This window comes from Rhizobium lusitanum (assembly GCF_014189535.1).
Lineage (GTDB): Bacteria > Pseudomonadota > Alphaproteobacteria > Rhizobiales > Rhizobiaceae > Rhizobium > Rhizobium lusitanum_C.
Window position 1 is genome coordinate 1,258,434 of the sequence record NZ_CP050307.1, and the last position, 115,343, is coordinate 1,373,776.

Genomic DNA, 115,343 nt, shown 5'->3' on the forward strand with positions numbered 1-115,343 from the left:
GCAACCTGCTGACGGCGGATGGACGCACGCTGACGCAGGGTGCACTTGCCTGGCTCTGGGCGCGCTCCGGCCGTACATTGCCGATACCGGGCTTCCGGACCGTTGCACAGGTGGAGGAAAATGTCGGGGCATTGCAGAAAGGCCCGCTGGCGCAGGACGTGATGGACGGTATCGACGAGGCCCTCGCCGGCCTTTAGGCGCGATTGCGGACATTGAACGCCCAGCTCCCAGGCCAGTCCTTGATGACCCTCATCCCCTCGATCTGATTGCTACCACACGGCGTGAGGCTCCAGCCAAAGACCTAACCAGACATGCACCGGCCCACAAATAGGCGGATACCGCCCTTATGTTCTCAAATCACTGCGGAAGGGGTGCGAAGTATCATTGCCAAGCCCTCCGCTCTGAGTGTATGGACTGTCACCGAAACATATGAAACAGCTACATCAGGGGAAAAAAGCTTGCAAGTCCTTGTTAGAGACAACAATGTCGATCAGGCGCTACGCTTTCTGAAGAAGAAATTGCAGCAAGAGGGTGTTTTCCGGGAAATGCGGATTCGCGAGTCCTATGAAAAGCCTTCCGAAAAGCGCGCTCGCGAGAAGGCTGAAGGGATTCGCCGTACACGCAAGCTCGCACAAAAGAAACTGAACCGCGAGCTCGGCATAAGTACCGCTAAAAAACCTAAGACGGCTACCCGCTCTAAGTAGCTGTAACCTAGTCTCCATCAAAAGCGTCCTCAGTTCCGAATTGACCCGGAAGCGGCCGACCGATGCTGAACTATGTTCAGCGGACCTATTTTCTTGATAGTGTTCCCAAGGATCGGATCGCCATGCGTGTTGCTTCGGGCCTGGTTGACGAAATGATTGAGCATGTGTCGACGAGCAGTTTGGTAGCGCCCTCAAGGCCTACCGAAACTGGGAGTGTTCCGTTGTGAATCGGCAACGAACATTGCTCCCAGTGGATTTGGCATTAAGCGCCTGATCATGCTGATCGACTGGTGGCACTGCGGGGTCATCGTCGGCGCCGCGCACGCGTGCGCCGATTTCCAAAATAGCCTCGAAAATCAGAGCCACGCACTCGTCTAGCGAGGGTCAGTGTTGGCTGCCGATTCACAATCGGACAATTCCGCGTTCACCGACGATTATCCACCCCGTCTGGCACCTTCAAAGAACAGGAGCATGGCAAGCCCGAGCAATCCGGCAGCCGCGCCGATGACCGCTGTTCCGGAATAACTGCTTGCCCCCGTTCCGACCGCAAAGATGAGAGCGCTGAGGCCAGCGCTCACGAAAATGTTGACGGATATCAGGGCACTCCCAAGCCCAGGGCGCTCGGCAATCAGATCCTGCAAGTATGTGATCGGAATGCTGATGAGAGCAGCCGCTCCGATCCCGCTGATAAGGGTCAGCGCATAGACGTGCCAGGGCGCTGAGGCCAGCCCGAGCAGCAGCAGGTAGATAACATAGATGATCGTGCCTATGGCCAGCGCGGTGACATGGCTCATGACCCGCTGGGCGCGTCCCCACACGACGATGAATACGACTTCAAGAAGCGCTACTATCCCCACGAGTACGCCGATATCGGTGACCGTCCCATGGGCCGCGCCGGTGACGATGAGGGGTAGAATGGCGCCGTTGACATGAAGCGTGCTGCTAATCAGCGCCACCGCGATGACGCGCGCAAAGACCGGTGGAGAGACGACCTCGCCGAGTGCCGCAAGATAGGAAAGATGGCGCGTTGCCGCCTTGTCCGTGCCGTTCTGGCGCGGAAGGAAAACCGCGATCAGTCCAAAGCAGACCGCGCAGGCCAGAGCCGCGAAAAGATAGGCAGGCAGCATGCTCGAAGAATTTACAAGCAGGGCGCCGGTAATACCTGGCACGAGAACCCAGGACAGCGAAATCATCGCCCGGACGCCCGAGTTGACGGTAGCGACGTCGTTACGCTCCATTCCCGTGGTTGCGACCCTGACATTGGCAAAAAGCAGCGAATTGAGGGCGCCGTAGACTGGCAGGAAAAACAATGCGCTGAGAATGAAGGTCGCCTGCGCCGGAATGACATAGACTGCCCCATAACCCAGGATGCCGAAAATGGCGACCGTCAGCATCATCGTGCGGTATTCGCCGAGCCTGTCCGCCAGATTTCCAAGCAGAATGCTGACGATGACGTTCACCGCGGCCGCAGAAAAGATCAGGGCCGAATAGAGCCCATTGCTCAGGCCGAGCTCGCGAATACCCACGACGGACTGATAAGGCGATGTTGCAGCTCCGGCAAAACCGAAGGCAAAGATGGCAAGCATGCTCACCCGGATCGTCGGGTCGCGGAATACTTCGGGAATGAGGCGGGTCATCGGTGATGTCGAGGGTCTGGCAAATCACCCGGGCGCGGGTGACAGGGTTCTAGCAGGTTTAAGCCCAGCCGAAACCTGCTAAGGCGAAATATTCACTGCTTCGGCGCGCTAAAAAGTGTGCCGGCGGTTAATATCAGCACGCGCTAACCTCCGCGCTTTGGAGGCTTAAGATCGGCAATCCGATTTATGGAGCTCTTATAGTTGATCTAGCGCAAGTCGACCCGAAAGGACCGGATCGTTCGCTCAGCGCTAATACAGAAGGAAAGCTGCTTTAAGCAGGCCTAGCCGATGCGCGGCTTCTATAGCTTCCGTCACTGGAATTGCCGCAAACAAAACAAGGCCATCGCGAAATGTGTTCCAGAGCATAGAGGGCCGAAATCTATGTTCTTTTAGATCGTCTTTGTAAGCGGAAAACCTTGGCCAGAAACGCGGTGTCGTTTTGAGATATCGTCTGTACGCGTCACCGAATTCGCCGAGAAGATATCTCTCTTCACGCTTGACGACCACATGGAAGATCACCCAGCAGGCGGCTCCACAGAAGAGCCCGAACGTCAGCATCTCTGTTTGCAGGCCGATCCCAATTGCGGCCGAGATCGATCCGACGTAAAGCGGATTTCTGCACAAACTATAAGGACCATCGGACAACAGGTCCTTGTTCTTTTTCCCACCGATATAAAGCGTGCACCACAATCTGATACCGAAGCCGCATAGGATCATGAGGACGCCGAGAACCTCGAGCGAGAAGTCATAATATGTGTTGTCGTAAACCGGTTTGATGGCAAGCAGACTTGCTCCGACAATAAAGCAGCCAGCGACTATCGTGTATCGTCGCTTCCGCTGAAGATTGCCAAGTTTGTAGGGCGCTGATTGTTGCATGTTTTCTCCAGTGGGATGTAATGAGCGCACACGCCTAACCGAAGCGGCTGACGATGCTGCACGAACGTATCCGCAACCAAGCGCGGAAGATTTCTGTTTGAGGCTGTGCTTTTATATGTAAAATACACATACAACAGAGTTGATAGCCAGAGCAACAAAAACATGCATAATACACGTATTGATGATCCTTTTGTCGTTATCCATGGCGCGCTTGTCGATATCGTCGGGATCATGAACAGTCCGCAACGCGATGCCGCCATGATCCGGGAAGCCGGAATTTCACTGGATCGGGCCTTGTTTCCCCTGCTCCTCATAGTGGCCCGCAAGGGCCCGATCAGCGTCACGGATCTTGCTGACCTGGTGGGGCGCGATCACTCCACCGTGAGTAGGCAGATCCCCAAACTTGAGGAACAAGGCCTCATAGAACGTCGATCGGCGGGAACCGATCGACGCGTCCGCGAGGCCATCATAACCCCGGCTGGCAAAGAAATGACGGCCATCATCGACGCGACGCGAAAACAAGTTGCGGGGAGAATGCTCAAGGATTGGAACGATACGGATCTCCATAGTCTCGCCGTGCTCATCCGCAGACTGGCAGATGACGTTTTGAATATCCCCTCATGACATTGAGCGAATATCGTCATCCAGATGGCGATACTTTGGCACCATTCTCGGCGACGGCGGGGGGAAGTCCCTCCCCGGTCCCTTCTCTTGGCATGGCGAAAATTGCTGTGGGACAGGCGGGAAGGCTGTGTGGCGCCGCCCGCTTGGGTCACCTCAGTTTTGGGCTGCGAGCCCAACGCGTTTCAAATGAGCCTTGAGCATATTGATATCGGCGGACGGGACAATTGCGCTCAGATAGCCGTCCGGACGCACCAGAACCCAGTCGCCGGCTTCGACGTTGTAACCATCCCGGATGTGGCCTTGGTCATCTACTATGTCGCCCCGCGGTCCGACCGCGTGGATATGCAGGCCAGGGCGCGGTGCGATCGCAGATAGGCGATCTACCTCATAGCCGAGCAACGTCCAGTGACTACCTTGATACAGATCGAAAAGCCATTTTTGCTGACCCGAAGATCCTCGAATGGGCGCGTCCGGTGCCCTGTCGCCCGCTGACACGCCAAGTCCGCGCGCTGGCCCTGCAAAATTAAGGATCGAGGTGGGATAGCAAAGGTCGAGCTGATGCACTTCACGTCCACGCTGCATAGAGCCGGCCTTTGCCGCATCCAGCAATTTCGTTGCGAGGCCCAACATGCTGGCCGCTATAGGGCGACGCTCTTCTTCATAACTGTCCAGCAAAACATCTGGCGCTCCGCACAAGATCGATGCGAGCTTCCATCCGAGATTATAGGCGTCCTGAACACTCGTATTGAGCCCTTGCCCACCTGTCGGCGGATGGGTGTGGGCCGCATCCCCGGCAAGAAAGACACGTCCGTCACGATAGCGATCGGCCAGGCGTGCGTTCATCGTGTAGGCCGAAGCCCAGAAAACCGATTGGATCACGATATCCGCGCGTCCGGTGCGTTCAGTAAACAATGCCGATAAGCCTGCCGCAGATAAATCGACGTCGCCCTCGAGAGGGATCGGCCCCTGTACCTGGAAGAGATCCGTGCCAGCGAGCGGGCACAGAGATATCTGGCTCGTCATCAGACCCTCGTTGAACCGGTGCCAGACATCGCGCGAAACGCCCGTTGCGGTGACATCGGCAACGATTGCCCGTACGCCGAGCGTCTTGCCGGGAAACCCGATTTCGAGCGTATGCCGTACAAAGCTCCTGCCACCATCGGTGCCGACGAGATAACGGGCACGAACCGTCTCTTCACCAGTTGAATTGACGATCGTTGCAACAACGCAGTCTCCGTCCTGCGAAAAGCCGTTCAGCTCGTGACCGAACTCCGGCCGATGACCAAGCTCCAGCAGGCGCTCGCGAAGGATGCTTTCAGTGAGGAATTGCGGGAGCATCAGGCTCGTCGTGAACGGCTCTGCGGGCGTCGCGGCCACAGTTTCAAAGACAGCCTTGTCCTCGAAACTGCCGTCACTGCGGTACTTCCGTTCGGGAGGATATGCGCCGCCAGCCGCGACGATACGGTCCACAATACCCATGTCGGCGAAAACTTCGAGTGTTCGGGGCTGGATGCCCTTTCCTCTCGATCCATCAAACGGCTTTTCCAGTTTCTCGATCAAGCGGAAGTTCACGTTGCGACGGGCAAGTTCGATCGCGAGAGCAAGACCCGCAGCGCCTGCGCCAGATATCAAAACGTCGATTTCATGTTTCTTCATACCACTCACCTCATTTGTATGTAAAATACACATATTCAAGGCGCGGAAAGGAGTCAAGAAATATTGTGTATATTACACGCAATCGCACGACTGATGCCGTACGCATATGAAATCCAAGATATTTTGTGAAGCGACATGACCAACACAACGCCCGAGGCTTGAAGCTCCTCGGCGGGGCCGTAGGCCACGAACTGTGCGATGATCGCCAGAGCGGTGAAAGCCGCTGGTGCGTTCGTCATCGCACTCTCTGTCAATATAACTTATTGATATCATAGAGTTATTTACAACAACCGGATACCTTGGCGCTACCGGATCTCATCCTCGGCGCGGATATAGACCTGCAACGTGTAGCCGATATGCTCGGTCATCAGCGCCCGAGCGCGCTCGACGTCACGGTCGAGCGCCGCATCCATCAGCGCCGTGTGGTGCTCCATCGCCATCGCGTCGCGCAAAGCGGCGACCGCCTTTTCATAACCGATCGTCAGGCCGGCGGCGGCGCGCTGGGTTGGCGCCAGGCCCAGGAAACGGTGATGGCGGCGGAGCTGGTCGGAAATTGTGCTTTGAAAGCGTTGCAGCCAGTTCGATGATGCCGCGCTGATCAGCGCGGCGTGAAAGGCCGTATGTTTCTCGTCCCATTCGTCGGCCATCTCCTCGGAAGCTGCATCGGGGACGATCTTGCAGCGCGACAGGCGGTAGTGGGCAGTGACGACGGCGGATTCCCAGTCCGGGCCGCCCTTCTCGATCGACTCCAGCAGCAACGGCAGTTCGACGACCATGCGCGCCCGCATCAGGTCTTCCAGTTCGGCACGCGAGACGGGGGCGACGGCAAAACCGCGATTGGTGACGGCGGTAACAAGCTTCTCGGCCTCAAGCCTTGACAGTGCTTCACGCAAGGGCGTCCAGCCGACGCCATAGGCATCCCGCAGGGCGCTGAGTTTCAACGATGCCCCGGGTCTGAGTTTCGTGTTGAGAATATCCCGCCGCAGCAGCCAATAGGCCGCTTCCGTCTTGGTCAACGAGTCCTTGTCCTGCATGACGTTCGTCCCGGTCGTCGGAGTCCTGAAATTATATATAAAACGGCTCTGACGCAAAAATATATATCAAAGGTTCTGATGGTGCATATCATATATCGGAAATTGACAGAGACACCGCAGGCGCTATGATCCGCCGCAACAAGGCCGATTAAACGCGGCTGCTTACAACATCCGGGAGGGAAATCATGCGTAAAACCACGTCCAAATGGCTGTCCGGGCTCGTCCTCGCGGGCACCTTCATGGCAAGCGTCGCGACTGCGGCCGCCGAACCGATCAAGATCGCCATCGCCAATTTCGGCGAACACCCGCAGCTCAATGCCTCGATCACCGGCTTCAAGAAGGCCCTCGCGGACAATGGCTTCGTCGAAGGCAAGGACGTCGTTTATACCGAGAGCAACACGAGCTTCGATGCCTCGCTGGTGCCGCAGATGATCGCCAAGCTGCAGTCCGAGCACCCCAAGCTGATGTACACCGTCACCACGCCGGTCTCCCAGATCGCCAAGAAGGCGCTGGCAGGCTCGGGCATCCCGATCGTGTTCTCGGCCGTGACCGATCCGGTTGCCGCCAAGCTGGTTCCGTCCTGGGACGCCGGCGACGAGGGCATCACCGGTGCATCCGACCTGCAGGATATCGCCGCCATCATGACCTTCACCAAGAAGCTGCTGCCGAACGCCAAGCGCTTCGGCGTGCCCTACAATCCGGGCGAAGCCAACGACGTCGCCCTTCTCGATAAGGTCAAGGAGGCAGCCCCGGCTGCTGGCTTCGAAGTCGTTCCCGTCGGCGTCGACAGCGTCAACGACATCCAGCAGCGCATCGCATCGCTGGCCGGCAAGGCCGACGTGATCTACACGCCCGCCTCCAACCTGCTGCAGCCGGCAATCACCGCCGTTTCCGCGGCCGCCCGCCAGGCACAGATCCCGATCGTCAATTCAGATGACGCCGCCGTTCGCAGCGGCATCGTACCGGCAAGCTTCGCGGTCAATTACGAGCAGGTCGGCGAAAATGCCGGCAAGATCGCCGCGCAGATCCTGAAGGGCACAGATCCGAAGACGATTGCTCCGGTGCGCCCGGCCTATGCCGACCATGCGCCGCTGATCAACAAGACGGTTCTGAAGGCCTTCGGCGCCGAGGTGCCGGCCGGGCTTGCCGATTGCAATTGCTTCGTCAACTGACAAGCGGCATCTTCGACAGACAATTCAGCAGATATGGCGGCGTGGCCAACGCCGCCATTTTTTCAAGGAGGCACGGATGCTGGACATCAAATCCGCGCGCAAGGTTTTCTATAAGGGACTGCCGGACGAGAAGGTCGCGCTCGACGGCCTCGCCCTGTCGCTGAAGAGCGGCGAATTCGGCGTGGTCATCGGCTCGAACGGCGCTGGCAAGAGCAGCATGCTCAATGCCATTTCCGGCGCGCTCAGCCTCGATTCCGGCCAGATCATCATCAATGGCGACGACGTTACCGGCTCGCCGGTGCACAAGCGCGCCGCGCGGCTCGCCCGCGTCTTCCAGGACCCGATGAAGGGCACCGCCGCCAGCATGACGGTTGCCGAAAACATGCTGCTCGCCGAATTGCGCGGTAAGAAGCGCGCCCTGCGCCCGGGTCTCAACGCATCCCGGCTTGCCACCTATAGGGAACGGCTGTCGGTTCTCGGCCTCGGCCTGGAGAGCCGGCTGGATACGAAGGTGGAGCTGCTCTCCGGCGGCCAGCGGCAATCGCTGTCGCTGATCATGGCCGTCGGCGGTTCGCCGGATGTCCTGTTGCTCGACGAACATACCGCGGCACTTGATCCGCGCACCGCCGATATCGTCATGCAAGCGACTGTGCGCACCGTCGAGGCGCTGAAGCTGACCACCCTGATGGTGACACACAACATGCAGCACGCCGTCGATTTCGGCGACAGCATCATCATGCTCGACGCCGGCCGCGTTCATCTCGAAATCACCGGCGAGGGAAAACGTCGGATCACCGTGCCCGAGCTGATCGGTCATTTCGCCGTCAAGACCGACCGCATGCTGCTGGTGAGCTGATATCATGGATTTCATTCAGACAACCGTTTCAAGCTTCATCTCGCTGATCCCGGTCACGCTGGCGCAGAGTTTCATCCTGAGCTTCGTCGTGCTCGGCATCATGATCCCCTTCCGCATGCTGAGCTTTCCGGATCTGACCAGCGAAGGCGCCTTTCCGCTCGGCGGCTGCATCTGCGGCATCCTGCTTGCGGCAGGCGTGACGCCGCCGCTCGCGATCGCTGCTTCTTTCGCCATCGGGCTTGCGGCCGGCTGCTGCACAGCCTTCATTCATCTACGCTTCCGCATCCACACGCTGCTCGCCGGCATCCTGATGTCGACCATGCTCTACAGCATCAACCTCGGCATCATGGGTAAGTCGAACCTCTCGGTCTTCGGCGCGCCGACCGTCTTCGACTGGGTGCCCCTGACGCAGCCGGGCTTTCCGGCGAGCAAGATCGTCATTGCCGGCCTGATCGCCCTCATCGTCCTGATTGCCCTCAACCTCTATTTCAAGACGGAGAAGGGCACGGCGATGCGCGCCGTCGGCGCCAATCCCGATATGGCCGAGGCGCAGGGCATCAATGTCTGGGCCGCGACCATCGGCGGCGTCGGTCTCGCAAGCGCCTTTTCCGCCACCAGCGGGGCGCTGATGGTGCAGTCGCAGGGCTTTGCCGATGTGAACATGGGCATCGGCATCCTCATTAACGGCCTGGCCGCGCTGATGATCGGCGAGGCTTTCACCGGCAAGCAGACTGTGTTGCGACAGCTGCTCGCGCCCTTTGTCGGCTCGATCATCTATTACCAGCTCGTGTCGCTGTGCCTTGCCGCTGGCCTGCCGCCGTCGAACCTGAAGCTCGCCACCGGCCTGTTCGTACTCATCATGCTGGCGCTGCCGAGCATCCGCCGCAGCCGTGGCGGTGCGCCCTCCAGGGAAACCATTCGCGAATAAAGAGGCCGATACCATGGACAGCCTTCCCGATCTCGCCGCCATCGAGGCCATGGACGAGGCCGATCCGCTGCGCTTCTTTCGCAGTCGCTTCGCCCTGCCCCACGGCGTCATCTATCTCGACGGCAACTCTCTCGGCGCTGCCTCGCATGATGTCTTCACGGAACTCAAGCAGGCGATGATGGAGGAATGGGGCAACGGTCTCATTCGCAGCTGGAATAGCGCCGGCTGGTTCCAGCTGCCGCTCGAACTCGGCGACCGCATCGGCCGGCTGATCGGCGCCGCACCCGGCCAGACCGTGGTCGCCGACTCCACGTCGATCAATATCTACAAGGCCCTGCATGCGGCCTTAGCGATGCGCCTCGACCGTAACATCATCGTTGCCGAAGGCGATAGTTTCCCGACTGACCTCTACATGGCGGAAGGTGTCACTTCCACACGGCCGGGCACCACGCTTCGCCTCGAAGGCCGGGATGCCGACGATATCGAGAGCCTGATCGACAACCAGACCGCCGTCGTCCTCGTCAACCACGTCAACTACAAGACCGGCGCGCTGCGCGACATGGCGGCGCTGACGCGCCGGATCCACGAGGCCGGCGCGCTGGTCATCTGGGATCTCTGCCACAGCGCCGGCGCATTGCCCGTCGATCTCGACGGCGCCAATGCCGATTTCGCGGTCGGCTGCACCTATAAATATCTGAACGGCGGCCCCGGCGCGCCGGCCTTCATTTATGCCGCGCACCGCCATCATGCCTCAATCGTCCAGCCGCTCAGCGGCTGGTGGAGCCATGCCCGGCCTTTCGCCTTCGAGCAGGGTTTTGCCGAGGGCGATGGCATCAAGCGCTTTCTTTGTGGAACGCCGCCGGTCCTGTCGCTGCGGGCGCTGAAAGGCGCGCTTGGCATCTGGGACGAGGTCGATCTGGATATGCTGCGCCAGAAGAGCATCGCGCTCAGCGATCTCTTTATCCGCTTGGTCGAAGCCAAATGCGGCCAATATGGCGTCGTGCTGGACACCACGCGCGACAGCGAACAACGCGGCAGCCAGGTCTCCTTCACCCATGACCACGGCTATGAAGTGATGCAGGCCTTGATCGAGTGCGGCGTCATTGGCGATTTCCGTGCGCCTTCGACCCTGCGCTTCGGCTTCACGCCGCTTTACGTCAGCTACCGCGATGTCTGGCAGGCAGCCGGTGTGCTGGAAGATATTCTGAGCAGCGGATCATGGCAGGACGCACGCTTTGCCGTGCGCTCCGCCGTGACCTGATATCGGATAGGCCTTCGCAAGAACCGGGAGATCGGGCAATGAGCTATTTCAGGATCACCGATTGGGACGTTGCCTATACCAACGGCGCCTATGTCGTTGATGGAGACCGCTGGCCGGCGGCCTGGGCGGGGCCCGCACAGGCCTTCCGCGATAGCCTGGCGGCCAACGGGCGAGCCAAGCTCGACCTTGCCTACGGGCCACGCACGCGCAATCGCTTCGACCTTTTCCTCCCGCCCGAGAAGCCGAAGGGATTGGTTATCTTCATCCATGGCGGCTACTGGCTGGAGCTGGATAAGAGCTATTGGTCGCATATGGCGGCCGGCGCGGTCGCCAACGGCTACGCGGTCGCTTTTCCCTCCTACACACTTTGCCCGGACATTCGCATCAGCGGTATCGGGGAAGAGATCGCGGCCGCAATCGGCAAGGCTGCCGAGATGGTCAATGGTCCGTTGATACTGGCCGGACATTCCGCCGGCGGCCAACTTGTGGCCCGCATGGTCACCACCACCTCGCCGCTTCCCACTTCGGTCCGTGCCCGTATCAGCCATGTGGTTTCCATTTCCGGACTTCACGATCTGCGCCCGATCATGAAGCGGGCGATGAACCAGCAGCTACGTATCGACGCGGCGGAAGCCATGGCCGAGAGTCCGGCGCTGCTGGAGCCGGTGAACAATATCCGCCTCACCTGCTGGGTCGGCGGCGCGGAGCGCTCCGAATTCGTCCGTCAAAGCGCCCTGCTGGCCAATATCTGGACCGGTCTCGGCGCGGCGACGGCAACCGTCGTCGAGCCGGACCGGAATCATTTCACCATCTTGGACGGCCTTGCCGATCCGGCGCATCCGTTGACGCAAGCTCTGCTCGCTGAATGATCGGAAAGAGGGATTATGCCTTTACAGGTGCATTGATCGCCCAGGTGACGCCGAAGGGATCGCGAAGCTGGCCCCAAAGATCGCCCCAGAACATCACCTGCGGTTCCATGACGACTTCCGCTCCGGCCTGGACGGCACGCGCCCACCAGGGATCGAGATCGTCGACAAGCAGTTGCAGCGAGAAGGCCTGCGGCTTTTCCACTCCAAAACCATGTTCGGGATAGAAATCGCCCAGCATCAGCGAGCTGCCGTTGACATAGAGATGGATGTGCATCGTCCGGCCCTGCTCATCGGCCGGATACATGAAGGCACGCTCGGCTCCGAAGGCACGTTCATAGAATTCGGCGGCCTTTACGGCGCCATCCACCATCACATAGGTCACCAGGCCACCCTTGGCCGGGATATTGGGCTGGGGTGATTGTTCTGTATCGGTCATGATCGTCTCCTCGGAACAGGTTTGAACGTTGCGCCCGTCGGCGGGCTGCCCCAAGGACGATGGCCGATCACGTTTCCCGACAGGCGAAGCCAAATATTTTCCATTTTATCATTTCGTGGCAGAACACATTGCATCCGAATGAAAGGCGAGAGGCATATGCACCGATGGCGAATAGCTTTACTCCTCGTATGCCTGCCGGCTGTCGCGGCCCATAATTGTTCGGCATCCGAAGCCGCCTATCGTGGCATAGAGGACGACAGGACGAACGGCGTGAAGCACGGCCTGTTCGAGATCCGGGAAGAGGCGAGACAATTCATCGCCAGGGAAAATCTGTCTCGCGATACGCATTGGGAGGCGCTTGACCCAAACCTGAAGATTCAGGTACCCCGATGCGCCGTTCCGCTAACGGTCAAGTGGGTTCCCAAAACCTATGGCCTGTCCGCACCGAATGTCGCGGTGTTCTGCGGCAGGACGATCGACGGCAGTTGGGAAAAACGCTGGAACGTCTTCGTTCCCGTCACCTCAAAGCGATGAAACCCGCTTCACGGGGCGCTTTTCACCAAAGATCAGCGCCTCCGCATCCTGTCGCGGCATGGGCCGTCCGAGCAGGAAACCCTGGACTTCGCTGTAGCCCTCGGCCCGCAGTTTCCCCAGCTGCTCTTCCGTTTCAATGCCTTCGGCCAACGTCATGGCATTGAATCCGGAGGCGATGCCGACGACGGCGCGGACGATGGCGAGATTGCCGGGATCGGTCTCGATGCCGGCAACGAAGCTGCGATCGAGCTTGATCTTGTCGAAGGCGAAGGAACGCAGATAGCTCAATGACGAATAGCCCGTGCCGAAATCGTCGATGGCGATGCGGATGCCGAGCTCCTTCAAGGCGCGCAGCAATTGCAGGCTCTGCTCGACCTCGGAGAGCAGGACGGATTCGGTGATTTCGATTTCCAGCCGTTCAGGACGAAGTCCGGTCTCATCGAGCACTGAAACGATGGTGGCGAGCAGACCTGTATGCCGGAATTGATAGACGGACAGATTGACGGCGATCTTCAGGTCGCTCGGCCATCGCGCGGCGGTACGGCAAGCCTCCCGCAACACCCATTCGCCGATCGGCACGATCATGCCGGTTTCCTCGGCAACGGGGATGAACTCCATCGGCGCAATCAGTCCACGCTCCGGATGCCGCCAGCGGATCAGCGCTTCGAAACCGGACAGGCCGTCATTGTCCAGCCGGATGATCGGCTGGTAATAAAGCTCAAATTCATCGTTCTGCAGTGCTTCGCGAAGCTCGACGGTGAGTTGATGGCGCCGCTCGGCCTCAAGCCGCATCTCGGTCTGGTAAAAACGATAGGTCGACCGGCCGCTGCCCTTGGCCGCGTAAAGCGCCAGGTCCGCGTCGCGCATCAGGACGTCGGCATCCTCCGCATGGTCCGGCGCCATCGCGATACCGATGCTGCAGGTGACATGCTCGCGCACGCCATCCAGGTCGAAGGGGGCCGCGAGCGACAGCAGCAGCAGGTCGGCAAAGCGCTGTGCCCGGTCGGCATCGGTCATCCTCAGCACCAGCGCGAATTCGTCGCCGCCAAGCCGGGCGACAAGATCGCTTTTCTCGGCAAGCCGCAGAAGCCGCTCCGCGACCTGACGCAGAAGCGTGTCGCCGGCGGCATGCCCCTTGCTGTCGTTGATGTGCTTGAAATGATCGATATCGATGTAGAGCAGCGCGATCGGCGTTTCCGGAGTGGCGGCAGCCACCTGCCGGACGATACTTTCGGAAAAGAAGGCCCGGTTCGGAAGACCGGTCAGGGAATCATGCATGGCGAGATGCGCAAGCTTGGCCTCGACGCCGCGTTCCTCGGTAACATCCTGGGAAATGCCGAGAAGATAGCGTGGCGCTTCGCCCTTCGGCGCAGGCAGCGCCCGCTTCGCCGTTCTCAGGATGCGCGTGACGCCATCCATACCCCGGATTGTTTCTTCGAAATTGATGGTCGAAGCCGTTTCGAATGCGCGTTCATCCTGCTGACGAAAGGCCGCGATCTGCTCCTCATGAAAAACCGCCTGGTCGTTCTTACCGACAACATCTTTCGCCGGACGCCCCATGGCCGCCGCGCAGGCCTCGTTGAACAGGATGTAGCGGCCCTCCTCCGCCATGTCCTTGACGAAAACGCCGACGGGCAGATTGTCGACGATGCTGTCGAGCAGCGATCGGGTATCGGTGACCTGCCGGTGTGCGGCATTGACCTCCGTGCGGTCCTGGACGATCGCCAGAATCGCTTCCTTGCCGTCGAAACGGATTTCGCGCCCGTAGGTCAGGACCTCGAATGTCTGGCCATCCGCCTTGAGATGGGTCCAACGCTCTGCTCTCTCCACATCCGTCCGGCACTGGATGGCATTGCGCATCCGTTCGCGCTCCCCATACGGGCGAATGTCGAGAACGGTCATGCCGGCATAATCTTCATGGCTATAGCCATAAAGCTGACGCGCGGCATCGTTGACGATGTGGAATTTCAGCGTCTTGGAATCATAGACCCACATCGGCGAGGGATGCGTCTCGAACAGCGACCGAAAATCATCGTTCGGAGTGTCGGGCCAAACGGAGTTCATGTGCGGATCAACCTAGCCAATTTGCGTTGAAACGATACGGAAGCAAATAGCTATAGCGAAGAAAGTTAAACAAAATCAAAATGGTAGACAGATTAAACTTTAAGCAAAAGCCCATCAAATACGCAACAATCCGCTTCATTTTATTGACTATTCGCCGCCGCACAAATCGCGCTTGCCTTTTTGATAACTGAAGGCGCGATTATCAATCTCCCGATCTCTAGAAGCGTCTCCAATGCCGCGAGAACTCATCCGTCTTGCCGATGGCGTGGATCACCCCATGCAGTTCCGCCAACCCCTTCAGGCGCCCGATCAGGGAGTAGCCAGGATTGGTCGGCTTATCGACATCGTCGCCGATTAGATGGCCATGATCGGGGCGCATCGGGATCAGATGATCTGCCCGCCCCTCGGCCCGACGCCGGGCCTCTTCCGCCAGAAGCGTGCGCAGGATGGCATACATATCGCTGCGGCCCTCGAGATGGGACGCTTCGACGAAGGAACCGTCCGGCTCGATCGCCACGTCGCGCAAATGGGCGAAATTGATGCGCGGCGCGAATTCGCGGGCAATGGCAAGCACGTCGTTGTCGGCGCGCGAGCCGAGGGAGCCGACGCAAAGCGTCAGGCCGTTGGCCGGATGATCGACACTGGCGACGATGCGGCGTAGATCCTCAGCCGTCGAAACCACGCGCGGCAGGCCGAACAGTGAAATCGGCGGATCGTCGGGATGGATGGCAAGCCGTGCACCGACCTCCGCCGCCACGGGGACGACTTCACGCAGAAATCTGTCGAGGTTCGCCCGTAGATCGTCGGCCGTCACTCCATCGAAGGAATCGATCTCGGCGCGAATGGCCTCCCGGCCATAGCTGTCCTCGCCGCCGGGAAGTCCGGCGATGATATTGCTTTCGAGGCGCCGAACCGCTTCTTCGGAGAGCTCCGCCAACCGCTTCTCGGCGCGCTGCACAAGCGCCGGCGTGTAGCTCGCCTCGGCACCTTTCCGGCGCAGAACGAAGGCGTCGTAGGCGACGAACTCCACCATGTCGAACCGAAGTGCCAGCGCCGTTGTCGGCATCTCGAAACGCAGGTCCGTGCGCGTCCAGTCGACCACAGGCATGAAATTGTAGCAGATCGTGTTGATGCCGGAGCGGGCGAGATTGACCAGCGTGTCCTTCCAGACGTCGATTGCCTTCGCAGCGCCAGCGCCGCCGAGCTTGATGGCGCTCGGGATCGGGATCGATTCACAGACGCTCCAGCGCATGCCGGCGGCATCCACCAGGACCTTGCGCGCCTCAATCTCTTCCGGTGTCCATGTACGGGAATGGGAGACTTCATGCAGCGCCGTGACGACACCTGTTGCTCCGCCCTGACGGGCGTGAATGAGTGGAACGAGATCTTTAGGCCCGAACCAGCGCCAGCAACTCTCCATGTGATATCTCCCTGATTTGTTGGTCAACATAATGCCAGATCCTAGATTGTCCATTCCATTGCTACCTCTATCCCGCTTGACATCTCTTATTGACCAACAATATCTTCTTCGAGATGGAGGACGCATGGCGACGGAAACCGCAGAGGTCGGGGACAAGGGATCGGCGGTGGACCAGGTGGTCGATGCGCTTCGTCGGCTGATGCGCGAGCGCAATCTCGGCCTCGGCGACGCCCTTCCCTCGGAAATCGAGTTGGCGGCGATGTTCAACAGCAGCCGCAACACCGTGCGCGAAGCGATCCGCATATTGAAAGCATACGGCATCGTCGAAAGCAGGCAGAAGGTCGGGGCCGTCATCACGGACCGGCGTCAGCAGGCACTGATGGAGCAGTTCTCCTTCGCGCTCGATATTTCCGCCGAAAGCTTTCTCGACATCCAGGGTTTTCGCCGGCTGATCGAAGTCAATCTCTCCGATCTCCTGTTCGAACATATCGACGATGCCGGCATTGCCCGGCTGGAGACGATCAACGACGCCATGAAGCTGGCACCGGACCTATCGGATGCCGCCGCATTCGACTTCAAGTTCCACGCCACACTGGTGGGCCTTGCCGGCAATCAGACGGTGTCACAAGTCTATGGCATTCTGCAGCCATTGTTGCAGCGTCTGATGGAGGCGGGAAAACGCTCCCGCGCCGCCGTCGACAACGCTTATGACGACCATCGCGACATCATCGCCGCACTGAAGCAACGCGACCGCATTGCCTACGCCTATCACATGAACCGTCATCTTAACGCCGGATTGCAGTTCATCCAGCCATCCAAAGAGCCGCGGCAGATTTGACACAATCCATCTCATGACGGACCGACAAGCATGAAGACACTAGCACTCGACACCGGCTGGACCCTCTCCCGCCTCCGCGCACCCTCCACCGCCCCCTCCCTGCCCACAACGATCCCGGCCACCGTGCCGGGCAATGTGCACACCGATCTCCTGTCCGCCCGACTGATCACGAACCCCTATCTCGATGTCAACGAGATCTCCCAGGACTGGATAGGCCGCTCGGCCTGGCGCTACCGTATGGCCTTCAACTGGGATAGCGATGACGCGGATCAGGTCGATCTCTCCTGCCTTGGCCTCGACACGGCGGCACGCGTAGAGCTAAATGGCACCTTGCTCGGCGAGACGCGCAACATGCACCGCAGCTACCGTTTCGATATTCGTGAGAAACTCAAGGACGGCCGCAACGAGCTGATCATCGATTTCGAGTCCGCCTATGTCCATGGCGAGGCCGTGCGCGCCGCACTCGGCACCGCCGCCGACATCCCCGCCAACTATCCCGGCCCCAGCAACCTCATCCGCAAGATGGCCTGCAATTTCGGCTGGGACTGGGGCCCGACCGTCGTTACCGCCGGCATATGGAAGCCGGTCGCCATCGAGAGCTGGACGAAGGCGCGTTTGGGCACCGTTCGCCCGGAAATCACCCTGCAAGGCGGCGACGGCGTCGCCCGTGTGCGCGTCGAGATCGAATGGGCTGCCGAGGGCATGGACAGCGCGGCGCTTGTAATGTCGGTCGGCGGCAAGCGATCCGAGGTGCGCATCGCACAGGGCGAAACGCATACGCTGGTGGAATGCCGGGTCGATAATCCTCAGGTCTGGTGGCCGCATGGGCTTGGCGACCAGCCGCTCTACGATCTTGACCTCCAGCTTCTGGGGTCTGACGGCGCGGTGCTGGATCGCTGGCAACGGCGCGTCGGCTTCCGCTCGGTGCGGCTCGACACAACGCCCGATGAAATCGGCTCTGCCTTCACTCTCGTCGTCAACGACGTGCCGGTCTTTGCGCGTGGCGCCAACTGGATCCCGGACGATTGCTTCCTGCCGCGCGTGACGCGGGAGCGCTATCGCGAGCGGATTGCCCAGGCCCGAGACGCCAATATGAATATCCTGCGCGTCTGGGGCGGCGGCATCTACGAGACCGATACCTTCTACGAGGAATGCGACGCGGCGGGCATCATGGTCTGGCAGGACTTCCTCTTTGCCTGCGCCGCCTACCCTGAAGACGAGCCGGTCTACAGCGAGATCGAGGCGGAAGCCCGCGAGGCGATCACCCGGCTGATGCCCTATCCCTCGCTGGTGCTCTGGAACGGCAACAACGAGAATATCTGGGGCTATTTCGACTGGGGCTGGCAGGATGTGCTCGCCAACCGCCCCTGGGGCGCCGGCTACTATCTCGACCTCCTGCCCAAACTCGTCGCCGAGATCGACCCGACGCGGCCCTATTGGCCCGGCAGTCCCTATTCCGGCTCGATGGATATCGCACCGAATGCCGACGAGCATGGCTGCAAGCACATTTGGGATGTCTGGAACGAGGTCGGCTACGAGACCTACCGCAACTATATCCCACGTTTCTGCTCCGAATTCGGCTGGCAGGCGCCTCCGACCTACGGGACGCTTGCCGGATCCGTGCGGGAGAAAAATCGCGCGCCCGCCTCGCCCGGTGTTTTGCATCACCAGAAGGCCACGACCGGCAACAACAAGCTGCTGAAGGGTTTGGAGGGCTGGTTCCCCGCGCCGGAAAACTTCGACGACTGGCTCTTCGTTACCCAACTCAATCAGGCCCGCGCCATCAGCTTCGGTGTCGACCACATGCGCTCGCATCGCCCCACCTGCATGGGCGCGATCGTCTGGCAGCTCAATGATTGCTGGCCGGTGACCTCCTGGGCAGCGATCGATGGCGGCGGGCGGAAGAAGCCGCTCTGGTACGCACTGCGCAACAGCTACGCCCCGCATCTCCTCACCATCCAGCCGCGCGGCGATGGTCTCGCCGCCATCGCCGTCAACGATGCCACCCTGTTCTGGCGCGTGCCGTTCACCGTCGAGCGTTTCGACTTCAACGGCAAGCTTCTCGCTCGTCATTCCGTCTGGCGCATCCTCTGCGACCGCTTCGAAAATGCGGAGATATCGATCCCCAAGGATGTGGCGACACCCGGCGATCCCCAGCGGGAGTTTTTACGCGCCCGCCTCGGCGATTCCGACGCCTGGTGGTTCTTCGAAAAGGATATGGAGCTGCAATATCCGCAGCCGCGTTTCGAAATAGAGGCCGCGCCAACCGCAGACGGCATAGCCGTCACGGTCACGGCACAGACCTTCCTGCGCGATCTCTGCCTGTTTCCCGACCGGATCAACCCGGATGCCGAGGTCGACGACATGCTGGTCAGCCTGATGCCGGGCGAGAGCAGGACGTTCCGCATAAAGGGTCTGTCAAAAGAAGCCTGGGATGATGCCGATCTTTCTTCTGTCATGCGCACGGCCAATCAGGTCGCGAGCGCTAATCAACATCGGTGATACGGAAACAGTGTCACGAAAGATTGCGATCCTAGACGGCAAATTGCCGCCTATGATCGCGCGGCACCTTATGATCTAGTGCGCGCTCCCGACCCATGAATCAGCGAGACACCGCCTATGCCTTCGGAATCCCATCGTAGCTTTCAGACGCCCCGGCGCGAAGAACTCGGTCTTTCCACGCTTACCAATAGCGCCGGTCTCTCCGCATCGGCTCTGCCGAACGGCACGCTGTTTGCCATCGATTTCGCCGACCAGCAGGGCGGCGTCATGATCAACCAGGTGCTCGGATCGCCAGTCTATGGCGGCATCGAACGGCTCTATCTGCGCATCGGCGGCTCAAAGCCGGAAGTCGTGGAAATCGTCGGCCCGAAGGCGGCTGTGCGCTTCGGCCATGACGAAACGAGCTTCAGCTGGAGCGGCGAGACCGCAGGTGTCCGGCATACGGTGCGGCTACAGCTCCATCCCGGCGATACCGCCTGGTTCTGGCGAGTTTCGCTTGAGAATACGACGAGCAAGGCAGTTCCGGCCGATCTGGTGCTGATCCAGGATGTCGGCATCGGCGACCGTGGCTTCCTGATGAACAGCGAGGCCTATGCCTCGCAATATATCGATCATCACATCGGCGCTCATGCCACCTTCGGGCCAGTTGTGATGAACCGGCAAAATCTCAAACAGGGTGGCGGTCGCAATCCGTGGCTGGCGCAGGGTTGCATCGATGGCGCGGCCGCCTATGCAACGGATGCAATCCAGCTGATGGTGCCGGCCCCACGCGGCGATGCGCCCATGGTGCCGGGTTTCGGCGAAAACCTGGCGAGCACCCGCCGGCAGCACGAGGTCGCTTGCCCGGCGATCCAGTCGAAGCCGCTGACACTGGCACCAAAGGCGACTGCGACCACGACTTTCTTCGGTCTGTTCGTTGCCGATCACCCCTTGGCTTCCAGCGATGCCGATCTCGTCCGTCTCGATACCTTAGCGCTGGCACTCGGCCAGCTGGCAACGGCGGATATTGCCTCGGAGACACCGGTTCGCAGCCTGGTGCAGGATGCGCCGCTGTTCGTCACCGAGCCGTTGGACACCGCGGCCATCGACCAGCTTTATCCGGAGCGAATGCTGGAAGAACGTATCGACGGCAAGCTCTATTCCTTCTTCGTGCCGGAGGGTTCGCTGAACCGACATATCGTGCTGCGCGAGAAGGAGCGTCTCGTGGCACGCCGTCACGGCGCCATCGTCCGTAGCGGCCAGAACATGCTGCTCGACGACCAGACCTTGGGTGCAACCTGCTGGATGCAGGGCATTTTCGCGGCACAGCTCACCATCGGTAACACCTCCTTTCACAAGCTGTTCTCGATCTCCCGCGATCCGTACAATCTGACGCGGGCAAGCGGGTTGCGTATTCTCGTGGATCTCGGCGAAGGCTGGCGCCTGCTCGGCGTGCCCGCCGCATTCGACATGGGCCTCAGCGATGTCAGATGGATCTACAAGCTTGCCGGCCACACCATCACTGTGACGGCGGCAGCCTCCGGTGACGACCCTGCCATGCAGTGGAACGTCACGGTCGAGGGCAAAGCCTGCCGCTTCCTGGTGTTCGGCCAGATCGTCCTCGGCGAGCGTGACTATGAAGCTGTCGCCAACATTGAAATCGATACGGCGGCCAAGCAGATATCCTTCCGTCCACAATCCTCCTGGCTTTGGGATCGCTACCCGCAGGCAGCCTACCATCTCGTCACCGCGACGCCGGACGTCTTCGAGGCGATCGGTGGCGACGAACTTCTCTATAGCGACGGCATTTCACGCAACGGTCCCTTCATCGCGCTGAAGTCGCTCCCAACCCAAGGCTTCAGCTTTGCCGTCACCGGATCGATGACCGATACGGCTGCGGGTGAAGCCCTCGCGGCACGTTACAAGGCAGGCGTCAGCGCTGAGGACATGCTCGCGCCGGCACAGCGCTTCTGGAGCCATGTGACGCGCGGCTTGCGCGTCAAGGGCAGCGGGCCGGATATCATCGAGCAGGCGGTGATGTTGCCCTGGCTGGCGCATGACGCCATCATCCATCTGAGCGTGCCGCACGGCCTTGAGCAATATACCGGGGCTGCCTGGGGAACGCGCGACGTCTGCCAAGGACCGGTGGAATTTCTGCTTGCCTATGAGCACGACGCCGAGGTGAAGCAAGTTCTGAGCACCGTCTTTTCCGAGCAATATCGCGACCGGGGCGACTGGCCGCAATGGTTCATGCTGGAGCCCTATGCCAATATCCGTGCCGGCGAGAGCCATGGCGATATCGTCGTCTGGCCGCTGAAGGCGCTCTGCGACTATATCGAGGCGACGGGCGATATCGCCTTCCTCGCCGAGACCGTTCCCTGGCGAGCCGATGACACCATGCAGCGGACGGAAGAGACGGCAACGATCTCCGACCACGTCGAAAAGCTGCTCGATACCGTCCGCAGCCGCTTCGTCCCCGGCACCAGCCTGATCCGCTATGGCGAAGGCGACTGGAACGACAGCCTGCAGCCGGCCGATCCGAATCTGCGCGACTGGATGGTCAGCAGCTGGACCGTCTCGCTGCTCTATGAACAACTGGTGCGCTATGCCGCGATCCTGACGCTCGCCAGTCGAGATGAAGAGGCACAGTCGCTGAAGGAAACCGCCGCCGCCATGCGCAGCGATTTCAATCGCCTGCTGATGCGCGACGGCATTGTCGCAGGCTACGGCGTCTTCGATCCGAGCCATGACGGCGTCGAGCTGCTGCTGCATCCGACCGACACGCGCACGGGCCTGCATTTTTCGCTGATCGCGATGACCCAGCCGATGCTCGGCGGCCTGTTCACGCCGGAGCAGCGGCATGACCATATGAAGCTGATCAGCGCGAACCTGCTCTTCCCGGACGGCGTAAGATTGATGGAGAAGCCGGCCACCTATGCCGGCGGGCCGGAAACGCTGTTCCGCCGCGCCGAATCCTCGTCCTTCTTCGGGCGCGAGATCGGGCTGATGTATGTGCACGCGCATCTGCGTTACTGCGAGGCGCTGGCCCTGGATAACGATGCCGAGGGTGTCTGGAGCGCGCTGGCGCTCGCCAATCCGATCTCGGTCAGCGGCCGGCTAGACCATGCGTCGCTGCGACAGCGCAACACCTATTTCAGCAGCAGCGATGCAGCTTTCGATGACCGCTATCATGCTTCGTCCGATTGGGATCGCGTCAAGGCGGGCGATATCGCCGTCGATGGCGGCTGGCGGATCTATTCGAGCGGCCCGGGCCTCTACACCAAGAGCCTGATCAACAACGTCTTCGGTTTCAAGCGGCATTTTGGCCAGCGTGTCCACAAGCCGCTATTGCCGGCATCGGTTGACGTTTCCGAGGTCGAACTGGATTTCAAGGCGTAATCAAAAAGGGGCCGCATGTAGCGGCCCCTCTCCAGATTTTGTAATTAGGCGGCTTCGTCCCAGACCGGCGCGAGGCCATCGGGGCTAACGATCCGCCCCTTGGGCTCGGCAAGCGCATGGATCGCTGCCATTTCTTCCGCCGTCAGCTCGAAATCGAAGATTGCTGCATTTTCCTGGGCACGGGTCTCGGAGACCGTCTTCGACAGCACGACCAGCCCCTGCTGCACGATCCAGCGCAGGACGACCTGCGCGATCGATTTGCCATGCTGGCCGGCGATCGCCTTCAGAACCGGATCGCCGAGCACCTTGCCATCCGCCATGGCGTAATAGGCGGTGATGGACATGCCGAGGCTCTTGGCGGTGTCGATCACCGGCGACTGGTCGAGATAGGGGTGATACTCAACCTGACTGGTGACGAGCGGCAGCTCGCTGAGCTTTACGGCTTCCGTCATCAGCGCCCGATTGAAGTTCGAGACGCCGATGTGGCGGACCTTGCCGGCCTTGGCAACCTCGTTCAAGGCGCCAATCTGCTCGGCAAGCGGCACGGTATCGTTCGGCCAATGGAGGAGGACCAGATCGACATAGTCGGTCTTCAGCTTCTTCAGGCTTTCATCAACTGAAGCAACGAAAGCAGCGTGCTTATAGTTTTCGACCCAGACCTTTGTGGTCAGGAGGAGATCGGCGCGGGCAAGACCAGAGCGCAAGATACCATCACCGACTTCGGCCTCGTTGCCGTAGATCTGGGCAGTGTCGACGTGCCGGTAGCCATTCTTCAGCACATGCGACACCATGCGTTCGGTATCCGAGCCTGGTATGCGGAAGGTGCCGAAGCCGAGAGCCGGGATCGATGCGCCATTGGCGTTGACGAGATTCATGAGATTTCCTTTCGATTGCAAAACGATCAGGCAGCGCAGGAAGCGCTTTGCGCCACAGGGGCCGAGCGGCGGTCAAGAACGCCGCTCCAGAGGGTGAGGACGAGAGCACCAACAACCAGGATCGCACCGACCCAGGGCGTGGCGCCAAGGCCAAGCGAGGATTCCACCACCAGCCCGCCGATCCAGGCGCCGGCGGCAATGCCGAGATTGAAGGCGGCGATGTTGAGCGCCGAGGCGACATCGACGGCTGCGGGGCGCACCTCGCGGGCAAGCTGGACGACATAGAGCTGCAAGCCCGGTACATTGGCGAAGGACAGGAAGCCGAGGGCGGCCAGCGTCGGAATGGCGAGCCATGGCGAAACGGCCGTGAAGCTGAAGAGCACGAGCACGATCGCCTGGGCGAGAAAGAGCCATGTCAGCGCCTTGACCGGATTGCCATTGGCAAGCCGTCCACCGACGACATTGCCGATGGCGATGGCGATACCATAAAGCACTAGGATCAGGCTGACGGCGGAGGCGGCAAAGCCGGTCACGTCCTGCAGGATCGAGGCGAGGAAAGTAAACGCAACGAAGGTGCCGCCGTAACCCAGTGCCGTCATGGCGAAGACGATCAGCAACCGGCCGCTTCCAAGCACGCGAAGCTGTTCACCGATACCGGCCGGCGGCGCCTTTTTCAGGTTCGACGGCAGCAACAAGGCGATGCCGGCGAAGGCAATGACGCCGAGGATGGCGACAGCGGCGAAAGTGGCGCGCCAGCCGAAGGTCTGGCCGATGAGCGTGCCGAGCGGAACACCGGTAACGATGGCGACCGTCAGCCCCATGAACATCATGGCGATCGCCGAGGCGCGACGGTTTTCCGGCACGAGATCGGCGGCAATGGTCGAGCCGACGGAGAAGAAGACACCGTGGGCGAAAGCCGAGAGCACCCGGGCGACGAGCAGGAACTCATAGCCGGTGCTCAACGCCGCCATGCCGTTGCCGACAATGAAGAGCGCCATCAGTCCGAGCAACAGCGGCTTGCGCTCGATGCGGCCGGTGAGTGCCGTCAGGATCGGCGCACCGAAGGTGACGCCGAGCGCGTAGACGCTGACGATGAGGCCGGCGAGCGGCAGGGTGATGTGAAGATCATTCGCGACGGTCGGCAGCAGGCCGACGATGACGAATTCGGTGGTGCCGATCGCATAGGCCGCGATCGTCAAGGCGAAGAGAGCGAGTGGCATGAGATGACCCGATCGAAAAGGCATCCGGACTCATCCGGTTGCGCTGGTTCTTGTTCGGACAGAATATGGGCTCAAGACATTCGTTCGATAATCACCTATATAAACTCAACACTTGTGAATTGAATTCAAAATAGCGAGGCGAAGGGTGGATAATCGCGCCGGGGAAATGGATGTCTTCGTCCAGGTGGCCGAGCTTCGCAGCTTCTCGGCCGCCGGGCGGAAATTGCGCTTGTCGCCCTCCGCCGTCAGCAAGCTCATCACCCGTCTCGAAGACCGGCTCGGCACACGCCTTCTCGTACGCACCACCCGCTCTCTGCAATTGACGCCGGAGGGCGAGGTCTATCTCGAACGGGCGCAGGCGATCCTCGCGGATATTCAGGATGCCGAGCGCATGGTCGCCGCGGGTGGAGCGGCGGTGCCTCGGGGCCAGTTGCGCGTCAGCGCCTCTGTTGCTGTCGGGGTCCGCTGCATCGTGCCAATCGTTCCGGATTTCCTGGCGCTCTATCCAGAAATCGAACTCGACATCTCCCTCAGTGATAGCGTTATCGATATTGTCGGCGAGCGCGCCGATGTCGCCATTCGCGTCGGATCGCTGCGCGACAGCTCGCTGAAAGCCCGCAAGCTGCTCGAAAGCCGCCGCGTCATCGTGGCGTCACCGGCCTATATCGCCAGGAAAGGCCGGCCGGCGACGCCGGATGATCTCGATCATCACAATTGCCTGACCTTCAATTTTCGGCCGACCTCCGAGGGCTGGGCGTTTCGCGATCCGCGCACCGGCTCCGTATTTGTCAAACCCGTATTCGGTAACCTGCAAGCCAATAACGGGCCGACCGTGCGCAGCCTCTGCCTGGAGGGCATGGGGCTTGCCCGCGTCGGCCGGTTCCATGTGCAGCCGGATATCGAGGACGGCACACTTATACCGGTGCTGGAAGACTTCAATCCGGAGGATATCGAGCTGATCCATGCCGTCTATGCCGGCCATGATCATCTTGCCGCCCGCATCCGCGCCTTTATCGACTTCCTGGCTTCGCGAATCGCGTAAAACGACATGGATATTTCCTAGGCAGAGAGCAAGATTTGGAAACGGCGCTTTACCTCCCGATCAAGAATTTCCTTGAGGCGGCCGGCTATATAGTGAAGGGCGAGATCGGCAATTGCGATCTCGTCGGGCTCAGCGATGACGAACCGCCTGTTGTCGTCATCTGCGAGTTGAAGCTGAGTTTCAATCTCGAACTCGTGCTACAGGCCGTCGACAGGGCTGCGGCCAGCGACGAGGTCTGGATCGCAGCCCGTGTCTCGGCAAAGGGCAAGGGGCGGGAGAGCGACCGCCGCTTTCGCGATCTCTGCCGCCGGCTCGGCTTCGGCATGCTGGCGGTCTCCGATAGCGGCCTGGTCGATATCATCGTCAGTCCGATCGCGTTGATGCCGCGCAAGAATCTCCGCAAGCGTTCGCGTCTTGTCGAGGAACATCGGCGGCGCAAGGGCGACCCAGCACTCGGCGGCAGCACGCGCTCGCCGATCATGACCGCCTATCGCCAGCAGGCCCTCGCCTGTGCGGCCGCCATCCAGAATGGTCTGCAACGCCCGAAGGATATTCGCGCCAACGCCCCAAAAGCCGCCCAAATCCTGCAGGATAATGTCTATGGCTGGTTCGAGCGGGTCGATCGCGGGATTTACAGCTTAACCGCGCTTGGTGCGGAAGCATTGAGCCGCTGGCCACAGACAGAAACCTCTTGAGCAGAAAGATGGAATAATTCCGGCAAACCCACATTAAATATTGGTAATATTCTTAAATTTTTGCAATAAAAACATGATCAATATTTAATTTGTAAAATTCAATTGGCGGATCATATTAATCATCAACGCCAATTCATTTTTATACTTTGCGTTCCTCAGTAAATTTGGAAGCAAAGGCTCCCGGAAGGAGTTGGCGCCCACCCGTACGACGCCTGGTCCCTGACATGGACCCAAGACGCCATATCGCCAACGATCTCGTAAAGGGACTTTTGCCATGTCATCTCTTCTCCGTAAACATCGCACTGCCGCCATCGTCGGAGCCGCCATCATCGCCGGCGCCCTGCCCTTCGCCTTCAACGCCTCCACCGTCGCCTCGGCCGCCGAACCCAGCGGCATCATCGCGCCCGGCGGCTCCTTCGCACCGATCGTCGATGCCGACAAGCCGGCCGTCGTCACCGTCACCACGACGATGAAGGCGACCGACACCAGCGCGGATACCAGCAACTCGCCGATGGACGAGCAGTTCCGCCAGTTCTTCGAGAACCAGGGCATCCCCTTCCCGCAGCAACAGGCGCCACAGCATCGTCAGAGCCAGAGTGCCATGGCGCTCGGCTCCGGCTTCATCATCAGCGCTGATGGCGTCATCGTCACCAACAATCACGTCATTCAGAACGCTACCGACATCAAGGTGACCCTGGACGACGGCACCGAACTGCCCGCCAAGCTTCTCGGCGCCGACCCCAAGTCCGACCTTGCCGTCCTGAAAATACAGGCACCCAAGCCGCTCGCCACCGTCGCCTGGGGCGATTCCGACAAACTAAAGCTCGGCGACCAGATCCTGGCGATCGGCAACCCCTTCGGCATCGGCACGACGGTTACCGCCGGCATTGTCTCGGCTCGCGGCCGTGACCTACACAGCGGTCCCTATGACGACTTCATCCAGATCGACGCCCCGATCAACCACGGCAATTCCGGTGGTCCGCTGGTCGACCGCGACGGCAATGTCGTCGGCATCAACACCGCCATCTATTCACCGAACGGCGGTAGCGTCGGCGTCGGCTTCGCCATCCCGTCTGATCAAGCCAAGGCGATCGTCGCCAAGCTGGAAAAGAACGGCTCCATCGATCACGGCTATCTCGGCGTCGCCATCCAGCCGGTCACGTCAGATATCGCCAATGCGGTTGGCCTGTCGCAGGCGCAAGGCGCCCTGGTCGCCAGTGTTAACGACGACACTCCGGCCGCCCGCGCCGGCATCAAGAGCGGCGACATCGTCACGGCCGTCAATAATGAGGCCGTGAAGACGCCCAAGGATCTGTCGCGCCTGGTCGCCGATCTTTCCCCCGGCGACAAGCGCTCGCTGACCGTCTGGCGCGATGGCAAGAACATGGACGTTAATGTCACCATCGGCGGCAATGACGACGGCAAGCAGGCCGCCAACGACAGCGGCGATGGCAAGGTCCAGCCCTCCAACCAGCCGAGCATCGGCGTCGGTCTTGCCAATCTGACCCCCGATCTGCGGGAGCAGCTGAACCTGCCCCATAGTGTCCAGGGCGCAGTCGTCGCCAGCGTCAATCCGGACAAGTCGGCCGCTGCCGCCGGCATCCAGGCCGGTGACCTCATCGTCTCGGTCAACGACCAGCCGGTCCATAACGCCCACGATGTCCAGAGTGCGGTCGCAGAGGCCGGCAAGGCGGGCCGCAAATCCGTCTTGCTGCTGATCGAACGTGGCGGTGACAAGACCTTCGTGGCCGTACCGTTCTCGGCCGCTTGAACCCCGAGCAAGTCATCGATAGCCCCGCTTCTGGCAACGGAAGCGGGGCTATATCTTTTTCTGGAACCGTCGATAGCGATGGGCGATCATTTCCACAGAAGACATGTTTCCGCCTCACACCCTGATCTTTTTGTCCAAACTCTGCCTTGGTGATGATAAAGAAGGAAGAGAGCGGTGGGTATCAACCACCCGTCGGCGGGCTTATGTCCCGCTGATAACATCGATGGCATAAGGGCTTCAGGACTTTGGTCGGGGCTGAGCGGCAGCAGGAGTTGGAGTGACCGATCCTTACGACATTCTCGGCGTCGGGCGCGATGCGAGCGACGAGCAGATCAAGGCCGCCTATCGCAAGCGGGCGAAAGGGGCACATCCTGATTCCGGCGGCGATGCCGAGGCCTTCGGGCGGCTGAAGAAGGCCCATGAGCTGCTTCTGGACCCCGTCCGCCGCAAGGTCTTCGACGATACTGGCTATGACGTCGAACTGACCGACGCCGTCGATCTGCAGGCATTGGTCGCCATCGAAAAACTGATCACCGACATGGTTCTGGACGAACGCGAGCCGGGAACCTTCGATCCGGTGGCTCATATGCGCGCCAGCCTTCTGGAAGAAATCCGCAAGGCGAACTTCAGCAAAAGCGAGCTGGAGCGCCATTCCGACCGCATTCGCCTGCATCTGGACCGCATTGGCAAACGCCCCGGCAAGGATGTCGTCGGCCATATGTTGCGTGCCCGCATCAAGGCTATCGCCACGGCGATCGGCGAGACGGATGCCAAGATTGGCGCCACCGAGCGCGCCTGCGACATGCTCGACGGCTACCTCTATGTGATGGATACGCCGATGCTAGAGGACGAGGACGGAGAACCGGAAATCGAATGGGATGAGGCGCTTGAGGCCCGTTCCGCCGCCCAGTAATCTCCCCGAGTGATATGCCTCCTCCGATGCCGGAACTTTCGGCCGGCAATCGGGTTTTCCTTCCGTGTTGTTGTCGAAATCCGATGGCGCCATGCGACCAGCATCGGCGTAACGGATCACGCAGGGAGGATATCATGATCAACGAAGACGGTTATGTGCCGGCATCCGAGCTGGCGCAAAGAAACGGCGTACGATTTCCGAACGAAAGCATCGAATACCGGCAGGCGCGTGACGCGCTGCTGGCCGAGGAGATCGAGCTTCGCCGGCATATCGAGCGCGTCGCGGCACAACGGCGTGCATTGCCCCCGGGCGGGATAGTGAAGAAGCATTATCAGTTCAACAGCCCCGACGGCCCCCTCGACTTCGCCGATTTGTTCGACGACAAGGAGAGCCTGCTGGTCTATAGCTTCATGTTCGGTCCTGAGCGGACGCAGCCCTGCCCGATGTGCACATGCCTGCTTTCGGCGCTCGAGGGCGAGGTGCTCGACATCGAGCAGCGGATGGCCATCGCCATCGTGGCGCGGTCGCCAATCGACAGGCTGATGGATTTCAAGCGGGAGCGCGGCTGGCGCAATCTGCCGCTCTATTCCGACCCGACCGGCGAGTATAGCCGTGACTATCGCGCACTCGGCCCCAACGGCAGCGACGATGCCGCCGTAAACGTGTTCACTCGACGGGACGGAACGATCCGGCATTTCTGGGGCGAGGAGATGGGTCCGGTGACGGCCGATCCCGGCCAGGATCCGCGCGGTGCACCCGACCTCATGCCGTTGTGGACGATCCTCGACATGACGCCCGAGGGACGGGCAAGGGACTGGTATCCGAAGCTGTCCTATGGACACGCGTAACCAGCGTATACCATCCGCCGGCCGGACCACCCGGCAGAGGCACGCTGAAGCCCGTCTGAGGGGATGACAGCGGCCGGCACGTCGGCTATAAAATCGACGCGACTCATGAAGGAGGCTCGTTCGATGAGAAATTTCGGCACCCATAAACGCTGAACAGCGCTGCCGGATGTGGACTGCTGTTCCGTCCATTCTTGTCTGATCCTGTCTTCTCCCATGCCCATGGAGGGCATTCATGCTTCGTCGCTTTTTCTCCTATTATGCGCGTTACAAGACGCTGTTTTTCCTCGATTTCGGCTGTGCTGTCGTCGCGGGCCTGCTCGAACTGGGCTTTCCGCTGGCCGTCAAGCTCTTTGTCGACCAGCTATTGCCGGGCCGTGACTGGGGCCTGATCGCTGCAACCACCGCCGTGCTGTTGATGGTCTACGCGATATCGACCGGCCTGTCGGCGATCGTCAATTATTGGGGCCATGCGCTCGGCATCTCGATCGAATCCGACATGCGCCGTCAGGCCTTCGAGCATATCCAGAAGCTCTCCTTCCGCTATTTCGACAACAACAAGACCGGGCACCTGATCACTCACGTCACCAAGGATCTCGAGGAAGTGGGCGAGATTGCCCATCACGGTCCCGAGGACCTGTTCATCGCCATCATGACCTTCATCGGCGCCTTCCTGCTGATGTTCTCGGTGCATTGGAAGCTGGCGCTGCTGACGACGACGATCGTGCCCTTCATGACCTGGCTGGTCAGCCGCTATGGCGCCAAGATGACCAAGAATTCGCGCAGCCTGTTCGGCAAGGTCGGCGACTTCAACACGCGCATGCAGGAAACCGTCGGCGGCATCCGCGTGGTCAAGGCTTTTGCCAACGAGACGTACGAAAGCCAGCTATTTGCCGGCCATAACGAAGATTACAAAGCCACCAAGCTGGATGGCTACGCCTATATGACGGCGGGCATAGCGCTGAGCTATTTCAGCACGCGCGTGGTGCAACTTGTCGTCATGATGGCCGGAACCTGGTACGTCATGTCGGGGGAACTGACCTATGGCGGCTTCATCAGCTTCCTGCTTCTGATCAACGTTTTCTTCCGCCCGATCGACAAAATCACGTCGGTGATCGAGACCTATCCCAAGGGCATTGCCGGCTTTAAGCGCTTCCTGTCGCTGATCGACACGCAGCCGGATCTTGCCGACAGACCGAACGCCACAGAGGTCAAGCAGCTCAAGGGCGATATCGCCTACAAGGACGTCAGCTTTGGCTATTCCGAGCACGGCACGATCTTCGAGGGCCTGAACCTGACGATCGCGGCCGGCGAGACCGTGGCTTTCGTCGGCGCTTCGGGAACGGGCAAGACGACGATCTGCTCGCTGCTGCCGCGTTTCTACGACGTGACGGGTGGAAGCATCAGCATCGACGGCATCGACATCCGCGACATGACGCAGGCCTCCCTGCGCAGCCAGATCGGCATCGTGCAGCAGGACGTGTTCCTGTTCGGCTCGACCATTCGCGAAAACATCGCTTATGGACGGCTCGGCGCGACCGATCAGGAAATCATGGAGGCGCTGCGCCGCGCATCGCTCGACGAATTTGTGTTGTCTCTGCCGGATGGCTTGGACACGCCGACCGGCGAACGCGGTGTGAAGCTCTCGGGCGGGCAGAAACAGCGTCTCGCCATCGCCCGCATCTTCCTCAAGAACCCGCCGATCCTCATCCTCGACGAAGCGACATCCGCGCTCGACACCGCCACCGAATATGCCATCCAGCAGGCACTGGCCGACCTGTCGACGGGGCGCACGACCCTGGTGGTGGCACACCGGCTCGCCACCATCCGCAACGCCGACCGCATCATCGTCATGGGGCCGAACGGCATCATCGAGCAAGGCACGCATGTTGAACTGCTGGCCCGCGACGGCGCCTATGCACGGCTGCACAACGCCCAGTTCGGAGCCTTGGTATAACCGTGTCATGAAAGCGTCCTGCCATCTCGCGATGGCAGGAACACGCCTGGTCGCCTGACCAAAGTGCACGCACCACGTCCGTAAATTTCGCAACAAATGAGAACACACCGCAAAAGACGGATGCGTATCATCCTTCCGGCTAACGGCATCTCGATAACAAGAGATTGCACATGTCAGGAATGCATAAAGGATATGCCAATGAAGATCGCCTTCATCGCGCTGGGTTTGACAGCAGTCATGACGATGGGCCTCATCACGCCCGCCGTTGCTCAAATCGTTATCAACAATGATCAATCACCGGATGTCGATTCCGACCAGACCGATAGCCAAACAGAGGCCAACTTTCTTCACGCCTGGAACCGCCATCACGACTCGTCCAACCGTTGGGGAGAGCCCCGCGGCAACTACGGCCCAAACGATGTCATCCAACTCCTGGAGAGACGCGGTTATAGGGTGAGAGACGTCAATGACGTGGGTGAGCGTTTTCTGGTCAGGGCAACGCGCGACGGTGACAAGCTCCTGGTGAGCGTGTCGCGGAGAGGCGAAATCATGGGTGTAGTCCACGATCGCGAGTATTGAGCCACTGCCGCCGCAGCAAAGCACTACGGCGGCAGAAATCCTGAGAACACGCGTAGCCGTTACGCTTTCTTCAGCTTCCAGCTTCTGACCTCGAAGGGCAGGATATCCGGTCCGGCGTCACGCTTGGCGGGCTCTTCCATCAGATTGACGGCTTCGGCGACATGCCAGCCGCTTGCAGGCTCGATGCTCAATCCGCCGCGCCGACCGGCCGGCTCGTAGACGCGCAACACAAGCCCACCCCCCTCTTCAGCAGACTTGATGGCAGACAGCGCAACCGGCGTGCCCATTATCGTGACCGGGGCAACCGTCGTTGCCGCGAGATTGGCGGCGGACGCAGTGACCAGCGGCTGGTTCAGATCGTCGGCCTCCTCGCGCACGCCGCCGCAATGCCATTCGCCTGCATGCGGTAGCAGCGCATAGGTAAACTGCTGCTCGCCCTCATCCGCCAGTGGATCAGGATAGATCGGCCCGCGCACGAGACTGATGCCAAGCACGTTGCCACGAGCGCTATGGCCGTATTTGGCATCGTTCAGCAGGGCAACGCCGAAATCCGGCTCGCTCAAATCGACGAAGCGATGGGCGACCGCTTCGAACATCGCCGCGTCCCAGCTCGTATTGGTGTGGGTCGGGCGGCTGACGACGCCGTAAGCACATTCGAAAGTCGCGGTGCGAGCGCGCACAGCGACCGGGGTGAGCGCGCGCAAGAACGTGCGGCGGTCGTGCCAGTCGATATGCGTCTCGATATCCAGTCGCTTGGCGTTGGCGGTCAGCACATAATGCTGCACGACGCTGGAATCGCGGTAGCGATGGACGACCTTGATCGCGGCGCGATGCGGACCGCTTTCGACAAGCGCGATGCTCTCGGGCCGGTCGAGGCGGACGCCCTTTTCCGGATAATCGGCGTCGATATCCCAGGCGTCCCAATTGCGCGGCTTGTCGACGGGGTAGATCCAGAGCTGGTTGGCCGGCTCGGCCAGCGCCTCGCGGCCGGTGGCCTTGTGTACGAGGCTCTGGACTGCGCCATCGGCACCGATGACGACGACCAGATGCTGGTTTTCCAGCCGGTACGCCTCGGCGCGTAATCCGCCTGCCGGCTTCAGCGCGGCACGGTCCAACACCTGGATGGAGAGTGGGGCGATGATATCGGAGGTGGACAGAACCGTGCCATCTGCGAGCGTAGTGCGCAGAGGCCGCGCATCCAGCGACGGATTGGCGACGACCAACGCATCCGCAATATTGCCTTTCGGCAGAACCGAGATAAGCGCACCCATGGCGTCCGCCTGAGCCGCCTTGGCATGATCGATCACGTCGGAAAGCTCGCGCTCGGCATCCTGATAGACCTCACGGATGCTCGATCCCGGCAGGATATCGTGGAACTCGTTCTTCAGCGTCAAGCGCCAGTCCGCCTCGAGGCTGCGCGGCGCTTCGGCTCCCGCCATATGGGCGATCGAGCCCAGGGTTTCAGCAGTGATCAGCGCTCGCTCGGCCCTGCGGTGCAGCCGCTTAACGCCGCTTTGGCTGGTGAGCGTCGCGCGGTGCAGCTCGAGATAGATCTCGCCCGACCAGGCCGGCAGCCGCTTTTCCCTGGCCGTGCGGTGGGCACTGGTGAAAAAATCGCCGACCTTGCCCCAGCGCGCCTTCGGGATGGCCGGGAAGTCGCGCAATTGCTCCTCACGTTCCACCATTTCCGGCGTCACACCGCCACCGCCGTCGCCATAGCCGACCGCCAGAAGCGACGTATCGTGCAATGTCTTGGCGCGGAAATTCTTCCAGGTCGGCAGGTAGCAATCCGGCCGCACGAAGCCGTTATACCCTTCCATGGGATTGTCGAAGACATGTGCCAGCACGCGGCTGCCGTCGAGCCCTTCCCACCAGAAGAGATCATAGGGAAACCTGTTGGTCTCGCTCCAATTGACCTTGATGGTGAAGAAGCTCTCGATGCCGCCCTGACGCAGCAGTTGCGGCAGGGCACCGGAGAAGCCGAAGCAATCCGGCAACCAGCAGACCTTGTGCCGCGCGCCAAAAGTCTTCTCGAAATAGCGCTGGCCATAAAGGATCTGCCGCACCAGGCTTTCGCCGGTCGGCATATTCGTATCCGGCTCGACCCACATGCCGCCGATCACTTCCCAGGAGCCGTCAGCGACCTTCTCCTTGATCCGGGCAAGCAGAACGGGATCATCGGCCTCCATCTGCGCGTAATAATGCGCCGTCGACTGGTTGAAGCGGAAATCGGGCGAGCGCTCCATCAGCGACAGGGCGGTATGGAAGGTACGGCGCATCTTGCGGCGCGTCTCGTCATAGGGCCACAGCCAGGCAAGATCGATGTGGGCATGACCGGTCAGCAGCAATTCGCCATTCTGTGGATAGCGCTGCTGTAGCGCCCTGAGGCCAGCAACCAGCACATCATGGGCAGCCGCCACGGTGGCGCGCTCTTCCTCGGACAGTCCTTCCGGGCTTTCGGCGAGCTCCGGCAGTTGCCAGATCTTCTGCTGCTGCTCGGCATTCGCAGTGCGTGCGATATAGGGAGCAGTTGCGGATGGCCAATCGAGGCTGCGCAGCGCCGTCTCGGCGGCATCGAGCATATGCGGCACGACTTCATGATCACCAAGCGCTTCGATAGCCTCGACGATTTGCCGCATCAGCAGATGCAGCCTGTGCACCGGAAGGTCGATCCAGCCAAGCTGGGCACGGTTCAGCTTCGGCTGCCGGTTCTGTTCGCCGAAGGGAAAGCGGGCAACGCTGTCGGTCGCGATCGAGAAATTGCGACCCTTCAGCGGACACTCCTGATGATAGGGATCAAGGCCGAAACTCTCGCTCTCCCCTCCCGCAAAGGCAAGCGTGATCAGGCTCTCGCCGCCGAGATCGAGTTGCAGTCGCGTCTCCTCCAGCGGCCAGTCTGCGGGCACCGCCGCCCTAGAGGCAAAATGCACCACGCCGTTACGATGCGGCCATGCTTGGCCAATGGCGATCTCCGCCCCCTCAAAGGTCCAGTTTTCGATAGCGAGCGCGGTACGCACGCGCCAATGACTGAGTTCGGCGGTACGGACCTTGAGACGGTCAAGGCGCTGGGCGATGGTGAGCGGCATGGCATGTCCTACATGGTTGATATCAAGCCAAGACCGCGCCGGCGGTCGTGGCGTCGAGATGAGGATTGCAAGGCAAGAAGGGTGGGAATGGCCGTCCCGGTCGGGATCAGGCGCGCGTGATCGGCAAAGGCGAATAGAGAGAGCCGACAGGATTGCGTTCCTCGGCCGGGGCCTCGATGGTGGTGCTCATTCGACGGTCTCCTCCTCCTGCATGAAGCAGGCACAGACTACGGCGAAGACCTGCCCGATGACCAGTCTGAAAATGGAGGCAAAATTTTGGACTTGGCTCTCTGCATGGAGGTTAGCCATGCATGAATATATGGCGGGGCAACAAGCCCCGCCTCTATCATTCAATGCCTTGGTATGCGCGGCAGGAAGATCGTGAACAGGCCGAGCAACGGCAGATACGAGCAGATCATATAGACGAAGGGTATGCCGTGTGTGTCGGCGAAATCGCCGAGCAATGCCGCACCCAGTCCGCCCGCCCCGAAAGCGAAGCCGAAGAAAATGCCGCCGATGAGCCCGACCCGGCCCGGGATCAACTCCTGGGCGAAGACCACGATCGCCGGGAACGCGGAGGCCAGCACCAGCCCGATCACCACCGTCAGCACGCAGGTCCAGAAAAGGTCCGCATAGGGCATCAGCAGGGCGAACGGAATGACGCCGAGGATCGAGAACCAGATCACGAAGCGTGCTCCGAAACGGTCTCCGAACGTGCCACCCAGGATCGTTCCGGTCGCGACCGAGCCGAGGAACAGGAACAGCATCAGCTGTGCGTCGCGCACATCGAGATGGAACTTGTCGATGACATAGAAGGTGAAATAGCTGGATATGCTCGCCATATAGACGTTCTTCGTCGCCGTCAGCAGGATCAGGATCGCCAGCGCCCAGATGGCCTTGTTGCGTGCGATCGGCAAGGCGCGGCTGGCGGCAGGACGTGCTGCATGCTGGCGACGATGGTTGACGTACCAGGTGCCGACCCAGCTCAGGACGATAAAGCCGATGACTGCCAGGATAGAAAGCCAGGCCACGCTCTTCTGGCCATGCTGGAGCACGAAGAAGGCGGCGATCAGCGGTCCGATGGCCGATCCGGCATTGCCGCCAAGCTGGAAAAACGACTGCGCCAGGCCATGACGTCCGCCGGAGGCCAGCCGCGCCACGCGCGAGGCTTCCGGATGAAACACCGCCGAGCCGAAACCGATGAGGCTGGCGGCAACCAGCAGCATGCCGAAGCTACCGGCATAACCGAGCATGATGAGCCCGAGGAAGGTGCTGATCATGCCGACCGGCAAGGAATAGGGCATCGGCCATTTGTCGGTGACGATACCCACCACCGGCTGCAGCAGCGACGCCGTGATCTGGAACATCATCGTCAACAGCCCGATCTGGACGAAATCGAGCGCGTAGTTTTCCCGGAACATCGGATAGAGCGAGGTCAGCAGCGATTGCATGATGTCGTTCAGGAGATGGCAACCGCTGACTGCCACCACGATCGATATTGTCGTCTTCTGAAATCGAGCCGGCGTGCCGGAAAATGCCGCAACCATTGAGGTTTCCTTCCTGAGCCGGCCGATTGTTTTCAGCCGCGCTGTTTGGCTAGCCTTTTACACGGCTTGCGGGTGACCTTCTTTCGTGTTTTGGTCCTATTCTTTCGCGATTGGGCCAAAATGGAAAAACTCTCTCAACAATTGCTGGCAACCGTCGACAACGGCCATGAGCAAAACATGCATTGGACAGAGGAATCGAATGCGGACGTACTCGTCCACAGCTCCGAGCCGCGGCAGGGCAATATCGTGCCATGGCATCATCATCGTCGCTCGCAATTGCTCTGCGTCTTCGCCGGCGTCATCCTGATCATGACGACCCGAGGCCGCTGGATGGTGCCGCCCGGCCATGCCTTGTTCATTCCCGCCGGACTGGAACACTCCGTCGAAATGCTGAGCAATGTCAGTATGAAATCGGTCTATGTGATGCCGCACGATCCGAGGCCATTGGACGAAGCCCCCCGCGTCGTCGAGGTGACGGATCTTGCCCGCAGCCTGTTGCTCGAAGCCATCCGGCTGCGGGAGGCGCCGATCGGAAATCGCAAGGCGGAACTGGTCCTTTCCCTCCTCCTCGAAGAGATCTCGACGCTTGAAGAACGACCACTCGGGCTGCCCTTCCCGTCCGACCGGCGGCTGGCGGCACTCTGCCGCGCCTATCTTGCAAACCCGACGCCGAATGCCCGCCTGGATGACTGGGCCGAGAAGCTGGCAATGAGCCGCCGGACCTTCACCCGGCAATTTCGCAGGGAAACCGGCATCAGCTTCACCACCTGGCGGCAACAGGCGAGCGTTTTCGCCTGCCTACCCCAGCTCGCGGAAGGTCAGCCGGTCACCAACGTCGCGCTGGAAGCCGGCTATGAAAGCGCCGCCGCCTTCACCACCATGTTCCGGCGCATGCTCGGAACCTCGCCGCGCACTTATATGGTCAACCGCTGGTCATTCGACCGGGCGTGAATATCGCAGGCGTCACCTGACGCGCTAAGCGGCAGGTAGCCAAGCTCGATCGTCGCATGCTCTTCTCTCTGCGCGGCCTCATGCATATTCATGTTGCAAATCCGCGCCGGTCAGATGCTGTTCCAGATACCGATTGAACCAATCGGCATGCGTCATGGAGAGAAAATGCCCAGCATCCTCCAGGAGAAGGAAGGAGGCCTGGTTCAGTTGTGAATACAAGCGCCTGGAAATGTCAGGTTTAACAACGCGACCCTCCTCACCCGCAATCACTAGCGATGGAGACGCTAGCTTGCCGAGCTCATCCGATGCCTGGCATTGTTTTACAAACCGGAGGTAACAGATCTCCCACTGTCGCATACTGATAGAATTTTCCGACCGTTATACCTGTCCCAAGGAGGTCGCTCATCCGTCCTCGACGCAGCCTCCGCGCATCCCTCGACATCGCCTTGACGACGAGTTTCAGAGAAGGTGATCCGGCACACATATCCGCGCCGCGCGACGATATCCAGAACACGCATCTAAATTAGATGTGCGGACAATTTTTCCTTTTTGAGGTCACCCTTCGTGGATACAGGACTGGCCACTCGCAAATGTTTTCCAGTATTTAGTTTAAAAAAAACAAATACAATCTGAAGTGCAAAGGCTTTTCAAGTCAAAACCCTGATTGAACATTTCTGCTTCTACCGAATTGGACCGGCTTTCCGATCCCGTGGCGCACACGATCGCCTATGCCACACACGAGCGGCCGCTCGCCTTGGTCTCGTTTCTATCAATGGAGTTGAGACTAATGGCCAAGCCAGATGACTATAGTTTTGTTGAACTGGATACGAAGAGCAAGGACGGCATATTTTCGGCCATTCCCGAAGAAATCGGCCCCCGGGCTCAGACAGTCCTCGGCGGATTTATGAAGGTCTCGCGACCGGCCGGATCGATGAATTTCAAGACCAATGCGGAATTTGCCTCGATCGCTCTTGCCCCCATGCCCGAAATGGAAGCAGCCTTTGCCAGCGACAAGCTTCGCAAATTCCAAGTGCCCGTGGGTATGCTTGTCATCAATCCGGCCGGCGTCGACAGAACCCTCAAATGGCCGAGCTTGAAACGGAATGCCGCCATTGCCTTCAGCCCGGTCGCCTATACAAATCTGGCGAATGCCGAGCTTGAAGGGGGCAACTGGGAACTGCATCCACCTCGCTTCGGCCATGTCGATCTTTATACGCTTCGGATGGCCCGGACCATGATCATGGAGATATCAAGCGCATCGATCAACGAACTCTATATCGACGCGTTTCTGACGATCCTCGGCGTTTATCTCATCCGGAATTATTCGACGGCGAAGTTGAAGGCAACAAAGGCACAAAATCGGCGCATGTCTCCGCAGACATCCAAGAGAGTGCTGGACTACATGAACGAACACATAGCCGAGAGACTGTCGATCGAAACGCTCGCCAATATCTGTCTGATGTCGCCCAGTCATTTTATCCGGGCATTTTCGATGACGTTTGGCACGCCACCCTACAAGTACCTTGTGAACATCCGTCTGGAGGAGGCCGAACGATTGCTTCTGGGTTCGACACTGCCAATCTCGGACATAGCCTTACGGACAGGCTTCTCAAGCCAAAGCCACCTGACGAATGCCATGATGCGCTACAAGCAGACAACCCCCGCCAAATTCAGGGCCGAACACAGCTAGAAGGTCTGCAACACCCACCTGCCGACGCCCATGGACCGTCGGCACACCGAGCAGTCGCTTGCAATAGCTCGAAGATTATTCAACTTACGAGAGTATTTAATAAAAGCAGAAACCTGCAAGCGCAGCGTTTCCATGAAAGACTCCTGGGAAAAACTATGCGTCAATTCCCAATGTTTTTAACGGAGAACTTTGCCCTGAGAATTGATGAGCGACGGTCAGTTTTATCGTTGGCTTATTACCACCCTAACGAGATCGTTGCAACCAGAGATCAGCAAAGCGGCATTTCATCGCGAAGACGTTTATCGAGGAGAAAACACCTTCGCGCGCCCGCTTCAGATATCACACACACGTTGGGGGAATGTCACTGATGTCAGAGTACAATACGATCTACGCCGAAGTGGTCCAACCGTTTCTTCTTCAACTTGAGTTGTGTACCGACATAAGCTCTCTCGAAGATCTCTTCTCTAAGACGCTGTCTCACCTCGGGTTTCCGTTGTTTGCCTATAATATTCACAGGATGAGCGCTTCGTTCATCATGAATGAATCCACGGTGGACCCACAAAATTTTATCATTTCAAATTTTCCGAACAAATGGCTGACCCACTACTTTCACCAGAAGTACAAGGAAATCGATCCGACCTTGAAATGGGTAGGTACCGGCCAAGGGATCGCACAGTGGAGCGATCTGCTCACATCGGATGATATCGACAAAAACCAGAAGCGGCTGCTGCAAGAGGCTTATGACGCAGGTCTTGCCAACGGCTTCACGTTGCCGATAATGACGGAATTGGGCGAAGCGGTTGCCATCAGCGTCGTTCCGGAGCCCGGTAACAATGAGCGTATCCTTGCCGCTCTGCCTATCGTACAGGTCCTGGCCCAAGGCTACCATCGAAAAGCCAAAGGCATATTGCTGGGTCATTCTCTTAAAGTCGGTTCGGCGCGGCGTAAATCTTTCCTATCGCCACGCGAAATCGACGTACTGCACTGGATGGCCAGGGGGAAGACCGCGTGGGAAATCGCTGAAATTCTCAGCATCTCCCAGAAAAGCGTCGATTTTTACACCGACATGGCAAAGACGAAACTCCAAGCGATGAATAGAACCCATGCCGTCGTAAAGGCCATTATGCTGGGGCTCGTGACGCTAGATTGAGCGCAAGGTGTCAACACCGCTCTCTTGTAGCCCGATCAGAAATCGGGCCTGGTGCAGAGCAAGGCCATCCTCAAAATTCGCCGACAACAGAGCGCGACCATCTCCTGCGGTCGCGCCTCACCCGGCAATAAGTTAGACTAGGGCCGGTTGAGCGACGCTGGCGGCCGGCTGATCGCTCTGGCTTGACAGCGGAGATGGCGGTGCGGCTTTGTGGCGGCCCCTACCGTTGAGCAAAACAGACCGGCAAGCGCCCAGGATGTCGGGCGAGACTTCGTGTTCCAGCGCAACCGTCGGAATGCCGTCGATACAGTCGATATCTCCAAGCCTGCGGAAGCGGTAACCCGCTTTGCGGAGCATCGGCTCAAGATGGGTATAGGTGACAGAGACCATCTTATCCAATTCAAGGTGCTTAGCCGCAGCTTGAATGCCCCAGAGCAATCGGTTCCGCAAATCCATGCATCCCTCCAGGCGCTCCCTGCGATGATCGATGGCGAAACGTGTGATCTCGTAAATCCGATCCGATCGCGGCAGGTCGCCGTCCTTCACCAGGTGAGGAAAAATCTCGTTCAGAAGGCTCGCATCGGAGGTCTTGAGCAGCCGGGCTCCGGCGACCACATGCCCGGCGCTATTGCTAATCGTCACATAGACCGCCCGCGAAGTATCATACTCATCTTCCTCCAGCCCGTCACGGGCGGCAGGCAGAGCCCAGCCAAGACGTCGGACAAAAACCTCGTATCGCAGCTCGGCGAATGATCGGAGTGTTTCTACATGCATGGCCCGATTGGAAGAATCGATCAAATTCATCATGACGTGCACTCCTGTCTTCGGTTGGATATGAACGTCACAACAACAGAAACGCATGGAGTCCAAAATTGGTAGCTATTGCCTTGGGAAGAAGCACCCGGGAAAAATCCCAGATGCTGTTGAAGTCTCGTTTGGGTACACTTCGCTAGAGCATTCGACACTTCTACTGTCGGCATGTGGCAACGCGCTCAATCAGATCGGTTTGCTTCTTATTCAGAGCAAACCGATCAACCAGAGGAACGTACCAAAGCCATGAAACGATCGCGCCTTGGCAATTTACTTGTCAAACCAGTCGAAAGCTGGCGTCGTTTTCGCGGAAAAATCCCCGCCGACAGCGACGTCGGCATCGAAAAAACCAACGAAGATACGTGGCCTGACGGCAACGAACAGGACCAGCGCGGGCCCTTGCGCCAAGCTCTCATATTTCTGCTCAATGAATCGAAATCCTTGGGCTACACAAAAGTAGCCAAACACCTGAGCCGCGCGATCGACGCGCTGCGGTAGCGATCGCCGGGCGCGAGCGCGAGCGTGGTACGGACTGCTGTTGATCGACCAAATACATCTGCTTCAAGCCCATATAGAGACGTGCGTTCCCGGTTATGGTTGCCGCCCCAAGTTGCGCCAGCATGACTGATCATGACCGATTCGCGCATTCGCGGTGAGCATTAATCCTGAATTTTCGCCGCGGAATGATAGCCAGCAACAGGCAACGCATCGGCGCGCCATAATGTACGCCATTGGTTACCATAGCGCCGTCCATTGACTTCAAATCATAGGCCGCATGCGGAAGCCGGTCTGCGCGTATTCGAGGTCGATCGTGCCTCCACCCAGCAATGGAAGCGACAGTGTCTGGAGGTCGCCGCAATCGCACCGCCCGATGCTGTACGCTTCGTGCCCGTCGATTTCGAGCATGATTCGCTCTCGAAAAAGCTGGTCGAGGCGGGATTTAGCATCGACCAGCATTCATGCTTTTGCTGGATGAGCGTGACCGTCCACCTGACACCTCAGGCTGTGTTCGACACCCTGTCCTTCGTAGCATCGCAACCTGCCGGGAGCAGCATCACGTTCGACTATCGCGTGCCGGGGTCGCAGCTCGGCCCAATGGATCGTTTTGCCGTCGATCTTATCGAGCAGGAGATTGCAGCCTTGGGGGAGCCGTGGCTATCGGCCGGAGCTGCAGCGACAACTCCAGGAGCTTGGCTTCAGCCAGGTCGAGGCTCCAGGACCGGAAGCGATCAACTTACGTTATCTCTCACGCCGCAAGGACGGCCTTCAAAGCTGATCGACCTTCCGGCTCGTCTGCGCGCGCGTCTGAAAACGCGACAACGTCGTTCACCTCTCCTGTTCGGCATATCATCGAAAACACAATGATCAATGGCGAGGCGATCCGACTTGATGAAGCTAGGAGGATGCCCGCGATGAACACCATGGTAAGGCTCAATTATTCGCATCCGCCGGTGCGCCCCAATGATGTGCCTGGCTTCTCAAGGCTCGAGATTCCGCAAGCGGGCAGCGGATCCTACCCTCCGAAAAGCAAAGGGCGCTCGACCCATCACTGGGGAGCGCCCTCGCTGTTACCCTGGACAGCAGACACCGGCTCGGCCTCGAAAGGTCGGCCCGGCAGGCTATCGATACAGGTGATGGTCGGTAGATAATAGGGCATCATGCCGTTTGCAAGGAGCATACCGAAGAAAGCCATTTACCATTGGCGACTTCGGCGAGCGGCTTGCGATGCCTCGCGACGATCCCCGTGAAAATAAGGTCCGCCCGTTCGTGCAAGTTCCGCATCGGCAAACTCGATCAGTCGTTTCACGTCTCCCGCCATAGCAAGCGCGAAGCTTCGATCGAAGCCGCCGAACAACTCTTCGTCGAATGCTTTCAGAAGCCGCGGAATCCATTTCCCCTTGCCCGACCATCGGCCGCGAGTCAGCAACATCAGATCGGCGAGCGGCTGGTATAGCTGCGCCGTGATCGCCCGCATGTCCTCGATACCTCGCTCGTCCCTCAGATCGTCGAGCGTATCTGTGATCTGATATCGCAGCGCGTCTAGCTTGGCAGCAGAGAGCGCTGGCGCGCCCTGGTCGAGCAGCTTTCGGGCATGCATCTGACAGGCTTTGGCCTGCTCCACATCCCCACCCAATATATGGCCCGAAGCCACCATATGGATGATGATCGGATAGCCGAGAGCCATGTCGTTTTCAAAGAACCAGCTCAGCGTTTCCGGGTCGTGGACAAAGGCCTCAAAAGGCAGATGATCGTCCATGAAGGATTCGCGCCAGGCCACATCAAGCCTGTCGAAGACGACCACAAGATCGACATCGGATGTGCTCTTCCCCTCGCCGCGCATGATCGACCCGGCAGCAAATGCAAATGCGCAACCGGCAAAACGCCTGGCGAGGACATCCTCTACCCTCTTCAAAGCTTCGGACATAGCGATTGTCCCATTGTTCTTCATCGTACGCCTTTCAACATGTGACGGGTATCTTGGCATCCTCGCCAAGTTTGCGCCAGAACGAGTCCAGATCTTGATAACACACCACTTTTTCGCAGGGCGCGGGCGCCACCCCATAGATAAAACCTATCGAATTTTTCGGATTTATCTATTTTGCTTATTGCAGCGCACGCACTATGTTGCAGCGCGAAACCCCTCCTGTCCAAATAATACAAGGCTATCATGTCCGTTCTCAATACCGTCGTTAAGCCGTTCAAAGCCCAGGCCTTCAAGCAGGGCAAGTTCATCGAGGTCACCGAAGCTGACATCGCCGGCAAATGGGCGGTCTTCTTTTTCTACCCGGCTGATTTCACCTTCGTTTGCCCGACCGAACTGGGCGACGTCGCGGACAATTATGCCGAGCTGCAGCGCCTTGGCGTCGAGGTCTATTCGGTTTCGACCGACACGCATTTCACCCACAAGGCCTGGCACGATAGCTCCGAAACCATCGGCAAGATCCAGTATGCGATGATCGGCGACCCCACAGGCACCGTTACCCGCAATTTCGACGTCATGCGCGAAGCTGAAGGCCTTGCCGATCGCGGCACCTTCGTCATTGATCCCGACGGCGTCGTCCAGGCCGTGGAAATCACCGCCGAAGGCATCGGCCGTAATGCCGCCGACCTGCTGCGCCGGATCAAGGCTGCCCAATATGTCCGCGCCCATCCAGGTGAAGTTTGCCCGGCAAAGTGGGAAGAAGGCGACAAGACCCTGGCTCCTTCGCTGCATCTGGTCGGCAAGATCTGATTTCGGCTTCGGCCAAAGCCTTCCCCGGAAACGGGGAAGGCCTCGCACACACACTTTAGACTGATGGCGTTTTGTCCAAAAGGGGCAATCCGCGCCGAATCCCATTTCCCACCGGAGACATATCGATGCTTGACGACGCACTGAAAAGCCAGCTCAAGGCCTATCTGGAAAAAGTCGTACGGCCGATAGAGATCCGCGCGAATGTCGATGACAGCGCCAAATCGAAGGAGATGGTGGCGCTTCTTGAGGATATCTCCGCTCTTTCCGACAAGATCGCTCTCTCTCGGGAACAAGACGCCAGCGAACGAGCCCCTTCATTCGCTCTGACCAGCCCGGGACACGATATCAGCCTGCGTTTCGCCGGCATTCCGCTCGGCCACGAATTCACCTCGCTCGTCCTCGCCCTTTTGCAGACCGGCGGACATCCGCCGCGCGTCGAGCAGGCCATTCTCGACCAGATCCGCGATCTCCACGGCGAGTTCCGCTTCGAAACCTATTTCTCGCTATCGTGCCAGAATTGCCCTGACGTCGTTCAGGCGCTCAACCTGATGTCGATCCTCAATCCGAAGATCAGCCATGTCGCCGTCGACGGCGCCGTGTTCCCGCAGGAAGTTGCGGATCGGCAGGTCATGTCTGTTCCCACGGTCTATCTGAACGGCGAAGTCTTCGGACAGGGCCGGATGGAAGTCGAACAAATCATTGCCAAGCTCGACACAGGCGCTGCAAAGCGCGCAGCCGAGAAGCTCGCGGATCTGGAACCCTTCGACGTGCTGGTGGTGGGCGGTGGTCCGGCAGGCGCGGCATCTGCGATCTATGCCGCGCGCAAAGGTATCCGCACGGGCGTCGTGGCTGAACGTTTCGGCGGCCAGGTGCTCGATACCATGGCGATCGAGAATTTCATTTCGGTCCCGCATACCGAAGGGCCTGCCTTCGCAAGCGCTCTCGAGGCGCATGTGAGGGACTATCCCGTCGAGATCATGAACCTGCAGCGGGCTGAAAAGCTGACGCCCAAGGGCGGCCTGTTCGAAGTCCAGCTTGCCAGCGGCGCGACGCTGCAATCCCGCACCCTCATCCTGTCCACCGGCGCGCGCTGGCGGCAGATGGGCGTTCCCGGCGAGGAGCAGTATCGCAACAAGGGCGTTGCCTATTGCCCACATTGCGACGGCCCGCTGTTCAAGGGCAAGGATGTCGCCGTGATCGGCGGCGGCAATTCCGGTGTCGAAGCGGCGATTGATCTCGCCGGCATCGTCAAGCACGTCACCCTCATCGAATTCGACAGCAAGCTGCGCGCCGACGATGTGTTGCAGCGTAAGCTGCGCAGTCTCTCCAACGTCCGGATCATCCTGTCGGCCAAGAGCACGGAAGTGCTTGGCGACGGTAGCAAGGTCACCGGTCTCGTCTACGAGGACCGCAACAAGGACGAGAAGCACACCCTGGCATTGGACGGCATTTTCGTACAGATCGGCCTACTGCCCAATACGGAATGGCTGAAGGGCGCCATTTCGCTCTCCCCCCGTGGCGAGATCGTCGTCGATCACCACGGCCAGACGTCGTTGCCCGGCGTCTTTGCCGCCGGCGATTGCACCACCGTTCCCTACAAGCAGATCGTCATCGCCGTGGGCGAAGGTGCCAAGGCTTCGCTCGCCGCATTCGACCACCTCATCCGCACCTCTGCTCCGAGCGAAGAGGAGGCCAAGGCCGCCTAAGCGGTAAGGCATCCCATGACACTCAGAGAACTGGAATATCTCGTCGCGCTGGCCAAATACCGTCATTTCGGCCGCGCGGCCGAGGCCTGCCTGGTCAGCCAGCCGACATTGTCGACCCAGATCAGGAAGCTCGAGGCGGAACTCGGCACGCCGCTGGTGGAGCGCGACTCGCGCTCCTTCATGCTGACGGCGTTCGGCAAGGATGCCGCCGAACGCGCAAAACGAATCCTCATCGATGTCCAGCAATTGAAGAATGCCGCGCTGCTGAACCAGAACCAGGAACTCGGAACGCTCCGTCTCGGTGCCTTCCCGACGCTCGGGCCCTATTTCCTGCCGCATGTGGTGCCGCAGGTGCATGAGCGCTTCCCGCAACTGGAGATCCTACTGAGCGAGGAGAAAAGCGGCGTGCTGCTGTCGCGCCTCCGGAGCGGCGAGCTCGATGCGGCACTCCTGGCCCTGCCGGTCGAGAGCGACCAGTTGCAGGTGGAATTCCTGTTTGAGGAACCCTTCCTGCTCGCCGTGCCGAAGAAGCACCCGCTGGTCGACCCGGCGGGCATCAGCATGGAAGACCTCTCTCGTTACGACCTGATGCTTCTGGAGGAAGGGCATTGCCTGCGCGAACACGCGCTCGACGTCTGCCGGCTCTCCGGCGCCGGACAGAAATCCTCCTTCCAGGCGACAAGTCTCGAGACGCTGCGCCTGATGGTCGGTGCAAATGTCGGCATCACCCTCCTCCCCATGTTGGCAACCATCGGCCCGATCATGTCGTCGGACCAGATCCGTCTGCTGAAATTCAACGACGGCAACCCGAAGCGCCGCATCGGCCTATGCTGGCGCAAAAGCTCGCCGACAGGCCCCCTTCTGAAGCAGCTGGCGGAGATGTTTCGCGCAACAGCGCAGCAATTGTTACGCGAGGAATCGCATCCCGGCGGTTTAACGAGAGATTAGAAGGGCGCAGTGTCGCGTCAATCTGCACCAGCCCTCGCCTTGAGCGCATCCAGAATGCGTGCCCCCACCAGCACCTCGGTACCGGCAAGACCTACGGAACAGAACAATGTCGTCTGACCGGGCCCTTCGCGGACAGTAAGCTTGCCGCTGACAATCGCCGCGAGGTCGACCAGCCGCTCCGCGCTGGCCGTTCCCTCCAGGAAGAATGGCATCTTGTAGGCCTTCACTTGCTCCGGAGAATCCGTGGCAATGAGATGGGCGGCGGCGGCGACATCCAGGCCCAATTCATGCTCGTCCACCATCTTGGGGCCGACGGTATTGATGTGAACGCCGGCCTTCAACCAATCCGCCTTGATCACCGGCGTCAGGCTGCTTGTGGCGCAGATCACGATATCGGCCTCCCGGACGGCGCAACGCGGCGAGCCGACGGGTTCAACCGGAATGCCCAGGCGCTCTTCCATCTCCAATGCGAATTGATAACGGTTCCGCTCGCTACGGCTATAGACCCGGACATGGGTCAGGTCGCGAACAAGCGCTGCCGCCTCCAACTGGGCGCGTGCTTGCTGGCCGCTGCCGATGACGCCGACCGTCCTGGCATCGGGGGACGACATATAGCGAATGGCAATGCCACCGATCGCGCCGGTGCGGATCTCTCCCAGTCGCGTCCCGATGATGAGGCCCTGAAGCTCCGCCGTTTCCGTTGACCAGACCGCTGTGATCTGTTCATGGCGAGGCCCTTTGAATGTGTCATAAACCCTGAAGCCGGCAATGGAAGCATCGTCGAGCATTCCGCCGATCGTGAAGATCAGGTCTCCTTTCTCGGCAAAGGAAACATTGTGCCTCGGCGGCGACACCAGCCCGCCCATGGATCGGGCAAGGAGTGCCCCCTCGATCGCCTCGATGGCAAGCTGCATGACCGGAAGCTCTTCCAGATCACTGTCGCCCAGAATGATCGCCATCACCCCTCCATCGCTAGCGAGCAAACGCACTCTCACACCTCAACCCAGGTTGAGGTCAACAGAAACTTTCGCGCAAACACACCACACAATTTCTTTGATCCAAACGCTCCTCACCAAGGGCTTTCGCCGATTCGTTTGTCTCAAATGCGGTTTTCTTCGAAAGAGACCTAGTCGTTATATGCGGAACGACCAAGGTTTAGCCCACCCATATCACCAGAACGTCAGTCATGCTCCGACAGGAAGGTAGAAACGGTTGCCAGACACAGCTCCTTCTCCTCGACATGCGGCATATGGCTGGACTGCTCGAAGACCACCCATTTGCAGCCGGCGACGCGATCGACATAGGGCCTGACCACATCCGGCGTCGCCTCGTCGTATCTTCCGGAGATCAGCAGCGTCGGGGCCTCGATCAGAGGCAGCCGGTCCTCGATCGTCCAGTCTTTCATCGTGCCGATGACGTGGAATTCGGTCGGGCCGTTCATGTTGCGATAAACGGTGTTGTCCACATCCATGATCGCGAAGGTGCGCGCCACCTCCGGCGGCCAGGGGACGACGCGGCAGACATGCCGGTCGTAGAAGACGCGGGAAGCCTCGATGTATTCAGGATCGGTGATCGTGCCTGCCTCTTCATGTCTCAAAAGCGTGTCCTGCACATGCTGCGGCAACTCACGGCGTAGCCGATTGGCTTCGGAAACCCAGGTGTGCATGTTCGCCGGCGAGTTAGCGATGACGAGCGCCTTCAACCCTTTCGGCTGGCGCACCGCATGTTCCGCACCCAGCATGCCGCCCCAGGACTGGCCGAGGAAAGCATAGCGGTCCTGGATACCGAGATGCTTCAGCAACGTGTCCAGCTCTTCCAGGAACAGCGCCGGCGTCCAGAAGTCGGGGCCTTTTTCCGTCAGGCGCGTGGAGTTGCCGTTGCCAAGTTGGTCGTAATGGATGACGGCGCGGCCGTCGATCTCTGTGATGCCCTTGAAGCTATCGACATAGTCGTGCGTGCAGCCGGGGCCGCCATGGGCAACGACGAGGGGCAGCTTGCCGCTATCGAGCGATCCGGTGATGCGATACCAGGTCTGGTATTCGCGGAAAGGCAGGAAGGCTTCTTTCGATGCAACGGCGGCCACGGAGTTCTCCATCTCTTTGACAAGGATGGAAAAGCATAACGCGACCTCAAGGCCTGCGGCAGCTATCAGAAGTTATAGGATGGCTCGTTTTCCAAAAGCCGGTAATGCGTGGCGCGCACCACCGCCTGCGTACGGTTCTTGGCTCCCAGCTTCTTCGCCGCCGAATTCAGATGCATGACGACGGTCGGCACCGAACGGTCGATGATGCGGGAGATTTCCTTGGCCGAAAGTCCCTCGGCTGAATGGCGCAGGCACTCCCGCTCCCGCTCCGTCAGCCGCATCTTGCCGACACTGCGCGCGCTTGAATCGAAAAGTGCATAGGCGCTTTCGTGGAAGACATGCGCGAGCAGGCCAAAATCGGCAATGTAACGCAGTGCATTGCGCTCGAAATCCTTGTTCGCTCCGAAACGGATGCCGGTCACCGTCGCATAGTCGCCGCGCGGCATGTGCACCGGTACGGTGACGCCGGTCGACATGTCACGCTCGTTGAGGTAGCGGGCGACCGGTTCGGTATTTTCTCCCAGATACCGGTTGATCGCCGTATCGGCCTCGACATTGTAGTTCCAGAAGAACGGCGCCGAGGTGCGCAGCGCCACCTGCTGCACCGGATCAATACGGAAATAGCCGCGGTCGAACCAGTATTCGAGCATGTCATCGGAGATATTACGCAGTTTCAGAAACGAAGGAACCATGATCTCGCCGTTGAGATCGAAGGGCACCGGCGTATAGTCGTAGACCAGGGCTTCGAAACCGAGCTGTTGCATCGCCTCGAAAGCCTGGTCGATCCGTCCGTCCAGCGTATCATGCGCCGTAAACTTGCGTCTGATCGTTCCGATTTCATCAAGCATGGAGAACTCCGGCCTACATCCAAACCCCAACCCTATCACTTCTTATAGCTGGTGTGGATCGCGGTTTACGGTAAAAATTTAATCATGCCCAAATGTTGGGCAAGAAGAATATTTGCCGGAGTAAGCTGATGTGGCGCGAAATGCAGCCGGACGAGCGCATAGAAGTCGAAGTCGATGGGCACAAGGTGATTGCCTATAGCTTCGGTTCCGGCGCAGAAACGGTTTTTTGCTTGAATGGCGGCCCCGGCCTTCCCTGCGACTATCTGCGCGAGGCTCATTCCTGCCTCGTCGACCAGGGTTATCGTGTCGTTGCCTTCGACCAGCTCGGAACCGGCGCCTCCGACCGCCCGACGGACCCGGCCCTCTGGACCATCGGCCGCTATGTCGAGGAAACCGAAACCGTTCGCAAGGCGCTCGGTCTCGGCAAGGTCCATATGCTCGGCCATTCCTGGGGCGGCTGGCTCGCGATCGACTATGCACTCACCTATCCGGAAAACCTCCGGACGCTGATCCTCGAAGACACCGTGGCCGATATGCCGCATCTGATCTTGGAACTGGAGCGGCTGCGCTCGGCACTCGGCCCGGAAACGGTGGCGATGATGCAGAAGCATGAGGCGCAAGGCACCTACGACCATCCGGAATATATGGCCGCCGTGACGATCCTCAACTATCGCCATGTCTGTCGCCTGCCGGAATGGCCGGCACCTGTGCGCCGTTCGCTCGACGACTGGAACATGGGGCCTTACGCGACGATGCAGGGACCGAACGAATTCCTTTATATCGGCAATCTCAAGGACTGGAACCGCATCCCCGACCTGCCGCGCATGACCGTGCCGACGCTGATCACCACCGGCGAGCATGACGAACTGACGCCCGCCTGCGCGCTGCGCATGAAGCTCGCAATTCCGAACGCGGAGTTGAAGGTGTTTGCGAATGCGAGCCACATGCCGTTCTATGAAAACCCCGGAGACTACTACCCCGCACTTCTCGATTTCCTGGCGAGGCACAGGCAGGCATGATGCGACAGGAAGGGTTCAAAAACCGAAGAAGGCCAGGGAGCGATCGTCACCATGCATCGCTATAGGTTCGTTCTCAGCCGACCGCTGCAATTCCTGCCCGTCATTTTCGGCATCAGCGTCATCACCTTCATCCTGGTGCGCCTCATTCCCGGCGATCCCGCCCGCAACATCCTCGGCACACGCGCGACGCCGACGGCACTTGCCAGTATCCGCGCGCAATACGGCCTCGATCAGCCGATCTGGCTGCAATACTTCTACTTCCTGAAGAACCTCGCAAACGGCGAGATGGGCAAATCCATCCTCTACAAGATCGACGTGCTGAAGCTGATTTCCACCCGCATCGAGCCGACGGTGGCACTCGTCGTTGCCAGCGTCATCCTGTCGATCCTCATCGCCGTGCCGATGGCGGCGATTGCCGCCCGCAACAACGGCCGCGCGGCCGACCATATCGTGCGCATCGTCTCCACTTTCGGCATCGGCTTTCCGCCCTTCTGGCTCGGCCTGATGCTGATCATCCTCTTCAGCATCGATCTCGGCGTGCTTCCGGTCTCCGGTTATGGCGAGACGCTCGGCGACAAGCTACAGCACCTCATCCTGCCGAGCCTCACCATCGCGCTATCGCTGTCGACGGTGCTGACCCGCAGCCTGCGCGCCGCAATGATCGAATCCCTGAAGTCGGATGTGGCAACGGCGGCGCGGGCGCGTGGCATGCCGGAGAGCATCGTTTTCTGGCGGCATGTGGTGCCGAATTCGCTGGTGCCGACCATCAACCTGCTGGCGGTCAATATCGGCTGGCTGATCGGCGGCACGGTCGTCGTCGAGAGCGTCTTTGCGCTCCCCGGCATGGGCCAGCTTCTGGTGCGCGCCATCTTCTCGCGCGATTACATGGTGGTCCAGGGCGTCGCCATGGTCTTTGCCTGCGCCACCGTGCTCGTCAACTTCCTGGCCGACATCGTCACCGTCGCCGCAGACCCACGGGTGACCATATGAGCCTCCAGGCAACCATTCCCGCGTCCATTGGCGGGCGCCACTTCCTCGGCAAACGACTGACCCTTGCCATCGGCGGCGGCATTCTCCTGTTCTTTCTGCTGGCGGCGCTCGGCGCGCCCTTGATCGCGCCTTACGATCCGATCCTGCAGAATGCCGATGTCCGCCTGCAAGCACCGACCCTGCTTCACCCATTCGGCACTGACAATTTTGGCCGCGATATCCTCTCCCGCGTGCTCTGGGGCACGCGCATCGACCTGCAGATTGCCGTGATCGGCGTCGTCTTCCCCTTCCTGATCGGCACGACCATCGGCACTGTCGCCGGCTTTTTCGGCGGTGTGATCGATGCGGTCTTCATGCGGATCGTCGACATCATCCTCGCCTTTCCCTTTCTGGTGCTGATGCTCTCGATCATCGCAATTCTCGGGCCGGGCCTCGGCAGCTTCTATATCGCCATGGCGCTGGTCGGCTGGGTCTCCTATGCCCGCCTGATCCGCGCGCAGATGCTGGTGCTGAAGAACAGCGACTATGCTGTTGCCGCCGTCAGCCTCGGCTTCAGCCGCTTCCGCATCATGTTCCGCCATCTGCTACCGAATGCAATCGCCGGCTCGATCGTCTTTTCGATGTCGGATGCCGTGCTGGTCCTGCTCAGCGGTGCCGCCGTCAGCTATCTCGGCCTCGGCGTGCAGCCGCCGCTGGCCGAATGGGGCGTCATGGTCGCCGAAGGCCAGAGCTTCATCACCACGGCCTGGTGGATCACGCTGTTTCCCGGCCTCTCCATCGTCTGCCTCGCCTTCGGTTTCAGCATGCTTGGCGATGCGCTCGGCGAATTGCTGGGGGTGCACGAATGAGCGCCTCCGTCCTTTCCGTCCGCGACCTCACCGTCAAGGCGCATCTCGACAGCGGCGAGCGCATACTGCTCGATGCCGTATCGCTCGATCTCGCCAAGGGAGAAATCCTCGGCCTTGTCGGCGAAAGCGGCTCCGGCAAGAGCCTGCTGTGCCGCTCGCTGATCCGTCTCCTCCCCTCCTCGCTGCTGAAGATCGAAAGCGGCAGCGTTTTGCTCGAGGGCCGCGACCTCACGACAATCAGCGATGCCGACATGCTGAAGGTGCGCGGCGGCGAGATCGGCATGATCTTCCAGAACCCGACCAGCCATCTCGATCCGGTCATGCGGATCGGCAACCAAATCGCCGAGGGTATCCGTTATCATCAGGGTCTCAACGCCCGTGAGGCGCGCGCGGCCGCCATCGAAATCCTCGGCCAGGTCGGCTTTCCCGATCCCATCAGGCAATATGAGAGCTATCCGCACGAATTCTCCGGCGGCATGCGCCAGCGGGCGATGATCGGCGTGGCCCTGTCCTGCAATCCGAAGATCCTGATCGCCGACGAGCCGACGACCGCGCTCGACGTCACCATCCAGGCGCAGATCCTCAAGCTCTTGATGGACATCCGCGACAAACGCGGTCTTTCGATCATCCTCATCACCCACGACCTCGGCATCGTCGCCCAGACCTGCGATCGCATTGCCGTGATGCGTGGCGGCAAGCTGCTGGAGGAAGGTCCGAAGCGGGCGCTCCTCTCGCAACCGCAGCATCCCTACACGATCGACCTGATCAAAAGCCATCCGTCGATGCCGGATGAGACGGCACCTGTCGCGGAAGCGGTGAAAGACGATGCGCCCCTCAAGCCACTCCTCGAAATCGATGATCTGCACGTCCGCTTCAATGTCGGCGGTGGCCTCTTCAAGGGTAGTGGCGCCAGAACGGTCAACGCCGTCTCCGGCGTCAGCCTGCGTCTGATGCCGGGCGAAACCGTCGGGATCGTCGGTGAATCCGGCAGCGGCAAGAGCACGCTTGCCCGTGCCATTCTCGGCCTGACGCCGCTCTCCTCCGGCCATATCACGTTCGATGGCATCGATCTGGCTCAGCAAAGAACGGCGGGCCTCGCCAAGCTCAGGCGCGAAGCGGCTATGGTGTTTCAGGATCCCTACAACGCGCTCAATCCGCGGCTGACGATTGGCGACATGCTCACCGAAGTGCTCAAGGTGCAGGGCAAGATCGTTTCGGCCGACATCCCCGCCCGCGTCATCGAACTGCTCGACCTCGTCGGGCTGGAGCGCGAATTTGCCAAGCGCAAGCCGCGCAGCATGAGCGGCGGCCAGTGCCAGCGCGCCGGCATTGCCCGGGCGCTCGCCGTCGACCCGCAGCTCATCATCGCCGACGAATGCGTCGCCGCCCTCGACGTCACCATCCAGGCGCAGATCATCGAACTTTTCCGCGAGCTGACGCGGAAGATGAACCTGACCCTGCTCTTCATCGCCCACGACCTCGCCATCGTCCGCAATCTTTGCCAACGCACCGTCGTCATGTATCGCGGCGAGATCGTCGAGGAAGGTCCGTCCGAGGAAGTCTTCGCGCGGCCGAAACATCCCTATACGGCCTCGCTCATCGCCGCCATTCCGGACATTGATCCGGACAAGCAGCTCTTTGCCGACACCGATCTTCCCGGCGAAAACAACGTCGCCGAGATCCTGCCTTTCAAACGCATGCCATAACAACCAAGGGAACGATCTTATGACCAGCAGATGGAAATCAATCGGGCTCGCGGCCATCGTCGCCGGCCTCACCCTCACCGCAACCTATGCCGAAGCAGCCGGCGTGCTGACCATCGGCCGCCGCGAAGATTCGACCACGTTCGATCCGATCAAGACGGCGCAGAACATCGACAACTGGGTGTTCTCGAACGTCTATGATGTGCTGATCCGTGTTGACAAGACCGGCACTAAGCTCGAGCCCGGCCTTGCCGAAAGCTGGACCGCCTCCGAAGATGGCCTGACCTACGTCTTCAAGATCCGCGACGCGAAATTCTCCGACGGCTCGCCGCTGACGGCCGAGGACGCCGCCTTTAGCCTGCTGCGCATCCGTGACGACGCAGCCTCGCTCTGGAGCGATTCCTACAAGGTAATCGATACGGCTGTGGCGACAGACCCGCACACTCTGACGATCAAGCTCAAGCATCCCTCCGCACCCTTCCTGTCAACGCTGGCTCTGCCGAACGCCTCCGTCATTTCCAAGAAGGGCATGGAAACGCTCGGCCCAGACGCCTATGCCGAAAAGCCAATCGGCTCCGGCGCTTTCTCCGTCTCGGAATGGCGGCGCGGCGACCGCATCATCCTCAAGAAGAACCCTTACTTCTGGCAGGCCGATCGGGTGAAGCTCGACGGCGTCGAATGGATCTCCGTGCCGGATGACAATACCCGCATGCTGAACGTCCAGGCCGGCCAGCTCGATACGGCGATCTTCGTGCCCTTCTCCCGCGTGGCGGAACTGAAGAAGGACCCCAACCTCAATGTCGACATCGATGCCTCGACGCGCGAGGATCATCTCCTGATCAACCACGCGCATGGTGAGCTCGGCAAGAAGGAAGTCCGCCAGGCCCTCGACCTCGCCATCGACAAGAAAGCCATCGTCGACGCCGTCACCTTCGGCCAGGGCACGGTCGCCAATTCCTACATTCCGAAGGGCGCGCTTTATCACTATGCCGACAACCTGCAGCGTCCTTACGATCCGGAAAAGGCCAAGAAACTGCTGGCGGACGCCGGCGTTTCCAACCTGACGCTGACCTACCTTCTGCGCGCCGGCGACGAAGTCGACGAGCAGACGGCAGTGCTGGTGCAGCAGCAATTGCAGAAGGCCGGCATCACCGCCAACCTGCAGAAGGTCGATCCAAGCCAGGAATGGGATATGACGGTTGCGGGCGACTACGACATCTCGGTCAACTACTGGACCAACGACATTCTCGACCCGGACCAGAAGACGACCTTCGTGCTCGGCCACGATTCCAACAACAACTACTCGACCAATTACAAGAACGAAGCGGTGAAGGATTTGGTCGCCAAGGCCCGTCTGGAGCTTGATCCGAAGAAGCGCGAGCAGATGTATATCGATCTGCAGAAGATGGCGAAGGACGACGTCAACTGGGTGGACCTCTACTACAGCCCCTATATCAACGTCTCCCGCAAGAACGTCGAGAATTTCTACCAGAATCCGCTCGGCCGTTTCTTCCTGGAAGATACCGTCAAGAACTGAGGTCTGGGATTATATGACTTTGCTCCGCCGCCCGATCAGCGGCGGAGCATTCCCTATTCAGCGGGAGGAAATTTCGCCGCTCTTCATGATCTGATGCGGCTTCTGCATGCTTTTCGAAAGCCGGTCACGACGACGTGGGTACATCGCCATGATCGACCCGGCGCGAGAATTCGGTTTCGATCCCCTTTGCCAGTTGGGCGGCCTGCCCGACCCAGTCCTCGCGTTCGATGCGTCCTGGGAAGGCCATATAGCTGCCGACCCATTCGGCATTTCCCTCAGTCCAGGCCGCGATCTGCGCGAAGGTCCAGATGCCCAGCTCATTCAGCTTTTCCTCGTTGACATGACCGATGCCGGAGATGCGCTTCAGATTGTCCGGAGTTGCAGCCCCTTTTGCGGCGGACGGCGGGCGTTGACCGGGATGATCACCGTCGGCGCCAGAAGTGGCGGCGGGCGCCGATGAAACAAAGCCCGATGACGCGGACGCATCGCCCAGATCAGCCCGGCGCGAGACGTCTGTTCCGAGCCCTTTCGCCAGCTGTGCCGCCTGCCCGATCCAGTCCTCACGCTCGATACGCCCGGGGAAGGCCATATAGCTGCCCACCCATTCGGCATTTGCCGGCGTCCAGGCCGCGATCTGCTTGAAGGTCCAGATGCCCAGTTCGTGGAGCTTTCCCTCGTTGACGGGACCGACACCGTCAATGAGCTTCAGATCGTCCAGAGCGGCAACCCCTTTGGCGACCGCTGGCGGGCGTTGGCCGGGATGGAGGTGATCACCTGCGGGTGCTGAGGATACCGGTGCCGAGGTCGTTGCCCTCACCGGAGCGGGCGTCGGAATGGGGGTAGCGACCGGAGGAGGAGGAACCGGCGTCACCACGCGAGCCGCGGGCGGCGTTGGCACCGGTGCGGGAGCTGGAGGCGTGATCCGTACCGGCGCAGGCTCGGAAACCGCAACAGGCTCGTTCGTCTCAATCGCCTCCCGCGAGCGGAAGCTTGCCAGCCAGCTACCGAGGAAGCAGCCGACAATATAGCTGCCGACGAAAAGCAGCGCGGTTTCCAGGTAATGCCCCAGCAGCCCGGGAAGCCATTTGAAGATGGCCACCACAAGCCCCACCAGGAACAGCAGGCTCAGCAGCTTGAACCAGCCCGGCCAGGAGTCCGGCCACCAGCCCTTGCCGGACCGCAGGAAGGTCGCAAAACCGACGATACCCCCGAGCACCAGCGCTAGCAGCATCCACGGCCAATAAGTCGAAAACAGATAGGTCATTGCTGCCTCCCCTATTTGACAGAGAATTCGATACGGCGATTGAGCGCCTTGCCCTCATCGGTATCGTTCGATGCGACCGGACGCGACGAGCCAAGGCCGATTGCGGTCAACCGGCTTGCCGGCACGCCTGCGTCCGTCAGATAGGTGACGACCGCTTTGGCGCGCTGTTCGGACAGGGCGACGTTTGCCGCCTCGTCTCCGCTCGAATCCGTATGACCAGAAACCTCCACGGCATTGCCGGAGCACCGGCCGATCGTCGCGACGATCGTGTCCAGCACACCGGACGATACCGTCGAGATCCGCGCCTTGCCGGTGTCGAAGTTGATCTTCGATTTGCTGAGGATCGTGTTGAGCAACGATTGGCAATTCGGAGCGTCGACCGCCGCAGCGGGCGTACTGACGGCGATCTCGGCAGGCGCCGCCTTGAAGCCCTCGGGTATCGCGGCGGCAAAGCTGTCCTGAATGCTCTTCACCGCGCCGTTATAGAGCGCCTCGCCGGAGAGTTTCGCATCGGTGCCGGAGAGCGAGAATGATCCCTTGGCAAGTCGCGACAAGGCGTTGAGCCCGCCGAGTGCTGCAGTCACAAACCCATTCGGCGCTCCGGGAGCGGCTTTCAGCTCATCACTGATCTCATCGCTGGAGAACAGGTTCTTCGCTGCGTCGATGATCTTGCTATGTGCGTCATCGTCGGGATAATTGCCCGAAAGCGTCAGCTTTCCCGCCTCCCTCAAAGCATCGAAGCTGAAGGAGGAAGGCGCGAGCGCAGGTGCGACGGTACTTGCAGCTGTAGTCGCGGCTGTTACCGCAGCCGTTGTGGTCGAGGTTGCCGCCGGAGTTGGTGCTGCCGCGGGTGCCGCTGCAACTACCGGAGCCGGTGCCGTTATGTCGGATTTTGCGAGTGTCAGGCCCTGCGGCAACGTCTTCAGCGCTGCGGTGATCGCGTCGTATGCCTCGCTCGTAGCGGCCGTGCCGGAAATAGCGAGAGCGGTATCGGACAGGGAGATGCTGCCTTTCGCGAGGCGGGCCAGCTGAGCCAGCCCAAACTGCACGCCGCCGTCGTAAGCGTCGGGTGCGCCGCTGGCATATTGCATCTCGTCCTTGATTTCGGCGCCTGAGAAGGCCGTCTTTGCGGCGGAAACGATCTTGTCGCGCGTCGTCGGGTTCGGCACGTTGCCGGTCAGGACGACGCCCGAGCCTTCATGGCTTATGCGCCAGTTGAAGGGCTTGGCGACATCAGGCTCCTTGGCATCGACCAGAACCTTGCGGACACCCCAGACCTGATCCACCGTACCGGCGATTTGCGAAGCTTCGTCCGGGGAGAACACGGTGCCGGAAACCGAGACATCGCGTCCCGACACGCCGAAGGCGGGATTTTGGACGGAGGTGCCCAAAGCCGAGGTCGACCGATTGCCAAGATCATTGTTGATGGATTGCCCGGTAAAGATCGTGGCAAGGATCCAAAGAATCGCCAGGGGGATTAGTCCCCACCACCATTTCGAAGGCTGACTCATAGCTACCCCCAATGATTAAACCCAGGATATCAGTTAATTAGCTTTTAGGAATATACTTTAAATCATTATAGCTGCAACATAAATTGCATTGATCATACATATACACCCTGCGATCGATGGCATGCTGTCTATCGAAGGTAGCAAAACAGGTGGAGTCCATACCTCACACGCATAGAGTGTAATTTCATCTCAAAAGCCTTTTAGGAGATATTTTCGGGGAGATGATCTCAAGGCCGCATGCGGCCTTGCCAACGGATTTCATTCCCGTGTCTAATGCAAATTAGCTTCGACGAGACCTTCAGGAACGATGCCCTTATGCAATGGACACTACCCGGCTAGAAATCGAAGATGCTCAGACCCGTCGTCATCTCATCCAATCCGAGAGGTCTGGTGACCGGCGGCTCGGCGCGGGAAAGACAGCCCTTGCGCTCGCACAGCCGACAGGCCGGCCCGATTGGAACAGGAGGCTGGCCGGGCGATCCGATCTGGCCGTAGACGAGGCTACCGCCAGCCATGACATCGCAACCAAGCAGCAACGCGGTTCGCCTCACCCGCTCGCCGAACGGTGCCCTTGGCCCCTCCTGCGTGCGTGCAATGGTCAGGTATATCGAGCCATCCGGCATCTCGACGGTTTCGGACAGGATCTGACCCGGCTGCAGGAATGCGGAATGGATGTTCAGCTTCGGACAGCCGCCGCCAAACCCCGACCTTGGAAAACCATGCGCACCGATTTTTCGCAAGCGATGACCCGCTGAATCGATCTCCATCAAAAAGAAGGGCACACCGGATGCGCCCGGCCGCTGCAACATTGTCAGGCGAGCCGCCGCTTGGGCGAACGAAACCGAGAAGCGCGCGCATAGAATGTCGATGTCGTATTTCGTAGTTTGGGCCACTTTAAGAAAAGGCGCATAGGGCATGGCGAGCGCCAGGGCGGCCAGACGACCAAGCTCGAAGCGGGCGATGCGCTTTGCCTCCGGTGTCGACAGGGAAAGACCCTGCAACTCCTCGCTGATCGCATCCTGCAGGACAAGCGTTGCAACCTCGATGGCGATTTCATGTGCCTGGTCGGCGGGCGATAGCCGTTCCGATATGAAGAGGCGCATCGAATGCCTGTCGAAGCGCCGGCGAAGATCGGGCATGACGTGGACAGGCAGAATGCGGACGCTGATCCCGCGCTCGACGCGCAGCCACTCCTTCAAGGCGACGATCAGATCTTGCTCGGGCGAGAGGCTGGCTGCAAAATCTTCCGCCGCCGCTTCCAGACGCGGAAAATAAACCGAACGGCTTTCGAACACGTCGCGAACCTCGTCGGCCGGCAAGCGGGCTCCGCCGATCGGCGCTGCTGCCCCGCCTTCTGTCGTCAAGGTCATCAGATCGGACAGGCGCGCCGCCTGCTCGCGATAGGCGCGATAGAGCTTGACCATGCCGCTTGCCGCATTGGGCGCAAGGTCGGCCAGTTCGACAAGCTCCTGATCGCCCGGCAGTTCCCCCGCAAGAAGAGGATCGGCGAAGACCTCCTTCAACTGGCTGAGACGATTGCCCGCCTCGCTTCTGAGATCATCGAGATCGATCTTGAAGGCGGCGCTGAGCTTGAGCAGCAGCTGCACGGTCAGCGGGCGCTGATTGCGCTCGATCAAGTTGAGATAGGACGGAGAAATCTCAAGCGCATCCGCCATGGCGATCTGGGTCATGCCAAGCCCGTTGCGCACGCGCCGGACCTTCGGGCCCGCAAAAATCTTTCTCTCCACCATCAAGTCTCCTCCGCCCGCCTATATTTACAAAAATTGACAAAGTGGCTGAGGCTCTTCGTCAAGGATTTGCAACGTGACCCTTTTCCAGGCCGTATCCGAAAGCTTTCGCTGGCATTTCGCCGTTACTTTGTGGATCTTGTCAATGCGTCGCCTCAACGACGAGCATTCTGTATGGAGGAAATCGTGACAGAATTTGACAAGTTGATACGCAATATTCCGACCGGTCGTTTTGACGGCATCGAGCGTCCCTATTCCGCCGCCGATGTGAAGCGGCTGCGCGGTTCCGTGGAGCTTCGCTATTCACTGGCCGAGATGGGCGCGAACCGGCTTTGGCAACTTCTGCATAGCGAGGATTTCGTCAATGCGCTCGGCGCGCTCTCCGGCAATCAGGCCATGCAGATGGTTCGCGCTGGCCTGAAGGCGATCTATCTCTCCGGCTGGCAGGTTGCGGCCGACGCCAACACGGCGTCCGCCATGTATCCGGATCAATCGCTCTATCCGGCCAATGCCGGGCCGGAGCTTGCCAAGCGCATCAACCGCACGCTGCAGCGCGCCGACCAGATCGAGACCTCTGAAGACAAGGGGCTTTCCGTCGACAGCTGGTTCGCTCCGATCGTTGCCGATGCTGAAGCCGGTTTCGGTGGACCGCTCAACGCCTTCGAGATCATGAAGGCGTATATCGAAGCCGGCGTCGCAGGCGTTCATTTCGAGGATCAGCTCGCCTCGGAAAAGAAATGCGGCCATCTCGGCGGCAAGGTGCTGATCCCAACCGCTGCGCATATCCGCAACCTTGATGCCGCCCGGCTGGCGGCCGACGTCATGGGTGTGCCGACACTGGTCATTGCCCGCACCGACGCCGAGGCCGCAAAGCTGCTGACCTCGGATATCGACGAGCGCGACCGGCCCTTCGTCGATTATGATGCAGGACGCACGATCGAAGGCTTCTATCAGGTGCGCAACGGCATCGAGCCCTGCATCGCCCGTGCTGTCGCCTATGCGCCGCATTGCGATCTCATCTGGTGCGAAACGTCGAAGCCCGATCTGGAGCAGGCCCGGCGCTTTGCCGAAGGCGTCCACAGGCATCATCCGGATAAGCTTCTTGCCTATAATTGCTCGCCGTCCTTCAACTGGCGGAAAAACCTGGACGAGGCGACGATCGCCAAGTTCCAGCGCGAGCTTGGTGCCATGGGCTACAAGTTCCAGTTCATCACGCTTGCCGGCTTCCACCAGCTCAATTTCGGCATGTTCGAACTGGCGCGTGGCTACAAGGAGCGGCAGATGGCGGCCTATTCCGAACTGCAGGAAACGGAATTCGCCGCCGAAAAAAATGGCTACACCGCCACCAAACATCAGCGCGAAGTCGGCACCGGCTATTTCGACGCCGTGTCGCTCGCCATCAGTGGCGGTCTTTCATCAACCACCGCCATGAAAGCATCGACCGAGCACGAACAGTTTCGGCCAGCCGCCGAATAACCCGAACCTTAAGGAGGAAAACCATGGCTTCCATCGCACGCGTCCGCGAACGCGCGGAAGAACAATCGTCAAGCCTGTCGCCGGATCAGCAAAACACGATCCGCATGCTCGCAAACGATCTGCACCGCCTCAACCATTCGGTCATGAAGGCCGTCGAGGCCGGCGTCTCGGTCGAGCTGGTCCGCTCGGCCCGCCATCACGGTGGCGACGGCAACTGGGGCGATCTGCTGCTCCCGGTCGTCATGGCCCGCAGCCGTCAGGGAGAGATCTGACCTTCGTTTGGAAAACAATCACCACGGCATGTCCTGTCCGACGTGCCGTGGTTTGACGTTTTCACCACCGTGCATCCTCATTCACTCAGGAGAGAGCAGCCGGCCTCCAGATGCGACGACGCTTTGCCGACCAAGCCAATACGCCAGATCGGCCTCGGCCCGCTCAAGAGCGCTATGGTTCAGCAGTTTACGCAGAAACGCCACGGCCACGGCCCGCGCCCGAAGATTGAATCGCCCACCATCAGCCTCGCCGCCGATGGACTGATAGACATCGAGTTTCTCATAGAGCTGCTGCAGCCGGTTTTGCACGCTGCGCACCGATAGATTGCGCCTCTGCGCGATAGCCCGGTCAGTCAGTCCAAGGGCAATATCGATGAGAATCTCGTATTCGGCCTCTGTGAAGGCATTGGCATTTCCAAGGCTCTTCTGCTGCATGCCGCGCACTTCGCGGTCGATCACACATTGGCTTTCAATGAAGATGCTGCGCAGCGCCAGCCTCAGTCGATCGTCCGAAGCCGATTTCAGCACATAGCCGTAGACGGCACCCTCCGGCACGATCCGCGACACGCCGCGAACGTAAGCCTCGTCGGAATAATTCGACCAGAACAGGATGCGTGTCTCGGGCCGTTCTTTCCAGATGGTTCGCGCCGCCTCGATGCCGTTTCGCGGGCTCATCTGCAGGTCCATGACGACATGGGCCGATCTGAAATCGCGCGCCAGCCGCTCGCCGGCATTGCCGTTTTCCGCTTCCAGCACGGTTTCGCATTCGGGAAGAGCGGCGCGGACGGCTTCGTTGAGATAGGAACGGTGAAGCGGATCGTCCTCGATGATCAGCACCTTCATGCCGCACCTCCCGCCGCCAGCGGCCGGCCGGCCAGGGTGACGCTCACGCAGGTTCCACCCTTAGGGCTTACGGCCCTGGCGGAGAAGCGCGCCGAAATCAACCGTGCCCGGGTTTTCATATTCTCGATGCCGCCTCCCGATGATTTGCGGGAGTGGATCAAGCCGATACCATCATCGTCGATCTCTATGGTCAGGGTGCCGCCGACTGCCCCGAGACGAACCAGAATGCGGCTCGCCTGCGCATGGCGCACAGCATTGTTGATCGCCTCCTGCGCAATGCGGAACAAGGCGATACTGACGGATTGCTCCAGACAATCGATGGCGCCGTTGGTCTCGTCTGTCAGTTTCCACTCTACGCCGGCGCCGCTTTCCTGGATCGATCGCTCCAGATGATTTTCGACCGCCTGGGCAAAGCCAAACAGCTGGAGGACCGAGGGCTTGGCCTCTTCGATGATCTGGCGCAGATCGTGCATGCATTGCTGCAATCCGCGAAACAGGGGCTCGAGCGCTTCACCGGTGACATCGGGCATATGCGCCAGCCGCTCCATTCGCCGCGACAGGCGCGTGAGATCGGCCAAGGTCTGATCGTGTAGATCCATGCCGATACGCTGGCGCTCAGTCTCCAGTGCCTCGGTCAGCTTCAGCGCACCCAACCGCAACCCCTCCTCCCGGGCTCGCGCTTCCGCCTCGACAATCGCCGACCGCTTTGCCTGCTCGGCGGCCCGGATGGCGAAGAAATACGGCGCCAGCAGATCGGCAATGGCGCGCGCATTCACCACATCCTGTCTCCCGTAGGATCCGGCCTGGTGACTGGAGCAGCTTAGAGCCCCGATCACGGCACCCTGGACCTTCAGAGGAACATGCAGGCGGCCCCTTAACGATTGGCTGATGATCGGATGCGAGAATGCGCCTTCGAAGTGAAACCTCGGATCGCTGCAGGCGTCATCGGTCAATAGATGATCGACCTCGCCCAAGAGAAGCGCACGGATGGGGCTGTCACTGACCGGAGCCGGATGCCGCTTGCCCCAATCGGTCTCGAGGCCGCTCTCATAGGCAATGTGATATTTCTCATCCACCATGATGATGCAGACATCAAAGTGATCGTAGGGGATGACATGGCTGATCTCGGCAGCGACGGAGCGGATGACCGAATGAAAATCGAGTTGCCCGGCCAGGAGCCTGGAAATGCGGAGGTAATGGTCGAACACCGACCGAGGCTCTAACATGTGCAAGGCTGGCCCTCCCAGGCGACGCGCCAGCCTCTCCCCAGGCCGGTTGCGGAACGCAAAATCCGAACGCCATTAAGCGCTGATCGCGGTCGTTCGTCTTGCGGAAAAGCGCAATTTTTATGCGGGATCCCGCAACGCCCGTCCCCTTAAGCGCCTGTACAAGCGAAACAATCTCAGACATCCTATTCTTACTGACAGGGGAACCTTCAGTGCAAATACTATTTTCGATCGTTGTTGAGGAGCGCGTTCGAAAATTATGGCCTGGGAGTGAGATTTAGGTCTTTTTGGGAGGAAAAAATGAATATCGCCAAGACACTTCTGGCATCCGTCGTGATCGCAACCGTTGCGACGCCGTTTGCCGCACTTGCAGACACGTCATCCAAGAAAATTGCCCTGTCCAACAATTACGCTGGCAACTCATGGCGTCAGGCCATGCTGACAAGCTGGCAGAAGGTGACAGGCGAAGCCGTGAAAGCCGGCGTGGTTGCCGCAGCCGATCCATTCACGACGGCGGAAAACCAGGCGACCGAGCAGGCGGCGCAAATCCAGAACATGATCCTGCAGGGCTATGATGCCATCGTCATCGACGCGGCATCGCCGACGGCTCTCAACGGCGCCGTCAAGGAAGCCTGCGATGCCGGCATCACCGTCGTATCCTTCGACGGTATCGTCACCGAACCCTGCGCCTGGCGCATTGCCGTCGATTTCAAGGGAATGGGAGCAAGCGAGGTCGAGTATCTGGCCAAGAAGCTTCCCAAGGGCGGCAACATCCTGGAAATCCGCGGCCTTGCCGGCGTCTCCGTCGATGACGAGATTTCGGCCGGCATCGACGCAGCCGTTGCGAAATATCCGCAGTTCAAGATCGTCGGCTCCGTGCATGGCGACTGGGCGCAGGATGTCGCCCAGCGCGCCGTTGCCGGCGTTCTGCCCAGCCTTCCCGAAATCGCGGCGGTCGCAACCCAAGGCGGCGACGGCTATGGCGCGGCACAGGCTTTTGCCGCGGCCAAGCGCCCGATGCCGACGATCGTCATGGGCAACCGTCAGGACGAACTGGCCTGGTGGAAGAAGGAAAAAGACGCAAGCGGCTATGAGACGATGTCGGTTTCCATCGCTCCCGGCGTCTCGACGCTCGCCTTCTGGGTTGCCCAGCAGATTCTTGACGGCAAGCAGGTGAAGAAGGATCTGGTCGTCCCGTTCTTGCGCATCGATCAGGATAATCTCGAAACCAACCTCGCCAATACCCAGCAGGGCGGCGTCGCCAACGTCGAATATTCGTTGGAAGACGCCCAGAAGGTCATTGCCACGGCCAAGTGAGCCAAGGCATGCCGCCATTCAAGACCGGTGCCATTCTTGGGTGGCGCCGGTCGATGAGGAATTCTTGCTGGATCGATCCATGAATGCAGCCAAAGATAACAGGCCCATGAACGAGGATGCTGAGACAAAGCCGGTCGTCTCCGCGCGCGGCGTCAAGGTGCAATTCGGCGCCGTCAAGGCGCTGGATGGCGCCGACCTGGTCATCAATGCCGGCGAATGCATCGGGCTGGTCGGCCATAACGGTGCGGGCAAATCGACGATCGTCAATGTCCTCAACGGAAGCCTCGGCCCTCACGAGGGCACCATCGCCTATAATGGCGACGAAACCGCACGCGGCATCAACGCGGCGCGCGGCCATGGCATCCGCTGCGTCTTTCAGGAATTGTCGCTCTCGCCGAACCTGACCATTGTCGAGAACATGCGGGTGGAGCATCGCGACCTCAGCGGATGGAACTGGCGCAGCCAAGCGGCCGGTATCGTCAGCGCCAAGCTTGATGAGATTTTCGTAGGCCACGGGATCGACGTGATGCATACCGTCGGCGAACTCTCGATCGCCGAGCGGCAGATGGTGGAAATTGCCATCGTCTTCTGCACGGTCGAACACGAACCCAAGCTGATCATTCTAGACGAGCCGACGTCGTCGCTCGATGCGGGGCTTGCGGGGCAGCTGATGGCCTATGTTCGCAAGTATGTCGATGCGGGCGGCTCCGTGCTGCTGATCTCGCATATTCTCGGCGAGATTCTGTCGACCTCCGACCGCATCGTCGTCATGAAGGACGGCAAGGTTGTCGCCGATCGTCCGGCAAAGGAATTTTCGACCCATGGCCTCGTCCAGGCGATGGGCAGCGTGGTCAAGGACCGGGATTTCGACCGCAACAAGAATAGAACCGCCGACACATCGCCGATCCTGTCCCTGCCCGCCAGAGGCGGCAAAGGCCTTCCTTTCGCTGCCTACAAGGGCGAAGTGATCGGCCTTGCCGGGCTCGGCGGGCATGGCCAGACGGATATGCTGCTCGAACTCTACCGCGCACTGAGCAGCGACTGGTTGCCCGGAAGACAGGGGCGCATCGCCTTCGTCGCCGGCGACCGCAGCCTGAACGGGACCTTTCCCCTCTGGAGCATCCTGAAGAACCTCAGCATCGCTTCACTCACCGACTTGTCGGAGAAATTCCTGGTCAACAGAACCCGCGAAGACGGGCTTGGCGGCGACTGGAAGAGCCGGATCGAAATCCGCACACCCGACATGACGAACGGCATCCTGTCGCTATCGGGCGGCAACCAGCAGAAGGTTCTCTTTGCCCGCGCGCTGGCGACGACATCGTCAATGGTGCTGATGGATGATCCGATGCGTGGTGTCGACATCGGCACCAAGCAGGAGGTCTACAGCATCCTGAATCACGAAGCGGCCGGCGGCCGGACATTCATCTGGTATTCGACCGAGATGGATGAAATCCGGCTTTGCGACCGCGTCTATGTGTTTCGCAGTGGCGCCATCGTTTCGGAACTCGTCGGCGACGCCATTACGGAGGAAAATGTGCTGGCAGCCTCATTCTCTGGAGAAGACGCATGATCCGCATTTCGCCCAGCATGGTGCGGCTGCTCGTCCCGGCGCTCTCGCTCGTCGTGCTGCTGGTCGCGGTCTTCTATCTCCAGCCGCGGGCCATGAGCTATATCGGGCTCAATCTCCTGTTCAATCTGGCTGTGCCGATTGCGCTCGCAACCATTGCCCAGATGATGATCATGTCCGTCAACGACCTCGATTTGTCGATGGGAACCTTCGTCAGTTTCGCCGCCTGCGTGGCGGCGACCTACCTGCAATCCTCCCCATTGCTCGGCATTCTGATCCTCGCGGCGGCCATCGCCGCCTATGCCGTTATCGGCGTGATCATCTATGTCAGGGACCTGCCGTCGATCGTGGTGACGCTCGGCATGAGTTTTGTCTGGGGCGGTCTCGCCGTCCTGCTTTTGCCGGCCCCGGGAGGCGAGGCACCCGGATGGGCACGCTGGCTGATGACCTCGAAACCGCCGCTCATTCCCATGGCGATCGTGGCCAGTGTCGTCATCGCCCTTGTCTCGCATTTCGTCGTCATGCGCTCCGCCTTCGGCGTGCTGATCCGCGGCGTTGGCGGTAACCAGCGCTCGGTGCAGCGCGCCGGATGGTCAATCCTCGTCCTTCGCGCCGCAGCCTATGGGCTCGCTGGTCTCTTTGCTGTGCTCTCGGGCATTGCCCTTGTCGGCCTCACCACTTCGGCCGACGCCAACATCGCGCTGCGCTATACGCTCCTGTCGATTGCCGGCGTCATCCTCGGCGGCGGTGAATTCACCGGCGGCCGCATCTCGCCGATCGGTGCCGTCATCGGTGCACTGACGCTGACGCTGGCCGGATCGTTCCTGTCCTTTCTCCGGATTTCACCGGACTGGCAGATCGGAGCGCAAGGCGCCATCCTCATCGTCGTGCTTGCCCTGCGTCTCTTCCTCAATCGTCTTGAAAAGCGGCGGAACCGCACATGAACGCCCTTCGCGCACTCCACCGCAAACCCTGGGTCTGGTCCTTTGCCGCAACGCTGGTCGTATGGAGCGTGACCGTCATGTTCACGGGCGGCGCCAGCTCTCTCGGCCTGTCGCAGGCGGCACTGACCTTCGCGGCCTTTTCCGTCATCGTCGGTATCGGCCAGATGTTCGTCATGACGCTCGGACCGGGCAATATCGACCTCTCCGTTCCCGCAACGATGACGCTCGCCGGAACCGTGGCGCTGAAGCTGATGAATGTCGAGGACGGCATGATCGTGCCCGGCCTTCTGATTTCCATCCTGATCGGTTTTGGCATCGGCATCGGTAACTATGCCCTGATCAAGCTTCTGCGCATCCCGCCGATCATCGCGACGCTGTCGATGAGCTTTATCGTGCAATCCACCGCCATCTGGAGCAACCGCGGCCTGCGCATCAAGCCACCGGAGCAGCTGGCAGACTTCACCATGTCGAGCGTCATCGGTATCCCGAATATTGCGATCGTCGCCTTTCTGCTCTCCATTCTTGCCTGGGTGCTGCTGGAAAAGACCATCTATGGTCGCTGGATCTCGGCCATCGGCCAGAGCATGTTCGCGGCCCGCATGGCCGGCATCCCCGTCGATGGCACGCGGCTGGCGACCTATATCCTTTGCGCCGTCCTCGCCTCGATCTGCGGCTATCTCCTTGCCAGCTTCTCAGGCGGCGCCGCCCTCAACATGGGCTCAGAATATCTGCTGATGTCGATCGCCGTCGTCATCATCGGCGGGACGGCGGTGGCGGGCGGGGATTCGAACGTGCCGGGCATCTGGGGCGCATCGCTCTTCATGTTCCTCGTCGTGTCGATGCTGAACACCTACGGTTTCGGCGCGGGCGCGCGGCTCATTCTGACCGGCTTCATCATCATTGCCGTCATTCTCGTGGCCGGCGGCCGCCCGCTCGGCGGACGCTGAAACTTCTTTCGACATTAAGCAGGCATCACAGGAAAAATCGCGATGGCCAAGAACGAGCACCCCCTCTACGAAATACACGATCCCCGGTTTCGCTATCTCGTCGTCAAGAGCGCCGCTCTGGACGAGCTCTATTCCGGTTGCCGCTGGGCGGAGGGTCCGGTGTGGTTTGTCGACGGCGGATGCCTGATCTGGAGCGACATTCCGAACCAGCGCATGCTGCGCTGGGTGCCGGACGGCGGCGTTTCGACCTTTCGTGCACCCTCGAACTTCACCAACGGCAACACGCGCGACCGCCAGGGTCGGCTCGTTTCCTGCGAGCACGGCGCACGGCGCGTCACCCGCACCGAGATCGATGGATCAATCACCGTTCTCGCCGACAGCTTTCAAGGCAAACGTCTGAATTCGCCTAACGACGTAGTCGTCCGCTCCGATGGATCGGTCTGGTTCACCGATCCGACCTACGGCATCCTGTCCGACTACGAAGGCTATAAGGCCGAGCCCGAGCAGGCGACGCGCAACGTCTACCGGCTCGATCCCGAAACGGGCGAAATGGAGATCGTGGTCGACGATTTCGGCCAACCGAACGGCCTGGCCTTCTCGCCAGATGAAACCAAGCTCTATATCGCCGATTCAGCATCGAGCCATGACATCAGCGCGCCACGCCACATCCGCATCTTCGATGTGATCGACGGCCGCAAGCTCGCGAACAGCCGGGTATTCTGCGACATCGACACCGGGCTTCCCGACGGTTTCCGCGTCGATGTCGCCGGCAATGTCTGGACGAGCGCTGGCGACGGCGTGCATTGTTTCGCCCCCGACGGAACATTGCTCGGCAAGATCAAGGTGCCGCAGACGGTCTCCAACCTCACCTTCGGCGGACCGCGCCGCAACCAGCTGTTCATCACCGCTACTAAGTCGCTCTACAGCATCTATACTGCCACAACGGGTGTGCAGACACCCTGAGGCTAAACCTTGAACGGCCCCATCTGGATGGAGCGGAGCAGCGTTGCGCGGGCACTGCCCAGATGGGCCAGCAAGTTTGTGTCCACCGCCGCCGGATCCCGGCTGCGAAGGGCTGCGATGTAATCGAGATGCTGGGTGAGCGCCCTGATGTTACGCTGCTTCTCGTCATCGATATTCCACTGATAGGTGTAGTGGAAGAAGGCTGAAACGACATTGTAGAACTCGATGATGTACCTGTTTTTCGAGGCATCGTGCACGCAACGATGCAGGCGTTCGTCCAGCGCCGGAAATTCGCGATAGCGGCGGTCGATGTCCGCCAGCAACTCGAGATGCTCCGCCTCGATCGCCTGCAACTCCCTCCAGCAGGGGTCGCTATCCGGCAAATTGAGCAGGTGCCTGGCCGAGCGCAGCTCGAACATCTCGCGGACTTCATATATTTCCGCGGCGAAATTTGGAGTAACACCAAGAAACACCCAGGCGCTGTTGGGGCGTCGCTCGATCAGCCCAAAGCGCTGAAAATGCGTGAGATATTCGCGGATGGTGGTGGTCGATGTGCCGAATTGCCGCGCAAGTTCGGCACTATTGAGCAACTGCCCAGCGCGAAAATCCCCTTGCAGAATCCATTCCATGAACCGCCGTTCGACGGCAGCGGCGGCGGACATCGTCTGCGTTTCGGGGAAATAGTCGCCGGGCTCCGGCCGTCGCTGCAAAGAATGGATGGCATCAACGAGACGAAGAATTCCGGTATCCGTCAGGGATGACAGGACGGAGCGCACCGTCGTGCGGCTGACGGCCAGTTTCAACGCCAGTTCCGAATTCGACGGCAGCTTCTGGTCGACCTCGATATCGCCGAGGTAGGACAGGCAGCGGTTGTACGCGCCCTTGTAGACTGCATTCCCCTTCATTCCAAACCATCCCCCTGCTGCGACCGATCCCGTATCATATAGGCCGGATTATTTATATAAAAAACAGTTGACTTGAAAATCCTCGCCTGTTTTATATACATAAGAGACAGTCGAAGGGAGGATCGAAACTTGTCTGGGATTTATCTTGCAAACATTTTTCTGGACCGCGACTTCTTCGAGAAGATAAACGCGTGAGCGGCCGCATCATCCAATTCGGAACGAGCCGCTTCCTTCAGGCGCATGTGGCATTCTTCGTTCATGAGGCGGCGCAAGCCGGGCAGAAGGTTGGCCCCATCTCCGTCGTTCAGGTCTCCGGAGCAAGCGACAGAAGCGGCCGTGTCGCGGCATTTGGCCGGCCGGAAGGCTATCCCGTTGTCATTCGCGGCATGTCAGACGGCAAGGTGATCGATCGTACGGTTCGGGTTAAGAGTGTCGACGGTGGCCTGTCGGCCGCCAACGACTGGGCCGAAATCACCAGGCTCTTTGTCGAGGAGGCGGATTTTGTTGTCTCCAACACAGGCGACACCGGCTATCGAACCGATCCGGATGGAGATGACTTCTCCTCCAGCGACCGCCCTCCGCAATCATTCCCGGCAAAACTGGCAGAGCTTCTCTGTCGTCGCTGGCAGGCATCGGGGCGTCCCCTGGTGGTGCTGCCGTGCGAACTTGTGACGAGCAACGGCCAGGCCCTGAAAAAGGTCGTCATCGAAAGCGCGCGGCGAAACGCTCTACCGGCAGACTTCTTCGAATGGCTCGACCGCGATGTCGCCTTCGCCGATACGCTCGTCGACAGGATCGTGTCCGAACCCATCGAGCCGATTGGTGCTGTTGCGGAACCCTATGCCCTCTGGGCGATCAAACGGGCGCCGGGCGTCCGTCTGCCCTGCACGCACGGGCAGATCGTGCTGACCGATGATCTCGAACCCTATGAGCGCCTGAAGCTGCATATCCTCAATCTCGGGCACACCTATCTCGCCGAGATCTGGCAGACCGAAGGCCATGCGAGTGATCAAACAGTCGGCGGAATCCTCGCTGATCCGAGCATAAGGACGCGGCTGGAAGCCCTTTACGAGAGCGAAGTCGTCCCCGGTTTCGCCTTGAAAGGCATGGGTGACGAGGCCCGGCCCTATGTGGCAACCACGCTCGACCGTTTCCTCAATCCGTTTCTCAATCACCGCATTGCCGATATCGCGCAGCATCACGCCCAGAAGGTCGAGCGCCGCATCGCCGCCTTTCTCGGTTGGGTCGGAGCGACGCCTGAACAGCATGCGGCCCCGATCCTGCGCGGGATAGCGGAACGCTACCCGGCATCCGGAGGTGCCGCATGAACTACCAGTTCGACTTCGCCTCTCTCCTTCCCTACTGGAAAGAGTTCGCCCTCGGCGTATGGCTGACGCTTCAGCTCTCCGTCATCTCCACCGTCATCGGTTTCGTCCTCGGCACCCTCTGCGCCATCGGCCGGGCTGACGGCGGCCCCTGGCTTCGCGGCATCATCGCCACCTATGTCGAAGTCATCCGCAACACGCCGCTGCTGGTGCAGGTGTTCCTGGTCTATTTCGGCATTGCTACCCTTGGCGTCCACGTCTCGGCAAATATGGCCGCCGTCGTGGCGCTGGTCGTCAATGTCGGCGCCTATACCTGCGAAATCGTCCGCGCCGGCCTGCAATCCATCCACAAGGCGCAGCTCGAAGCGGCGGAGTGCCTTGGGCTGTCGCGCAAGCAGACCTACTGGCATGTGATCATTCGCCCCGCCATCGAACGCGTCTATCCGGCGCTGACCAGCCAATATGTGCTGCTGATGCTGGCCTCCTCGATCACCTCGCAGATTTCGGCTGAGGAACTGACCGCCGTCGCCAACCGCATCCAGTCGGATACGTTCCGCAGCTTCGAGACCTACATCGTCGTGGGCGTCCTCTATCTCCTCCTGTCCTTCGTCGTCCGCATCGCCCTCTGGCTGTTGGGCCTCGGTCTCTTTGTTCGCCGGCGCAAGCTCGGCACGGCACTTTAAAGGACGCGGTGATGCCAAGTTTTAGCTTCGTTCATCTGGAGTTTCTGGCCTGGGCCGCAATGTGGACGGCGGGCCTTTCCGTGATCGCCTTCCTTGGCGGCGGGCTTCTCGGCTTTCTGGTCGCGCTGGCGCGCGTCAGCAGCTCGGGGGCGCTGCGAACGGCGGCGGCGGTCTACATTCAGATCGTTCAGGGCACTCCGCTGCTGGTGTTGCTGTTCCTCATCTATTTCGGCATCGCTATTCTCGGCTTCGACCAGGTTCCGGCCATCATCGCCGCAGCGGCCGGTCTCATCATCTATTCCTCCGGCTTCCTCGGCGAGATCTGGCGCGGCTGCATCGAATCCGTGCCGAAGACCCAATGGGAAGCGGCCGAGTGCCTGGCCCTGTCGCGCTGGCAACGCATGCTCAAGGTGATCCTGCCGCAGGCGCTGCGCATCGCCACGCCGCCGACCGTCGGCTTCCTGGTGCAGATCGTCAAGAACACCTCGCTCGCCTCCGTCGTCGGCTTCGTCGAGCTGTCGCAGGCCGGCAAGCTCATCAACAATTCGATCTTCGAACCCTTCACCGTCTTCATCGTGGTGGCAGTATTTTACTTCGCCATGTGCTTTCCGCTCTCTCTGTGGAGCCGCAACCTCGAGAGGAAGCTCAATGTCATCCATCGTTAAAGTCACGAACGTCCACAAGGCCTTCGGCGCCGTCAAGGTTTTGAACGGCGTATCGTTCGAGGTCGGGCGCGGCGAGGTTGCTGCCGTCATCGGCCAGTCCGGTTCGGGCAAATCGACGGCGCTGCGCTGCATCAACGCGCTCGAGACCATCGAGAGCGGCACGATCGAGGTCTGCGACCACGCGGTCCATGATCCCAAGCTCGACAAGAACGCGTTGCGCCGCGATGTCGGCATCGTCTTCCAGAGCTATAACCTCTTCCCCCACCTGACGGCCGAGCAGAACATCATGCTGGCTCCAACCTGCGTGAAGAAGCTCGGCAAGACCGCCGCCCGCGATCTGGCACGCGAGGTGCTGAGCCGCGTTGGCCTTGAAGCCAAGGCAGACCATTTTCCGGAGCAGCTTTCCGGCGGCCAGCAGCAGCGCGTGGCGATTGCCCGCTCCCTGGCGATGAAGCCGAAGCTGATGCTTTTCGACGAAGTGACGTCGGCACTCGACCCGCAGCTGACCGGCGAAGTGTTGAAGGTCATGGAGGATCTCGCCCGTGGGGGCATGACAATGATCCTGGTCACGCATGAGATGGCCTTTGCCCGCAAGGTGGCGTCGAAGGTTGTCTACATGCATCAGGGTCAGGTTTGGGAAACCGGACCGGGCGCGATGCTGGACAATCCGCAAACGAAAGAATTGCGCGAATTCGTGGGTAGCGGCCTCTAGGGCCGAAACGGGAAGAGATTTTGTTGGAAGGACAAAGGGATGGAGAACATGAAACGTAGAAGTTTTCTGGCAGGCATAACCGGCGCATTGGCCGGCGCAACGTTCCTGGGCGTCAACGCGCGCCAGGCTCTGGCCGACACGCTGGAGACGATCAAGACGCGGAAGAAGCTGCTGATCGCCGTCGATCTCGGCTCGCCGCCGTTCGGCATGAGCGATGCGGCGATGCAGCCGACCGGCTCGGATGTCGAGACCGCCAAGCTGCTGGCCGCCGATCTCGGCTATCCGCTGGAAATCGTGTCCGTCACCAGCCCGAACCGCGTGCCCTTTCTGCTGACCAGCAAGGCTGACATCGTCATGGCGTCCTTCAGCGTCAACGAGGAGCGCAAGAAGGTCATCGATTTCACAGACGCCTATGGCGTCATCCAGATCGTTGTCGCAGCACCGAAGAGCGTAGACATTAAAACCCTGCAGGACGTCGTCGGCCAGCGCCTTGGCACGACGCGCGGCTCGACCAACGACAAGGTCGCGACGACGGAGGCGCAAGGCGCCGAAATGGTGCGTTACGACGATGACGCAACGCTGATCACCGCGCTGGTTTCCGGCCAGGTCAACATCATGGCGTCGTCACCGCAGATCATGGCGGCCGTCAATCAGCGCCGCACGAGCGATCCGCTCGAGGTCAAGCTGGTGCTGAAGACCAATCCTTACGCCATCGGCCTGCGCAAGGGCGACGATGCACTGAAGGCGACGCTGAACGAATGGATCGCCAAGAACCTTGCCAACGGCAAGCTCAGCGAGATCTATCAGAAGTATAATGGCGTGGCGCTTCCGGCCGAGATGCCGAAGACGTAAGCTATATTTTTTGCCAATAAACACCGGAGCGCCGATCATTCGGCGCTCCCTGCAATCCCAAGAAGCGGTTCGAGCGGGCTGGCCCCTGCGGACAAGGAGTGAACGATGAAAGCACTGATCTGCAACGAGCCGGGCCGGCTGTCACTGATCGAACGGGATATCCCGGTTCCCGCCAATGGAGAGGTGCTGGTCCGCATCAAGCGTGTCGGCATATGCGGCACCGATTTTCATATCTTCCAGGGCAAGCACCCCTTCCTCGAATATCCGCGCGTCATGGGTCATGAACTCTCAGGCATCGTCGAAGATGCGCAGGGATCGGATCGGCTGAAGAAGGGCGACAATGTCTATATCGTCCCCTATCTCTCCTGCGGGAAATGCGTTGCCTGCCGTCGCGGTGTGACCAATGCCTGCCAGAACATCGCCGTGCTTGGTGTGCACAAGGACGGCGGCATGTCCGAATATCTCTGCGTTCCCGAACAGAACGTCATCTCGGCCGGTAAAGCCTCGCTCGACGACGCCGCGATGATCGAGTTTCTGGCGATCGGCGCTCATGGCGTCAAGCGCGGCAACATCCAGGCCAGCGATCGCGTTCTCGTCGTCGGCTCGGGACCGATCGGCATGTCGGCGATCATCTTTGCCAAGGCGCGTGGCGCCGACGTGACCGTTATGGATATGCGCGAAGATCGCCTCGCCTTTACGACCAGCGCGCTCGGTGCCGACAGGACCCTTCTCGCCAATGAAGATGCAGAGGCGGAAGCCAAGCGCCTGACGGATGGCGATTTCTTCGATGTCGTCATCGACGCCACCGGCAACGCCGGCGCGATGCAGCGCGGTTTCGGCTTCGTCGCCCATGCCGGCCGATACGTCCTTGTCAGCGTGGTCCGCCAGGACATCACCTTTTCCGATCCGGAATTCCACAAGCGCGAGACCACACTCTTTGCCAGCCGCAATGCTCAGCCGGATGATTTTGCCGAAGTGGTGAAGCAGATGGAGGCGGGCCGCGTGCCGACGGCGGCCCTCAACACCCATCGCGGCGCGCTGTCCGATGCTCCTGAGCTCTTCAACGAATGGCTGCGCCCCGAAGCCGGCGTCATCAAAGCCATTCTGGAGGTATGACCATATGGCTGCGCCGCGCACGCTTCGTCTCCATGACGCCGACAATGTCGTCATCACCATCGAAAGCCTGTCACGCGGCAAGGTGATCGATGGCGGCATCACGGTCACAGCAGCCGTTCCGCGCGGCCATAAGGTCGCCGTCCAGGCGATCCGCACCGGCGAGCCGATCCGCAAATTCGGCCAGATCATCGGTTTTGCGAGCAGCGATATTCAGCCGGGCGACTGGGTGCACGAGCACAATGTCGCGATCCATGATTTCGAGCGCGACTATGCCTTTGCCTCGGAGGCGAAGCCCGATGGCGGGCTTCTGCCCGGCGAAAGCCCCGCGACATTCGAAGGTTTCCGGCGCGCGGATGGCCGCGTCGGCACGCGCAATTATATCGGCATCCTCAGCTCCGTGAACTGTTCCGCCACCGTCGTCGATTTCATCGCCGACGAGATCATGCGATCCGGCATTCTTGCCGACTATCCCAATGTCGACGGCGTCGTTCCCTTCACCCATGGAACCGGATGCGGCATGGGGAGCAAGGGCGAGGAATACGACCTGCTGACAAGGACCCAATGGGGCTATGCCAGCCACCCGAACTTCTCCGCCATCCTCCTGATCGGGCTTGGCTGCGAGGTGTTTCAGATCCCGCGCCTGAAGAAGACCTACGGCATTGCCGAGGGCGATCATTTCCAGAGCCTGACGATCCAAGAGGTCGGCGGTACCCGCAAATCGGTAATGATGGGTGTCGAGAAAATCCGCGAGATGCTGCCATTTGCCAATAAGTCGGTGCGCGAGACGGTTCCGGCCTCGGAGCTGATGCTGGCGCTGCAATGCGGCGGCTCGGATGGTTATTCCGGGCTGACTGCCAATCCGGCCCTGGGAGCAGCTGTCGATATTCTCGTGCGCCATGGCGGCACCGCGATCCTGTCGGAAACACCGGAGATCTATGGAGCGGAACACCTCCTGACCCGGCGGGCGGAAAGCCCCGAGGTCGGCCAGAAGATCGTCGACCTGATTGATTGGTGGCGGGATTACGCCGCGAAAACGGGCGGCGAGCTGAACAACAATCCCTCGCCCGGCAACAAGGCCGGTGGACTCACAACCATCCTGGAAAAATCCCTCGGCGCAGTCGCCAAGGGCGGCAGCTCCACCCTGCGCGGTGTCTATCGCTATGCCGAGCGCATCGACCGCAAGGGCTTCGTCTATATGGATACGCCCGGTTACGATCCAGTCTCGGCGACGGGCCAGGTAGCAGGCGGCGCCAATGTGCTCTGCTTCACCACCGGCCGTGGCTCGGCCTATGGCTGCAAGCCGACACCTTCCCTCAAGCTCGCCACCAATTCCGACCTGTTCACGCGGATGGAAGAGGACATGGACATCAATTGCGGTGATATCATCGACGGCGTGTCGATCGAGGAAAAAGGCCGCGAGATCTTCCAGTCCATCCTGGAAACCGCCTCAGGCAAGCGCTCGAAATCCGAACTGCTCGGATACGGCCGCAACGAGTTCGTACCCTGGCAGCTGGGCGCGACGATGTGATTCATACGCTGGATTTGCCGACAAGAAGGCGTGCGTGCCAGCGGAGGCGAACCTGCATCGCGCAATGAACATACCAAAGGCTCGGCTATGGCATCTGCTGCCCCGCGCCAGCGCAAAGAATCTCCGTCAGGATACCCCGCTCAGCAAATGTTGGTCGACTACGCAAGCGAGTCACCCAATACCCGGCTTGCATACGCAGCACCCGGTCGGTTAGGCAGATCAGACTGCCGGTCTGTATGGCTCTGAGGCAAAGCGGTAGCGAACCAAGCAGAACGCCTGCTCCTGATTCCGCTGCCCGCATCGCCTGTGCGAACGTGTCAAAGCGGAGTATCGAGAGCGGCTGTATCTGAGAACCCATCATGTTGGACCAGTCGCGCCAGCCATCGCGCGGACCAGAAACGGCGATACGCGGTAACCTCTCCCAATTCTCTGCCGATTCCTTTGCCAGGGACGGTGACGCAACGGGTGCAAGTTCTTCCGCAAAGAGCCGTTGCGCCTCTCGTCCCGGCCAGTTGCCATCACCAAAGCGGATCTCGAAATCCGCTTCAGATCGCTCATAATCAGGCTGGAGCTGGATCGTTTCGAACGACAGCTGAACATGGGGCAACAGATGCGCGATTTGCCGTAGCCGTGGGACAATCCAAAGCTCGATAACCGACGACGACGCTGCGATTGTTATCTTCCGGCGAGGCAGTTCGAACAAATTCGCTGTACTGTGCAAGAGTTGGTTGAAGGCGGACTGGACCTGCGGCAGCCAGGCTTCCCCTTCCACCGACAGGATCACCCCACGGGCCTGCCTGTTGAAGAGCTGTGTCCCCAGTCGCAATTCGAGATTCTTGATGCGCTGGCTTACGGCTGCCTGCGTAAGGCCCAACTCGTTCGCTGCCGCAGTGAAGCTGCCCAGCCGTGCAGCGGCCTCGAAGACCCGGATCCATTCAAGGGGCGGTAACGTTTGAAGATGTTCAGACATAACGGATTTTAGGTCATATCCCCAATATTCATTGTTTGTGCTTATGGGACATTGGCCGTCAAATGTCGAGCATTATCCACCTGTGCTTAGGAGCGGGAAATGCCAAGGGAAGCTGAAGTAGACATCATCGATGCAGGCAGAGCCATATCGATCGCGCTGCCGAATGGAGTGAAGCAGCGCTTTCACGCGATTTGGCTGCGAGACAATGCGTGGGACGAGACGACACGCGCTGCGGGCAACGGCCAAAGGCTGATAACCCTTAGCAACATCCCAGTGGATACCCGTGTTTCCGCGGTGAAATCCGAAGCGGGATCGCTCCATCTGACATTCCAACCCGAGAATCGCACAATCGCCTTCGATCTGAACTGGCTGGCCGACCATGGCTATGACAATGACCGTAGCCGCGTCTCCGGCTGGACATCACCGGATATCGAGACCTGGGACGCCAGCCTTGGCGCGGCAATCCCATTGGCCGATTTTGGCGCCATCAGCCGAGATCAGGCGGCCTTGGGTAACTGGCTCCATGGCGTGCGCCGCTATGGTTTTGGCAAACTCGTCGGCGGTCCGGTGGAAAACGCTGCTCTGTTCGAGGTGGCATCGCTGTTTGGCTATATCAGGGAGACCAACTACGGTCGGCACTTCGAAGTCCGCACCGAAGTCAACCCATCGAACCTCGCCTATACCGGCCTTGGCCTCCAGGCCCATACGGATAATCCGTACCGTGATCCGGTTCCCACCCTTCAAATTCTCTATTGCCTGGAAAATTCCGCAGAAGGCGGCGAGAACATGGTTGTTGACGGGTTCCGCGCGGCGGAACGGCTGCGTGCGGAAAACCCGCATGGCTTCGATCTCCTGACGCGCTACTGCGCAAGGTTCGAATATGCCGGCAGCGCCGGCATCTGCCTGCGTTCCCGGCGGCCGATGATCGAGCTTGCACCGGATGGGGAGCTGGTCGGCATTCGGTTCAACAACCGTTCGACGGCAGCGATTATCGACGTTCCCTACGAGGATATGGCCGACTACTATGCAGCTTACCGACGCCTTGGCGAGATCATCGACGACACCTCCATGGAGGTAACCTTCAAGCTGGCACCGGGCGAGTCCTTCATCGTGGACAACACCCGCGTTCTCCACGCACGCAAGGGGTACTCGGGCGCCGGTTCTCGCTGGCTTCAAGGTTGCTACGCCGACAAGGACGGTCTTCTTTCGACACTCAGCGCCATCGAGCTGCAAAATCGAAAGGCAGCGTGATGACGAAGCCCAACTACGAAACGCTAGGCCCGGAGACGATCGTCGCATTCCTGGGCGACATCTTTGAACGCAGGGGCGGCGAGGAATATCTCGGCGAGCCGGTCACCATGGCGGAGCACATGCTGCAGGGGGCATATCTGGCCGAGCAGCAGGGTGAGGAAGAGATCATCATCGTGGCGGCACTGCTGCATGATATCGGCCACTTCACCAGCGAGTTCGGTACATTCTCCATGGACGACGTTCATGACAAGCATCATGAAGAAGCAGGAGCGCAGGTGCTTGAGCGCTTCTTCCCGAGCCTCGTCATCGACTGCGTACGCTATCATGTCGCCGCCAAGCGATATATTTGCGCCACCGATCCCGCCTATTTCGGCCAATTGTCGGCGGCCTCTATTCACTCCTTGAAGCTGCAAGGTGGGCCAATGGATGCCTCGGAAATCGCGGAGTTTGAGAGGAACCCGAACGTAAAGCAGATCGTGCGGGTTCGCCATCTCGATGATGCCGGCAAGATTGCTGGGCTGATTACGCCCGGTTTTGCCCATTATGCACCAATGGTACAGCGCATCGTCGACACCCATTGTCGCCTGACCGAGCGATAATCACCTGCTTCCGTGACACGGGTCATGCCGACAGCTTGATCCGTGTCACGTCCGATACGCCCGATTAGTCAGGCGCACCTCTTCCGTCGTACCCATCCTCCATCACAAGGCCCTCACGAGCGATGTGCTATTCTGTCGATCTATCGTCCCTTGAACTGCGGCCGTTCCTTTGCGGCAAAGGCGCGCATCCCCTCCGCCCGGTCGTCGCTTGCCGCAATCAATGCGGACAGCGAACGCTCGTAACGAATGCCAGCGGACAGCGGAGTCTCGAAACTTTCGAGAACAGCGGCCTTGGCCATCGTGACCGCGATGGGGGCAGCTTGAGCGATACGCTCGGCGATCGCGCAGGCTAGATCGTCCACCGTCTCGCCATCAGCGGCGATGCTGCTGATCAGGCCATAGGTCCTTGCCTCCTCCGCATCAAGCTTACGCCCGGCCAGAACCATCTCCATCGCCATCGACTTGCCGACGGCGCGCACGAGGCGCTGCGTTCCGCCCGCGCCGGGTATCGTGCCGATCGCGGTTTCCGGAAGGCCGAACAGTGCCGTTTTGTCGGCGACCACGATGTCGCAGATCAGTGCCAGCTCAAGGCCGCCACCGAGAGCATAGCTTGAAATCGCGGCGATGAGTGGCTTGGTGATGGCGGCCACCTCGTCCCATTTCTCGCTGAAGCCGCTGGTATAAAGCTCGATGGGGCTGGCGGCGGCAAGCGATCCTATATCGGCGCCGGCGGCAAAGCCCCGCTCGCTGCCGCTGATGACGATCGCCCGCACCGCAGGGTCCGCCTGGCAGTCGCGCAGCGCATCGACAAGCCCTGTCAGCATCTCGATGTTGAGTGCATTCCGCTTGGCCGGCCGGTCGAGGATGACGCGCGCAAAGCCGTCATGCTTTTCGGTTTTGACGAGGGAGGATGTCATGGCTTGCGCCTTTCCGTCAGCAGACGAACAGTATCGTCGCGGCGCGCGATTGCAGCCGCGATCTCTTCGGCCGTCCAGTCGTAAAAGCCGCGGCCGCTCTTCGTTCCGAAAGCACCCTCCTCGCACAGCCGGCTCACCAGGGAGGGTATGCCTTCGCTGCGATCCAGCGCCGGCATCAGAATGCGCGACACTTTCTCGACCGTGTCGAGACCGGCCAGATCCATCAGCCGCAGCGGCCCTGCTGCCGACCAGCGCGGCGCAAGCGTCGTTTCGACCGCCCGGTCGACATCCTCGATGGAGGCGGCACCCACTTCAACGAGGTGAAGAGCTTCTCGCAGAATCGCATATTGCAGTCGGTTGACGACGAAGCCCGCTATATCGGTCTTCACCTCGATCACTTCCTTGCCGATATCGGCGCAGAGTGAGCGGGCGCGTTGGACGACCTCATCCGAGGTTTTCTCGCCGCGCACGATCTCGACAAGCGGCATGATGGTCGGCGGATTGAACCAGTGAATGCCGACGACTCGCTCCGGCCGGGCAAGCCCCGCCGGGATCAGGGTGATCGGAACGCTGGAGGTGTTCGTGGTCAGTAGGCAATCGCCGGGCGCCGCAGCTTCGATCTCGCCGAAGATCCGCTGCTTCAGCGTGACGTCTTCCGCGAGATTCTCGCTGACGATGCCGGCGCCGGCAACGCAGTCCTCGATCGAAGTCGTGTATTCGACTGCCGCTTCGCCGGCGATGGCGACGATCCGGCTCCTCGCCTTATCGAGCGTCTCCGCACTGCGTGAATAGACGGTAACAGGATAGCCTTGTGCTGCAAACACACCGGCGATGCCGGCACCCATCGTGCCCGCACCGAGGACGGCGACCTTCGGCCGGATGCGGGTCTTGTCGTTGGTTCCCTGTGCCATGGTCAGATCACTCCCCGCAACCGGAGATTTTCGATATCGGGGCCATCCAGCCCCAGCTCATCGCGTAAAACCGCATCCGTATGCTGGCCGAGGACCGGAGCGATATAATCTCCGCCCGACGCAATGCCGCTAAAGCGAACCGGCTGCGGCATGACCTGGAATTCTCCGGCGTTACGATGCTGCACGGTATGCAACAGCTGGCGGTGCTGCGCATGCGGCGTGGCGAGCGCCTGGGCGAGATCGTAGATCGGCGCGGCCGGGACACCCGCCTCATCGAGCAGTTGTGTCACCTCCTCCGTCGAGCGGGTGCGCGTCCAAGCCTCGATGACGGATCGCAGTTCCTCTTGATGGCCCTGCCGGTCCGGGTCGGTCTTGAAACGAGGATCATTCGTCAAGTCCGGATTGCCGAGCGCCCGCGCCAGTCGGGTAAAGAGCGCGTCATTAGCAACGGCGATAACAACATAGCCATCGACCGCCTGATAGGAATCCATCGGCGCGCTGATCGGGTGCGCATTGCCGACGCGGCCGGGTGCGCCCTTGCCGCCTGTGATCTGTGACAGTGAGACCATCTGCAGGGACATGATGGAATCGAGCATGGCGACATCGACATGCTGACCCTTGCCGGTGCGATCGCGCTGAAGCAGCGCCGCAAGCGCACCCCAGGAACCGTAGATGCCGGCGACGACATCGCCGATCGCGTCGCCCACGCGGGTCGGCGGGCCGTCCGGCCAGCCGGTGACGGTCATGATGCCGCCCATTGCCTGGACGACGTGATCGTAGGCAGCGCGATGGGCAAGCGGCCCGTCCTGACCGAAGCCGGAAATGCTGACATAGATCAGGCGCGGATTGAGCGCTTTTACGGCCTCGTAGTCGACGCCCAAACGCGCCGTGACGCCTGGCCGGAAATTCTCGACGAGAATATCGGCCTGCTTGATCAATCCGAGCAGAAGTTCGCGGCCCTCATCCGATTTCAGATCGAGCGTGACGCTCTTCTTACCGCGGTTGACCAGCATGAAATAGCTGCTCTCGCCGCCGACATGCGGCGAGAAGGCGCGGGAATCGTCGCCATGATCGGGAATTTCGATCTTGGTCACGGTTGCGCCGAGATCGCCAAGCATGGCGGAGCATAGAGGCCCCGCAAGCACGCGCGCCAGATCCAGCACCTTTATCCCATCGAGCGGCCGTACGGCCTGCGTTGCTTCGGTCACGGAAGTCTCCAAGCTCTTAGATGTTGACTGCGAGGGCACCTTCGACGGCCCTCGCGATGGTGCCGTTGTCGATAAGGTCGCGGACGGCCTGCAGTTCCGGATACATGGCGCGGTCGCTGTCGCGCGGCGGAACGACTTGCCGGATCGCGTCATAGGCCGCACCCGTGCCCCTGCCCGGCCGCAAAGGCCGGTGGAATTCTAGCCCTTGGGCAGCGCAGATTAACTCGATCGTCAGGATATCGGCGAGATTGTCGGCCGCCGTGCGAGCCTGCATTGCCGCAGAGACGCCCATGCTCACATGGTCTTCCTGGCTGGCGCAGGTGGTCACAGTATGGACCGAAGCCGGTGCCGCAAGGCTGCGATTATCGCCGGCGATGGCTGCGGCCGCATAGGGCGGGATCATGAAGCCGGAATTTGCGCCACTCGCGCCCATGAGAAAAGGCGGCAGCTCGCTGATATGGCCATTGGTCAGGCGGTCCGATCTTGCCTGCGACATGGTGCTCACATGTGCGATGGCGATTGCCAGCACATCCAGCGCGAGCGCCGTCGGCGCGCCATGGCCGTTGCCGCCGGGCAGAGGCACAAGCTCCTCGTCTTCGATGACGAAAACGGGGTTGTCGGTCACGGAGTTGATCTCGATGGTCAGTACATCGCGGCAATAGGTAAGCGCGTCGCGCACGCCGCCATGGACCTGCGGAATGCAGCGCAGGCTGAGCGCATCCTGAAGGCGATGATCGCGATGCTTCGCCAGTACCTCGCTATCCGACAACAGGCTTCGCAGCCGACCGGCCGTCGCGATTTGCCCCGGATGCGGCCGCATCCGCTGCAGTCGTTCGTCATAGCCCCGGCTGTTACCCTTCAGCGCCTCGAGGCTCATGGCGCCGGCGACATCGGCAATCGCTACCAATTGCTCGGCCTGATGGATGGCGAGCGCGCCGATTCCGGTAATTTCATAGGTGCCGCTGATCAGCGCATGGCCTTCGCGAGGGCCGGGAGCCTTAATAGTGATGCCGGCGCGGGTCATCGCTTCGCGTCCTGAAAGCAGCTCGCCTTCGTACCAGGCGCGTCCCTCGCCGAAAATAACGAGACCGATATGCGACGTCGCGATCAGATAGCCGACGGATCCCTTTGCGGGCGACCAAGGGGTGACGCCGCGATTGAGCATCTCACTCATGGTCTGCACAAGCCCGGCGCTGACGCCGCTGCAACCCTGCAATAGCGCCTTGATCATCGTCGCCATGATGGCGCGCACGGCCGGGGGATCAAGCGGCGCGCCCATGCCGCTCGCATGACTGCGCAGCGTATTGAGCTGCATCTGGGACATGTCTTCGGGCTTAAGCTTGACGGTGTAGAGATCGCCGACCCCGGTCGTCAGGCCGTAGATCGGCACGTTGTCCTTGATCGCTTTGAGAAGATGTTGCTGGACCCTGCTCATGCCCTCGATGGCATCGGGGCAAAGCGCGACCTTTGCTCCGGTTGCAATCGCCGCGATCTCCCCAATCGTGGCCGGGGCGGTGCCGAGCGTGACGGTGACGGAGCCTTCTGACGATTGATCGTTATGTTCCATTCCGCCCTCCCTTGGACGGACGCCGGCCTTCCCCGTTTGGAGATAGGCGGCCTCTCTACTTCCCTCTATCCAGGTGCCGGCGGCCGAACATGGGCTCGGCCGCCGGGATATCGATTAGTTCAGCTTGTTCTTCGTCAGCCAATCGCCGGCAACGGTGTCGAAGCTTTCCTGATTGGCGAGACGACCGTTCATCTCTATCAGATCTTCGGTCGTCAGCGCGGCGGAGACGGCGTTGAGCGTTGCGGTGACCTTGTCGCTGACCTTGCTGGTCGCGATGATCGGCAGGATGTTCTGCGCCGGGAACAGGTTCTTCGTGTCCTTCAGCGCGACGAGCTTGCTTGCCTTCATCGCCGGATCGGTCGAGGTCATATCAGCGGCATGGACCTGACCGTTGGTCAGAGCCGAAAGCGTCAGCGGGCCGGCTACGTCAAGGGTTTTGAAATCCTTGAATTCCAGGCCGTAGACGTCCTTCAGGCCAACAACGCCTTCCTTGCGGGTCTTCCATTCCGGCGGACCGCCGAGAACGAGTTCGCCGGCGACCGGCTTCAGATCCTCGATCGACGTCAGGGAGTATTTCTTGGCGGTTTCTTCGGTGACGGCCAGCACGTCCGAATCCTGGGCATCGGATGCCGTCAGCATCGACACGCCCTTCGGCAATACCTTGCCGAGCGCCTCGACGACATCCTTCGGGGCATGCGCAGTCGCGTTCTTATCAAGATAGCTCAGCGTCGCGCCGGCATATTCGGGAAGAAGGTCGATCGAACCATCGAGCAGCGCCGGCATGTAGACTTCGCGGCTGCCGATATTCAGCTTCGTGTCCACCTTCATGCCCTTGGCGGCAAGCGCCAGTGCATAGATCTTGGCAAGGAGCTGGCTTTCCGGGAAGTCCGCAGATCCGACGATGATCGTATCCGCATCCGAGCGTGGCGTGCTCGTGGACAAGGGGTCTTCGGCGCGCGCGAGCGGAGCGACCGCAAGAAGGGCAGAAATGGCAATGGCGCCGATTGCAAGCATGTTTCGCTTTATCATCATCGTTCTTCCTAGCTGTTCCGTTATTTTTCGTTTGTAAGTTGGCGCCGGATGGCGACGCCTTTCACAGTCCGGCGCGTCAAGCCGGGCGAGACTGCGATCCTGGATGCGAGGCCGAAGAACAGGTCGACGATCAGGGCGAGAACACCCACGAGAACGGCGCCGGCGGCCATCTGCATGTAGTCGTTTTGGGCACGGCCATCGATGATGAGCCGCCCGAGGCCACCAAGTGAGACGTAGGCGGCGATTGTCGCTGTCGAAATCACCTGCAAGGCCGCACTACGGAAGCCCGAAAAGATGAGCGGCAATGCACAGGGAAACTCGACGGTGAGCAGCAAGGCGAGCGGTCGGTAACCCATGCCCCTGGCCGCATCGACAGCAGCCGGATCCACCGAGGTGATCCCGGAATAGGCGCCCATCATGATGGGCGGCACCGCAATCAGCACCAGGACGGCAATGCTCGGCACCAGATAGGCCAGGTCCGATTTGAAATAAGGCCCGACAAGGATAACCAGCAGTACGATCAGGCCGAGGCTCGGCAGGGCACGCGTGGCGTTCGCAAGACCGGCGATCAGGAATGTTCCCTTGCCCGTATGCCCGACATAGAGGCCGGCGGGTAGGCCGATGAGTGCCGCGATGAAAAGAGAGATTAAGCTATATTGCAGGTGCTGCGCCAAAAGGGTCGGAATGCCGCCCGAACCGTGCCACTGCGCTGGATTGAGAAACCAGTCGATCATGATCTCACACCTTTCTCGGACGCCAGGGCGTCAGCCAGCGATTGAGCAGGATGACGAGACCATCGAGGACAACGGCAAGCAACAAGCAGAGCACGATGCCGGCGATCAGCGGCGTCACAAACCGAAGCTGTAGCCCTTGCGTGAACAGCAGCCCGAGCTGTGGCGTCCCGATCAATGCCGCGACGGAGACGATGCTGACATTGGATACGAGCGCTACGCGGAGACCCGCGGCGATGACAGGCACGGCAATCGGCAGCTCGACCATGAAAAACCGCTGGAACGACCGATACCCCATCGCGGTGGCGGCCTGCAGCGTATCAGGAGGCACAGCGCCGAGGCCATCGCTGACTGTGCGCACAAGCAGGGCCAGCGAGTAGACCGTCAACGCCACGACCACGTTGAGCGGATCGAGGATCTTCGTGTGCAGCACCAGAGGAAGGAGGACAAACAGCGCCAGCGACGGGATGGTGTATAGCAGGCCGGCGACCCCGAGGATTGCCGACTTGAACAGCCCGCTTTTATGCGCCAGCCATCCGAGCGGCAGCGAAAGGATGAGGGCGACGATAACGGGAATGACGGAAAGGCCGACATGCCACCAGAACAGGTTGGCAATGTTCCCGGACTCACGCAGCAGCCAGTCAAACCGCATGGTCCGCTCCCTTTACCGGAGCGGCCGGATCTTCCGATCCGTCCAGCAAAGCAACCAGATCCGCGACCCCGATGGAGCCCATCAGCTGGCCCTTGTCGTCGACGACGACCCCGCGCCGGCTGGGCGAGCTCAAAGCCGCGTCGAGAAGCTGTCGTAGCGAGCCGTCGGCCGAGGCGAGCGTGCCGCTGAGATTGAGGTCGCCCATCCGAATTGGCCCTTGCAGGCTTGCAGGTTCCGTCCAGCCAACCGGTTCGCCGCGCTCATTGGTCACCAGCAGCCAGCGATCCTTGGTAGCACCACGCGCTGCTTCCGGCGTATCGCCGAGGCGTGCGGTCGGCTCGGTCTTGACAGTCAGCCGGCCATTGGCGCCGACGAAGCCCAGGAAACGATAGCCACGGTCGCGGCCGACGAAATTGGCGACGAAGGCATCGGCCGGTTTCGTCAGCAACTCCTGCGGCGTCGCGATCTGCGCGAGTTCGCCGCCGACGCGCAGGACCGCGACCTGATCGCCGAGCTTTAGCGCCTCGTCGATATCATGGGTGACCATGATGATGGTCTTGCCCATTTCTCGCTGAAGACGCAGGAACTCGTCCTGCAGTTGTGTGCGGACGATAGGATCGACCGCGCTGAAGGGCTCGTCCATCAGCATGAATTTCGGATTGGACGCCAAAGCGCGGGCCACGCCAACGCGCTGCTGCTGGCCGCCCGAAAGCTGCCAGGGATAGCGATCGGCAAAGCCTTGCGAGAGACCGACGCGCTCGAGCAACTCCAGCGCAATGGCGCGGGCCTGCTTTTTCGGCGTGCCGTTCAGGCGGGCGGTCGTCGCGACATTGTCGATGATCGTCCGGTGCGGGAAGAGGCCGGCATGCTGAATGACATAGCCGATCCGACGCCGAAGCGCTGCCTCATCCATCCGCGATGTCGGCTCGTCGCCCAGCCGGATCGTGCCGGAACTCGGAGCCACGAGGCGATTGATCATGCGCAGCGATGTCGTCTTGCCGCACCCGGACGGCCCGACAAGCACTGTCAATTTACCGGTCGGCGCCGTGAACGACAGTTCGTTCACCGCCACAACATCGCCGTGATAGCGCTTCGTCACATTCTCGAAAGTGATCAACCTGGCTCACCCGTTTTTGTTCCACCTGTATATACAGGTTACACGAAACCGACAGCCACGCAACTGGGGTGGCAAAAATTTTAGCCGAACCGGTGACGTGCCCATTTAATATGCAAAACCCTGCATTTAAATGTCTGGCATTGCGAATGCGCCCCGAACGCCGAGCCCCTTGCTAGACGGAAAATCCTCAGTGTCGCAACTTGATAAAAACCATCGATTTGATTATTAATGACGCACTCAAGGGGAGAATCTTCGGTTCTCCAGCGTCCGTAAACAGCGCGCCGCACCGGCCTTCGCAGCCGACTGCTAAACTTTTAATCAGCATCGATTATTGCCTTGCAAATGCTCATTCGCTATGCCTGTATATACAGCCAACCCTTAAATGGATGCGTTTATGCAGATCATCACTTCGAATGATGCGGCGGCTCTTTTGAAAGACGGCATGACCGTCGCCGCCTCCGCTTTCGGAGGATGCTGCCATCCCGAAGCCATTTCCGTCGCCGTCGAGGAACGCTTCCTGGCGGAGGGGGCTCCCCGCAATCTCACGCTCCTGTTTGCCGCCAGCGCCGGCGACCGCAAGACACGCGGCATGGGCCACTTCGGATATGAAGGCCTCGTCAAGCGCGTCATTGCCGGCGGCTGGCGCGGCACTCCCCGGCTCGGCGAACTGGCGCTGACGGAAAAGATCGATGCCTATTGCTGGCCGCAGGGCGTGATCGCCCAGCTCTATCGCGCCATCGCCAGCGGCCAGCCGGGCGTCATCTCCCATATCGGTCTCGGCTCCTTCATGGATCCACTGCATGGCGGCGGCCGGATGAACCAGAGTACAACGACCGAGCTGGTCGAGCGGGTTCGTCTGCGCGGCCGCAACTGGCTGCTCTATCCCTCTATGCCGCTGGATTGCGTCCTTCTGCGTGGTACGACGGCTGACGAGGACGGCAACATCACGATGGAGGATGAAGCCTTTCCTGTCGACGTTCTCGCCATGGCGCAGGCCGGCCGGAACTCCGGCGGAATCGTCATCGTTCAGGTGAAACGCATCGCTGAACGCGGCTCGCTGGCGGCTGCCGATGTGCGCATTCCGGGAATGCTGGTGGATTACGTCGTTGTCTGCGACGATCCCGCCCAACATGGCGTGAGCTTCGGCGAAACCGACAATATCGCCTATACCGGCCGCTTCCGGGCCGCAGCCGGCCAGTTGCCACCGCTGCCCCTTTCCGTCGACAAGGTGATCCAGCGCCGGGCCTTCCAGGAACTGCTCGGCCACAGCCAAGCGACGATCAATCTCGGCATCGGCATCGCGGCGGGGATCGGCCGTATCGCCAGCGAAGAGGCCTATGACGACTATACCGTCACCATCGAATCCGGCGTCATCGGCGGCATTCCGGCCGAGGAGCTTTCCTTCGGCGCGGCGATCAATCCGAGCGCCATCATTCCGCAAGCCTCCCAGTTCGATTTCTACGATGGCGGCGGCCTCGATGTCGCTTTCCTCGGCATGGCGGAGGTCGATGTGCGCGGGGCGGTGAATGTCAGCCGCTTCGGCAAGTCCATCGTCGGCGTCGGCGGCTTCACCAATATTTCCCAGACCGCCGGCACCGTCGTCTATATGGGCTCGTTCTCACATGGCGGCGCCGATATCCGGGTCGAGGATGGCAAGCTTTCGATCATCGCGGACGGCCGTTTCTGCAAGATCGTCGACAAGGTGGCGCAGGTAAGCTCCGATCCTAGCGCCGCTCCGCAAGGTCAAAAACAGATCGTCATCACCGAGCGCGCCGTTTTTCACGTCATCGATGGCCGGCTGACACTGACGGAAGTCGCGCCCGGCATCGATGTGAAAGCTCATGTCATCGACCGCCTGCCGCCGGGCGTCGCGGTAGCCAACCAGCTCAGGCAAATGGACACGCGCCTCTTCCATCCATCCGCGATGAAGGAGCTCGCCCATGAAGATTGATGGCTCCGTCGTCATCGTCACGGGATCGGCGACCGGCGTCGGCGCCGCCTGCGTCCGCATGTTTGCCGAAAAGGGAGCAAGGGTTGTCGTCAACTACAGCCGCAGCCGTGACGAGGCAGAGGAAACCGCTGCCGCCTGCGAGATGCTTGGCGCTGAGGTCGAACTCGTTCAAGCTGACGTGTCCGACGATGCCGCCTGCCGCGCGATGGTCGCCAGAGCCGTGGAGCGCTGGGGCCGGCTCGATGCGCTGGTCAACAACGCTGCCGTTACCGTCAAATCTGATCCCTTCGATCTCGAAACCCTCTCAGCAGAGGATTTCCAGACGGTGTTCGGCGTCAACGTCGTTGGCGCTTACCAGATGTGCCGCGCCGCCATCCCGGCCATGCGCACCACCGGCGCCGGCGCGATCGTCAACGTCTCCTCGAATGTCGCCTTCACCGGCGGTGGCACCTCGCTTGCCTATACTGCCTCCAAGGGCGCGCTCAACGCGCTGACCATGGCGCTTGCCCGCACCTGCGGCCCGGAGATCCGCGTCAACGCGGTCTGCCCCGGTGTCATCGATACCCGCTGGATGCGCCAGACGCTCGGAACCGACGCTTATGACGCGCTCGCCGCGCGCTTTTCCGGCACAGCGCCGCTCGGACGTGTCGCAACGCCCGAAGATGTCGCCGGCGCGGTTGTCTGGCTGGTCGAGGGCGCGGAGTTCGTCACCGGCGAATTGCTCTCCATCGATGGCGGCATTCGCCTGGCGGGCGGCGTGCGCAAACCTACCGCCAAGTCGGGAGCGTGACCATGACCGTCTCGCTGCAAGCGCTCATGGATTTTCCCATTCCGGAAGCCCGGCAGACGGTAACGGCACGCGACGCCATTCTCTACGCGCTGACCGTCGGCTATGGCGCCGCCCCTCTCGATCCGGCGCATCTGCAGCGGCTGCAGGAGCATGATCTGCGCCCCACGCCGACGCTCGCCAACGTCGTTGCCCATGCCGGCGCCTGGATGAAGGACGCGGGCGTCAACTGGCAGCGCCTCGTTCACTCCGAGCATCGGCTGACGATCCATCGTCCGCTTCCCCTCGACATCCCGCTCAAATCGCGTTCACGCATGCTGTCGGTCGTGGATCGCGGGCCGGAAAAAGGCATGTTCGCGACGTTCGAGCGAACGATCCTCACCCAAGCGGAGGAGACGCCGGTCGCAACCATCGTGCAGACGAATGCCTGTCGCGACGACGGCGGATGCAGATCGGCGGGAACGCCGCCGGAACCGCTGGCGCCCCTCCCCGACCGCAAGCCGGATGCGAACCTGGCAATCGTCGTGCCCGAGGATGCCGCTCTTCTCTACCGCTTGAACGGCGATCTCAACCCGCTTCATTCCGATCCGGACTATGCGGCCCTGGCGGGCTTCAAGCGCCCGATCCTGCATGGTCTGTGCACTTTCGGCCATGCGGGCTATGCGATCGGGAAAACTTTGGGCACGAATGACATCGCGGATGTCGGCTTCATCGCCGCCCGCTTCACCGCCGTCGTCTTTCCCGGCGATCGGCTGGAATTCGATATTTGGCAAAAAGGCCAGGACATACGTTTCCGGGCTCGAGTGCCCGCGCGTGCTGTCACGGCGCTCGATTATGGAACTGCGAGGTTGGCGTGACTGGACCGAAACCCAAACCGGCGGGCGACGCGCCGCATTATCTGCGCATCAAGGAAAAGATCATGGGCTTGATCGCCGAGGGCAAGCTCAAGCCGGGCGATCGCGTCTTTTCCGAGAGCGAGCTGGTTTCCTCCTTCGGCGTCAGCCGCATGACCGCCAACCGGGCGCTGCGCGAACTGATGTTCGAAGGCGTGCTGACGCGTTCCGCCGGCCTCGGCACCTTCGTTTCCTCGCAGCGCCACGATATCGACCTGCTGCAGATCAAGAACATCGCCGAGGAGATTTCGAGCCGTGGCCATCGCCATACCGCCAAGGTGCTGATTGCCGACCGCATCAAGGCGGATGCAAGCGTCGCCCAATCGCTCGATCTGGAGCCGGGCATTGAGGTCATGCATACGCTGATCGTGCATCTGGAAGACAATCAGCCGATCCAGGTCGAGGAACGTTATGTCAATCCGGTGGTCGCGCCCGATTATCTCACCAATGATTTCAACGAGATCACCCCGAACGAATATCTGACGCGGGTTGCACCGATCACCGAATTCGAACATTTCGTCGAAGCGATGAAGCCGGACGCCATGGTCCGGAAACTGCTCGGCATGAAGCCGGATCAGCCTTGCCTCAGGGTCTTCCGCCGCACATGGTCCGGCGATGCCGTCGTCACCTGCGCCCTGCTCTCCTATCCCGGCGACAAGTACCGGCTGGAAGCGCGCTCCGGCAAGGGACGAGCAAAGCCGCTCGCTCTTCTGGAGGGCAGGCAGGGATGACCACCGCCGGCAACATCGTCTCCTTCACGGAAGCCGCTCCGACAGTGAGCGATATCGCCGCCATCGCGCGGCGGAATGCCCGGGTGACGATTTCCACCGATGTCGAACACAAGATCCTTGCCGCGCGCGCCATTGTCGATCGCTACACTGCCTCCGACGTGCCCGTCTACGGCCTGACGACCGGGCTCGGTGCGGGCGTCGATACGCGTCTGGCGACCGACGATCTCGTGGCCTTCCAGCTACGTGTCCCACAGGCCCGCGCCGTTGGCGTCGGCGCTCCTCTTCCGCGAGACGTCGTGCGCGCGATGATGGCCGTCCGGATCGCCGGAATGGCCGCCGGCGGTTCCGGCGTGTCGCTGCCGGTGTTTTCGGGTCTCGTGGAAGCACTGAATGCCGGTTTCCACCCGATTGTGCCTTCCCTCGGCTCAATCGGGGCGGCCGACTCTGCGCCGCTGGCGCATATGGGCAGAGCACTTCTGGGCGACGGCGAAGCGGAAATCGGTGGCGCTGTCATGGCAGCCGGCGAGGCGCTGATGACAGCCGGGCTCGAACCGCTTCGTCTTGCGCCGAAGGACGGGCACGCGATCGTCGTCGCCAATAGCCTGTCCGTTGGCAAGGCCTGCCTTTGCCTCGAGGATATCGAACAGCTGGTCACCTGGTCGCTTGCCGCCATCGCTCTGAATTTCGAGGCGTTCCGCGCCAATGTGACGGCCTTCGACGACCGGGCGCTGGCGGCACGGCCGGCCTTCGGCCAGCGCGAGGCGGCCGCGCGGCTTCGCGAGCTGCTGGCCGGAAGCTCGCTACTGGCGGATGGCGCGGCGCGGCGGCTGCAGGATCCCTTAAGCTACCGCTGCGCGCCGCAGGTCTCAGGCGCCCTCCTCCACGCCATCGGCGAGGCAAGAGAGATAACGCAGATCGAGATCGCCAGCTCCGGCGACAATCCGGTCGTGCTGATTGATGAAGGTCTGATGCTGTCGCACGGTAATTTCGACATGACCGCCTTCGTGCTGGCATGGGAACGCCTCGGTCAGGCGCTGGCGCATTGCGCAGCGGGGACCGCCTATCGCACGATGAAGATCATGTCGGCCGGCATGTCGGACCTGCCGCGATTCCTGACGCCGCTCGGCCAGAGCCGGACGGGTTTTGCCACCGCCCAGAAGACCGTCTCGGCGCTCGAGGCGGAAATTCGCCATTTCGCCGCGCCGATCTCGCTCACGCCGATCCCGGTGGCCGATGGCGTCGAGGATCAGGCATCTATGGCGCCAAGCGTCCTTGCAAAGACAGAAGCGATCATTGAGCGGCTGCGCTATCTCGTTGCCATCGAGCTGATCGCAGCCGCCCAGGCCGTGGAGCTGCGCGGCGTGGAGAACGAACTCGGCACCGGCACGCGGGAGGTTTATCGGCAAATTCGCGAACATGTGCCGCCGCTCAGCGAGGATCGCGCCCAGGGTCCGGACTTCCAACGCATATCCGAACTCATCCGGAACTCCGCCTGACGGGCCGGAATTGAAAAGACCAAAACTGATTTTGCAGCAATATCAATATTGATTCACCGCATTTAACCAGAGGGGAATGAAGATGAAATTATCGATCCTGTCCGCCATCGCCGCCGCCGTGATGGCTACCGCCGCCTTCAAGCCCGCGGCAGCTGCGGACCCCATCAAGGTCGGCAGCAAGAATTTCACCGAGCAATATATCCTTGCCGAAATGTATGCGGCTCTTCTCGAAAAGGCCGGCTTCCAGGTCGAGCGCAAGATCAATCTCGGCGGCACAATGATTGCCCAACAGGCGCTCACGACCGGCGCAATCGACCTCTATCCCGAATATACCGGTACGGCGCTTTCCGCCGTCGTCAAGGGGACGATGTCCACGGATCCGGACAAGGTCTACAACGAGGTCAAGGACTTCTACACAAAGCAGTTCAACCTCACCTGGCTAAAACCCACCGGCATCAACAATGGCTACGTCATCGTCGTGCGCCAGGAAACGGCCGACGCTGATAAGCTGAAGACGCTGTCCGATCTCGCCAAGGTATCGGGCACGCTCGTGTTCGGTGGCGGCGCCGAATTTCCCGACCGTGCGGACGGTTTGCCGGGCCTAAAGCGTGTCTACAGCGCGGAATTCAAGGAATTCAAGCAGTTCGCCAAGCTCGGCCTGCGCTATGATGCGCTGGCTCAAAAGGACATCGACGTCGTCAACGGTGCCGCCACCGACTGGCAGATCGGCTCGAAGGGACTGGTCGCCCTCGACGACGACAAGGGGCTCTTCCCGCCCTATTACCTCGCCCCGGTCGTCCGCCAGCAGGCTCTGGATGCCAATCCGAAGATGAAAGACGTGCTGGAAGCACTCGGCTCCCATCTCGACAATGCGACGATGCGTGTCCTCAATGCCAAGGTCGAGAACGACCACGAGGAACCCAAGGACGTGGCCGAAGCCTTCTTGAAGGAAAAGGGCCTGCTTCCCTGATCGTCCTGGAACGCGGCGGGCTTTGAGCCCGCCGCGCTCCCTTCCGGCACCATTACCGGTAATTTTGCAGCAATCGACGTGACCGCCATCGGCGGCATCCCTGGAGAACGGGAATGCAGGAAATCTGGATCGACTATCTGAACGCCATCGATGCCAAGGCACTGGCGCTAACCAATGACGAAATCCTCGATGCCGTCAGCAAGGCACTGGATGCACAGGGACGCGGTGAGACGGTGATCGAGCCGCGCGTGCATCTCGTGCCCGAAAGTTCCGACAAGGGGCATTTCAACGTGCTGCGCGGCTATGTGAAATCGCTCGGCTATGCCGGCGTCAAAGTGGTCGGCGATTTCGTCGATAACTACAAGCAGGGCCTACCGTCGGAACTGGCGGTGCTCAACCTTTTCGATCCGCATACCGGCGTGCCGAAGGCGATCGTCGATGCCACCGCGATCACCGATATGCGCACCGGCGCGGTCACCGCCATTGGCGCGCGCCATCTCGCCCGCAAGGACAGCAAGGTGCTCGGCCATATCGGCGCGCGCGGCACCGCCTATTGGAATGTCCGCCTGCTCGACCATCTCTTCGATTTCGACGAAATCCGCATCCATTCCCGCCGCCCGGAAAGCCGCGACGCCTTCGCCGCCAAGCTGGAAAAGGATCTTGGCAAGAAAATCATCGTCACTGACAATTGGGAAGACTGCCTGAAGGACGCCGATATTCTGGTCGAGGCAAGCCGCCTGCCGGAGCCGACGCCGCTCTTCAAGACCTCCTGGGTCAAGAAGGGCGCCTTCGTCGTTCCCTACGGCACGATGAGCGCGCTGGAATTCGACCTGACGGATATCATGGACAAGGTCGTCGTCGACGATTGGGGCCAGTGCGGCCCCGGCCGGCCCTATGGCGCTCTGCGCCGGCATGTCGACGAGGGCAAGGTGACGGCGGAAACGCTGCACGCCGAAATCGGCCAGATCGTCGCCGGCATGAAGCCCGGCCGCGAGAGCGACGACGAGACCATCCTCTTCTGGCATCGCGGCCTCAGCACGACCGATGTCGCGCTGGGAGCGGCCATGGTCGACAAGGCCAAGCGGATGAATATCGGCCAGCGCCTACGGTTTGCGTGACCGGCAATGACCAGGACCGCCTCCCCGCCCGTAGCCTGCTCGAGAATGTATAATCTCAGCCCGAAGATAACCGGGCTCTGGGACGGCTTTTTTACGTGGCTCAGTGCGCAATCCGGTGTCAGGCTTGAGGTGATTCCCCACGCTGCTCCCGCGCCTCTTTCCGCGCTCTGGGAACGGCCGGATATGGGCGTCGTCTTCATGTGCGGCTTCCCCTTTTCGAAGCTAGCCGCCGACCAGCGGCCAATACCGCTCGTGGCGCCTATTTCGGTCGCGAGTTGGTCCGGCGGGCAGCCGGTCTATGCAAGCCATATCGTAGCCGCCAGGGATACGGCCTTCGAGAGTGCCGATCTCGCAACGGCACGATGGGGGTGGACGGTGCGGGATTCGCAGTCCGGCTATAATGCGCCGCGAGAATTTCTCGCCACACAGCCCTATGCGAAGGAAGTGCGCGACACGGTCGGCCCGCTTCTCAACCCGCGCGGCGTCGTGGAAGCGATCCGCAGCGGGACGATCGATGTCGGGGCGATCGATGCCTATGCCTATCAACTGCTGGACATGCATGAGCCGGATATGATCGCGCCGCTTCGCATCGTCGCGACGACCAAGCCCGCACCCTTCCCGCTGCTCGTAGCCTCCCGGCAGGTGCCGTCGGACACGGTTCTGGCGCTCAAGCATGCGCTTCTTCACGCGCATCGGAGCGACGAGGGACAAGCCATCCTCGCCTCGCTGGGTCTCGCCGCTTTCGCGGAGCCGGATGTAGCGGCGTACGATCGGATGCCTGCAAGAGCGCGGGATACCGACGAAGCCCTGGGAGCGTCATGGTGAAACCGCGACAGCCCCGCCATCGCTCCAACAAAGGATCCTGCCGATGAAGTGGGTTCCGAAGAATATCGATCGGCTGGCCGAAGCCCTGCTGGAACATCTCTACCTTGTCTTCTCGTCCGTCGGGATCGCTCTGGTCATCTCGCTGATCGTCGGCATATGGGCGGCGCGCAGGCCCCGCACCTTCAGCGCCATCGTCATGGTAACGGGCGTCCTCTTCGCCGTGCCGAGCCTTGCGCTTTTCGCCCTGCTCATTCCGACCCTCGGCATCGGCGCAGCCCCGCCATCACCGGCCTTGCGGCCTATTCGCTGATGATCCTCATCCGCAACATCGGGCTTGGCTTCCAGGCCATCCCCCGCGACGTGCTAGATGCCGCGCACGGCATGGGATACGGAACCATCAGACGTATCTGGGAAATCGAGCTCCCGCTTGCAATGCCCTTCATCGTCGGCGGCATCCGCATCGCCATGGTCACGGTGATCGGCATTGCCACCGTTGCGGCCTACATCAATGCCGGCGGCCTCGGCGTGATCATCTTCGAGGGCATCGACCAGCGTTTCCCGGAAAAGATCCTCGCCGGCGGCCTGCTCACCTCGGCGCTGGCGCTTTTCACCGATTATCTCTTCGCGGCGATCGAAAAGATGCTCCGCCGTCGCAGCGGGAGGTAGACAGAATGATCCTGATCGACGCCTTCCACTGGATCGCCAGCAATCCCGGCATTTTCTTCAGCGCCTTCAATCGTCACATGCTGATGTGCGCGATTTCGCTCGGTATCGCACTGGTAATTGCCATCCCGCTTGGCTTTCTCGTCGCCAGAATGCCGCGCGCCGCCTTCGTCGCCGTCAACATAGCCGGTTCGCTGCGCTCCATTCCAAGCCTGGCGATCCTCTCGGCGGCCATGCCCTTCCTCGGCATCGGCCTCCTGCCCTCGGTCATCGCCCTCATCGTACTGGCGGTGCCGCCGCTCCTGCTCAACACCATCGTCGGCATCCGCGAAATCGACCCTGCCCTTCTCGACGCCGCCAGCGGCATGGGCATGGGACGCCGCGATATCCTCTGGCAGATCGAAGCACCGCTTTCCGTACCCTCGATCCTTGCCGGCGTTCGCACCAGCGCCATCCAGGTGATCGGCGGCGCGGCGCTTGCCTCCTTCATCGGCGGCGGCGGGCTTGGCGACTTCATCAATGCCGGCATCGCCATCATGAACATGCCGCGCCTGCTGGTCGGCGCACTTCCCATCGCCCTTCTCGCCATCCTCGCCGAACTCACCTTCGGCTGGCTGGAGCGATTTTTCACTCAAAGACGATGACCGCGGAAGGCCATTGCCATGATACGACTCGACCATGTCACCAAGAACTATGAGGGAAGCGAGCGCCACGCCGTCGACACCCTTGAGCTTGAGATCGAAACGGGCACGACGGTCGCGCTGATCGGCCCCTCCGGCTGCGGCAAGACCACGACCATGCGGATGATCAACCGGCTGGAAACGCCGACGCGCGGCCGCGTGCTGGTCAATGGACGGGATGTGGCGGAGACCGATCAGAAGCAGCTTCGTCGCAGCATCGGCTATGTCATCCAGCAGGTCGGGCTCTTCCCGCATATGACGATCGAGCGCAATGTCGCGACGGTGCCGCGCCTGCTCGGCTGGGACAAGGCAAGGATAGACCGCCGCATCGACGAGCTTCTCGACCTGGTCGGCCTCGATCCCGCCATCATGCGCCGCCGCCTGCCGCATGAGCTTTCGGGCGGGCAGCGGCAGCGGGTCGGTTTTGCCCGGGCGCTGGCCGCCGATCCCGCCATCATGCTGATGGACGAGCCTTTCGGCGCGATCGATCCCATCACCCGCGTGCGGTTGCAGGACGAATTCCGGCAGATCCTGAAAAAGTCAGCAAGACCGTGGTCATCGTCACCCACGATATCGACGAGGCGATCAAGATGGGCGACCGCATCGCCATCATGCGCGACGGGCGCCTGCTGCAATATGATACGCCGGAAGCGATCCTCGCCCGTCCCGCCAACAATTTCGTGGAAAGCTTCCTCGGGCCGGACCGGGCGATCAAGCGCCTGAGCCTGATCGAAGTGGCAAGCGTCATGGCGCCGCCCGCAACTGAGGTTTCCGCTGTCTCCATCGGCCCCAGCGCCAGTCTCCATGATGCTCTGGCGCTGATCCTGGCCGATGACCTGCAGGGTCTGGATGTCAGGGTCGAGAGTGGCGATAGGGTCGGGTATCTATCGCGCGAGGCGGTGCTTTCCGCGCATCGGTAGGATGGAGCTTTCCCGCTGCGAGGACTTGCTCTTGGCGAGGACAATCACGCCCGAGCCCGTCTCAGCGCAACCAGTTTTCAACGTCGCGCGGCCCATAGACGACCGCAAAGACAAAGATCCCGTAAGTCATCGGCTCGTAGATGACAACATAACGCCCCTCAATGAGAATTCCCGCCGTGGGGCTCAATTCCGGCCGAGGAGACCCCATGAGAGGCTGTCCTGCCGCAAGCTCGGCCTTGTCCAAAATCCGCGTGAGAAGGGCATCCGCTGCCCGTTCATTGTCCGGCGCGATCATGCGCCATATTTGGCGCAAATCTTCCTCTGCCTTGGGGCTTAGAATGTATTTAGCCACCGCGACGGATTTCCGCCTTCAACTCCGCCAGAAGGGTTTTGGCATCAACCTCACGGCCTTCGCCACTTGCCATGCCCTCGTCATATGCTCTCTTGAGGCGATTGATCTCCAACAGACGAATTTCTTCGCGCTGCTCCCATAAACGCAGGGCATCCCGAACCACCTCGCTATTGGAGGCATAAGCTCCGGATTCAACAGCATCGTGCAAACGCGCCACCTGCTGCGGAGAAAGGGATATAGTGAGGGTTCTCATGGGCTCGGTTTTCATCGTCTATTTATAACAGCCCTAACAAGAACTAACAAGAACTAACAATATCGCATAGTGAGGTCACCACCTTGGTCTCAACCAAGACAAATCCCCGCTGCGGTTCACCGCAACGGGGATCGGCACTATTCCATCAGACCCTTCCCTAAGCCGGCAGCTGGAAGAACCAGTTGGCGAACAGCACGATGGCAAGGCCGCCGGCGATTGCGAGATAGGGCAGGATGCCTGCCTTCTTGACGCCGAGATCCTGGCCGACCAGGCCGAGATCGTCCATGGCGCCGGCCGGGAACTTGCCGCCGTCGCGCACATAATGCCGATAGGCGAAGACCGGCAGGATCAGGGCCGCGAAGGCGAAGCCGACCCAGAGCGCGTTGGCGTAACCCCAGACCTTGGCGCCGGCGCCGAGGAAGAGAGCGTTGACGAAGGCAAGGATGGTGTTGAGGCCGATCAACCAGGTCGGCGCCTTCCACGGACGCTCGATATGGCCGGAGTCCATCCGGTGGATCCAGCCGGAGTTGAGGTTCAGGAAGTTGAAGATGATGTAGCCGACATTGGAGACGGCCAGCACGAAGAAGTAGCCGCTTGCATCGGATGCGATCGCCAGCAGGAAGAGGTTGAAGGCGAAATCCGTCCACATCGCCCTAGTTGGTGCGCCGTTCTCGTTCACATGGTCGAGATATTTAGGCAGCCAGCCGTCCTTCGAGCCTTGGTAGAGCGTGCGCGAGGAACCGGCCATCGCCGTCATGATGGCGAGGAAGAGCGCCATGATCATCAGGACAACAAGGAGTTGGGTAACGATACGGCCGGCGCTGATCAGGCCGCCAAGCGCTTCCGCAACGCCGGTGCCGTCGACGATGCCGGGCGCCAGCATGCCACTATGGCCGAGCACGCCCTGGAAGGCGAAGGGCACGAGGAAGAAGAACAGGCAGCAGACGAGGCCGGAATAGAAGATCGCCTTAAAGGTATCGGTCTTCGGGTCCTTGAGCTCGCGGGTGTAGCAGACGGCGGTCTCGAAACCGTAGGTCGACCACGCCGCGATATAGAGGCCGCCAAGGAAGAGCGTCCAGCCACCATTGCTCCAGGTGCCATCGGTGGCGGCATAGGCGGCGGTGGGCGGCATGAGACCCGTGACGTTGGTGGCGGCGATCTGGCCGCTAAAAATCGGATAGACGCCGATAATAAGCAACGGCACGAGAACGATGATCGCCAGCCATTTCTGGACGCTTGCCGTTTCCGAGATGCCACGATGCTGGATCGCAAAGATGACCAGCATCAGGATGCCGCCGATGAAGAAGGTGGCGTTGATGTTGGCGGTTGCAAGAAACGGAATGCTGAAGCTGAAGAGCGACCAGTTGCGGATCGCGGGCGTCAGCGCCGAAACGCCATCGGCGCTAAGCAGCGCCGTGACGGCATCCGCCGGCGCGGTGCCGGCATGCGCGGTAATATATTCGGCAACGCGGGGGCTATCGGCCGCGATGGACGTGGCATGCGCGCTGATCCACGCGATAACAGCCTGCGAATCCGCCGCCGGGATCGGGTAGAAAGCGTTGAGAATATAGCCGGCAGCGATGGCGCAGCCCAGCGACAGCACCGGCGACCAGGCAAACCAGTTGCACCAGACGGAGAGCGGCGCGATGAACTTCGAATAACGCAGCCATGCCGTTGCGCCATAAACCGAGGCGCCGCCGGACTTGTTGCCGAACATGCCGGCGATTTCCGCATAGGTAAAGGACTGCAGGAACCCCATGACCATCGAAATGATCCAGACGACGAAGGCAAGCTTGCCGGTCGCGCCGGCGATACCGCCGATGGAGAAAAGAACAAGCGGCGGCACGCCCGCAGCCACCCAGAACGCGCCCTTCCAGTCGAGCGCGCGTATAAGCTTACCTTCGGTGCCAGCAGGAGCGCTGGCGTCCACAATATCCGTCATCGGTGCAGTTCCCCATTTATTGTTCCGGACGTATCTGTCGTACGTCTCCCTGAACGTGCCTCCCTGGCATTTCAGGCCCGCCGGTGGTTTTGAAGATCCGTGTTTCCTGCACGGATTTCCGAGTCTAGGCCCTTTATAGATAGTGAAGATATTTTCTTTTTAGTCAATATCCCTTTACTTTCGGATGGCATTTTGTCAGCATGAATGGCGTGCCGGGAGGCACATCACTCCCCGAGAGGGTTGCATGCGAGATCTCCATCCGACAGCCGCCGGAGTGCGGCCCGTTTCGGCCAGTATCATCCACTATCCCGGCATTCCGGCGCTGCCGCCGAATACCGAGCGCTACCGCTGTAAGGGCGGCGGATCGCTTGTTGTGCGCGTCGAACCTGGAGACCATGTCACAGTGACCGACAGCGAGGGCGGACAGGCCTGCGAGCTATCCTTCCTGGACGAGAAAGGCCGCTTTCAATCGGCGGGCCTCGGCGTGGCATTCACCGGCAATGCCGACGGCCTCAAAACCATTCTGTCCTCCGATGACGAAGGCGCCCAGCGTACGCGTACGGCCTTGCAGCGGCGCGGCGCCGATCTTGCCAAGGCCGGCGCCATCGGCATCTTCGGAGAAGCAACAACGCCCGGCAGCACGGCCGAATTCACCATCGCGCTGAAAGGCCTGCTGATCGTCGCGGCCCCGGGCGACGCCATGTCGCCGGAGGCGCAAGCGACGGTGACGCCAATCGAGGTCAGGATACGGCGCAGCCAACTCATTCGAGACTATGCCTCCGCTCTGCCGGAGCCCCTGGCCGACCCGATCGAGGATGTCCGTATCAGGGCTGGCGCCGCCTCTGCCTATTTCGTCCGCGCCGGCGAATTCATCCAGATCATCGATGTCTATGGCCGGCAATGCACCGACTTCCAGGCATTTGCCGCCCGCAAGGTGGACAAGGGGCTTGATCTCGCGCTCGATTCCACCGTCACCCGCACCCTGCTCGGCCGCAGCTATCCTACCCCTGGCCTGCCGTCGAAAGCCTTCGACCGCGATTTCGAGCCGCTGGTGGAGATCGTGCAGGACACGGTCGGCCGCCACGACGCCTTCGCGACCGCCTGCAATTCGCGCTATTACGACGATATGGGCTATCCCGGCCATGTGAATTGCACCGACAATTTCAACTCAGCGCTGGCGCCCTATGGCATTGCCGGCCGCAAAGGCTGGGAAGCACTCAACTATTTCTACAACACCAATATCGACCACAATAATCAGCTCTACCTCGACGAACCCTGGTCGCGACCGGGCGATTATGTGTTGATGCGGGCGCTGACCGATCTCGTCTGCGTCTCCTCCTCTTGCCCCGACGATATCGACGCGGCAAATGGCTGGGATCCGACGGATATCCACGTCCGCACCTTTTCCGGAAAAGAGAAATTCACACGAGCGGTAGCCTATCGCATGACCCCTGACGCCGACGCTGAACTGACGCGCGAAACCGCGTTTCATCCCCGCCTCTCTGCCCTGACGCGGGACTACACCGAATATCGCGGCTTTTGGCTGCCGAACCGCTTTTCCTCCGAAGGGCCGGTCGAGGAATATTGGGCCTGCCGCGAAAGGGCAGTTGTCATCGACCTCTCGCCGCTCCGCAAGTTCGAGGTGACGGGACCGGATGCCGAGGAGTTGCTGCAATATTGCCTGACGCGCGACGTCCGCAAGCTTTCGACCGGCCAGGTCGTGTATTCCGCCATGTGCTACGAAAACGGTGGGATGATCGACGACGGCACGCTCTTCCGCCTCGGAGACAAGAATTTCCGCTGGATCGGCGGCGATGATTACAGCGGCATCTGGCTGCGCGAACAGGCGGAGAAAAAGGGCTTCAAGGCCTGGGTCCGCTCATCGACCGACCAGATGCACAATATCGCCCTCCAGGGGCCGAAAAGCCGCGATATCCTGAAGGAGATCATCTGGACCGCGCCGCGCCAACCGACGATCGGCGAACTCGAATGGTTCCGCTTCGCCGTCGGCCGCATCGGCGGTTTCGAAGGCGCGCCCGTGGTCGTCTCGCGCACGGGCTATACCGGCGAACTCGGCTACGAGATCTTCTGTCATCCGAAGGATGCCCTTACCGTCTTCGACGCCGTCTGGAAGGCCGGAGAACCCTATGGGCTGAAGCCGATGGGGCTCGAAGCGCTGGATATGGTCCGCATCGAGGCCGGCCTGATCTTTGCCCATCACGAGTTTACCGACCAGACCGATCCCTTCGAGGCCGGCATCGGCTTCACCGTGCCGCTGAAATCCAAGCAGGATGATTTCATCGGTCGCGAGGCGCTGATCCGTCGCAAGGAGAACCCGCGCCACCTGATGGTCGGGCTGGAGATCCAGGCCAATGAAGCGGTCGGCCACGGCGACTGCGTCCATATCGGCCGCGCGCAGGTTGGCGTCGTCACCAGCGCCACGCGCTCACCGATCCTTGGCAAGACGATCGCGCTCGCCCGCATCGACGTTCAGCATGCGGGTGTCGGTACGAAGGTCGAGATCGGCAAGCTCGATGGCCACCAGAAGCGTCTACCGGCCACCATCGTGCCGCTATCGCACTACGATCCGCAAAAGACGCGGCCACGTTCGTAAGTAATTACTTACTCCGTCTTGCGCTGCGCATTCGAGATCGCGCGCGCCGCCTCTTCCGAGGAGTTGGCGAGCGTGCGCATTTCCGCCGCAAGCACCGCAAAGCCCGATCCGGCCGTTCCTGCTCTCGCCGCCTCGATGCCGGCATTGACGGCGAGCAGTTTCAGGTAGCGCAACGACTGCAATATCTCGCCGGTCTTCGATGCCGTCACCCGCATGTCGGAGGTCTGTTCGTCGATGCGTTGATAGAGCGACTCGATATTGATGATGCTGCCTTCGAGATAGAGCAGTTCACCGGCCTCGCCCCAGACGCCGCCACCGGTTTCCGTCACCCAGATGAAATGACCTTCGTTGTGGCGAATGCGATATTCCATCGTCCAGTCGGCGCGGCTTTCCAATGCCTTGCCGACGACCTCGTCCATAACAGGCACGTCGTCTTCACACATGATGGAGGTGAAGGTTCGTGCCCGGTTACCGATGATCTCGTCCGCCGGATAACCGAAGACGCGTTCGATGCCGTTTGTCATCTCCAACATCGTATAATTTTCATCCGCGCGGCAGCGATAGAGAAAACCGTTCATGCGGCCAAGAATGCTTGTTTGGAAATCCATGACGACCATGCCCGAAAAAGGAGTTGCGGATCAAATTACTTCGTCTCATCTCAAACGCGCCGGCAAGGGCCGCGATGAGCAGCCCTTGCCGGTTACGCAACGCTTGAAAAGCATCAATTGCGCAGATATTCCTCCATGGAATCGTCAAGCGCCTCGACCCAGGGCGTATGATGCGTCGGCGACATGTTGCCGGTCATCAGAGAGCGATAGGCATGGTCGCGGAAACCCATGACGTTCTCCGCCTTGTGATGCTCCCATTCCATGAAGGTCTTATTCGTGCCCTCGATGTCGAAGCTCGGATAGTCGGTCTCGGCGAGCAGCTCCTTCACGTAGTCGCCCTGATACCAGATCATCTGTTCGGCATCCTCGAGCGCCTCCTCGCGGGCACGCCACATATCGAAATTGGCCTTCAGCTCCTCTTCCGAGGGGAGCTTGATGCGGCCCATCATAACATCGCGTGCCCACCAGGCCTGCACGTCGAACATGTTGAAGGTATAGAACTGGTCCTGCATGCCGATATAGAAAAGCTGCGGGTTCGTGTCGAAGACCACGCCCTTGTAGAGGTGATCGGCCCAGAGACGGTTTGCCGTTTTCAAGCGTAGTTCGTCGGGCAGGAAGGGGAAATGGTGCTGATATCCGGTGCACAGGATCAGCGCGTCAACATCCTTTTTCGATCCATCGATGAAGTGCGCCGTCTTGTTTTCAAGCTTGGTCAGCAGCGGCCGTTCCTCGAAATTCTCCGGCCATTTGAAGCCCATCGGCTTCGAGCGGTAGCTTGTTGTCACCGATTTCGCGCCGTACTTCCAGCATTGCGAGCCGATATCCTCGGCTGAATAGCTGCGGCCGACGATCAGCACGTTCTTGTCCTTGAATTCCAGCGCATCGCGGAAGTCATGGGCATGTAGCACACGGCCGTTGAAGGTCTTCACGCCCTCGAAATAGGGCACGTTCGGCGTCGAGAAGTGGCCGTTGGCGACGACGACATAGTCGAATTCCTCGTCGTACATCCGGTCTTCGACACGATCATGCGCCGTCACCGTGAACTTCTTCGTCTCCTCGTCGAAGCGCACCATGCGCACCGGCGTGCTGAAGCGCACCCATTTGCGGACATCGGCCTTCTCGACACGGCCCTTGATATAGTCCCAGAGGACGGCGCGCGGCGGATAGGAGGCGATCGGCTTTCCGAAATGCTCCTCGAACGTATAGTCGGCAAATTCCAGGCATTCCTTCGGGCCGTTCGACCAGAGATAGCGGTACATGCTGCCGTGAACCGGCTCGCCATGTTCGTCGAGGCCAGTACGCCAGGTATAGTTCCAAAGCCCGCCCCAATCGGACTGCTTTTCGTAGCAGACGACCTCCGGGATCGTGGCGCCCTTCTGGGCCGCCGACTGGAAGGCCCGCAACTGGGCCAAGCCGGAAGGACCGGCGCCGATGACGGCAACTCTTGTCATGAAACATTCCCCTTTCGATAGTATCGAATTTTTATTGCATGCGGTCGTTTGGCGTAGCGCTCGGCGTCAATCCGGGAAGGTGCCGGCGCTGGTCGGCGCGCCGTCGTCATATTTCGAAAGCCAGTCGATCGTCATCTCACGGAACCGCGTCAGGCCCTTGTAGTCGATGAGTTCCGGCGGCAGCGTGCGCAGCACGCGCGGGAAGCGACGCGCCCATTTCGGCACGGTCACCAGCTCGTCCATGTTCATCAGATAGCAACGGATGACGAAGAGAATGGCATTCGAGCGCGGCAGGCGCCAGAGGCTCTGCAATTCGACGCGCAGATGCACCTTCTCGCCGATATTCTGCGGTGTCACCGTCAGGCGATCCGGACCCCATTTCGGATAGTTCTCCGGGCTGGTGTCAAGGCGGGGATTGATCGTCATCGTCCAGTTGAAGCGGCGCGTCGGCTTGCCCTGCTGCAGGTTCAACAGAAATTTCAGCGCACGGTCGAAGACGCCGATCTGGTGAGCGAGCGGCACGGGACCATGCCATTCCATGAAATTCATGCCGATGTCGAAATCGAGCGACCAGTCGGCCTGGGTCGTGACCATACCGGCATCCATCCAGAGATTGTTGTCGCGCTGGTCGACGATGCAGAAATCACCCTGGGCCTGGCGGGTGATGTATTCGAAGGGCTCATAGGGCAGCGTCGATGCGTCGCCGAAAATGAACGTGTCGTCGATGCCGAGCGGCCGGTTGATCCAGCGCCATTGATCGCCGTTTTTGATCAGCGTGAAATGCTCGGGGTAGCCGGCGGCCTGCTCCTCCATCAGGAGTTCCAGCGTATCCCATTGCGCCGACATCATGTGCGGCAGCGCCTGGTAGCGTAGCGGGTCTTCCTTCAGGACCAGGGCCCGGTCGTGCATCTCGGCGACATAGTGCTCGTCGACGTCGATCAGGCTTTCATAGATCGTGCCGGCCTGCCCCTTCACATGCGGTTCCATGTTGACGGAATACATGTACTCGTCGCGATCGAACGGGAACGGAAAGCGGCGGATGTTCTCCGGACTGTTGCGATAGCTGAAATCGTCCCGGAACGTTTCCTGCTTGAAGGCGATTGCCATGTCCGTTCTCCTGGGTATCGGTTCGGTGCCTAGAGGTCGAGATGCAGCGTATTTCCCTCGAAGCGGGAGACACAGATCATCACCTTGCGGCCGGAAGCTTTTTCTTCGTCGGTCAGATAGACGTCGTGGTGCAGAATCTTGCCTTCGCAGACGGCAACCGCCGTCTCGCACTGTCCGCAGGCGCCGCCGCGACAGAGGAAAGGCGCGTCAACGCCAGCTGCCTCGACCGCTTCCAATATGCTCTCGTGATGGCCGACATGCACGGTCTTGCCCGAGCGCGTCAGCTCGATCGAGAAAGGCTTGCCAGGCTGCGAGGAGAGGAAGCGCTCGGAATGAAGGTTCTGCTCCGGCCAGCCTGCTTCAAGCCCTGCCTTCAGCACCCCGTCGATCATGCCCGAGGGGCCGCAGACATAGAGATGCGTGCCGAGCGGCTGACTATCGAGGAGACGGGCGAGCGGAATGTAGTTCTTTTCCGCGTCGCAATAGATCTTCACCCGATGCGAGCCGTAGCGCGCGACGAGATCCTTGCAGTAGGCGCCGCGATCGAGCGAGCGCACCGCATAATGTAGCTCGAAATTGGCACCCTCGCGGGAAAACTGCTCCATCATCGCAATGAAGGGCGTGATGCCGATGCCGCCGGCGATCAACAGATGCTTGCGGCCGCGCCAGTCCGGCTGGAAGAGATTGACCGGATAGCTGACCTTCAGCTCGTCGCCTTCGCTCACCTTCTCATGCATGAAGGTCGAGCCGCCGCGCGAATCCTCGACATGCAGCACGCTGATCTCATAGGCCGAACAATCATGCGGCGGCGACATCAGCGAATAGGCGTTGCGCCTGATATGACCGCCATCGTTCATCGAGACTATGACATGGGCGCCGCCGGAAAAATAGGGCATCGGCTTGCCGTCGAGGCGTTCGAAGCGGAACCGCTTGATGCGGTGGGCGATCGGCGTCACCTTCGCCACGCGGACGGGAATTTCAGTACCACCGCTCACAGGAACAACTCCTCCGGATCAGGCCCGCTGCCCGGTTCTTCCGCATCGATGTTGACGCCCTGGAAGGCGCCGAGGCGACGCGAATAGTGATCGCGCACCAGAAGCGGAAGGCCGCAATGGCCGCAGGCAAAGGGGCTATGAGTGACATCCTCGGTGATGCCCTTGCAATGGACGCACTGCACGCGGCGCGCCAGCGAGCCACGATGCTCCGTGATAACAGAGGCATGATCCATGCCGTAATCGAGCGCCACCATCATCGCCTGGCCGATGAACCCTTCCGTGCCGGCGATATAAAGCCGCGTGCCCATATGGGCGGTCGCAAGCGACCCTTTCAGGCGGAAAAGTAGCGTCGCGATGGTTGGCGCCGTGAAGAACATGTCGGAGCCGAGCCGGCGCAGGGTCTCGTCATGACCCTTGCCCTGCGAGCCGCGAGCGACATAGAGGATCTCGCTGCGCGACAGGACAGTATCGTCAAGTGCGGATTGCTGGTCGAGGAGGGCATTGGGCCCCTCGCCTTCAAGCGCGAAGATGTGCCGCCGGGCCTGCGGCTGGATGGAGAGGCCCTTGTAGACCGGTCGGCTCTTGATGCCTTCGACGAGCATAGGCGCGCCTCCTCAACCCACGGCCGTCCTCTTCTTCTTTTCCGGATCGTCGAAGGGCAGCGTGTGGGCAATCGCGCTCGCTGTGAGCGTTTTGCCGCGCACCTCCAACTTGGTGCCCTGCACGGCCTTATCGACGTCGAGGCGGGCTATCGCCATAGATTTTTTCGTCAGCGCAGAATAGCACGGGCAGGTGATGACGCCGACTTTTTTGCCATCGGCAAAGACCTCGTCGCCGAGATCGGCCGGGCCGTCGGCATCGATCAACATACCGAAGATCTTGAAGCGCTCCTTGCCCTTGAGACGAGCATGTTCCTCGGCACCTCGGAAACCGGTCTTGCCGGGGCTGACGGTGAAATCGAGCCCGAGCTCCCAGAGACTGTCGCCGGGCGGCTGGTCAGCGAAGGGATACATCTGCGAATTGTCGTAAGGGTAGAAGAGCAGGTAGCTTTCGACGCGAAGCATGTCGAGAACACTGAAGCAGCAGGGAATAATCCCCATCTCTTTGCCTTCGGCGACGATACGGTCCCAAACCATCGGGGCATCCTGACCGCGCACGAAAATCTCGTAGCCGCGCTCGCCGGTATAGCCGGTGCGCGAGATCATCACCGGCGCGCCGAACAGCGTCGTTTGCATGTGGTGGAAATATTTGAGATCGCGGATGCCGGGCACATATTTGGCGAGATAATCGACCGCAACCGGCCCCTGCAGCGACAGATCATGGAGGTCGTCATCAAAAAGGACAGCGCAGTTGCGGCCGGCCGCCTGCTTGACGATTTCCTCGTGACCGGAGCCGGAGCCGTGAACCAGCATCCAGGAATTCGGGCCGGTGCGGTAGACGATGCAGTCGTCGGTGAAATAACCACGATCGTTCAGCATCGCGGCATAGACCGAGCGGCCGGGATAGATCTTCGACATGTCGCGGGTAGTGATAGCGTCGAGGACGGCGATCGCATGCGGGCCGACCAGATGTACCTTCTTCAGGCCGGAAACATCCATGATGCCGGCCTTGGTCCGGATCGCGACATGCTCATCCGACATGTCCTTCTCGTAGGTCCAGGCGGTTCCCATGCCGCTCCAGTCCTCTAGTTTCGATCCCAAAGCGCGATGCCGGTCCGCCAAGGCGGAGAAACGCCATGATAGTGCCATTTCGTTCCCTCATTTTCTTCTATGGAATATTTATTTCCTGACTATATTCGTCTTTCGCGCCGTGGCAAGCCGATCCTCAAGTTTTTTGTCGGCCTATGCGGCAACATTCGCAGTCAGAACTTCGGCGCCGTCTTACCCGCGGCACGATGAGCGGCGATGACGGTATTGGCCATCAGCATGGCGATGGTCATCGGCCCAACACCGCCGGGAACCGGCGTGATCACAGCGGCAACATCGGAGGCTTCAGTAAAGGCGACATCACCGACCAGCCTCGTCTTGCCCTCGCCGCGCTCAGGTGCCGCAATCCGGTTGATGCCGACGTCGATGACAGTGGCGCCCGGCTTGATCCAGTCGGCCTTCACCATCTGCGGCTGACCAACGGCCGCCACTAGAATATCGGCCGTGCGAGCAACGGTTGGTAGATCCTTGGTGCGCGAATGCGCCACCGTTACCGTCGCATTGGCATTCAGCAGCAATTGCGCCATCGGCTTGCCGAACAGGTTGGAGCGGCCGATCACAACGGCATTCAGCCCCGACAGGTCCTCGCCGTGGACGCGGCGCACCAGAAGCATAGCGCCAGCCGGCGTGCAGGAGATCAATCCCGTTGCCAGATCGCCAGTGGCAAGCTTGCCGGCATTGACCACATGCAGACCATCGACATCCTTCTCCGGCCGGATCGACTGGATGATCGGCTCCGAATTCAGGTGTTTGGGCAGCGGAAGCTGCACCAGGATGCCGTGGATCGAGGCGTCTTCATTCAGCGACTGCACCAGCTTTGCCAGCTCTTCCTGCGTCGTCTCAGCCGGCAGCGTGTGCTGGATGGACGTGAAGCCGCACTCCTTGGCCATCCTGCTCTTCGAGGTCACATAGCTGTGGCTGGCCGGATCATCACCGACAATCACCACCGCAAGGCCGGCCTTCGCGCCCGTCTCCGTCTCCAGCGCAGACGTTGCCGTCTTCACCGCCTCGATCACCGAAGCCGCCACCTGCTTGCCGTCGATCACGGTTGCCCCAGTCATCGCAGCCATGGCTTACCCCATCCTCTCGGATGCATAGCTTCCCGGGCTTGCCGGGAAGACGATGGTGCGGTTGCCGTTGAGGAAGGTGCGGTAATGGATATGCGCATGGATGGCGCGCGCCAGCACCTGGCTCTCCACATCCCGGCCGATCGAGACGTAATCGTCCGCCGACTGCGCATGCGTGATGCGCGCCGTGTCCTGCTCGATGATCGGGCCTTCGTCCAGATCCGCCGTTACATAATGCGCCGTCGCCCCAATCAGCTTCACACCGCGCTCATAGGCCTGCTTGTAGGGATTGGCGCCCTTGAAGGACGGCAGGAAGGAATGGTGGATGTTGATGATCCGCCCGGACATCTTTTGGCACATCGAGTCAGACAGGATCTGCATGTAGCGGGCCAGCACGATCAGCTCCGTGCCGGTCTGTTCGACCACATCCATGATGCGGGCTTCCGCCTGCGGCTTGTTGGCCTTGGTCACCGGAATATGGTGGAAGGGGATGTCGTGGTTGACCACCACCTTCTGGTATTCAAAGTGATTGGAGACGACACCGACGATGTCGATCGGCAGCGCCCCGATCTTCCAGCGGTAAAGCAGGTCGTTGAGACAATGACCGAAGCGCGAAACCATCAGCAGCACCTTCATGCGCTTCTGGGTATCGTGGATCTCGGCCTCCATCTCGAATTTCTGAGCGATCGGCTTGAAGCCCTCAACCAGCGCCTCCTGGCCGATGCCCTCTTCGGACACAAAACTGACGCGCATGAAGAACTTGCCGGTATCGAGATCGTCGAACTGAGAACTATCGACGATGTTGCAGCCCTGGTCCGCCAGATAATTGGCAATCGCAGCTACAATCCCCCGCGTCGAGTGGCACGATACCGTCAATACATAGTTCGTCATGTCTCTTCCCTCGCAGTCCGGGATCACATATCCGCCTCAGGCCGGAGTTTCAGGCTCCGGCCCAGGCGCTCATCCGTTGGAATGAAATGCTACGCTCAGATATCGAGTGTGCTGTCGCGTTCCCACTGCGTGAAGTGCGAGCAGTAGGAATTCCATTCCTGATGCTTGAGCTTCAGGTAAGCGGCGGAGAATTCCGAGCCGATCGCCTCCTTCAGGCCCTCATCCTCGTCATAGGCCCGGAGTGCATCGAGCAGGTTGAGCGGCAGACGCGGCGCATCCTTGACCAGATGACCCTCGGCATACATGTCGATGTCATGATGCGGGCCGGGATCGGCCTTGTTGCGGATGCCGTCTAGGCCAGCGGCGATGATGATCGCCTGCAGCAGATAGGGATTGACGGCACCGTCCGGCAGGCGCAGTTCGAAGCGGCCGGGACCGGGCACGCGCACCATATGGGTGCGGTTGTTGCCGGTCCAGGTCACCGTGTTCGGCGACCAGGTGGCACCCGAAGTGGTGCGCGGCGCGTTGATACGCTTGTAGGAGTTGACCGTCGGATTGGTGATCGCTGCCAGCGACGAGGCATGCTTCATGATGCCGCCGAGGAAGTACTTGCCTTGCGCCGAGAGACCGAATTCCGCTTCCCTGTCGGCGAAGACGTTGGTCTTGCCGTCATTGCTCCACACCGAGATATGGCAATGGCAGCCATTGCCGGTCAGGCCCTTGAAGGGCTTCGGCATGAACGTCGCCCGCAACCCGTGCTTTTCGGCAATCGACTTGACCATGAACTTGAAGAAGGAATGCTTGTCAGCCGTCTTCAGCGCGTCGTCGAATTCCCAGTTCATCTCGAACTGGCCGTTGGCATCCTCGTGGTCGTTCTGATAGGCGCCCCAGCCGAGTTCCAGCATGTAGTCGCAGATTTCAGCAATCACATCGTAGCGGCGCATGACGGCCTGCTGGTCGTAGCAGGGCTTTTCGGCGGTGTCGTATTCGTCCGAGATCTTCGTGCCGTCAGCGGTGATCAGGAAGAATTCGGCCTCAACGCCGGTCTTGACCCGCATGCCTTCGGCCTCAGCCGACTTCACGAGCTTTTTCAGCACGTTGCGCGGCGCCTGGGCAACAAGTTTGCCATCCATCCACAAATCGGCAGCAACCCAGGCAACCTCTTTCTTCCAGGGAAGCTGGATGACGGAGGATGGATCCGGCACGGCAAACAGGTCCGGATGGGCGGGCGTCATGTCGAGCCAGGTGGCGAAACCGGCAAAGCCGGCGCCCTCTTCCTGCATCGCGGCAATCGCCTGCGCCGGCACCAGCTTGGCGCGCTGACCGGAGAAAAGATCCGTATAGCTGATCATGAAGTATTTGATGCCTTTGTCTTTGGCAAAAGCAGCAAGGTCCAGTGTCATTCTCGTTCCCCTTTGGATTTCTTAGAGACACTTCGATTTTGATAGGATGCCGCCGGGCTCTTCGACCCGGCGGTGAAAATTCAGTAGCCCCCTTTGCCCGGATACCAGCTCGTGCCGGCAAGCGGGATTTGCGCCATGGCGGCGGCTTCCATCGTCAGCGCACACAGGTCTTCCGGCTCCAGATTGTGGAGGTGGTTCTTGCCGCAGGCACGCGCGATCGTCTGGGCCTCGAGCGTCATGACCTTCAGGTAGTTGGCAAGACGACGG

Annotated in this window: 104 protein-coding genes and 2 pseudogenes (2 of these 106 cut by a window edge); 60 read left to right on the plus strand and 46 right to left on the minus strand. The window is 60.5% G+C overall.

Going from position 1 to position 115,343, the window contains the following annotated elements; all coding sequences use genetic code 11:
• A protein-coding gene (locus HB780_RS08840; RefSeq protein ID WP_183686956.1) for an aldo/keto reductase crosses the window boundary here: on the plus strand, positions 1-197 show its end. Its footprint begins 799 nt before the window's first position; only the last 197 of its 996 coding nucleotides appear in the window; its start codon lies beyond the left edge, outside the window; it ends in the stop codon at positions 195-197.
• Between the two features lie 261 nt (positions 198-458).
• Entirely contained in the window at positions 459-704 is a 246-nt protein-coding gene (rpsU, locus tag HB780_RS08845) for a 30S ribosomal protein S21 (protein WP_183686958.1), read from the plus strand.
• Positions 705-1,138: 434 nt separating this feature from the next.
• On the opposite strand, the gene HB780_RS08850 is transcribed toward rpsU, so the two are convergent.
• Both HB780_RS08850 and HB780_RS08855 read right to left on the minus strand, forming a co-directional pair.
• On the minus strand, positions 1,139-2,341 hold the full coding sequence (locus HB780_RS08850) for an MFS transporter (protein WP_183686960.1): 1,203 nt from the start codon (positions 2,339-2,341) through the stop codon (positions 1,139-1,141).
• Positions 2,342-2,590: 249 nt separating this feature from the next.
• On the minus strand, positions 2,591-3,217 hold the full coding sequence (locus tag HB780_RS08855; RefSeq protein ID WP_183686963.1) for a methyltransferase family protein: 627 nt from the start codon (positions 3,215-3,217) through the stop codon (positions 2,591-2,593).
• Positions 3,218-3,379: 162 nt separating this feature from the next.
• Between HB780_RS08855 and HB780_RS08860 the strand changes: the two genes are divergently transcribed.
• Complete coding sequence (locus tag HB780_RS08860; RefSeq protein WP_183686965.1) at positions 3,380-3,841, plus strand: MarR family winged helix-turn-helix transcriptional regulator; 462 nt, start codon at positions 3,380-3,382, stop codon at positions 3,839-3,841.
• 153 nt (positions 3,842-3,994) lie between these two features.
• Here the strand turns inward: HB780_RS08860 and HB780_RS08865 are convergent, their stop codons facing one another.
• Complete coding sequence (locus tag HB780_RS08865; protein WP_183686967.1) at positions 3,995-5,497, minus strand: FAD-dependent oxidoreductase; 1,503 nt, start codon at positions 5,495-5,497, stop codon at positions 3,995-3,997.
• 305 nt (positions 5,498-5,802) lie between these two features.
• Complete coding sequence (locus HB780_RS08870) at positions 5,803-6,531, minus strand: GntR family transcriptional regulator (RefSeq protein WP_183686969.1); 729 nt, start codon at positions 6,529-6,531, stop codon at positions 5,803-5,805.
• 185 nt (positions 6,532-6,716) lie between these two features.
• Between HB780_RS08870 and HB780_RS08875 the strand changes: the two genes are divergently transcribed.
• The 5 genes from HB780_RS08875 to HB780_RS08895 all read left to right on the plus strand — a co-directional run bounded on the left by HB780_RS08875 (position 6,717) and on the right by HB780_RS08895 (position 11,617).
• Positions 6,717-7,703, plus strand: a complete 987-nt coding sequence (locus HB780_RS08875; protein ID WP_183686971.1) for an ABC transporter substrate-binding protein — start codon at positions 6,717-6,719, stop codon at positions 7,701-7,703.
• A 76-nt stretch (positions 7,704-7,779) separates the two neighbouring features.
• Complete coding sequence (locus tag HB780_RS08880) at positions 7,780-8,559, plus strand: ABC transporter ATP-binding protein (protein WP_183686973.1); 780 nt, start codon at positions 7,780-7,782, stop codon at positions 8,557-8,559.
• 4 nt (positions 8,560-8,563) lie between these two features.
• Entirely contained in the window at positions 8,564-9,487 is a 924-nt protein-coding gene (locus HB780_RS08885; RefSeq protein ID WP_183686975.1) for an ABC transporter permease, read from the plus strand.
• Positions 9,488-9,500: 13 nt separating this feature from the next.
• Positions 9,501-10,748: a kynureninase gene (gene kynU / locus HB780_RS08890; protein WP_183686977.1), complete on the plus strand. Its 1,248-nt coding sequence runs from the start codon at positions 9,501-9,503 to the stop codon at positions 10,746-10,748.
• 38 nt (positions 10,749-10,786) lie between these two features.
• Positions 10,787-11,617 (plus strand): alpha/beta hydrolase, encoded by an 831-nt coding sequence (locus HB780_RS08895; protein WP_183686979.1) that lies wholly within the window; start codon positions 10,787-10,789, stop codon positions 11,615-11,617.
• A 13-nt stretch (positions 11,618-11,630) separates the two neighbouring features.
• On the opposite strand, the gene HB780_RS08900 is transcribed toward HB780_RS08895, so the two are convergent.
• Positions 11,631-12,053 carry a VOC family protein gene (locus HB780_RS08900; protein WP_183686981.1) on the minus strand — a complete coding sequence of 141 codons (423 nt, stop codon included), beginning with the start codon at positions 12,051-12,053 and terminating at the stop codon, positions 11,631-11,633.
• 270 nt (positions 12,054-12,323) lie between these two features.
• Between HB780_RS08900 and HB780_RS08905 the strand changes: the two genes are divergently transcribed.
• Positions 12,324-12,587, plus strand: coding sequence for a hypothetical protein (locus tag HB780_RS08905; RefSeq protein ID WP_286202893.1), 264 nt, complete (start codon positions 12,324-12,326; stop codon positions 12,585-12,587).
• Here HB780_RS08905 and HB780_RS08910 read toward each other — a convergent pair.
• Both HB780_RS08910 and uxuA read right to left on the minus strand, forming a co-directional pair.
• A complete protein-coding gene (locus tag HB780_RS08910) occupies positions 12,576-14,651 on the minus strand; it encodes a putative bifunctional diguanylate cyclase/phosphodiesterase (protein WP_183686983.1) in 2,076 nt (691 codons plus the stop codon). The two genes, HB780_RS08905 and HB780_RS08910, sit on opposite strands and share 12 nt — an antisense overlap.
• Before the next feature lie 217 nt (positions 14,652-14,868).
• On the minus strand, positions 14,869-16,071 hold the full coding sequence (uxuA, locus tag HB780_RS08915; RefSeq protein WP_183686985.1) for a mannonate dehydratase: 1,203 nt from the start codon (positions 16,069-16,071) through the stop codon (positions 14,869-14,871).
• 124 nt (positions 16,072-16,195) lie between these two features.
• On the opposite strand from uxuA, the gene HB780_RS08920 reads away from it, so the two are divergent.
• The 3 genes from HB780_RS08920 to HB780_RS08930 all read left to right on the plus strand — a co-directional run bounded on the left by HB780_RS08920 (position 16,196) and on the right by HB780_RS08930 (position 22,789).
• Positions 16,196-16,909 (plus strand): FadR/GntR family transcriptional regulator, encoded by a 714-nt coding sequence (locus tag HB780_RS08920; protein WP_183686987.1) that lies wholly within the window; start codon positions 16,196-16,198, stop codon positions 16,907-16,909.
• Between the two features lie 30 nt (positions 16,910-16,939).
• The gene (locus HB780_RS08925; protein WP_183686988.1) at positions 16,940-19,411 is read left to right on the plus strand and encodes a glycoside hydrolase family 2 protein; all 2,472 of its coding nucleotides are present in this window, start codon (positions 16,940-16,942) and stop codon (positions 19,409-19,411) included.
• A 117-nt stretch (positions 19,412-19,528) separates the two neighbouring features.
• Entirely contained in the window at positions 19,529-22,789 is a 3,261-nt protein-coding gene (locus tag HB780_RS08930) for a GH36-type glycosyl hydrolase domain-containing protein (protein WP_183686990.1), read from the plus strand.
• Between the two features lie 44 nt (positions 22,790-22,833).
• Here the strand turns inward: HB780_RS08930 and HB780_RS08935 are convergent, their stop codons facing one another.
• Complete coding sequence (locus tag HB780_RS08935; protein WP_183686992.1) at positions 22,834-23,664, minus strand: aldo/keto reductase; 831 nt, start codon at positions 23,662-23,664, stop codon at positions 22,834-22,836.
• Positions 23,665-23,690: 26 nt separating this feature from the next.
• The gene (locus tag HB780_RS08940; protein ID WP_183686994.1) at positions 23,691-24,884 is read right to left on the minus strand and encodes an MFS transporter; all 1,194 of its coding nucleotides are present in this window, start codon (positions 24,882-24,884) and stop codon (positions 23,691-23,693) included.
• A 145-nt stretch (positions 24,885-25,029) separates the two neighbouring features.
• On the opposite strand from HB780_RS08940, the gene HB780_RS08945 reads away from it, so the two are divergent.
• From HB780_RS08945 to HB780_RS08975, 7 genes are all read left to right on the plus strand, one after another.
• A complete protein-coding gene (locus tag HB780_RS08945; RefSeq protein WP_183686996.1) occupies positions 25,030-25,926 on the plus strand; it encodes a LysR family transcriptional regulator in 897 nt (298 codons plus the stop codon).
• A 35-nt stretch (positions 25,927-25,961) separates the two neighbouring features.
• A complete protein-coding gene (locus HB780_RS08950) occupies positions 25,962-26,621 on the plus strand; it encodes a DUF2161 domain-containing phosphodiesterase (protein ID WP_183686998.1) in 660 nt (219 codons plus the stop codon).
• A gap of 274 nt (positions 26,622-26,895) precedes the next feature.
• Positions 26,896-28,392: a DegQ family serine endoprotease gene (locus tag HB780_RS08955; protein ID WP_183687001.1), complete on the plus strand. Its 1,497-nt coding sequence runs from the start codon at positions 26,896-26,898 to the stop codon at positions 28,390-28,392.
• Between the two features lie 277 nt (positions 28,393-28,669).
• Positions 28,670-29,305 carry a J domain-containing protein gene (locus HB780_RS08960; RefSeq protein WP_183687003.1) on the plus strand — a complete coding sequence of 212 codons (636 nt, stop codon included), beginning with the start codon at positions 28,670-28,672 and terminating at the stop codon, positions 29,303-29,305.
• 134 nt (positions 29,306-29,439) lie between these two features.
• Complete coding sequence (locus tag HB780_RS08965) at positions 29,440-30,153, plus strand: DUF899 family protein (RefSeq protein ID WP_183687004.1); 714 nt, start codon at positions 29,440-29,442, stop codon at positions 30,151-30,153.
• A gap of 232 nt (positions 30,154-30,385) precedes the next feature.
• Positions 30,386-32,107, plus strand: coding sequence for an ABC transporter ATP-binding protein (locus HB780_RS08970; RefSeq protein WP_183687006.1), 1,722 nt, complete (start codon positions 30,386-30,388; stop codon positions 32,105-32,107).
• A gap of 198 nt (positions 32,108-32,305) precedes the next feature.
• Positions 32,306-32,686, plus strand: coding sequence for a hypothetical protein (locus HB780_RS08975; RefSeq protein ID WP_183687009.1), 381 nt, complete (start codon positions 32,306-32,308; stop codon positions 32,684-32,686).
• A gap of 59 nt (positions 32,687-32,745) precedes the next feature.
• Here HB780_RS08975 and HB780_RS08980 read toward each other — a convergent pair whose 3' ends face one another.
• Positions 32,746-35,772, minus strand: coding sequence for an alpha-mannosidase (locus HB780_RS08980; protein WP_183687011.1), 3,027 nt, complete (start codon positions 35,770-35,772; stop codon positions 32,746-32,748).
• A gap of 350 nt (positions 35,773-36,122) precedes the next feature.
• Complete coding sequence (locus HB780_RS08985; RefSeq protein WP_183687013.1) at positions 36,123-37,319, minus strand: MFS transporter; 1,197 nt, start codon at positions 37,317-37,319, stop codon at positions 36,123-36,125.
• Positions 37,320-37,439: 120 nt separating this feature from the next.
• Between HB780_RS08985 and HB780_RS08990 the strand changes: the two genes are divergently transcribed.
• On the plus strand, positions 37,440-38,270 hold the full coding sequence (locus tag HB780_RS08990; protein WP_183687015.1) for an AraC family transcriptional regulator: 831 nt from the start codon (positions 37,440-37,442) through the stop codon (positions 38,268-38,270).
• Between the two features lie 78 nt (positions 38,271-38,348).
• On the opposite strand, the gene HB780_RS33350 is transcribed toward HB780_RS08990, so the two are convergent.
• A complete protein-coding gene (locus HB780_RS33350) occupies positions 38,349-38,627 on the minus strand; it encodes an alpha/beta fold hydrolase (RefSeq protein WP_353622950.1) in 279 nt (92 codons plus the stop codon).
• A gap of 430 nt (positions 38,628-39,057) precedes the next feature.
• Between HB780_RS33350 and HB780_RS08995 the strand changes: the two genes are divergently transcribed.
• The gene (locus HB780_RS08995) at positions 39,058-39,960 is read left to right on the plus strand and encodes a helix-turn-helix domain-containing protein (RefSeq protein ID WP_286202894.1); all 903 of its coding nucleotides are present in this window, start codon (positions 39,058-39,060) and stop codon (positions 39,958-39,960) included.
• Between the two features lie 367 nt (positions 39,961-40,327).
• Entirely contained in the window at positions 40,328-41,110 is a 783-nt protein-coding gene (locus HB780_RS09000; protein WP_183687017.1) for a LuxR family transcriptional regulator, read from the plus strand.
• A gap of 132 nt (positions 41,111-41,242) precedes the next feature.
• Here HB780_RS09000 and HB780_RS09005 read toward each other — a convergent pair whose 3' ends face one another.
• On the minus strand, positions 41,243-41,917 hold the full coding sequence (locus HB780_RS09005) for an acyl-homoserine-lactone synthase (RefSeq protein ID WP_183687018.1): 675 nt from the start codon (positions 41,915-41,917) through the stop codon (positions 41,243-41,245).
• Positions 41,918-42,166: 249 nt separating this feature from the next.
• On the opposite strand from HB780_RS09005, the gene HB780_RS09010 reads away from it, so the two are divergent.
• Positions 42,167-42,418: a hypothetical protein gene (locus HB780_RS09010; RefSeq protein WP_183687019.1), complete on the plus strand. Its 252-nt coding sequence runs from the start codon at positions 42,167-42,169 to the stop codon at positions 42,416-42,418.
• A 255-nt stretch (positions 42,419-42,673) separates the two neighbouring features.
• Positions 42,674-43,285, plus strand: coding sequence for a class I SAM-dependent methyltransferase (locus HB780_RS09015; protein WP_183687021.1), 612 nt, complete (start codon positions 42,674-42,676; stop codon positions 43,283-43,285).
• Positions 43,286-43,466: 181 nt separating this feature from the next.
• On the opposite strand, the gene HB780_RS32960 is transcribed toward HB780_RS09015, so the two are convergent.
• Entirely contained in the window at positions 43,467-43,598 is a 132-nt protein-coding gene (locus HB780_RS32960) for a hypothetical protein (protein WP_286202895.1), read from the minus strand.
• A 15-nt stretch (positions 43,599-43,613) separates the two neighbouring features.
• A complete protein-coding gene (locus HB780_RS09020; RefSeq protein ID WP_286202896.1) occupies positions 43,614-44,345 on the minus strand; it encodes a nucleotidyltransferase domain-containing protein in 732 nt (243 codons plus the stop codon).
• A gap of 243 nt (positions 44,346-44,588) precedes the next feature.
• Between HB780_RS09020 and ahpC the strand changes: the two genes are divergently transcribed.
• The 3 genes from ahpC to HB780_RS09035 all read left to right on the plus strand — a co-directional run bounded on the left by ahpC (position 44,589) and on the right by HB780_RS09035 (position 47,806).
• Entirely contained in the window at positions 44,589-45,152 is a 564-nt protein-coding gene (gene ahpC, locus HB780_RS09025; protein ID WP_183687025.1) for an alkyl hydroperoxide reductase subunit C, read from the plus strand.
• A 125-nt stretch (positions 45,153-45,277) separates the two neighbouring features.
• A complete protein-coding gene (gene ahpF, locus HB780_RS09030) occupies positions 45,278-46,858 on the plus strand; it encodes an alkyl hydroperoxide reductase subunit F (RefSeq protein WP_183687027.1) in 1,581 nt (526 codons plus the stop codon).
• Positions 46,859-46,873: 15 nt separating this feature from the next.
• Entirely contained in the window at positions 46,874-47,806 is a 933-nt protein-coding gene (locus HB780_RS09035; RefSeq protein ID WP_183687029.1) for a LysR substrate-binding domain-containing protein, read from the plus strand.
• Between the two features lie 17 nt (positions 47,807-47,823).
• On the opposite strand, the gene HB780_RS09040 is transcribed toward HB780_RS09035, so the two are convergent.
• The 3 genes from HB780_RS09040 to HB780_RS09050 form a co-directional block, all read right to left on the minus strand.
• Positions 47,824-48,765 (minus strand): ornithine cyclodeaminase family protein, encoded by a 942-nt coding sequence (locus HB780_RS09040; RefSeq protein WP_183687031.1) that lies wholly within the window; start codon positions 48,763-48,765, stop codon positions 47,824-47,826.
• Between the two features lie 221 nt (positions 48,766-48,986).
• The gene (locus HB780_RS09045; protein WP_183687033.1) at positions 48,987-49,901 is read right to left on the minus strand and encodes a proline iminopeptidase-family hydrolase; all 915 of its coding nucleotides are present in this window, start codon (positions 49,899-49,901) and stop codon (positions 48,987-48,989) included.
• A gap of 53 nt (positions 49,902-49,954) precedes the next feature.
• Positions 49,955-50,737 (minus strand): helix-turn-helix transcriptional regulator, encoded by a 783-nt coding sequence (locus HB780_RS09050; protein WP_183687034.1) that lies wholly within the window; start codon positions 50,735-50,737, stop codon positions 49,955-49,957.
• A gap of 128 nt (positions 50,738-50,865) precedes the next feature.
• On the opposite strand from HB780_RS09050, the gene HB780_RS09055 reads away from it, so the two are divergent.
• The 5 genes from HB780_RS09055 to HB780_RS09075 are packed head-to-tail and all read left to right on the plus strand — an operon-like array spanning position 50,866 to position 56,834.
• On the plus strand, positions 50,866-51,756 hold the full coding sequence (locus HB780_RS09055; RefSeq protein ID WP_183687036.1) for a proline iminopeptidase-family hydrolase: 891 nt from the start codon (positions 50,866-50,868) through the stop codon (positions 51,754-51,756).
• A gap of 51 nt (positions 51,757-51,807) precedes the next feature.
• Positions 51,808-52,746 (plus strand): ABC transporter permease, encoded by a 939-nt coding sequence (locus tag HB780_RS09060; RefSeq protein WP_183687038.1) that lies wholly within the window; start codon positions 51,808-51,810, stop codon positions 52,744-52,746.
• Positions 52,743-53,594, plus strand: a complete 852-nt coding sequence (locus tag HB780_RS09065; protein ID WP_183687040.1) for an ABC transporter permease — start codon at positions 52,743-52,745, stop codon at positions 53,592-53,594. The genes HB780_RS09060 and HB780_RS09065 overlap by 4 nt, the downstream gene beginning before the upstream one ends.
• The gene (locus HB780_RS09070) at positions 53,591-55,300 is read left to right on the plus strand and encodes a dipeptide ABC transporter ATP-binding protein (protein ID WP_183687042.1); all 1,710 of its coding nucleotides are present in this window, start codon (positions 53,591-53,593) and stop codon (positions 55,298-55,300) included. The genes HB780_RS09065 and HB780_RS09070 overlap by 4 nt, the downstream gene beginning before the upstream one ends.
• A gap of 19 nt (positions 55,301-55,319) precedes the next feature.
• A complete protein-coding gene (locus tag HB780_RS09075) occupies positions 55,320-56,834 on the plus strand; it encodes an ABC transporter substrate-binding protein (RefSeq protein ID WP_183687044.1) in 1,515 nt (504 codons plus the stop codon).
• A 124-nt stretch (positions 56,835-56,958) separates the two neighbouring features.
• On the opposite strand, the gene HB780_RS09080 is transcribed toward HB780_RS09075, so the two are convergent.
• From HB780_RS09080 to HB780_RS09090, 3 genes are all read right to left on the minus strand, one after another.
• Entirely contained in the window at positions 56,959-58,098 is a 1,140-nt protein-coding gene (locus tag HB780_RS09080) for an NADH-quinone oxidoreductase subunit E (RefSeq protein WP_183687046.1), read from the minus strand.
• 11 nt (positions 58,099-58,109) lie between these two features.
• Positions 58,110-59,609, minus strand: coding sequence for an OmpA family protein (locus HB780_RS09085; RefSeq protein ID WP_183687048.1), 1,500 nt, complete (start codon positions 59,607-59,609; stop codon positions 58,110-58,112).
• A gap of 335 nt (positions 59,610-59,944) precedes the next feature.
• The gene (locus HB780_RS09090; RefSeq protein ID WP_183687051.1) at positions 59,945-61,360 is read right to left on the minus strand and encodes a helix-turn-helix domain-containing protein; all 1,416 of its coding nucleotides are present in this window, start codon (positions 61,358-61,360) and stop codon (positions 59,945-59,947) included.
• A gap of 171 nt (positions 61,361-61,531) precedes the next feature.
• Here HB780_RS09090 and aceA point away from each other — a divergent pair, with 171 nt between their 5' ends.
• Both aceA and HB780_RS09100 read left to right on the plus strand, forming a co-directional pair.
• Positions 61,532-62,833, plus strand: a complete 1,302-nt coding sequence (gene aceA, locus HB780_RS09095) for an isocitrate lyase (RefSeq protein WP_183687053.1) — start codon at positions 61,532-61,534, stop codon at positions 62,831-62,833.
• A 23-nt stretch (positions 62,834-62,856) separates the two neighbouring features.
• Complete coding sequence (locus HB780_RS09100; protein WP_183687055.1) at positions 62,857-63,105, plus strand: SMc00767 family acetate metabolism repressor; 249 nt, start codon at positions 62,857-62,859, stop codon at positions 63,103-63,105.
• Positions 63,106-63,186: 81 nt separating this feature from the next.
• Here HB780_RS09100 and HB780_RS09105 read toward each other — a convergent pair whose 3' ends face one another.
• On the minus strand, positions 63,187-63,948 hold the full coding sequence (locus HB780_RS09105) for a response regulator transcription factor (RefSeq protein ID WP_183687057.1): 762 nt from the start codon (positions 63,946-63,948) through the stop codon (positions 63,187-63,189).
• On the minus strand, positions 63,945-65,174 hold the full coding sequence (locus tag HB780_RS09110) for a GAF domain-containing sensor histidine kinase (RefSeq protein ID WP_183689664.1): 1,230 nt from the start codon (positions 65,172-65,174) through the stop codon (positions 63,945-63,947). The genes HB780_RS09105 and HB780_RS09110 overlap by 4 nt, the downstream gene beginning before the upstream one ends.
• A 300-nt stretch (positions 65,175-65,474) precedes the next feature.
• Here HB780_RS09110 and HB780_RS09115 point away from each other — a divergent pair, with 300 nt between their 5' ends.
• The 5 genes from HB780_RS09115 to HB780_RS09135 all read left to right on the plus strand — a co-directional run bounded on the left by HB780_RS09115 (position 65,475) and on the right by HB780_RS09135 (position 70,912).
• Positions 65,475-66,491, plus strand: a complete 1,017-nt coding sequence (locus HB780_RS09115) for an ABC transporter substrate-binding protein (protein ID WP_183687059.1) — start codon at positions 65,475-65,477, stop codon at positions 66,489-66,491.
• 106 nt (positions 66,492-66,597) lie between these two features.
• The gene (locus HB780_RS09120; protein WP_183687061.1) at positions 66,598-68,061 is read left to right on the plus strand and encodes an ATP-binding cassette domain-containing protein; all 1,464 of its coding nucleotides are present in this window, start codon (positions 66,598-66,600) and stop codon (positions 68,059-68,061) included.
• Positions 68,058-69,002, plus strand: a complete 945-nt coding sequence (locus HB780_RS09125; RefSeq protein WP_183687063.1) for an ABC transporter permease — start codon at positions 68,058-68,060, stop codon at positions 69,000-69,002. The genes HB780_RS09120 and HB780_RS09125 overlap by 4 nt, the downstream gene beginning before the upstream one ends.
• Positions 68,999-69,949 carry an ABC transporter permease gene (locus tag HB780_RS09130; RefSeq protein WP_183687065.1) on the plus strand — a complete coding sequence of 317 codons (951 nt, stop codon included), beginning with the start codon at positions 68,999-69,001 and terminating at the stop codon, positions 69,947-69,949. The genes HB780_RS09125 and HB780_RS09130 overlap by 4 nt, the downstream gene beginning before the upstream one ends.
• A 42-nt stretch (positions 69,950-69,991) precedes the next feature.
• Entirely contained in the window at positions 69,992-70,912 is a 921-nt protein-coding gene (locus tag HB780_RS09135; protein WP_183687067.1) for an SMP-30/gluconolactonase/LRE family protein, read from the plus strand.
• Between the two features lie 2 nt (positions 70,913-70,914).
• Here HB780_RS09135 and HB780_RS09140 read toward each other — a convergent pair whose 3' ends face one another.
• Entirely contained in the window at positions 70,915-71,817 is a 903-nt protein-coding gene (locus HB780_RS09140) for a GntR family transcriptional regulator (protein WP_183687069.1), read from the minus strand.
• 191 nt (positions 71,818-72,008) lie between these two features.
• On the opposite strand from HB780_RS09140, the gene HB780_RS09145 reads away from it, so the two are divergent.
• The 7 genes from HB780_RS09145 (at position 72,009) to HB780_RS09175 (ending at position 78,698) form a co-directional block, all read left to right on the plus strand.
• Positions 72,009-73,145, plus strand: a complete 1,137-nt coding sequence (locus HB780_RS09145) for a mannitol dehydrogenase family protein (protein WP_183687071.1) — start codon at positions 72,009-72,011, stop codon at positions 73,143-73,145.
• Complete coding sequence (locus tag HB780_RS09150; protein ID WP_183687073.1) at positions 73,142-73,825, plus strand: amino acid ABC transporter permease; 684 nt, start codon at positions 73,142-73,144, stop codon at positions 73,823-73,825. The genes HB780_RS09145 and HB780_RS09150 overlap by 4 nt, the downstream gene beginning before the upstream one ends.
• 11 nt (positions 73,826-73,836) lie before the next feature.
• On the plus strand, positions 73,837-74,490 hold the full coding sequence (locus HB780_RS09155) for an amino acid ABC transporter permease (protein ID WP_183687074.1): 654 nt from the start codon (positions 73,837-73,839) through the stop codon (positions 74,488-74,490).
• Positions 74,474-75,202, plus strand: coding sequence for an amino acid ABC transporter ATP-binding protein (locus HB780_RS09160; RefSeq protein ID WP_286202897.1), 729 nt, complete (start codon positions 74,474-74,476; stop codon positions 75,200-75,202). The genes HB780_RS09155 and HB780_RS09160 overlap by 17 nt, the downstream gene beginning before the upstream one ends.
• A 39-nt stretch (positions 75,203-75,241) precedes the next feature.
• Positions 75,242-76,054: a transporter substrate-binding domain-containing protein gene (locus tag HB780_RS09165; RefSeq protein ID WP_183687076.1), complete on the plus strand. Its 813-nt coding sequence runs from the start codon at positions 75,242-75,244 to the stop codon at positions 76,052-76,054.
• A gap of 105 nt (positions 76,055-76,159) precedes the next feature.
• Complete coding sequence (locus tag HB780_RS09170) at positions 76,160-77,170, plus strand: zinc-binding alcohol dehydrogenase family protein (protein WP_183687077.1); 1,011 nt, start codon at positions 76,160-76,162, stop codon at positions 77,168-77,170.
• A gap of 4 nt (positions 77,171-77,174) precedes the next feature.
• Complete coding sequence (locus HB780_RS09175) at positions 77,175-78,698, plus strand: UxaA family hydrolase (protein WP_183687079.1); 1,524 nt, start codon at positions 77,175-77,177, stop codon at positions 78,696-78,698.
• 85 nt (positions 78,699-78,783) lie between these two features.
• Here the strand turns inward: HB780_RS09175 and HB780_RS09180 are convergent, their stop codons facing one another.
• Positions 78,784-79,668 (minus strand): LysR family transcriptional regulator, encoded by an 885-nt coding sequence (locus HB780_RS09180; RefSeq protein WP_183687081.1) that lies wholly within the window; start codon positions 79,666-79,668, stop codon positions 78,784-78,786.
• 99 nt (positions 79,669-79,767) lie between these two features.
• Here HB780_RS09180 and tmpA point away from each other — a divergent pair, with 99 nt between their 5' ends.
• Complete coding sequence (gene tmpA / locus HB780_RS09185) at positions 79,768-80,919, plus strand: 2-trimethylaminoethylphosphonate dioxygenase (protein ID WP_183687083.1); 1,152 nt, start codon at positions 79,768-79,770, stop codon at positions 80,917-80,919.
• Entirely contained in the window at positions 80,919-81,518 is a 600-nt protein-coding gene (tmpB, locus tag HB780_RS09190) for a (R)-1-hydroxy-2-trimethylaminoethylphosphonate oxygenase (protein WP_183687085.1), read from the plus strand. The genes tmpA and tmpB overlap by 1 nt, the downstream gene beginning before the upstream one ends.
• 140 nt (positions 81,519-81,658) lie before the next feature.
• Here the strand turns inward: tmpB and HB780_RS09195 are convergent, their stop codons facing one another.
• The 8 genes from HB780_RS09195 to HB780_RS09230 all read right to left on the minus strand — a co-directional run bounded on the left by HB780_RS09195 (position 81,659) and on the right by HB780_RS09230 (position 89,653).
• A complete protein-coding gene (locus HB780_RS09195) occupies positions 81,659-82,435 on the minus strand; it encodes an enoyl-CoA hydratase-related protein (protein ID WP_183687087.1) in 777 nt (258 codons plus the stop codon).
• Positions 82,432-83,346, minus strand: a complete 915-nt coding sequence (locus tag HB780_RS09200; protein WP_183687090.1) for a 3-hydroxyacyl-CoA dehydrogenase family protein — start codon at positions 83,344-83,346, stop codon at positions 82,432-82,434. Before HB780_RS09200 ends, HB780_RS09195 begins: the two co-directional genes overlap by 4 nt.
• A gap of 2 nt (positions 83,347-83,348) precedes the next feature.
• Entirely contained in the window at positions 83,349-84,593 is a 1,245-nt protein-coding gene (locus HB780_RS09205; protein WP_286202898.1) for a CaiB/BaiF CoA transferase family protein, read from the minus strand.
• Positions 84,571-86,121 carry an HAL/PAL/TAL family ammonia-lyase gene (locus HB780_RS09210; protein ID WP_183687094.1) on the minus strand — a complete coding sequence of 517 codons (1,551 nt, stop codon included), beginning with the start codon at positions 86,119-86,121 and terminating at the stop codon, positions 84,571-84,573. The genes HB780_RS09205 and HB780_RS09210 overlap by 23 nt, the downstream gene beginning before the upstream one ends.
• 114 nt (positions 86,122-86,235) lie before the next feature.
• Positions 86,236-87,150: an ABC transporter substrate-binding protein gene (locus tag HB780_RS09215; protein WP_183689666.1), complete on the minus strand. Its 915-nt coding sequence runs from the start codon at positions 87,148-87,150 to the stop codon at positions 86,236-86,238.
• 23 nt (positions 87,151-87,173) lie between these two features.
• Positions 87,174-87,887 carry an ABC transporter permease gene (locus HB780_RS09220; RefSeq protein ID WP_183687096.1) on the minus strand — a complete coding sequence of 238 codons (714 nt, stop codon included), beginning with the start codon at positions 87,885-87,887 and terminating at the stop codon, positions 87,174-87,176.
• A 4-nt stretch (positions 87,888-87,891) separates the two neighbouring features.
• Entirely contained in the window at positions 87,892-88,536 is a 645-nt protein-coding gene (locus HB780_RS09225) for an ABC transporter permease (protein ID WP_183687098.1), read from the minus strand.
• Entirely contained in the window at positions 88,526-89,653 is a 1,128-nt protein-coding gene (locus HB780_RS09230) for an ABC transporter ATP-binding protein (protein WP_183687100.1), read from the minus strand. The genes HB780_RS09225 and HB780_RS09230 overlap by 11 nt, the downstream gene beginning before the upstream one ends.
• Positions 89,654-90,047: 394 nt before the next feature.
• Here HB780_RS09230 and HB780_RS09235 point away from each other — a divergent pair, with 394 nt between their 5' ends.
• The 11 genes and pseudogenes from HB780_RS09235 (at position 90,048) to HB780_RS09285 (ending at position 100,687) form a co-directional block, all read left to right on the plus strand.
• On the plus strand, positions 90,048-91,604 hold the full coding sequence (locus HB780_RS09235; protein WP_183687102.1) for an acyl CoA:acetate/3-ketoacid CoA transferase: 1,557 nt from the start codon (positions 90,048-90,050) through the stop codon (positions 91,602-91,604).
• Complete coding sequence (locus HB780_RS09240) at positions 91,594-92,394, plus strand: SDR family NAD(P)-dependent oxidoreductase (protein ID WP_183687104.1); 801 nt, start codon at positions 91,594-91,596, stop codon at positions 92,392-92,394. Before HB780_RS09235 ends, HB780_RS09240 begins: the two co-directional genes overlap by 11 nt.
• A gap of 2 nt (positions 92,395-92,396) precedes the next feature.
• Positions 92,397-93,248, plus strand: a complete 852-nt coding sequence (locus HB780_RS09245) for a MaoC family dehydratase (RefSeq protein WP_183687106.1) — start codon at positions 92,397-92,399, stop codon at positions 93,246-93,248.
• Positions 93,245-94,015 carry a histidine utilization transcriptional repressor HutC gene (hutC, locus tag HB780_RS09250; RefSeq protein ID WP_183687108.1) on the plus strand — a complete coding sequence of 257 codons (771 nt, stop codon included), beginning with the start codon at positions 93,245-93,247 and terminating at the stop codon, positions 94,013-94,015. The genes HB780_RS09245 and hutC overlap by 4 nt, the downstream gene beginning before the upstream one ends.
• Positions 94,012-95,511: an HAL/PAL/TAL family ammonia-lyase gene (locus HB780_RS09255; protein ID WP_183687110.1), complete on the plus strand. Its 1,500-nt coding sequence runs from the start codon at positions 94,012-94,014 to the stop codon at positions 95,509-95,511. Before hutC ends, HB780_RS09255 begins: the two co-directional genes overlap by 4 nt.
• Positions 95,512-95,593: 82 nt before the next feature.
• Positions 95,594-96,481: a glycine betaine ABC transporter substrate-binding protein gene (locus tag HB780_RS09260; RefSeq protein WP_183687112.1), complete on the plus strand. Its 888-nt coding sequence runs from the start codon at positions 95,594-95,596 to the stop codon at positions 96,479-96,481.
• 113 nt (positions 96,482-96,594) lie between these two features.
• The gene (locus HB780_RS09265; RefSeq protein WP_183687114.1) at positions 96,595-97,599 is read left to right on the plus strand and encodes an ornithine cyclodeaminase family protein; all 1,005 of its coding nucleotides are present in this window, start codon (positions 96,595-96,597) and stop codon (positions 97,597-97,599) included.
• Positions 97,600-97,644: 45 nt separating this feature from the next.
• Complete coding sequence (locus HB780_RS09270) at positions 97,645-98,424, plus strand: phosphate/phosphite/phosphonate ABC transporter substrate-binding protein (RefSeq protein ID WP_183687116.1); 780 nt, start codon at positions 97,645-97,647, stop codon at positions 98,422-98,424.
• Positions 98,425-98,467: 43 nt separating this feature from the next.
• Positions 98,468-99,090 (plus strand): annotated as a pseudogene (locus HB780_RS09275) (ABC transporter permease).
• 5 nt (positions 99,091-99,095) lie between these two features.
• The gene (locus tag HB780_RS09280; protein ID WP_183687117.1) at positions 99,096-99,731 is read left to right on the plus strand and encodes an ABC transporter permease; all 636 of its coding nucleotides are present in this window, start codon (positions 99,096-99,098) and stop codon (positions 99,729-99,731) included.
• A gap of 18 nt (positions 99,732-99,749) precedes the next feature.
• Positions 99,750-100,687: pseudogene (locus tag HB780_RS09285) on the plus strand (ABC transporter ATP-binding protein).
• A 61-nt stretch (positions 100,688-100,748) separates the two neighbouring features.
• Here HB780_RS09285 and HB780_RS09290 read toward each other — a convergent pair.
• The 3 genes from HB780_RS09290 to HB780_RS09300 form a co-directional block, all read right to left on the minus strand.
• Positions 100,749-100,982: a type II toxin-antitoxin system RelE/ParE family toxin gene (locus HB780_RS09290; protein WP_286202899.1), complete on the minus strand. Its 234-nt coding sequence runs from the start codon at positions 100,980-100,982 to the stop codon at positions 100,749-100,751.
• Between the two features lie 49 nt (positions 100,983-101,031).
• On the minus strand, positions 101,032-101,292 hold the full coding sequence (locus tag HB780_RS09295; RefSeq protein ID WP_007697343.1) for a type II toxin-antitoxin system ParD family antitoxin: 261 nt from the start codon (positions 101,290-101,292) through the stop codon (positions 101,032-101,034).
• A 157-nt stretch (positions 101,293-101,449) separates the two neighbouring features.
• Entirely contained in the window at positions 101,450-103,234 is a 1,785-nt protein-coding gene (locus tag HB780_RS09300; protein WP_183687119.1) for a trimethylamine N-oxide permease, read from the minus strand.
• Between the two features lie 244 nt (positions 103,235-103,478).
• Here HB780_RS09300 and HB780_RS09305 point away from each other — a divergent pair, with 244 nt between their 5' ends.
• Positions 103,479-105,848 (plus strand): trimethylamine N-oxide demethylase, encoded by a 2,370-nt coding sequence (locus HB780_RS09305; protein ID WP_183687120.1) that lies wholly within the window; start codon positions 103,479-103,481, stop codon positions 105,846-105,848.
• Positions 105,849-105,856: 8 nt separating this feature from the next.
• Here HB780_RS09305 and HB780_RS09310 read toward each other — a convergent pair whose 3' ends face one another.
• The 10 genes from HB780_RS09310 to HB780_RS09355 form a co-directional block, all read right to left on the minus strand.
• On the minus strand, positions 105,857-106,456 hold the full coding sequence (locus HB780_RS09310) for a methyl-accepting chemotaxis protein (RefSeq protein ID WP_183687121.1): 600 nt from the start codon (positions 106,454-106,456) through the stop codon (positions 105,857-105,859).
• A gap of 113 nt (positions 106,457-106,569) precedes the next feature.
• Positions 106,570-107,907 carry an NAD(P)-binding domain-containing protein gene (locus HB780_RS09315; RefSeq protein ID WP_183687122.1) on the minus strand — a complete coding sequence of 446 codons (1,338 nt, stop codon included), beginning with the start codon at positions 107,905-107,907 and terminating at the stop codon, positions 106,570-106,572.
• 66 nt (positions 107,908-107,973) lie between these two features.
• Positions 107,974-109,014: a heme-dependent oxidative N-demethylase family protein gene (locus HB780_RS09320; RefSeq protein WP_183687123.1), complete on the minus strand. Its 1,041-nt coding sequence runs from the start codon at positions 109,012-109,014 to the stop codon at positions 107,974-107,976.
• A 29-nt stretch (positions 109,015-109,043) separates the two neighbouring features.
• A complete protein-coding gene (locus tag HB780_RS09325; protein ID WP_183687124.1) occupies positions 109,044-110,009 on the minus strand; it encodes a PDR/VanB family oxidoreductase in 966 nt (321 codons plus the stop codon).
• Positions 110,006-110,611, minus strand: a complete 606-nt coding sequence (locus HB780_RS09330; RefSeq protein ID WP_183687125.1) for a dimethylamine monooxygenase subunit DmmA family protein — start codon at positions 110,609-110,611, stop codon at positions 110,006-110,008. The genes HB780_RS09325 and HB780_RS09330 overlap by 4 nt, the downstream gene beginning before the upstream one ends.
• Positions 110,612-110,623: 12 nt before the next feature.
• Positions 110,624-111,757: an aminomethyl transferase family protein gene (locus HB780_RS09335; RefSeq protein ID WP_183687126.1), complete on the minus strand. Its 1,134-nt coding sequence runs from the start codon at positions 111,755-111,757 to the stop codon at positions 110,624-110,626.
• A gap of 113 nt (positions 111,758-111,870) precedes the next feature.
• A complete protein-coding gene (gene folD / locus HB780_RS09340) occupies positions 111,871-112,785 on the minus strand; it encodes a bifunctional methylenetetrahydrofolate dehydrogenase/methenyltetrahydrofolate cyclohydrolase FolD (RefSeq protein WP_435693854.1) in 915 nt (304 codons plus the stop codon).
• Between the two features lie 3 nt (positions 112,786-112,788).
• On the minus strand, positions 112,789-113,673 hold the full coding sequence (gene purU, locus HB780_RS09345) for a formyltetrahydrofolate deformylase (protein WP_183687127.1): 885 nt from the start codon (positions 113,671-113,673) through the stop codon (positions 112,789-112,791).
• A gap of 95 nt (positions 113,674-113,768) precedes the next feature.
• Positions 113,769-115,076 (minus strand): type III glutamate--ammonia ligase, encoded by a 1,308-nt coding sequence (glnT, locus tag HB780_RS09350; RefSeq protein WP_183687129.1) that lies wholly within the window; start codon positions 115,074-115,076, stop codon positions 113,769-113,771.
• 80 nt (positions 115,077-115,156) lie between these two features.
• A protein-coding gene (locus HB780_RS09355; protein WP_007698458.1) for an FMN-binding glutamate synthase family protein crosses the window boundary here: on the minus strand, positions 115,157-115,343 show its final stretch. It continues 1,142 nt past the right edge of the window; the window shows 187 of its 1,329 coding nt (coding positions 1,143-1,329); its start codon lies beyond the right edge, outside the window; it ends in the stop codon at positions 115,157-115,159.

Coding starts and splice junctions, on each gene's coding strand:
- HB780_RS08955 (WP_183687001.1), top strand. CDS start 26,896: ATGTCATCTCTTCTCCGTAAACATCGCACTGCCGCCATCGTCGGAGCC.
- HB780_RS09245 (WP_183687106.1), top strand. CDS start 92,397: ATGACCGTCTCGCTGCAAGCGCTCATGGATTTTCCCATTCCGGAAGCC.
- HB780_RS08875 (WP_183686971.1), top strand. CDS start 6,717: ATGCGTAAAACCACGTCCAAATGGCTGTCCGGGCTCGTCCTCGCGGGC.
- aceA (WP_183687053.1), top strand. CDS start 61,532: ATGGAGGAAATCGTGACAGAATTTGACAAGTTGATACGCAATATTCCG.
- HB780_RS09060 (WP_183687038.1), top strand. CDS start 51,808: ATGCATCGCTATAGGTTCGTTCTCAGCCGACCGCTGCAATTCCTGCCC.
- HB780_RS09225 (WP_183687098.1), bottom strand. CDS start 88,536: ATGCGGTTTGACTGGCTGCTGCGTGAGTCCGGGAACATTGCCAACCTG.
- HB780_RS08970 (WP_183687006.1), top strand. CDS start 30,386: ATGCTTCGTCGCTTTTTCTCCTATTATGCGCGTTACAAGACGCTGTTT.
- HB780_RS09320 (WP_183687123.1), bottom strand. CDS start 109,014: ATGGCAATCGCCTTCAAGCAGGAAACGTTCCGGGACGATTTCAGCTAT.
- HB780_RS08925 (WP_183686988.1), top strand. CDS start 16,940: ATGAAGACACTAGCACTCGACACCGGCTGGACCCTCTCCCGCCTCCGC.
- HB780_RS09045 (WP_183687033.1), bottom strand. CDS start 49,901: ATGGAGAACTCCGTGGCCGCCGTTGCATCGAAAGAAGCCTTCCTGCCT.
- HB780_RS09295 (WP_007697343.1), bottom strand. CDS start 101,292: ATGAGAACCCTCACTATATCCCTTTCTCCGCAGCAGGTGGCGCGTTTG.
- HB780_RS09310 (WP_183687121.1), bottom strand. CDS start 106,456: ATGGATTTCCAAACAAGCATTCTTGGCCGCATGAACGGTTTTCTCTAT.
- HB780_RS08850 (WP_183686960.1), bottom strand. CDS start 2,341: ATGACCCGCCTCATTCCCGAAGTATTCCGCGACCCGACGATCCGGGTG.
- HB780_RS09315 (WP_183687122.1), bottom strand. CDS start 107,907: ATGACAAGAGTTGCCGTCATCGGCGCCGGTCCTTCCGGCTTGGCCCAG.
- HB780_RS09300 (WP_183687119.1), bottom strand. CDS start 103,234: ATGACGGATATTGTGGACGCCAGCGCTCCTGCTGGCACCGAAGGTAAG.
- HB780_RS08895 (WP_183686979.1), top strand. CDS start 10,787: ATGAGCTATTTCAGGATCACCGATTGGGACGTTGCCTATACCAACGGC.
- HB780_RS09160 (WP_286202897.1), top strand. CDS start 74,474: ATGTCATCCATCGTTAAAGTCACGAACGTCCACAAGGCCTTCGGCGCC.
- HB780_RS09125 (WP_183687063.1), top strand. CDS start 68,058: ATGATCCGCATTTCGCCCAGCATGGTGCGGCTGCTCGTCCCGGCGCTC.
- HB780_RS09175 (WP_183687079.1), top strand. CDS start 77,175: ATGGCTGCGCCGCGCACGCTTCGTCTCCATGACGCCGACAATGTCGTC.
- ahpC (WP_183687025.1), top strand. CDS start 44,589: ATGTCCGTTCTCAATACCGTCGTTAAGCCGTTCAAAGCCCAGGCCTTC.
- HB780_RS08880 (WP_183686973.1), top strand. CDS start 7,780: ATGCTGGACATCAAATCCGCGCGCAAGGTTTTCTATAAGGGACTGCCG.
- HB780_RS09135 (WP_183687067.1), top strand. CDS start 69,992: ATGGCCAAGAACGAGCACCCCCTCTACGAAATACACGATCCCCGGTTT.
- ahpF (WP_183687027.1), top strand. CDS start 45,278: ATGCTTGACGACGCACTGAAAAGCCAGCTCAAGGCCTATCTGGAAAAA.
- HB780_RS08910 (WP_183686983.1), bottom strand. CDS start 14,651: ATGAACTCCGTTTGGCCCGACACTCCGAACGATGATTTTCGGTCGCTG.
- HB780_RS09085 (WP_183687048.1), bottom strand. CDS start 59,609: ATGAGTCAGCCTTCGAAATGGTGGTGGGGACTAATCCCCCTGGCGATT.
- HB780_RS09255 (WP_183687110.1), top strand. CDS start 94,012: ATGACCACCGCCGGCAACATCGTCTCCTTCACGGAAGCCGCTCCGACA.
- HB780_RS09130 (WP_183687065.1), top strand. CDS start 68,999: ATGAACGCCCTTCGCGCACTCCACCGCAAACCCTGGGTCTGGTCCTTT.
- HB780_RS09330 (WP_183687125.1), bottom strand. CDS start 110,611: ATGCTCGTCGAAGGCATCAAGAGCCGACCGGTCTACAAGGGCCTCTCC.
- HB780_RS09040 (WP_183687031.1), bottom strand. CDS start 48,765: ATGGCGATCATTCTGGGCGACAGTGATCTGGAAGAGCTTCCGGTCATG.
- HB780_RS09170 (WP_183687077.1), top strand. CDS start 76,160: ATGAAAGCACTGATCTGCAACGAGCCGGGCCGGCTGTCACTGATCGAA.
- HB780_RS08900 (WP_183686981.1), bottom strand. CDS start 12,053: ATGACCGATACAGAACAATCACCCCAGCCCAATATCCCGGCCAAGGGT.
- HB780_RS09080 (WP_183687046.1), bottom strand. CDS start 58,098: ATGACCTATCTGTTTTCGACTTATTGGCCGTGGATGCTGCTAGCGCTG.
- HB780_RS09265 (WP_183687114.1), top strand. CDS start 96,595: ATGCAGGAAATCTGGATCGACTATCTGAACGCCATCGATGCCAAGGCA.
- glnT (WP_183687129.1), bottom strand. CDS start 115,076: ATGACACTGGACCTTGCTGCTTTTGCCAAAGACAAAGGCATCAAATAC.
- HB780_RS08870 (WP_183686969.1), bottom strand. CDS start 6,531: ATGCAGGACAAGGACTCGTTGACCAAGACGGAAGCGGCCTATTGGCTG.
- HB780_RS09055 (WP_183687036.1), top strand. CDS start 50,866: ATGTGGCGCGAAATGCAGCCGGACGAGCGCATAGAAGTCGAAGTCGAT.
- HB780_RS09235 (WP_183687102.1), top strand. CDS start 90,048: ATGCAGATCATCACTTCGAATGATGCGGCGGCTCTTTTGAAAGACGGC.
- HB780_RS08975 (WP_183687009.1), top strand. CDS start 32,306: ATGAAGATCGCCTTCATCGCGCTGGGTTTGACAGCAGTCATGACGATG.
- HB780_RS09000 (WP_183687017.1), top strand. CDS start 40,328: ATGTCAGAGTACAATACGATCTACGCCGAAGTGGTCCAACCGTTTCTT.
- HB780_RS08940 (WP_183686994.1), bottom strand. CDS start 24,884: ATGCCACTCGCTCTCTTCGCCTTGACGATCGCGGCCTATGCGATCGGC.
- HB780_RS09290 (WP_286202899.1), bottom strand. CDS start 100,982: ATGATCGCGCCGGACAATGAACGGGCAGCGGATGCCCTTCTCACGCGG.
- HB780_RS09090 (WP_183687051.1), bottom strand. CDS start 61,360: ATGGTGGAGAGAAAGATTTTTGCGGGCCCGAAGGTCCGGCGCGTGCGC.
- HB780_RS09150 (WP_183687073.1), top strand. CDS start 73,142: ATGAACTACCAGTTCGACTTCGCCTCTCTCCTTCCCTACTGGAAAGAG.
- HB780_RS08855 (WP_183686963.1), bottom strand. CDS start 3,217: ATGCAACAATCAGCGCCCTACAAACTTGGCAATCTTCAGCGGAAGCGA.
- HB780_RS08930 (WP_183686990.1), top strand. CDS start 19,529: ATGCCTTCGGAATCCCATCGTAGCTTTCAGACGCCCCGGCGCGAAGAA.
- HB780_RS09035 (WP_183687029.1), top strand. CDS start 46,874: ATGACACTCAGAGAACTGGAATATCTCGTCGCGCTGGCCAAATACCGT.
- HB780_RS09165 (WP_183687076.1), top strand. CDS start 75,242: ATGGAGAACATGAAACGTAGAAGTTTTCTGGCAGGCATAACCGGCGCA.
- kynU (WP_183686977.1), top strand. CDS start 9,501: ATGGACAGCCTTCCCGATCTCGCCGCCATCGAGGCCATGGACGAGGCC.
- HB780_RS09210 (WP_183687094.1), bottom strand. CDS start 86,121: ATGGAACATAACGATCAATCGTCAGAAGGCTCCGTCACCGTCACGCTC.
- HB780_RS09305 (WP_183687120.1), top strand. CDS start 103,479: ATGCGAGATCTCCATCCGACAGCCGCCGGAGTGCGGCCCGTTTCGGCC.
- HB780_RS09050 (WP_183687034.1), bottom strand. CDS start 50,737: ATGCTTGATGAAATCGGAACGATCAGACGCAAGTTTACGGCGCATGAT.
- HB780_RS09105 (WP_183687057.1), bottom strand. CDS start 63,948: ATGAAGGTGCTGATCATCGAGGACGATCCGCTTCACCGTTCCTATCTC.
- HB780_RS32960 (WP_286202895.1), bottom strand. CDS start 43,598: ATGCTCCTTGCAAACGGCATGATGCCCTATTATCTACCGACCATCACC.
- HB780_RS09195 (WP_183687087.1), bottom strand. CDS start 82,435: ATGACATCCTCCCTCGTCAAAACCGAAAAGCATGACGGCTTTGCGCGC.
- purU (WP_183687127.1), bottom strand. CDS start 113,673: ATGACGAACTATGTATTGACGGTATCGTGCCACTCGACGCGGGGGATT.
- HB780_RS09240 (WP_183687104.1), top strand. CDS start 91,594: ATGAAGATTGATGGCTCCGTCGTCATCGTCACGGGATCGGCGACCGGC.
- HB780_RS08995 (WP_286202894.1), top strand. CDS start 39,058: ATGGCCAAGCCAGATGACTATAGTTTTGTTGAACTGGATACGAAGAGC.
- HB780_RS09005 (WP_183687018.1), bottom strand. CDS start 41,917: ATGATGAATTTGATCGATTCTTCCAATCGGGCCATGCATGTAGAAACA.
- tmpA (WP_183687083.1), top strand. CDS start 79,768: ATGCCAAGGGAAGCTGAAGTAGACATCATCGATGCAGGCAGAGCCATA.
- HB780_RS09115 (WP_183687059.1), top strand. CDS start 65,475: ATGAATATCGCCAAGACACTTCTGGCATCCGTCGTGATCGCAACCGTT.
- HB780_RS09335 (WP_183687126.1), bottom strand. CDS start 111,757: ATGGCACTATCATGGCGTTTCTCCGCCTTGGCGGACCGGCATCGCGCT.
- HB780_RS08920 (WP_183686987.1), top strand. CDS start 16,196: ATGGCGACGGAAACCGCAGAGGTCGGGGACAAGGGATCGGCGGTGGAC.
- HB780_RS09215 (WP_183689666.1), bottom strand. CDS start 87,150: ATGATAAAGCGAAACATGCTTGCAATCGGCGCCATTGCCATTTCTGCC.
- HB780_RS09100 (WP_183687055.1), top strand. CDS start 62,857: ATGGCTTCCATCGCACGCGTCCGCGAACGCGCGGAAGAACAATCGTCA.
- HB780_RS09070 (WP_183687042.1), top strand. CDS start 53,591: ATGAGCGCCTCCGTCCTTTCCGTCCGCGACCTCACCGTCAAGGCGCAT.
- HB780_RS09155 (WP_183687074.1), top strand. CDS start 73,837: ATGCCAAGTTTTAGCTTCGTTCATCTGGAGTTTCTGGCCTGGGCCGCA.
- HB780_RS09260 (WP_183687112.1), top strand. CDS start 95,594: ATGAAATTATCGATCCTGTCCGCCATCGCCGCCGCCGTGATGGCTACC.
- HB780_RS09180 (WP_183687081.1), bottom strand. CDS start 79,668: ATGTCTGAACATCTTCAAACGTTACCGCCCCTTGAATGGATCCGGGTC.
- HB780_RS09010 (WP_183687019.1), top strand. CDS start 42,167: ATGAAACGATCGCGCCTTGGCAATTTACTTGTCAAACCAGTCGAAAGC.
- HB780_RS08965 (WP_183687004.1), top strand. CDS start 29,440: ATGATCAACGAAGACGGTTATGTGCCGGCATCCGAGCTGGCGCAAAGA.
- HB780_RS08860 (WP_183686965.1), top strand. CDS start 3,380: ATGCATAATACACGTATTGATGATCCTTTTGTCGTTATCCATGGCGCG.
- HB780_RS08990 (WP_183687015.1), top strand. CDS start 37,440: ATGGAAAAACTCTCTCAACAATTGCTGGCAACCGTCGACAACGGCCAT.
- HB780_RS09270 (WP_183687116.1), top strand. CDS start 97,645: ATGTATAATCTCAGCCCGAAGATAACCGGGCTCTGGGACGGCTTTTTT.
- HB780_RS08985 (WP_183687013.1), bottom strand. CDS start 37,319: ATGGTTGCGGCATTTTCCGGCACGCCGGCTCGATTTCAGAAGACGACA.
- HB780_RS09075 (WP_183687044.1), top strand. CDS start 55,320: ATGACCAGCAGATGGAAATCAATCGGGCTCGCGGCCATCGTCGCCGGC.
- HB780_RS08980 (WP_183687011.1), bottom strand. CDS start 35,772: ATGCCGCTCACCATCGCCCAGCGCCTTGACCGTCTCAAGGTCCGTACC.
- uxuA (WP_183686985.1), bottom strand. CDS start 16,071: ATGGAGAGTTGCTGGCGCTGGTTCGGGCCTAAAGATCTCGTTCCACTC.
- HB780_RS09200 (WP_183687090.1), bottom strand. CDS start 83,346: ATGGCACAGGGAACCAACGACAAGACCCGCATCCGGCCGAAGGTCGCC.
- HB780_RS09065 (WP_183687040.1), top strand. CDS start 52,743: ATGAGCCTCCAGGCAACCATTCCCGCGTCCATTGGCGGGCGCCACTTC.
- tmpB (WP_183687085.1), top strand. CDS start 80,919: ATGACGAAGCCCAACTACGAAACGCTAGGCCCGGAGACGATCGTCGCA.
- HB780_RS08935 (WP_183686992.1), bottom strand. CDS start 23,664: ATGAATCTCGTCAACGCCAATGGCGCATCGATCCCGGCTCTCGGCTTC.
- HB780_RS08885 (WP_183686975.1), top strand. CDS start 8,564: ATGGATTTCATTCAGACAACCGTTTCAAGCTTCATCTCGCTGATCCCG.
- HB780_RS09140 (WP_183687069.1), bottom strand. CDS start 71,817: ATGAAGGGGAATGCAGTCTACAAGGGCGCGTACAACCGCTGCCTGTCC.
- HB780_RS09020 (WP_286202896.1), bottom strand. CDS start 44,345: ATGTCCGAAGCTTTGAAGAGGGTAGAGGATGTCCTCGCCAGGCGTTTT.
- HB780_RS33350 (WP_353622950.1), bottom strand. CDS start 38,627: ATGCGACAGTGGGAGATCTGTTACCTCCGGTTTGTAAAACAATGCCAG.
- HB780_RS09110 (WP_183689664.1), bottom strand. CDS start 65,174: ATGTTAGAGCCTCGGTCGGTGTTCGACCATTACCTCCGCATTTCCAGG.
- HB780_RS08865 (WP_183686967.1), bottom strand. CDS start 5,497: ATGAAGAAACATGAAATCGACGTTTTGATATCTGGCGCAGGCGCTGCG.
- HB780_RS09220 (WP_183687096.1), bottom strand. CDS start 87,887: ATGATCGACTGGTTTCTCAATCCAGCGCAGTGGCACGGTTCGGGCGGC.
- HB780_RS09280 (WP_183687117.1), top strand. CDS start 99,096: ATGATCCTGATCGACGCCTTCCACTGGATCGCCAGCAATCCCGGCATT.
- HB780_RS09120 (WP_183687061.1), top strand. CDS start 66,598: ATGAACGAGGATGCTGAGACAAAGCCGGTCGTCTCCGCGCGCGGCGTC.
- folD (WP_435693854.1), bottom strand. CDS start 112,785: ATGGCTGCGATGACTGGGGCAACCGTGATCGACGGCAAGCAGGTGGCG.